This is a genomic window from Olsenella sp. Marseille-QA0557 (assembly GCF_965119725.1).
GTDB lineage: Bacteria > Actinomycetota > Coriobacteriia > Coriobacteriales > Atopobiaceae > Coprovicinus > Coprovicinus avistercoris.
In genome coordinates, this window is the sequence record NZ_CBCPMI010000001.1 from 1,095,759 (window position 1) to 1,210,148 (window position 114,390).

117 protein-coding genes, 5 tRNA genes and 1 pseudogene (2 of these 123 running past the window's edge) are annotated in these 114,390 nt (G+C 50.4%); 110 read left to right on the forward strand and 13 right to left on the reverse strand.

All coding sequences use genetic code 11. The annotated features are described in order from the left end of the window. A protein-coding gene (locus ACQY6Y_RS04980) for a 4Fe-4S binding protein (RefSeq protein ID WP_428379208.1) crosses the window boundary here: on the forward strand, positions 1-531 show its 3' portion. The gene continues 258 nt to the left of window position 1, outside the view; only the last 531 of its 789 coding nucleotides appear in the window; the start codon falls outside the window, past its left edge; the stop codon is at positions 529-531. A gap of 84 nt (positions 532-615) precedes the next feature. Then, on the forward strand, positions 616-1,623 hold the full coding sequence (locus tag ACQY6Y_RS04985; protein WP_428379209.1) for a DUF389 domain-containing protein: 1,008 nt from the start codon (positions 616-618) through the stop codon (positions 1,621-1,623). Here the strand turns inward: ACQY6Y_RS04985 and bilS are convergent. Further along, a complete protein-coding gene (gene bilS / locus ACQY6Y_RS04990; protein WP_428379210.1) occupies positions 1,610-2,182 on the reverse strand; it encodes a flavodoxin family protein BilS in 573 nt (190 codons plus the stop codon). The genes ACQY6Y_RS04985 and bilS overlap by 14 nt on opposite strands. 236 nt (positions 2,183-2,418) lie before the next feature. Between bilS and ACQY6Y_RS04995 the strand changes: the two are divergent. After that, positions 2,419-2,994: pseudogene (locus ACQY6Y_RS04995) on the forward strand (nitroreductase family protein). On the opposite strand, the gene ACQY6Y_RS05000 reads toward ACQY6Y_RS04995, so the two are convergent. Beyond that, positions 2,989-3,861, reverse strand: coding sequence for a spermidine synthase (locus tag ACQY6Y_RS05000; RefSeq protein ID WP_428379211.1), 873 nt, complete (start codon positions 3,859-3,861; stop codon positions 2,989-2,991). The pseudogene ACQY6Y_RS04995 and the gene ACQY6Y_RS05000 sit on opposite strands and share 6 nt — an antisense overlap. Positions 3,862-4,107: 246 nt before the next feature. On the opposite strand from ACQY6Y_RS05000, the gene tatA reads away from it, so the two are divergent. From tatA to tuf, 14 genes are all read left to right on the forward strand, one after another. Further along, complete coding sequence (gene tatA / locus ACQY6Y_RS05005) at positions 4,108-4,401, forward strand: twin-arginine translocase TatA/TatE family subunit (protein ID WP_428379212.1); 294 nt, start codon at positions 4,108-4,110, stop codon at positions 4,399-4,401. Between the two features lie 36 nt (positions 4,402-4,437). Further along, a complete protein-coding gene (gene greA, locus ACQY6Y_RS05010; RefSeq protein WP_428379213.1) occupies positions 4,438-4,911 on the forward strand; it encodes a transcription elongation factor GreA in 474 nt (157 codons plus the stop codon). A 128-nt stretch (positions 4,912-5,039) separates the two neighbouring features. After that, entirely contained in the window at positions 5,040-7,646 is a 2,607-nt protein-coding gene (gene lysS / locus ACQY6Y_RS05015; protein ID WP_428379214.1) for a lysine--tRNA ligase, read from the forward strand. Positions 7,647-7,852: 206 nt separating this feature from the next. Further along, complete coding sequence (locus ACQY6Y_RS05020) at positions 7,853-10,438, forward strand: ATP-dependent Clp protease ATP-binding subunit (protein ID WP_428379215.1); 2,586 nt, start codon at positions 7,853-7,855, stop codon at positions 10,436-10,438. A gap of 130 nt (positions 10,439-10,568) precedes the next feature. Continuing rightward, complete coding sequence (disA, locus tag ACQY6Y_RS05025) at positions 10,569-11,642, forward strand: DNA integrity scanning diadenylate cyclase DisA (protein WP_428379216.1); 1,074 nt, start codon at positions 10,569-10,571, stop codon at positions 11,640-11,642. Continuing rightward, a complete protein-coding gene (ispD, locus tag ACQY6Y_RS05030) occupies positions 11,639-12,421 on the forward strand; it encodes a 2-C-methyl-D-erythritol 4-phosphate cytidylyltransferase (RefSeq protein ID WP_428379217.1) in 783 nt (260 codons plus the stop codon). The genes disA and ispD overlap by 4 nt, the downstream gene beginning before the upstream one ends. Before the next feature lie 110 nt (positions 12,422-12,531). Then, positions 12,532-14,010 (forward strand): cysteine--tRNA ligase, encoded by a 1,479-nt coding sequence (gene cysS, locus ACQY6Y_RS05035; protein ID WP_428379218.1) that lies wholly within the window; start codon positions 12,532-12,534, stop codon positions 14,008-14,010. A 9-nt stretch (positions 14,011-14,019) separates the two neighbouring features. Beyond that, on the forward strand, positions 14,020-14,841 hold the full coding sequence (gene rlmB, locus ACQY6Y_RS05040) for a 23S rRNA (guanosine(2251)-2'-O)-methyltransferase RlmB (RefSeq protein WP_428379219.1): 822 nt from the start codon (positions 14,020-14,022) through the stop codon (positions 14,839-14,841). A 17-nt stretch (positions 14,842-14,858) separates the two neighbouring features. After that, positions 14,859-15,416: an NYN domain-containing protein gene (locus ACQY6Y_RS05045; RefSeq protein ID WP_428379220.1), complete on the forward strand. Its 558-nt coding sequence runs from the start codon at positions 14,859-14,861 to the stop codon at positions 15,414-15,416. Between the two features lie 43 nt (positions 15,417-15,459). Then, a tRNA-Thr gene (locus ACQY6Y_RS05050) sits at positions 15,460-15,534 on the forward strand. A 270-nt stretch (positions 15,535-15,804) separates the two neighbouring features. Then, a tRNA-Tyr gene (locus ACQY6Y_RS05055) sits at positions 15,805-15,888 on the forward strand. A 3-nt stretch (positions 15,889-15,891) separates the two neighbouring features. Beyond that, a tRNA-Thr gene (locus ACQY6Y_RS05060) sits at positions 15,892-15,967 on the forward strand. Positions 15,968-15,983: 16 nt separating this feature from the next. Further along, positions 15,984-16,060: transfer RNA gene (locus ACQY6Y_RS05065), tRNA-Met, on the forward strand. A gap of 99 nt (positions 16,061-16,159) precedes the next feature. Further along, complete coding sequence (tuf, locus tag ACQY6Y_RS05070; RefSeq protein ID WP_428379221.1) at positions 16,160-17,350, forward strand: elongation factor Tu; 1,191 nt, start codon at positions 16,160-16,162, stop codon at positions 17,348-17,350. Positions 17,351-17,723: 373 nt separating this feature from the next. Here tuf and ACQY6Y_RS05075 read toward each other — a convergent pair whose 3' ends face one another. Beyond that, the gene (locus ACQY6Y_RS05075; RefSeq protein WP_417147477.1) at positions 17,724-18,830 is read right to left on the reverse strand and encodes an IS110 family transposase; all 1,107 of its coding nucleotides are present in this window, start codon (positions 18,828-18,830) and stop codon (positions 17,724-17,726) included. Positions 18,831-19,090: 260 nt separating this feature from the next. On the opposite strand from ACQY6Y_RS05075, the gene rpmG reads away from it, so the two are divergent. From rpmG to ACQY6Y_RS05315, 48 genes are all read left to right on the forward strand, one after another. Next, positions 19,091-19,240 carry a 50S ribosomal protein L33 gene (gene rpmG, locus ACQY6Y_RS05080; RefSeq protein WP_428379222.1) on the forward strand — a complete coding sequence of 50 codons (150 nt, stop codon included), beginning with the start codon at positions 19,091-19,093 and terminating at the stop codon, positions 19,238-19,240. A gap of 15 nt (positions 19,241-19,255) precedes the next feature. Next, positions 19,256-19,331: transfer RNA gene (locus tag ACQY6Y_RS05085), tRNA-Trp, on the forward strand. Positions 19,332-19,407: 76 nt separating this feature from the next. Further along, positions 19,408-19,776 carry a preprotein translocase subunit SecE gene (gene secE, locus ACQY6Y_RS05090; protein WP_428379223.1) on the forward strand — a complete coding sequence of 123 codons (369 nt, stop codon included), beginning with the start codon at positions 19,408-19,410 and terminating at the stop codon, positions 19,774-19,776. A 2-nt stretch (positions 19,777-19,778) separates the two neighbouring features. Then, entirely contained in the window at positions 19,779-20,318 is a 540-nt protein-coding gene (gene nusG / locus ACQY6Y_RS05095; protein WP_428379224.1) for a transcription termination/antitermination protein NusG, read from the forward strand. 96 nt (positions 20,319-20,414) lie between these two features. Continuing rightward, positions 20,415-20,846 (forward strand): 50S ribosomal protein L11, encoded by a 432-nt coding sequence (rplK, locus tag ACQY6Y_RS05100; protein WP_428379226.1) that lies wholly within the window; start codon positions 20,415-20,417, stop codon positions 20,844-20,846. Between the two features lie 87 nt (positions 20,847-20,933). Further along, positions 20,934-21,641 (forward strand): 50S ribosomal protein L1, encoded by a 708-nt coding sequence (gene rplA / locus ACQY6Y_RS05105; RefSeq protein ID WP_428379227.1) that lies wholly within the window; start codon positions 20,934-20,936, stop codon positions 21,639-21,641. A 286-nt stretch (positions 21,642-21,927) separates the two neighbouring features. Continuing rightward, the gene (gene rplJ / locus ACQY6Y_RS05110; protein WP_428379228.1) at positions 21,928-22,449 is read left to right on the forward strand and encodes a 50S ribosomal protein L10; all 522 of its coding nucleotides are present in this window, start codon (positions 21,928-21,930) and stop codon (positions 22,447-22,449) included. Positions 22,450-22,534: 85 nt separating this feature from the next. Next, positions 22,535-22,909 (forward strand): 50S ribosomal protein L7/L12, encoded by a 375-nt coding sequence (gene rplL / locus ACQY6Y_RS05115; RefSeq protein ID WP_428379229.1) that lies wholly within the window; start codon positions 22,535-22,537, stop codon positions 22,907-22,909. A 342-nt stretch (positions 22,910-23,251) separates the two neighbouring features. Then, positions 23,252-26,767, forward strand: a complete 3,516-nt coding sequence (locus ACQY6Y_RS05120; RefSeq protein WP_428379230.1) for a DNA-directed RNA polymerase subunit beta — start codon at positions 23,252-23,254, stop codon at positions 26,765-26,767. Between the two features lie 6 nt (positions 26,768-26,773). After that, on the forward strand, positions 26,774-31,210 hold the full coding sequence (locus tag ACQY6Y_RS05125; protein WP_428379231.1) for a DNA-directed RNA polymerase subunit beta': 4,437 nt from the start codon (positions 26,774-26,776) through the stop codon (positions 31,208-31,210). 234 nt (positions 31,211-31,444) lie between these two features. Next, positions 31,445-31,813 carry a 30S ribosomal protein S12 gene (rpsL, locus tag ACQY6Y_RS05130; protein WP_428379232.1) on the forward strand — a complete coding sequence of 123 codons (369 nt, stop codon included), beginning with the start codon at positions 31,445-31,447 and terminating at the stop codon, positions 31,811-31,813. Positions 31,814-31,863: 50 nt separating this feature from the next. Next, entirely contained in the window at positions 31,864-32,334 is a 471-nt protein-coding gene (gene rpsG / locus ACQY6Y_RS05135) for a 30S ribosomal protein S7 (RefSeq protein WP_428379233.1), read from the forward strand. A 24-nt stretch (positions 32,335-32,358) separates the two neighbouring features. Beyond that, positions 32,359-34,455 carry an elongation factor G gene (gene fusA / locus ACQY6Y_RS05140; protein WP_428379234.1) on the forward strand — a complete coding sequence of 699 codons (2,097 nt, stop codon included), beginning with the start codon at positions 32,359-32,361 and terminating at the stop codon, positions 34,453-34,455. A gap of 39 nt (positions 34,456-34,494) precedes the next feature. Further along, positions 34,495-34,803: a 30S ribosomal protein S10 gene (gene rpsJ, locus ACQY6Y_RS05145; protein ID WP_428379235.1), complete on the forward strand. Its 309-nt coding sequence runs from the start codon at positions 34,495-34,497 to the stop codon at positions 34,801-34,803. 162 nt (positions 34,804-34,965) lie between these two features. Further along, the gene (locus ACQY6Y_RS05150; protein ID WP_428379236.1) at positions 34,966-36,174 is read left to right on the forward strand and encodes a MalY/PatB family protein; all 1,209 of its coding nucleotides are present in this window, start codon (positions 34,966-34,968) and stop codon (positions 36,172-36,174) included. Between the two features lie 173 nt (positions 36,175-36,347). Then, complete coding sequence (locus ACQY6Y_RS05155; RefSeq protein ID WP_428379237.1) at positions 36,348-36,530, forward strand: hypothetical protein; 183 nt, start codon at positions 36,348-36,350, stop codon at positions 36,528-36,530. A gap of 2 nt (positions 36,531-36,532) precedes the next feature. Further along, positions 36,533-37,153, forward strand: coding sequence for a 50S ribosomal protein L3 (rplC, locus tag ACQY6Y_RS05160; protein ID WP_428379238.1), 621 nt, complete (start codon positions 36,533-36,535; stop codon positions 37,151-37,153). A 52-nt stretch (positions 37,154-37,205) separates the two neighbouring features. Further along, positions 37,206-37,832: a 50S ribosomal protein L4 gene (gene rplD, locus ACQY6Y_RS05165; RefSeq protein ID WP_428379239.1), complete on the forward strand. Its 627-nt coding sequence runs from the start codon at positions 37,206-37,208 to the stop codon at positions 37,830-37,832. Then, positions 37,832-38,134 (forward strand): 50S ribosomal protein L23, encoded by a 303-nt coding sequence (gene rplW / locus ACQY6Y_RS05170; RefSeq protein ID WP_428379240.1) that lies wholly within the window; start codon positions 37,832-37,834, stop codon positions 38,132-38,134. The genes rplD and rplW overlap by 1 nt, the downstream gene beginning before the upstream one ends. A 144-nt stretch (positions 38,135-38,278) precedes the next feature. Next, entirely contained in the window at positions 38,279-39,112 is an 834-nt protein-coding gene (gene rplB / locus ACQY6Y_RS05175) for a 50S ribosomal protein L2 (RefSeq protein WP_428379241.1), read from the forward strand. 32 nt (positions 39,113-39,144) lie between these two features. Further along, the gene (gene rpsS / locus ACQY6Y_RS05180; RefSeq protein ID WP_428379242.1) at positions 39,145-39,402 is read left to right on the forward strand and encodes a 30S ribosomal protein S19; all 258 of its coding nucleotides are present in this window, start codon (positions 39,145-39,147) and stop codon (positions 39,400-39,402) included. Between the two features lie 12 nt (positions 39,403-39,414). Further along, complete coding sequence (rplV, locus tag ACQY6Y_RS05185) at positions 39,415-39,780, forward strand: 50S ribosomal protein L22 (protein WP_428379243.1); 366 nt, start codon at positions 39,415-39,417, stop codon at positions 39,778-39,780. A gap of 7 nt (positions 39,781-39,787) precedes the next feature. Next, complete coding sequence (rpsC, locus tag ACQY6Y_RS05190; RefSeq protein WP_428379244.1) at positions 39,788-40,495, forward strand: 30S ribosomal protein S3; 708 nt, start codon at positions 39,788-39,790, stop codon at positions 40,493-40,495. Next, a complete protein-coding gene (gene rplP / locus ACQY6Y_RS05195) occupies positions 40,495-40,920 on the forward strand; it encodes a 50S ribosomal protein L16 (RefSeq protein ID WP_428379245.1) in 426 nt (141 codons plus the stop codon). The genes rpsC and rplP overlap by 1 nt, the downstream gene beginning before the upstream one ends. Before the next feature lie 6 nt (positions 40,921-40,926). Then, positions 40,927-41,142: a 50S ribosomal protein L29 gene (gene rpmC / locus ACQY6Y_RS05200; RefSeq protein ID WP_428379246.1), complete on the forward strand. Its 216-nt coding sequence runs from the start codon at positions 40,927-40,929 to the stop codon at positions 41,140-41,142. 16 nt (positions 41,143-41,158) lie between these two features. Then, positions 41,159-41,425 carry a 30S ribosomal protein S17 gene (gene rpsQ / locus ACQY6Y_RS05205; RefSeq protein WP_428379247.1) on the forward strand — a complete coding sequence of 89 codons (267 nt, stop codon included), beginning with the start codon at positions 41,159-41,161 and terminating at the stop codon, positions 41,423-41,425. Positions 41,426-41,504: 79 nt separating this feature from the next. Next, a complete protein-coding gene (rplN, locus tag ACQY6Y_RS05210) occupies positions 41,505-41,873 on the forward strand; it encodes a 50S ribosomal protein L14 (protein ID WP_428379248.1) in 369 nt (122 codons plus the stop codon). A 16-nt stretch (positions 41,874-41,889) separates the two neighbouring features. Next, positions 41,890-42,216, forward strand: a complete 327-nt coding sequence (gene rplX / locus ACQY6Y_RS05215; RefSeq protein ID WP_428379249.1) for a 50S ribosomal protein L24 — start codon at positions 41,890-41,892, stop codon at positions 42,214-42,216. A gap of 240 nt (positions 42,217-42,456) precedes the next feature. Next, positions 42,457-43,017, forward strand: a complete 561-nt coding sequence (gene rplE, locus ACQY6Y_RS05220) for a 50S ribosomal protein L5 (protein WP_428379250.1) — start codon at positions 42,457-42,459, stop codon at positions 43,015-43,017. Between the two features lie 56 nt (positions 43,018-43,073). Next, positions 43,074-43,259 carry a type Z 30S ribosomal protein S14 gene (locus ACQY6Y_RS05225; protein ID WP_428379251.1) on the forward strand — a complete coding sequence of 62 codons (186 nt, stop codon included), beginning with the start codon at positions 43,074-43,076 and terminating at the stop codon, positions 43,257-43,259. Positions 43,260-43,346: 87 nt separating this feature from the next. Beyond that, complete coding sequence (rpsH, locus tag ACQY6Y_RS05230) at positions 43,347-43,745, forward strand: 30S ribosomal protein S8 (protein WP_428379252.1); 399 nt, start codon at positions 43,347-43,349, stop codon at positions 43,743-43,745. A 28-nt stretch (positions 43,746-43,773) separates the two neighbouring features. Continuing rightward, positions 43,774-44,310, forward strand: a complete 537-nt coding sequence (gene rplF, locus ACQY6Y_RS05235; RefSeq protein WP_428379253.1) for a 50S ribosomal protein L6 — start codon at positions 43,774-43,776, stop codon at positions 44,308-44,310. Positions 44,311-44,371: 61 nt separating this feature from the next. Continuing rightward, a complete protein-coding gene (gene rplR, locus ACQY6Y_RS05240) occupies positions 44,372-44,740 on the forward strand; it encodes a 50S ribosomal protein L18 (protein ID WP_428379254.1) in 369 nt (122 codons plus the stop codon). Positions 44,741-44,753: 13 nt separating this feature from the next. After that, a complete protein-coding gene (rpsE, locus tag ACQY6Y_RS05245; protein ID WP_428379255.1) occupies positions 44,754-45,278 on the forward strand; it encodes a 30S ribosomal protein S5 in 525 nt (174 codons plus the stop codon). A gap of 2 nt (positions 45,279-45,280) precedes the next feature. After that, a complete protein-coding gene (gene rpmD / locus ACQY6Y_RS05250) occupies positions 45,281-45,469 on the forward strand; it encodes a 50S ribosomal protein L30 (protein ID WP_428379256.1) in 189 nt (62 codons plus the stop codon). 10 nt (positions 45,470-45,479) lie between these two features. Next, a complete protein-coding gene (rplO, locus tag ACQY6Y_RS05255) occupies positions 45,480-45,929 on the forward strand; it encodes a 50S ribosomal protein L15 (protein ID WP_428379257.1) in 450 nt (149 codons plus the stop codon). After that, on the forward strand, positions 45,923-47,209 hold the full coding sequence (gene secY / locus ACQY6Y_RS05260) for a preprotein translocase subunit SecY (protein WP_428379258.1): 1,287 nt from the start codon (positions 45,923-45,925) through the stop codon (positions 47,207-47,209). The genes rplO and secY overlap by 7 nt, the downstream gene beginning before the upstream one ends. Positions 47,210-47,338: 129 nt before the next feature. After that, positions 47,339-47,965 carry an adenylate kinase gene (locus ACQY6Y_RS05265; RefSeq protein ID WP_428379259.1) on the forward strand — a complete coding sequence of 209 codons (627 nt, stop codon included), beginning with the start codon at positions 47,339-47,341 and terminating at the stop codon, positions 47,963-47,965. After that, positions 47,962-48,762, forward strand: coding sequence for a type I methionyl aminopeptidase (map, locus tag ACQY6Y_RS05270; protein ID WP_428379260.1), 801 nt, complete (start codon positions 47,962-47,964; stop codon positions 48,760-48,762). The genes ACQY6Y_RS05265 and map overlap by 4 nt, the downstream gene beginning before the upstream one ends. A gap of 89 nt (positions 48,763-48,851) precedes the next feature. After that, positions 48,852-49,070 carry a translation initiation factor IF-1 gene (gene infA, locus ACQY6Y_RS05275; RefSeq protein WP_072374229.1) on the forward strand — a complete coding sequence of 73 codons (219 nt, stop codon included), beginning with the start codon at positions 48,852-48,854 and terminating at the stop codon, positions 49,068-49,070. 134 nt (positions 49,071-49,204) lie between these two features. Next, positions 49,205-49,318 carry a 50S ribosomal protein L36 gene (gene rpmJ / locus ACQY6Y_RS05280; RefSeq protein WP_058985540.1) on the forward strand — a complete coding sequence of 38 codons (114 nt, stop codon included), beginning with the start codon at positions 49,205-49,207 and terminating at the stop codon, positions 49,316-49,318. A 15-nt stretch (positions 49,319-49,333) separates the two neighbouring features. Beyond that, positions 49,334-49,705 (forward strand): 30S ribosomal protein S13, encoded by a 372-nt coding sequence (gene rpsM / locus ACQY6Y_RS05285; RefSeq protein ID WP_428379261.1) that lies wholly within the window; start codon positions 49,334-49,336, stop codon positions 49,703-49,705. 13 nt (positions 49,706-49,718) lie between these two features. Continuing rightward, a complete protein-coding gene (gene rpsK / locus ACQY6Y_RS05290) occupies positions 49,719-50,123 on the forward strand; it encodes a 30S ribosomal protein S11 (protein ID WP_428379262.1) in 405 nt (134 codons plus the stop codon). Between the two features lie 18 nt (positions 50,124-50,141). Beyond that, a complete protein-coding gene (rpsD, locus tag ACQY6Y_RS05295) occupies positions 50,142-50,735 on the forward strand; it encodes a 30S ribosomal protein S4 (RefSeq protein WP_428379263.1) in 594 nt (197 codons plus the stop codon). A gap of 22 nt (positions 50,736-50,757) precedes the next feature. Next, positions 50,758-51,699: a DNA-directed RNA polymerase subunit alpha gene (locus tag ACQY6Y_RS05300; protein ID WP_428379264.1), complete on the forward strand. Its 942-nt coding sequence runs from the start codon at positions 50,758-50,760 to the stop codon at positions 51,697-51,699. A gap of 33 nt (positions 51,700-51,732) precedes the next feature. Beyond that, complete coding sequence (rplQ, locus tag ACQY6Y_RS05305; protein WP_428379265.1) at positions 51,733-52,221, forward strand: 50S ribosomal protein L17; 489 nt, start codon at positions 51,733-51,735, stop codon at positions 52,219-52,221. 117 nt (positions 52,222-52,338) lie between these two features. Beyond that, a complete protein-coding gene (locus ACQY6Y_RS05310) occupies positions 52,339-53,949 on the forward strand; it encodes an ABC transporter ATP-binding protein (RefSeq protein WP_428379266.1) in 1,611 nt (536 codons plus the stop codon). Then, the gene (locus ACQY6Y_RS05315) at positions 53,946-54,725 is read left to right on the forward strand and encodes an energy-coupling factor transporter transmembrane component T family protein (RefSeq protein WP_428379267.1); all 780 of its coding nucleotides are present in this window, start codon (positions 53,946-53,948) and stop codon (positions 54,723-54,725) included. Before ACQY6Y_RS05310 ends, ACQY6Y_RS05315 begins: the two co-directional genes overlap by 4 nt. Before the next feature lie 92 nt (positions 54,726-54,817). On the opposite strand, the gene ACQY6Y_RS05320 is transcribed toward ACQY6Y_RS05315, so the two are convergent. Then, complete coding sequence (locus ACQY6Y_RS05320; RefSeq protein WP_428379268.1) at positions 54,818-55,984, reverse strand: hypothetical protein; 1,167 nt, start codon at positions 55,982-55,984, stop codon at positions 54,818-54,820. Positions 55,985-56,032: 48 nt separating this feature from the next. Continuing rightward, entirely contained in the window at positions 56,033-56,935 is a 903-nt protein-coding gene (locus ACQY6Y_RS05325) for a carbohydrate kinase family protein (protein ID WP_428379269.1), read from the reverse strand. Positions 56,936-57,198: 263 nt separating this feature from the next. On the opposite strand from ACQY6Y_RS05325, the gene ACQY6Y_RS05330 reads away from it, so the two are divergent. From ACQY6Y_RS05330 to ACQY6Y_RS05445, 24 genes are all read left to right on the forward strand, one after another. Continuing rightward, positions 57,199-58,545: an amino acid permease gene (locus ACQY6Y_RS05330; RefSeq protein WP_428379270.1), complete on the forward strand. Its 1,347-nt coding sequence runs from the start codon at positions 57,199-57,201 to the stop codon at positions 58,543-58,545. 93 nt (positions 58,546-58,638) lie between these two features. Next, complete coding sequence (locus ACQY6Y_RS05335; RefSeq protein WP_428379271.1) at positions 58,639-59,358, forward strand: GntR family transcriptional regulator; 720 nt, start codon at positions 58,639-58,641, stop codon at positions 59,356-59,358. Between the two features lie 30 nt (positions 59,359-59,388). Further along, positions 59,389-60,126 (forward strand): BtpA/SgcQ family protein, encoded by a 738-nt coding sequence (locus ACQY6Y_RS05340; protein ID WP_428379272.1) that lies wholly within the window; start codon positions 59,389-59,391, stop codon positions 60,124-60,126. Positions 60,127-60,135: 9 nt separating this feature from the next. Next, positions 60,136-61,110: a carbohydrate kinase family protein gene (locus ACQY6Y_RS05345; protein ID WP_428379273.1), complete on the forward strand. Its 975-nt coding sequence runs from the start codon at positions 60,136-60,138 to the stop codon at positions 61,108-61,110. 9 nt (positions 61,111-61,119) lie between these two features. Then, positions 61,120-61,611, forward strand: a complete 492-nt coding sequence (locus ACQY6Y_RS05350; protein ID WP_428379274.1) for an ureidoglycolate lyase — start codon at positions 61,120-61,122, stop codon at positions 61,609-61,611. A gap of 246 nt (positions 61,612-61,857) precedes the next feature. Beyond that, on the forward strand, positions 61,858-62,640 hold the full coding sequence (gene truA / locus ACQY6Y_RS05355; protein WP_428379954.1) for a tRNA pseudouridine(38-40) synthase TruA: 783 nt from the start codon (positions 61,858-61,860) through the stop codon (positions 62,638-62,640). Next, on the forward strand, positions 62,633-63,571 hold the full coding sequence (locus ACQY6Y_RS05360) for a putative manganese transporter (protein ID WP_428379276.1): 939 nt from the start codon (positions 62,633-62,635) through the stop codon (positions 63,569-63,571). The genes truA and ACQY6Y_RS05360 overlap by 8 nt, the downstream gene beginning before the upstream one ends. Positions 63,572-63,656: 85 nt before the next feature. Further along, positions 63,657-64,400 carry a hypothetical protein gene (locus ACQY6Y_RS05365; protein WP_428379277.1) on the forward strand — a complete coding sequence of 248 codons (744 nt, stop codon included), beginning with the start codon at positions 63,657-63,659 and terminating at the stop codon, positions 64,398-64,400. A gap of 156 nt (positions 64,401-64,556) precedes the next feature. Beyond that, positions 64,557-65,627 (forward strand): glycosyltransferase family 2 protein, encoded by a 1,071-nt coding sequence (locus ACQY6Y_RS05370; RefSeq protein WP_428379278.1) that lies wholly within the window; start codon positions 64,557-64,559, stop codon positions 65,625-65,627. A 177-nt stretch (positions 65,628-65,804) separates the two neighbouring features. After that, positions 65,805-66,629 (forward strand): GNAT family N-acetyltransferase, encoded by an 825-nt coding sequence (locus ACQY6Y_RS05375; RefSeq protein ID WP_428379279.1) that lies wholly within the window; start codon positions 65,805-65,807, stop codon positions 66,627-66,629. A gap of 52 nt (positions 66,630-66,681) precedes the next feature. Then, on the forward strand, positions 66,682-67,842 hold the full coding sequence (locus ACQY6Y_RS05380; RefSeq protein WP_428379280.1) for an aminotransferase class I/II-fold pyridoxal phosphate-dependent enzyme: 1,161 nt from the start codon (positions 66,682-66,684) through the stop codon (positions 67,840-67,842). A gap of 63 nt (positions 67,843-67,905) precedes the next feature. Further along, positions 67,906-68,094, forward strand: a complete 189-nt coding sequence (locus ACQY6Y_RS05385; protein ID WP_428379281.1) for a hypothetical protein — start codon at positions 67,906-67,908, stop codon at positions 68,092-68,094. Between the two features lie 327 nt (positions 68,095-68,421). Further along, on the forward strand, positions 68,422-69,207 hold the full coding sequence (locus ACQY6Y_RS05390; protein ID WP_428379282.1) for a Cof-type HAD-IIB family hydrolase: 786 nt from the start codon (positions 68,422-68,424) through the stop codon (positions 69,205-69,207). A 16-nt stretch (positions 69,208-69,223) separates the two neighbouring features. After that, the gene (locus ACQY6Y_RS05395) at positions 69,224-70,066 is read left to right on the forward strand and encodes a hypothetical protein (RefSeq protein WP_428379283.1); all 843 of its coding nucleotides are present in this window, start codon (positions 69,224-69,226) and stop codon (positions 70,064-70,066) included. Between the two features lie 344 nt (positions 70,067-70,410). Next, complete coding sequence (locus tag ACQY6Y_RS05400; RefSeq protein ID WP_428379284.1) at positions 70,411-71,946, forward strand: 2-isopropylmalate synthase; 1,536 nt, start codon at positions 70,411-70,413, stop codon at positions 71,944-71,946. After that, the gene (gene leuC, locus ACQY6Y_RS05405; RefSeq protein WP_428379285.1) at positions 71,946-73,211 is read left to right on the forward strand and encodes a 3-isopropylmalate dehydratase large subunit; all 1,266 of its coding nucleotides are present in this window, start codon (positions 71,946-71,948) and stop codon (positions 73,209-73,211) included. Before ACQY6Y_RS05400 ends, leuC begins: the two co-directional genes overlap by 1 nt. Positions 73,212-73,246: 35 nt before the next feature. Beyond that, positions 73,247-74,728: a xylulokinase gene (gene xylB / locus ACQY6Y_RS05410; RefSeq protein ID WP_428379286.1), complete on the forward strand. Its 1,482-nt coding sequence runs from the start codon at positions 73,247-73,249 to the stop codon at positions 74,726-74,728. Positions 74,729-74,741: 13 nt separating this feature from the next. Further along, a complete protein-coding gene (locus ACQY6Y_RS05415) occupies positions 74,742-75,248 on the forward strand; it encodes a 3-isopropylmalate dehydratase small subunit (protein ID WP_428379287.1) in 507 nt (168 codons plus the stop codon). A gap of 3 nt (positions 75,249-75,251) precedes the next feature. Further along, positions 75,252-76,367 carry a 3-isopropylmalate dehydrogenase gene (gene leuB, locus ACQY6Y_RS05420; protein ID WP_428379288.1) on the forward strand — a complete coding sequence of 372 codons (1,116 nt, stop codon included), beginning with the start codon at positions 75,252-75,254 and terminating at the stop codon, positions 76,365-76,367. Between the two features lie 39 nt (positions 76,368-76,406). Then, positions 76,407-77,330, forward strand: coding sequence for a LysR family transcriptional regulator (locus ACQY6Y_RS05425; protein ID WP_428379289.1), 924 nt, complete (start codon positions 76,407-76,409; stop codon positions 77,328-77,330). Between the two features lie 188 nt (positions 77,331-77,518). Continuing rightward, complete coding sequence (locus ACQY6Y_RS05430; RefSeq protein ID WP_428379290.1) at positions 77,519-77,941, forward strand: cupin domain-containing protein; 423 nt, start codon at positions 77,519-77,521, stop codon at positions 77,939-77,941. A 198-nt stretch (positions 77,942-78,139) separates the two neighbouring features. Further along, a complete protein-coding gene (gene trpB, locus ACQY6Y_RS05435; RefSeq protein ID WP_428379291.1) occupies positions 78,140-79,339 on the forward strand; it encodes a tryptophan synthase subunit beta in 1,200 nt (399 codons plus the stop codon). Beyond that, a complete protein-coding gene (gene trpA / locus ACQY6Y_RS05440) occupies positions 79,332-80,099 on the forward strand; it encodes a tryptophan synthase subunit alpha (protein WP_428379292.1) in 768 nt (255 codons plus the stop codon). The genes trpB and trpA overlap by 8 nt, the downstream gene beginning before the upstream one ends. A 55-nt stretch (positions 80,100-80,154) precedes the next feature. Further along, entirely contained in the window at positions 80,155-80,727 is a 573-nt protein-coding gene (locus ACQY6Y_RS05445; RefSeq protein WP_428379294.1) for a nitroreductase family protein, read from the forward strand. Here ACQY6Y_RS05445 and ACQY6Y_RS05450 read toward each other — a convergent pair. Then, the gene (locus ACQY6Y_RS05450) at positions 80,696-81,532 is read right to left on the reverse strand and encodes a DeoR/GlpR family DNA-binding transcription regulator (RefSeq protein WP_428379296.1); all 837 of its coding nucleotides are present in this window, start codon (positions 81,530-81,532) and stop codon (positions 80,696-80,698) included. The two genes, ACQY6Y_RS05445 and ACQY6Y_RS05450, sit on opposite strands and share 32 nt — an antisense overlap. A 342-nt stretch (positions 81,533-81,874) precedes the next feature. Between ACQY6Y_RS05450 and ACQY6Y_RS05455 the strand changes: the two genes are divergently transcribed. The 4 genes from ACQY6Y_RS05455 (at position 81,875) to ACQY6Y_RS05470 (ending at position 85,805) form a co-directional block, all read left to right on the forward strand. Next, positions 81,875-82,729, forward strand: coding sequence for a class II fructose-bisphosphate aldolase (locus ACQY6Y_RS05455; protein WP_428379297.1), 855 nt, complete (start codon positions 81,875-81,877; stop codon positions 82,727-82,729). Between the two features lie 9 nt (positions 82,730-82,738). Next, a complete protein-coding gene (locus ACQY6Y_RS05460) occupies positions 82,739-83,677 on the forward strand; it encodes a hexose kinase (RefSeq protein ID WP_428379298.1) in 939 nt (312 codons plus the stop codon). Positions 83,678-83,754: 77 nt separating this feature from the next. After that, positions 83,755-84,741, forward strand: a complete 987-nt coding sequence (locus ACQY6Y_RS05465; RefSeq protein ID WP_428379299.1) for an ROK family protein — start codon at positions 83,755-83,757, stop codon at positions 84,739-84,741. A 5-nt stretch (positions 84,742-84,746) separates the two neighbouring features. Continuing rightward, complete coding sequence (locus ACQY6Y_RS05470; protein ID WP_428379300.1) at positions 84,747-85,805, forward strand: SIS domain-containing protein; 1,059 nt, start codon at positions 84,747-84,749, stop codon at positions 85,803-85,805. 78 nt (positions 85,806-85,883) lie between these two features. Here ACQY6Y_RS05470 and ACQY6Y_RS05475 read toward each other — a convergent pair whose 3' ends face one another. After that, on the reverse strand, positions 85,884-88,871 hold the full coding sequence (locus tag ACQY6Y_RS05475) for an insulinase family protein (protein ID WP_428379301.1): 2,988 nt from the start codon (positions 88,869-88,871) through the stop codon (positions 85,884-85,886). 158 nt (positions 88,872-89,029) lie between these two features. Next, complete coding sequence (locus ACQY6Y_RS05480) at positions 89,030-89,479, reverse strand: universal stress protein (protein WP_428379302.1); 450 nt, start codon at positions 89,477-89,479, stop codon at positions 89,030-89,032. A gap of 266 nt (positions 89,480-89,745) precedes the next feature. Here ACQY6Y_RS05480 and ACQY6Y_RS05485 point away from each other — a divergent pair, with 266 nt between their 5' ends. Further along, the gene (locus tag ACQY6Y_RS05485) at positions 89,746-90,681 is read left to right on the forward strand and encodes an undecaprenyl-diphosphate phosphatase (RefSeq protein WP_428379303.1); all 936 of its coding nucleotides are present in this window, start codon (positions 89,746-89,748) and stop codon (positions 90,679-90,681) included. Between the two features lie 34 nt (positions 90,682-90,715). Then, positions 90,716-91,162, forward strand: a complete 447-nt coding sequence (locus tag ACQY6Y_RS05490; protein ID WP_428379304.1) for a low molecular weight protein-tyrosine-phosphatase — start codon at positions 90,716-90,718, stop codon at positions 91,160-91,162. A gap of 8 nt (positions 91,163-91,170) precedes the next feature. Here the strand turns inward: ACQY6Y_RS05490 and ACQY6Y_RS05495 are convergent, their stop codons facing one another. Both ACQY6Y_RS05495 and ACQY6Y_RS05500 read right to left on the reverse strand, forming a co-directional pair. Beyond that, positions 91,171-92,205: a C-terminal binding protein gene (locus tag ACQY6Y_RS05495; protein ID WP_428379305.1), complete on the reverse strand. Its 1,035-nt coding sequence runs from the start codon at positions 92,203-92,205 to the stop codon at positions 91,171-91,173. Positions 92,206-92,329: 124 nt separating this feature from the next. Continuing rightward, positions 92,330-93,502, reverse strand: a complete 1,173-nt coding sequence (locus ACQY6Y_RS05500; protein WP_428379307.1) for a cation diffusion facilitator family transporter — start codon at positions 93,500-93,502, stop codon at positions 92,330-92,332. 236 nt (positions 93,503-93,738) lie between these two features. On the opposite strand from ACQY6Y_RS05500, the gene ACQY6Y_RS05505 reads away from it, so the two are divergent. Both ACQY6Y_RS05505 and ACQY6Y_RS05510 read left to right on the forward strand, forming a co-directional pair. Beyond that, on the forward strand, positions 93,739-96,207 hold the full coding sequence (locus tag ACQY6Y_RS05505; RefSeq protein WP_428379309.1) for an ATP-dependent helicase: 2,469 nt from the start codon (positions 93,739-93,741) through the stop codon (positions 96,205-96,207). 36 nt (positions 96,208-96,243) lie between these two features. Next, positions 96,244-96,951 carry a 5'-methylthioadenosine/adenosylhomocysteine nucleosidase gene (locus ACQY6Y_RS05510; RefSeq protein WP_428379310.1) on the forward strand — a complete coding sequence of 236 codons (708 nt, stop codon included), beginning with the start codon at positions 96,244-96,246 and terminating at the stop codon, positions 96,949-96,951. Here ACQY6Y_RS05510 and ACQY6Y_RS05515 read toward each other — a convergent pair. Together ACQY6Y_RS05515 and ACQY6Y_RS05520 are read right to left on the reverse strand one after the other, a co-directional pair. Further along, positions 96,948-97,802 (reverse strand): DegV family protein, encoded by an 855-nt coding sequence (locus tag ACQY6Y_RS05515; RefSeq protein ID WP_428379311.1) that lies wholly within the window; start codon positions 97,800-97,802, stop codon positions 96,948-96,950. The two genes, ACQY6Y_RS05510 and ACQY6Y_RS05515, sit on opposite strands and share 4 nt — an antisense overlap. Before the next feature lie 74 nt (positions 97,803-97,876). Next, positions 97,877-98,116: a hypothetical protein gene (locus tag ACQY6Y_RS05520; protein ID WP_428379312.1), complete on the reverse strand. Its 240-nt coding sequence runs from the start codon at positions 98,114-98,116 to the stop codon at positions 97,877-97,879. A gap of 126 nt (positions 98,117-98,242) precedes the next feature. On the opposite strand from ACQY6Y_RS05520, the gene ACQY6Y_RS05525 reads away from it, so the two are divergent. The 9 genes from ACQY6Y_RS05525 to ricT all read left to right on the forward strand — a co-directional run bounded on the left by ACQY6Y_RS05525 (position 98,243) and on the right by ricT (position 108,531). Then, positions 98,243-99,532 (forward strand): aminotransferase, encoded by a 1,290-nt coding sequence (locus ACQY6Y_RS05525; protein ID WP_428379313.1) that lies wholly within the window; start codon positions 98,243-98,245, stop codon positions 99,530-99,532. A gap of 219 nt (positions 99,533-99,751) precedes the next feature. After that, positions 99,752-100,660 (forward strand): tetratricopeptide repeat protein, encoded by a 909-nt coding sequence (locus tag ACQY6Y_RS05530; RefSeq protein ID WP_428379314.1) that lies wholly within the window; start codon positions 99,752-99,754, stop codon positions 100,658-100,660. Positions 100,661-100,672: 12 nt separating this feature from the next. Next, positions 100,673-101,005: an STAS domain-containing protein gene (locus tag ACQY6Y_RS05535; protein WP_428379315.1), complete on the forward strand. Its 333-nt coding sequence runs from the start codon at positions 100,673-100,675 to the stop codon at positions 101,003-101,005. Positions 101,006-101,008: 3 nt separating this feature from the next. Next, positions 101,009-101,689 carry a Sec-independent protein translocase subunit TatA/TatB gene (locus ACQY6Y_RS05540; protein WP_428379316.1) on the forward strand — a complete coding sequence of 227 codons (681 nt, stop codon included), beginning with the start codon at positions 101,009-101,011 and terminating at the stop codon, positions 101,687-101,689. A gap of 24 nt (positions 101,690-101,713) precedes the next feature. Beyond that, positions 101,714-102,499, forward strand: coding sequence for a twin-arginine translocase subunit TatC (gene tatC, locus ACQY6Y_RS05545; protein WP_428379317.1), 786 nt, complete (start codon positions 101,714-101,716; stop codon positions 102,497-102,499). A 176-nt stretch (positions 102,500-102,675) separates the two neighbouring features. After that, a complete protein-coding gene (locus tag ACQY6Y_RS05550; RefSeq protein WP_428379318.1) occupies positions 102,676-105,171 on the forward strand; it encodes a DNA topoisomerase I in 2,496 nt (831 codons plus the stop codon). A gap of 34 nt (positions 105,172-105,205) precedes the next feature. Beyond that, entirely contained in the window at positions 105,206-105,880 is a 675-nt protein-coding gene (tmk, locus tag ACQY6Y_RS05555) for a dTMP kinase (protein WP_428379319.1), read from the forward strand. Further along, positions 105,881-107,008 carry an ATP-binding protein gene (locus ACQY6Y_RS05560; protein ID WP_428379320.1) on the forward strand — a complete coding sequence of 376 codons (1,128 nt, stop codon included), beginning with the start codon at positions 105,881-105,883 and terminating at the stop codon, positions 107,006-107,008. Beyond that, complete coding sequence (ricT, locus tag ACQY6Y_RS05565) at positions 107,005-108,531, forward strand: regulatory iron-sulfur-containing complex subunit RicT (protein WP_428379321.1); 1,527 nt, start codon at positions 107,005-107,007, stop codon at positions 108,529-108,531. The genes ACQY6Y_RS05560 and ricT overlap by 4 nt, the downstream gene beginning before the upstream one ends. A gap of 5 nt (positions 108,532-108,536) precedes the next feature. Here the strand turns inward: ricT and dtd are convergent, their stop codons facing one another. Beyond that, positions 108,537-108,989 (reverse strand): D-aminoacyl-tRNA deacylase, encoded by a 453-nt coding sequence (gene dtd, locus ACQY6Y_RS05570; protein WP_428379322.1) that lies wholly within the window; start codon positions 108,987-108,989, stop codon positions 108,537-108,539. Positions 108,990-109,114: 125 nt separating this feature from the next. Between dtd and ACQY6Y_RS05575 the strand changes: the two genes are divergently transcribed. The 4 genes from ACQY6Y_RS05575 to pheT form a co-directional block, all read left to right on the forward strand. Next, positions 109,115-110,089, forward strand: coding sequence for an ROK family protein (locus tag ACQY6Y_RS05575; protein ID WP_428379323.1), 975 nt, complete (start codon positions 109,115-109,117; stop codon positions 110,087-110,089). Continuing rightward, positions 110,049-111,269, forward strand: coding sequence for an N-acetylglucosamine-6-phosphate deacetylase (gene nagA / locus ACQY6Y_RS05580; protein WP_428379324.1), 1,221 nt, complete (start codon positions 110,049-110,051; stop codon positions 111,267-111,269). Before ACQY6Y_RS05575 ends, nagA begins: the two co-directional genes overlap by 41 nt. Positions 111,270-111,621: 352 nt before the next feature. Beyond that, positions 111,622-112,701 carry a phenylalanine--tRNA ligase subunit alpha gene (gene pheS, locus ACQY6Y_RS05585; RefSeq protein ID WP_428379325.1) on the forward strand — a complete coding sequence of 360 codons (1,080 nt, stop codon included), beginning with the start codon at positions 111,622-111,624 and terminating at the stop codon, positions 112,699-112,701. 13 nt (positions 112,702-112,714) lie between these two features. Then, positions 112,715-114,390 carry the 5' portion of a phenylalanine--tRNA ligase subunit beta gene (gene pheT / locus ACQY6Y_RS05590; RefSeq protein ID WP_428379326.1) on the forward strand. Its footprint extends 790 nt past the window's final position, so the window shows 1,676 of its 2,466 coding nt (coding positions 1-1,676); the start codon lies at positions 112,715-112,717; its stop codon lies off the right edge, out of view.

The following is a 114,390-nucleotide window of genomic DNA, read 5'->3' on the forward strand; positions in this document are numbered from 1 at the left end:
ATTCTCGTATGTGTGTACGGTAACCGTGCATTTGAAGATACGCTTGTTGAACTTGAAGATGTGGTGCGCGGAGCTGGGTTTGTCGTTGTGGCGGCTGTAGCGGCGATCGCTGAGCATTCCATTGTTCGCTCTGTTGCTGCTGGACGACCTGATGCTGCTGATTTTGAAGAGCTTACATCCTTTGCAGACCGTATTGCTGAGCGCCTACAAATGTGTGCAACAGGAGAAGCAGTTGAGTCGCCTGCAATCCCAGGTAACCGTCCTTATAAGGAGGCTGGCGGTTCCGGAATGGTGCCCAAGGCAGGCAAAGCGTGTGTTAACTGCGGGATATGCGCCAAAGCGTGTCCTGTGCAAGCAATTGATGCTGAGAATTGTCACAAGGTCGACAGTGAACGCTGCATCTCGTGTATGCGCTGTGTTTCGGTGTGCCCACACAATGCACGCGCAGTGAGCGCTGTCATGCTTGCGACGGTGAGCACTGTACTCAAGAAAGCTTGTGCTGGTCGCAGAGAGAATGAACTGTTCCTGTAGGGACAGTTTTTCTGACTGTTATAAGGGATAGTTCAACAAGGCAGAAAGATTGATCGAGTGGTCGCATGAACGAAGGGCGGCGCTATGACAAAACTTTCTAAAATGCTCCTGGGCGGTGAGCTGGATGCTCAGGTTCTTGAGGGAGCTAAACAGGCAACATTTGTTGAAGTGGACGATCCTTTACGTCAGTATTCCATGTTCTTTCTGCGTCTTCTTGCTGCAACAGTTGTCGCAACTGCGGGTGTAGCAGCCGATTCATCCACCACAATCATTGGCGCTATGCTTATTGCCCCACTCATGTCCCCGATGTTGGGCGTGGCACTTGCCACTGCGCTTGGACGAATGCGGGATCTTCTTCGCACCCTTGGTCTTACCTTGCTGGGCATGGGAATCGTTGTGTTGGTTTCTATAGGGGTTACTGCGATCATACCGGTTGCTGTTGATATGGATGCTAATACGCAAGTGCTGGCACGCATCTCGCCTCGTCTTGTTGATTTGATAATTGCGTTGGCAGCTGGGTTTATGGCAGCACTTGCTTCTATGCGAAGCGATATTCCTGATGCTTTACCAGGTGTTGCCATTTCGGCTTCTATCGTTCCGCCGCTTTGTGTAGTTGGAGCAAGTATTTATGAGGGAGCTCCAGAAGCGGCAATTGGTGCACTGTTGCTTTTTGTCGCCAACTTTATTGCAATTCAAGTTATGGGTGCTGTGGTGTATCTCCTTATGGGTCTTATCCCGCATAGCGAAGAAAAACCGGTAAGTGATGCTCGCGCAGCATGGTATGCATTGGTGGCGATTGCTGCCATTGCGCTCGTTCTTTTCTTCATGGATGTAAGCATGGGCATTGTGCGTTCGGGCGAAATGGAAAGACGTGCCCAGGATATAACGGCTTCCTGGGCGAATAACGCGGGGTATCGGGTAACTTCACTATCTGTTGATGATAACGAGCTGTATGTTCAAATTGCTGGTGTAGATAAGGAGCCAGACGTGCATACCCTCGCTCAATCATTATCGGAAGCAAATGTTACCTATAAAGATGTATATGTTTCAGTAGTGGAAGAGCACAACGCGGCATTATCTACTGACAGCTAGATCTCTCAGATGAACACAGTTCCAGTGCCTTATGAGCAGCTGAGATAACCGAAGCAATATCTTGTGAGTCGGGATGTGACAACGCCTTGTCAAAGTTATCCAGCATCGCACGTACACGCGAATTGTCTGGGTCCTCTTTGAGCATTTGTTCGTAACGAGTGCGCACCGAAGACCCCATTTTGCCCTGGCACATGCGTTCTCCAAGCAGGGTAACAGTGTCGGGAACATGTGATTTCACACGCTGTAAGATTTGGTTGAAATATTCTGCCGAGCCACCAAAACCGGCTGTGCCAAATAAAAACAGCCGCTGATGGGTGAGATTGCTTAAGAAATGAGCTGCGTCGGTTGTGCAATCTCCTTTATCACACCAAAATCCAAAAAGGATTGCATCGGTATCAGCGAAAGCAGTGTTAGATATTGCATCAGAACCAGTGACAGTATGTAGCGGGCCAGCATAGACAAGCTCTATGCCATCCACACTTGCAAGATCCTGTGTAAGGGCCTCGCCTAAGGTCTGAGTGTTGCCGGTCTTACTATCCCAAATCACTGCACATTTCATAGTACTCACCAGTTTCTTATGTAATACGTGAGGGCGGGCTTTCTCAATTACAGGGGAACTTCTACCCATCGTAGGAGCTGTAATGTATCCATATTTTGCCCTACTCACCCTAAGGCGCAGAAATAACGGTTCCGCTTATGTTCGCCGAATATATCGACAGGTAAGACGATTTATTAAGTATCGTAGAACCCCAGATAAATCAGAACGCTTAGAAGCTGCTTATAAGGAGGCTAGCTATGTCCTATGCCGACCTGGTTACAACACGTCATTCGGTGAGAAGTTATAAGAAAACACCAGTGGAACCCGAAAAGGTCCAAGCCATCCTTGAGGCAGGTCGTCTTGCCCCCAGTGCGGTGAACAATCAACCAACCCGCGTAGCTGTATGTGATACGCCTTAGGTTTTGTCGCGTGTTGCTGCGGCAACTGGCCGCATGGAGCGCGATGGCTCTGTGTTTGGGGCTCCACTTGTACTTGTCGTATGCGTACGAACGGAAGATGCATGGGTACGTGGTTATGATCAGAAATGTCATGCTGATATAGACGCCACTATCGTGTGCGATCAAATGATGATGCAGGCTACGGATCTTGGTTTGGGAACTTGCTGGGTTTGCCATTTTGATCCGGTTGCTATGCGAGAGGCTCTATCGCTGCCTGAAGGGATTGAGCCAGTCCATGTATTGCCTATTGCTATGCCGACGAAGAACCCGTTGATATGGAGAAGCACCTCTATGGTCGCCGGATTTCTCTGGAGCAGTTTACCGATTTGCAGTAAGTACTTTTCTTGGCAGATAAGCGCAGTTTTTACCTCATAAGGCTTTGTGTTGCACTTCGTATGCGCCCTCAAAATTGTCTACGATTGGTAGCGGCTTATCAGCCGCTACCATCGTATTGCTCGATCTTCTATGGGGCTCATTTGGCCGTTCCGGAATGAAATAGACATGGGCAAATTCCTTGGAAAAGGTTGCAAGGGTCTGTTTGGTATAGCGAGATCCTCTTCCTTCGCAAGTGCCTATGAGATTTGCTAGATAAATCCCATTTTTGGCAAGGCACTCATGAATAATGTGAGCCCCTTCATCAGTTGCCATAGGGCCAAGCGGATGCTTGCCAGAAAATGCATCATTTACGACCAGCTTATAAGGTCCTTCCCCGTCAGAAACGGCATGTTTTCGTAAACAGTCCCAACCGTCAGCGCAGATAAGCTCTAAGCGATTTGATGCTATCGCGTCGTAGGTCTCAATAAGATCATCGAGGAAAAAGTCTTCTCGAGCAATCTTGGTCATAGCAGGATCAATTTCGACAACAGTAATATGAGCGTGTGGATAGTGTGCAACCAAATATTTTGGCAACGAATAACCTCCACCACCCAAAATGATTGCATTGCCCGGTCCATGGGCTAGGCGAATAACATCCGCCATAATGCGCTGGCAGATGCAGCTCAGCTCAAAACGAAGATCTTTATCTATATAACAGACTGATTGAAAAGTGCCATTCACATTGAGCAGGCGTACGGGAGTGCCGTCTGCATCTTCAGCATCAAAAATTAAAGCCGGTCCAAACATAGTTTTGCGGACGAGCTTTACACCACGCCAAGCGAGAAGACGTGGAATGAGCAATCTCCCAATAATAAAAACAACAACGACAAAGACTATTTCTGCAGCTAGTACTGCAATAACAGGCATTGAAACGCTCCAAGATAGTATCGAGATGAAATATGTTAGATGTTAGACACACTCTAATTGAGAGTTACCTACCATTGACCCAAATTTTTAAATACTGTGATGGTGGAGTGTAAGATACTGAAATACCTGTGCACTTATGGAGCTGAACTTGTGAGATGTGGTCATGCTCCGCTATACTGACGCGTGCGACGTGACATTTTTGATGTCTCGTCAATACTTGTTGCTCAACGAGAGGAAGACGTAATCATGACTGCTGGACTCAGCATGATAGCAGGACTCGGTATTCCTGAGCTGCTTCTTATCATCGTAATCGTACTTATTATTTTTGGGCCTAAGCGTCTGCCTCAGCTTGGCTCTTCTCTTGGCAAGACCGTAAAGAATATCCGTGAGGGTATGGAAGAGGACGACGAGCCAGAAGAAGACGTTGAGGATGTCGAAGAAGATGACGAGGAAGAGGACGACGAAGACGACGAGGACGAGTCTCCTGTAGTGGAGCACAAGAAGTCCAAGAAGTCTAAGACGTCTTCTCATAAGGCTTAGAGTTACAACAGGTAGTGCGAACGGGAGCCTAAGTACATGGACAACAATGAAATTATTCTCACTCCAGAAGGTCGTGCCAAGCTTGTAGAAGAGCTTGAGTGGCGTGAAGGAGAGAAAGACGCTGAGATTATTGCACGCATTAAGGAAGCTCGTGACTTTGGCGACCTTTCCGAAAATGCAGAATATGATGCTGCAAAAGAGGAGCAATCCAAGAACGCTGCTCGTGTAGCAGAAATTCGTGCAATTCTTTCCTCTGCTCGCATCTCTGAGTCTTCCAACGCACATATTGTTGTTTCCATCGGAAGTACCGTTGAGGTTGAGGACGAAAAAGGCAAGCGTCAGTCCTACACCATTGTTGGTACTACTGAAACCAACTCGCTTCGTCATCGCATCTCTAATGAATCTCCTTTAGGTGCCGCTCTTATCGGCTCCTCTAAGGGTGATATGGTGGAGTACGCAACTCCTGCAGGCAAAAAACGCTCTCTTAAAGTTATCGATATCACTCGATAACACGGTGTCTGCCACTTTTTCGAGCGCGTCCCGCCCGCGGCAGAACCGCGAGGGACGCGCTTTTTTCTATGGGCGGCAAAGACAGGAATAAAGCGCTTGCGCGCTGAGTATATGAGAAAGAAGGAAGCATGTCTGAGAACCACCAGGGCAATGCAGCAAGTGCTGCACCTGTGAACATCAACGACGAAAGGGCTATTCGTCGTGCTAAGCGCCAAGCGCTTATCGATGAGGGGATTAACCCCTATCCTTTGCGCTCCACAGTAACAGCTCACGCTGCTGGTCTTGCTGAGAAGTATGCAGATCTAGAAGCGGGCGTAGATACTGAGGATGTTGTCTCAGTTGCTGGCCGTATTCGCGCACTTCGCTCTCACGGCAAGATTGCTTTTCTTGTTCTCCAGGATTACACGGGAACCATTCAGCTGTTCTGTCGCCACGATGTGCTAGGCGATGATGCTTGGGATCTGCTTCGTCGTTTTGATGTTGGCGATATTATCGGCGCAACTGGTCCTGTGGTTCGCACCAAGCGCGGCGAGCTTTCCGTTGCTCCTACTAAGCTTGAAATGCTTGCCAAGTCCTGCCGTCCTCTGCCCGATAAGTGGTCCGGTCTGACTGACAAGGAAACCAGGTATCGTCAGCGCTATGCCGACCTTATCGTCAATCCTGCCGTCATGGAGACCTTCCGCAATCGCTCGAAGATCATTTCTGCAATTCGCCGCTATATGGAAGATGAGCTTGGCTATATCGAGGTAGAAACCCCGATTTTGCAAGAGACGCTCGGCGGCGCAAATGCTCGCCCCTTTATCACGCACTTTAACGCTCTTGATCAGACATGCTATTTGCGTATTGCAACTGAGCTGCATCTGAAGCGCTGCATCGTAGGTGGCATGGAGCGCGTTTTTGAGATTGGCCGTCAGTTCCGAAATGAAGGTATGGATCAGACGCACAATCCAGAATTCACTTCCATGGAAGCCTATTGTGCCTATTCCGATCTTGAGGGTATGAAGCGCCTTTCTGAGGGCCTGTTTAGTGCTGTCGCTCACTCGCTTGGCAAGGGAGATAAGATTCAGTATCAGGGTCTTGAGATCGATCTTTCCACTCCTTGGCGCTCAGCATCCATGAGTGAGCTTGTCTCAGAGCACCTGAACGAGCATGTTGATATGGACACCCCGCTGGAGCATCTCCGCGAGCTCTGCGATGCCAATGATGTGCATTATGAGCCCGAGTGGGGTGTTGGACGTCTTATCTTCTCGCTTTATGATGAGCTGTGCGAATCTGAGATCGTAAACCCAACGTTTGTTTGCGATTATCCGGTTGAGGTTTCCCCGCTGGCAAAGCGTATTCCTTCCGATCCTCGCCTGACTGAGCGTTTTGAGCTGGTTATCGCTGGTCATGAGTATGCTAATGCCTTTACCGAACTCAACGACCCTGTAGATCAGGAGGGACGTTTCCGCGCACAGGTTGAGGCCAAAGAGGCTGGCGACGAGGAAGCTATGGATTATGACGCAGACTATGTGCGCGCACTTGAGTATGGCTTGCCTCCTACTGGCGGTATTGGCTACGGTATTGACCGTATGATCATGCTGTTCTGTGATGAACCTTCCATTCGCGACGTGCTTCTCTTCCCACACATGAAGCCTGAAGCTAAGCCTGTTGTACATACGCACAAGGCTGCCTCCGAACGTCTGGAGACGGGTCTGAGCCGCGAGCAAGCGCTCGAGCTGCTTGAGAAGTACAACCAGGATGAATTCCATATTCATCATGGCAAGACCGTTGAAGCACTGATGCGTTACTATGCGCGCAAGTATGATCCAGAAAATATTGAATTCTGGGGTCAGGTTGGTCTGCTGCATGATCTGGATTGGGAGAAGTGGAACGATCCAGCAGTTCATACCGTAAAAACAGCTGAGATTCTTGAGGAGTGTGGCGCTAATCCACGTCTGGCTCACGCCATTCAGACACACAACTCCGATTTCAATACAGATCTTCCAAAGCCTGAGCACAAGATGGAGTGCGTGCTCTACGCAGTGGATGAGCTTTCAGGCCTGATCGGTGCTGCGGTAATTATGCGTCCTTCCAAGAGCGTCATGGACTTCTCGGTCAAGTCGCTTAAGAAGAAGTTCAAAGATAAGCGCTTTGCTGCCGGCTGTGACCGCGATGTCATTCGCCACGGTGCGGAGATCAACAATATGGAGCTTGACGAGCTCTTCGCAAGTGTTATTGAGGCTATGCAGGCAATTGAGTCGGGTGCCGAGGAGGCAGCGGAGGCTGCAGATAAGGCCGAAGAGCTTCACACGGTGCCTGCCGCCACAACGCCCATGCCTGTTTCCACTACTGCAAATGTGGGCGGCGCAGGCGCTGACTTTGCTCACGTGGTGGTTGAGCCGCTGTTTAAGGATCTTATCGACTACGACGAGTTTGCTCGCTCCGACTATCGTGCGGTAAAGGTGCGGGAATGCTTCCCGGTGCCTGGCAGCGACAAACTGCTGCAGTTTACCCTTGATGATGGTTCTGGACGCGATCGTACAATTCTTTCGGGTATCCATCCAAACTATCGTCCCGAAGACCTGGTTGGTCGTACGCTCATCGCCATTACCAACCTCAAGCCTCGCCGTATGATGGGTGTAAGTTCGGAAGGCATGCTAATTAGTGCCATCCATCATGATGAGAATGGCAATGAAGGCCTCAACCTGCTGATGGTCGACGACCGTATCCCCGCAGGAGCAAAGCTGTACTAAGTTCTTGCTTGGCTAAAAAGGTGCGGGCCAACAGGTTTTCCTGCTGGCCCGTATTGTATTTTTGTGACGCGGCGTCACCTCGAGCGTATGATTGACATCCTATATGGGTAAACACTGCCAGAACAGAGACCTGTGGTATAACGTTTGTCCCTGTGGAGCCATTTATTTGGCGGCAAGATATAAATCATTGGAGCATGGAGCAACGCATGTTCGAGAAGTTTACTGACAAAGCACGTAAGGTTATGTCGCTCGCCCAAGAGGAAGCGCGTTCTTTGGGCCAGATGTATGTAGGTACCGAGCACCTTCTCCTTGGTCTTATCAAGGAGGGTGATGGTATTGCTGCACAGGCACTTGCCAATCTGGATGTAACGTATGAAGAGACACTTGCTACCGTTCGCGATCTTACAAAAGGTGAGTCGGAGCCAGTTCCTGGCGGGCATATTCCTTTTACGCCACGTGCAAAACGAGTATTAGAAGATTCTTATCGTGAGACTATGTCGCACGGTCAGACCTATATTTCAACTGAGCATTTGCTTTTGGGCATTGTGCGTGAGGGCAATGGCAGCGCAATGACAGTGCTCGCCCGCATGGGCGTTTCTGCTGATGCTGTCCGAAATGCAGTTAATGAGCTTATCGACAAGAGCTCTGATGCTAAGGGTCCCGCCCCAGCCACGGTGCGTATGAATCCAGATGGCACACCCGTAAGTGATGCTGAAGGCTCAATGCTCAAAGAGTATGGTCGCAATTTAACGCAGCTTGCTGAAGAGGGGAAACTCGACCCTGTGATTGGCCGTGATCTCGAGGTAGAGCGTGTGATGCAGGTATTAGCACGCCGTCAGAAGAACAATCCTCTGATTCTTGGCGATCCAGGCGTTGGAAAAACCGCAGTCGTAGAAGGTTTGGCGCAGCTCATAGCTACTGGAAACGTTCCTGATTTGTTGCGAAACCGTCAGATTTGGACACTCGATGTTGCAGCACTTGTTGCCGGTTCAAAATATCGCGGTGAATTTGAGGACCGTCTTAAGCGCGTTATTACAGAGGTTGAAGAGTCGGGTAACGACATTCTCTTTATCGATGAGATGCATACCCTCATTGGTGCTGGTTCCGCTGAGGGCTCTATCGATGCAGCTTCCATTCTTAAGCCACCCCTTTCGCGTGGAGAAATCCAGGTAATCGGTGCAACTACTGCTGAAGAGTACCGTAAGCACATCGAAAAGGACTCAGCTTTTGAGCGTCGTTTCCAACCGGTATATGTGAATGAGCCTTCGCTCACCGATACTGTGAGTATTCTTCGTGGCCTGCAAGAGCGCTACGAGAAGCATCATCACGTGGTCTATACCGATGCAGCTATTGAAGCTGCTGTGCGTCTCTCGAGTCGCTACATTCAGGATCGATTCTTGCCTGATAAAGCTATAGACGTTATTGATGAGGCAGGAGCGCGCACACGTGTTCATAAGATGGCGCTTCCTCCGGAGCTCGCGCAGGTTGATGAAGAACTGGCGCAGGTAAAAGCGGAAAAAACCGAAGCTGCAAGCGCTCAGGAATTTGAGCGTGCGGCACATCTCAGAGATAGAGAAAAAGAGCTTGCAAGCAAGAGGGTAGAGCTTGAAGAAGCTTGGCATAAACGCATGGATGAGCAGGTTATTACGGTAGACGATAATGACATCGCCAATGTTGTTTCGGATATCACCGGTGTTCCTGTCGCCAATCTTACCGAGGCCGAAGCTTCGAAGTTGCTGCGCTGCGAGGAAGCGCTTCACCAGCGCGTTATTGGTCAGGAAGAAGCGGTATCAGGGGTTGCACGTGCTATCCGTCGAAGCCGTTCTCCGCTTAAGGATCCTCGTCGTCCTGGTGGCTCGTTCATTTTCCTGGGCCCATCGGGTGTGGGTAAAACTGAGCTTGCAAAGAGTCTGGCAGAGTTTCTCTTTGGTAGCGAAGATGCACTTATCTCTTATGACATGTCAGAGTTCATGGAGAAACATGCAGTATCCAAACTTGTTGGTGCACCTCCGGGATATGTTGGCTATGACGAGGGTGGCGAGCTTACCAAGGCAGTACGCCGTCGTCCCTATTCGGTAGTGCTTTTCGATGAGATTGAAAAGGCACACCCCGATGTCTTTAACATTTTGCTGCAGATTCTGGATGAGGGTCGTCTTACTGACGGTCAGGGCCGCAAAGTGGACTTCTCAAATACTGTCATCATTATGACGAGCAACGTGGGTGCTCGTGAGATTGCTAAGCCTAATGCCATGGGCTTTGGTTCTGATGTAGGTCACCTCTCTGATGTGGAAATTCGCAGCCGTGCGATGTCAGAGCTGAAGAAGCTTTTCCGTCCTGAGTTCCTGAATCGTGTGGATGAGATTGTGGTATTCAAATCGCTCACATCCGAGCAGATTCGCGGCATTGTGGATCTTATGGTCTCCGAGCTGCGCAATCGTCTTATTGCTGAGGGTATGTCGATTGAGCTTACCGATGCTGCCAAAGATTTGGTTGCTCGTGAGGGAACCGATCCGATTTATGGTGCACGACCCCTGCGGCGTGCACTGCAGACGCTCATTGAGGATCCGCTTTCTGAACAATTGCTTCAGGCTGCCTGGAAGACGGGAGATATTGTTCTTGCCGATGCCGAGGATGGAAAGATTATTTTCCGCAAAGGTGAAGGCGAGATTCCCGCCCCAACAGAGCGTGAGCATATGGAGCTCCCACATGCTCAATCATCCTGGGGGCTTGATGCTGCCACACCCGATACACATGGGGTGAGTGATAATGATCTGGCGCAGGCGACAGATTAGGTGAGATTTAAGTTGTATGAATAAGGGTGTTCGTCCTATGGGCGGGCACCCTTATTAGTATTTGGGCTTTATACTTTTAAGCGTGTGACTGTGCACTTTGATGCGCCCGAAACTACCATGGGGGTGACGCATGGAAGAACAAAACGAACAACAATTGAACTCCATCGAGTCTCGTATAAACGAAGCTATACGTGCAACAGCACCTGGTACAGCTATGCGTCGAGCGCTTGACATGATCATTGCTGGGCATCTTGGCGCTTTAATATGTGTAGGCGATGTTGAGCATGTTCTTGCAGCGGGTAACGACGGCTTTCCGCTCAACATTTCTTTTACCGCCAATAGGCTCTTTGAACTATCAAAGATGGATGGCGCGGTCGTTTTAGATGGGGACCTCAATCAAATATTGAGAGCAAATTTTCATCTCAATCCCGACCCATCATTGCCCACAAGTGAAACAGGCATGCGCCATCGAACGGCGGCGCGTATGAGCCTGTTAACAAAAGCGCTAGTAATTTCTGTCTCTGAACGTCGTCAAGTAGTCAATCTGTATATAGGGGGCCGTTCACATCAGCTCAGAACAGTTCCTGAAATCATGACGCTTACGAGCCAGCTGCAAGGAACATTGCAGTCCACGCGTCAGTCTCTCGACAGGGGCCTTTTGCGCCTCTCTTCACTTGAGTTGGACAACTATGTCACGCTCAGTGATATTACGTATCTCTACAACCAATTTGAGCTGCTGCTTCTTATCGATAAAGATCTCCGGCGATATGTGATTGAGCTGGGTGCTGAGGGACGTTCTGTCGAGATGCAGCGCTCACAGTTTGTAGGCGATGTTGAAGACGAATACATTCTGATGATTCGTGACTATGCAGCTAACTCCTCTCGTGAGGAAGCGGTGCGTATTCGGTCGCAGTTCTCGCAACTTGCGGCAGACGCCTCGCTTAATTGCAAAAACGTCGCCAAGATCCTCGGGCGTGAGAATCTGAAGGAAGATAGTGTTATTACGCCGCTTGGACTGCGTACCCTTTCTCGCATTTCAGTTGTACGAGAAGGTATGGCAGACAAAATCGTGGATGAATATGGCTCTTTGCGCGAGCTGCTCGACGCTATTGAGGACAATCCTTCGCGTCTTGATGATATTGGTGTGAACAACCCCTCTATTCTGGCGGATAGCCTTACCCGTATGCATGGAGGTCAGGCGTGAAGGTCCAAACAACCCTAAGGACTCCAGATACGTGCGCAATTATTGTTGCGGGCGGTCGTGGTGAGCGATTTGGAGATGCACGAGGCAAGCAGTTCGTTCCTCTTTGCGACCTTCCGATGGCAGCTTGGTCGCTCAAGGCATTTGCAGAGGCTCCTTCCGTAGGAGCTCTTGTGGTGGTATGTGCTCCAGAGCGTATTGATGAGATGCGCAAAGAAGTGGTGGACCCGCTTAAGCTTTCGATGCCTGTTCTCTTTGCGCCTTCTGGTTCTGTTCGACAGGCTTCTTGTTTCTCAGGGTTGCAGACCATATCTCAGCAACTAGCTGAACAATCATTTCCATTCGTTGCCATCCATGATGCAGCGCGGCCTCTTATCACCCCGGCTGGTATTGAGCGTGTGATAGATTGCATACGCTCAAACACAGAGCTCGATGGCGCTATTTGCGCCCGTCCTGCTGTTGATACGCTCAAAGTAGTTAAGGATGCTTCGGAGAAAAGCACAACGCCTGTTATTGTCTCTACGCCAGATCGCTCAACATGTTGGTATGCAGAGACACCACAAGTCTTTCGCTTTGAGACCATCTTTTCCGCTCATAAGCAAGCAGCTGACGATGGGTTTGTTGGCACAGACGATGCGTCTTTGATTGAGCGGTTGGGTGGCCACGTGGCGGTTGTTGATCCGGGGTGTGAAAATCTTAAAGTTACGCTTCCAGGTGATAAGACCATTGCAGAAGCAATTCTTTCGGCGCGGCAGCATGCCACTACGTCGTGTAGTGCCTAGCTATTATCTGCACTTTATCAGTTGTCCTTTTTGCTTGCGAAGCTACAATCGTGAGCACGCCAAATACCGGTCCGCGCCGCCGCGGCCGTCGCGAACCCAAGGGGTGTCAAATGCTTATATACAACAGTCAAACACATCGTAAGGAAGAGTTTAAGCCCATTGATGCTGGTCGAGTTCGTATGTATGTCTGCGGACCTACCGTGTATGACCAGATCCATATTGGCAACGCCCGTACATTCCTTTCATTCGATGTGATTCGTCGATATTTGCAATACAAGGGCTATCAAGTCACCTTTGCGCAAAACCTTACTGACGTGGACGACAAAATTATCAATCGCGCAAATGAAACAGGTACGACTGCTGCTGCGGTAGCCGAGGAGTTTTCAGCGGCTTTTATTGAGCAGATGCATCGTTTTGGGATTTTGGACCCCGATATTCGCCCTCGCGCAACACGCGAAATCGAGGCAATGCAAGACATGATTTCTCTTCTTATCGAGAAGGGCTTTGCCTACGTTGCGTCCAATGGTGACGTGTATTTCTCAGTACGGTCTGATACGCATTATGGTGTTCTTTCGGGACGTGATCTCGATCAGCTGCGTGCTGGTGAGCGCGTAGAGGTTAATGATGAGAAGCACGATCCTTTTGACTTTGCACTCTGGAAGGCAGCTAAGCCAGGGGAACCAAGTTGGCCGAGTCCCTGGGGAGAGGGACGTCCTGGTTGGCATACCGAGTGCTGTGCCATGATCCATCGCTATTTGGGAACACCCATTGATATTCATGGTGGCGGTGCAGATCTCATCTTCCCGCATCATGAAAATGAGACAGCGCAGGCAATGTGCGCCTGGAATGCTCCGCTTGCAAATGTGTGGATGCATGCAGGTATGCTTCGCGTGGATGGCGAGAAGATGTCCAAGAGCCTGGGCAATTTCTACACCCTTAAAGAAGTGCTCGATAAGTATCCTGCCGATGCAGTGCGCCTGCTTATGCTGCAAACACACTATCGTGCACCTCTTGATTTTTCGTTTGAGCGTCTTGAGGGAACCGTTGGTACTGTTCAGCGCCTCAAGGGCTGTGTTCGCAATTTGAGATGGACAGCGAAGAATGCTCAAGAAGATGGCGTACTTACTGATGCAGATCGTGCATTCGGTGCCGCTATCGACGAGGCTCGTAAAGAATTTACGAGCCAGATGGATGATGACTTCAACACCGCAGGTGCCCTAGCAGCTATCTTTGGTTTGGTAACCACAGCGAATACGTATCTCAAAGAGGCGGGAGATAATACTTCAACATCAGTTACGATTCGTGCATCTGACACACTTTGCGAACTGTGCGCTGTGCTCGGCATCGATCTTGTTGACACAAATTCAAAAGAAGAGCTGCCAGAAGAGCTGGTTGATCTTGCTGTTGAGTACGCTGGATATAAAGGAACTTCAGCGTCAGAGGCAGCACAAGCGTTGCTTGCAGCGCGTCAAGCAGCACGGTCTGAGAAGAACTGGACGCTTGCCGACAACATTCGCGATGCTATAGCCGGGCTCGGGCTTTCTGTAGAGGACACTCCTGCTGGTGCTCGCCTTATCAAGAAAGATTAGGTGAGGCGCGTGGTAAAGCAGCGTGGCAAATTATCTTCGAGCAAGCAACGCAGCAGAAAAGGTAAACGCTCAGGTAATAAAGACCTCATTGAAGGGCGCCGAGCCGTTGCCGAGGCACTCTCTCTTGGCCTTCCTCTTAAACAGGCCTATGTGGCAGAAAGTACCTCTCGTGAGCGAGATAAAAATCTCGCCGAAATTATTGGGCTTTTAAAAAAGACTCATGTGCCGATTGAGTTTGTGCCGCGCGAACGTTTGGATGGGCTTTCTAGCCATGGGGCTCATCAGGGGATAGTTGTGCTTGCACAGCCTTATCACTATGCGGAGCTTTCGGAAATAATTGACAGAGCGGATAGTAAGAACGCTCTGGTAGTGGTGCTTGACCATGTAACCGATGAGGGAAATTTCGGTGCAATTGTTCGAAGCGCAGAGGTAGTAGGAGCTGCGGGTGTAGTTATCCCAAAGGCACGGTCAGTTCGAGTTGGAACAGCTGCGTATAAGACTTCGGCTGGCGCAGTTTTGCATATGCCCATCGCTCAAGTGCCAAATCTAACGAACGCTCTCGAGCAGCTTAAACAAGCAGGTTTTTGGGCCGTGGGATCAACAGAGCATGCTACGACAACCGTCTGGGAAAGGCCGTTTCCTGATCGCTGTGCCCTCGTTATGGGTTCAGAAGGGGAAGGTATTTCGCGTCTTGTGCTCGAGAGTTGTGATATGACATTTCGTCTTCCACAGCGCGGCCGTGTTGAATCGCTCAATGTGGCTCAAGCTGCAACTGTTATGTGTTATGAGTGGTTGCGCACGACATACAGTTCCTCATCGGCAGCTCTTTAAGAGATGAGGCAGTGAACATGGCAAAGTCAGCGCTGGCACTCTTGGTGGTTGACGGATACAACGTAATTCATAAAACAGCTCGCTATACCGATTTGGTAGATACCGACATTTCTTCCGGATCCACAACAAGGCTTGGAAACGATCCGTTTGTGCGCGCTCGAGAATTGCTCATAGCCGATGTTGCTGCCTATTCACAGCGTCGCTATGACCCGGTAATCGTGTTTGATGGGGCAGGAAACATCAACCCAGAGCGTCCGCCTTTTTCAACGGGTGGCGTACGCCTCATGTTTTCTCGTCCAGGTGAATCAGCGGATGCGGTAATTGAGCGTCTTGTGACAGAGGCGCGAGAGCAGATGCGAGATGTGACGGTTGTAACGTCTGATAACACTATTCGAGCAACGGTTGGCGGAATACCTGTAACGCGTATATCGAGTGATGTACTTATTGCGGATATAACAACGCTTACGACAGAGTATGAAAATGCCAATGATGAGCGACAATACCAGCATATGACCGTAGAAGATCGTATTGATCCGAAGGTGCGAGAAAAACTTTGGCGAATGTTGAGAAATTAGAGCCTAGCATCTTAAGCGCGTAACCGCTATTATGTACAAGTTCGCCGGCATGGCTCAATGGCAGAGCAACGGTTTTGTAAACCGTGGGTTGTGGGTTCGACTCCCTCTGCCGGCTCCAGGATTTTGTGAGACCCCAGGTTCGCCTGGGGTCTTTTTTTGAACGTCGTCAAGAAACTTTTAAGATCATCAAGAAACATTTTTTGAAGATCCCGTTTAGATATAAAATTTATGATCTGAAGACGCAGTAACTACCTGCATTTATGTAAAAGATGTAGGGGAGTAACGCCCGGATGGGTGGATTACGTTGACAACCGTAATCAAGCGTCGTAATATTCCACTCGCTTGCAAGGACCTCAGGTTTTGCAAGAAGCTTGAAAACGGCACAAATGGGGATGTGGCACAGCGGCAACTGCGGCGGACTGTAAATCCGCTCCCTCTGGGTTCCTTGGTTCGAGTCCAAGCATCCCCACCACCCGCCCGTGTAGCTCAGTCGGTAGAGCACTTCGTTGGTAACGAAGAGGTCACCGGTTCAAGTCCGGTCGCGGGCTCCATTTCAAGCGTTTATTCGCCGGTGTAGCTCAGCTGGTTAGAGCACGCGGCTCATACCCGCGATGTCACTGGTTCGAATCCAGTCACCGGTACCAGCGTTCTCGTGGCCCTACGGGGCCACTAGACATATGTAGATAGCGTTATGCACGAAGCTGAGGAATAACCCACGGGTTGTTTCCAGAAGGAGGACGGCAATGGCCAAGGAGAAGTTTGAGCGCACTAAGCCGCATGTAAACATCGGCACCATCGGTCACGTTGACCACGGCAAGACCACACTGACTGCCGCTATTACCAAGGTTCTCTCTGAGACCGAGGGCTGCAAGGCTGACTTTACTGCGTTCGAGGATATCGATAAGGCTCCCGAGGAGCGCGAGCGTGGTATTACCATTTCTGTTGCTCACGTTGAGTACGAGACCGCTAATCGTCACTATGCTCACGTTGACTGCCCCGGCCACGCTGACTACGTAAAGAACATGATTTCCGGTGCTGCTCAGATGGACGGCGCCATCCTCGTTATTGCCGCCACCGACGGCCCCATGGCTCAGACTCGCGAGCACATCCTCCTCGCTCGTCAGGTCGGCGTTCCTTACATCGTTGTCTTCCTGAACAAGTGCGACATGGTCGACGATGAGGAGCTTATCGACCTCGTCGAGATGGAGACCCGTGACCTTCTCTCCGAGTACGACTTCCCCGGCGATGATCTCCCAATCATCCGTGGTTCCGCTCTCGGCGCCCTCAATGGCGAGGAGAAGTGGGTTGAGTCTGTCCGCGAGCTCATGAACGCTGTCGATGAGTACATCCCGACTCCTGCTCGTGACAACGAGAAGCCGTTCCTGATGGCTATCGAGGACGTTATGACCATCTCCGGCCGTGGTACTGTTGCTACCGGCCGTGTCGAGCGCGGTGAGCTCAAGCTCAACGAGCCCGTCGAGATCGTCGGCATCAAGGAGACTCAGTCCTCCGTCTGCACCGGCATCGAGATGTTCCGTAAGACCATGGACTTCTGCGAGGCTGGCGACAACGTTGGTCTTCTTCTCCGCGGCATCAAGCGCGAGGACATCGAGCGTGGCCAGGTCATCTGCAAGCCCGGCTCCGTTACCCCGCACTCCAAGTTCACCGCTGAGATTTATGTTCTCACCAAGGACGAGGGCGGCCGTCACACCCCGTTCTTCTCCAACTATCGTCCTCAGTTCTACTTCCGCACCACGGATGTTACTGGCACCATTAAGCTTCCTGAGGGCGTAGAGATGGCCATGCCTGGCGACCACGTCACCATCGAGGCTGACCTCATTCACCCGATCGCTATGGAGGAGGGCCTCCGCTTCGCTATCCGCGAGGGCGGCCACACCGTAGGCGACGGCCGTGTTGCTACCATCATTGAGTAGTAAACACTAGCTAGCATTTCTAGACCCGGCATCATGTGATGTCGGGTCTTCTTTTTTAATATGAGCTGAACATTGTCAAGAGGCAAAACCGGCCCGCCCCCTCCGGAGCTATCGGAGGCGGCGGGCCTACCTATCTTCGCCCGGGACCGGCGCTACCTGAGGGCGTGTCTGTTCGACGCACGTCTGGCATTCTAATATCCGCGCATGGCCTCCTCGGCTGCGCATTTCGTTGCTACGGCTGGGGGCCTCGACCGAAGTCTGTTGGCGGGCGTGGCGGTGCCCCGCTGCCCATAAAAAAAGACTCGAGTGGCCTCCCAACGGCCTCGAACGGCAGCGGTCCTCGGGGTCGGAACCTGTCTTTCCCGGCGGGGTGCTACGCCACGGCCATCCTCGCTATAGCCCACACCCAGCACGCCATCTCCCGCGCCGTGGCGCAGTTGGCGACGACGGGCTTCTTCCCGGCCGCGGACATCGCCTCCCGGCGGTCTTGGAGCCTCCTGTTGCACTTCGCCGCGTGGCGCCTCACCGCCGGCGCGACCTCCTGGTCGGATGCGAGCGGCTTAGCCTCCCGCGACGACATCGGTACGTGCCAGGCCGCCTCGACGAGCGCCGAGCGCACGTGGGCGTTGCCCGCGCGCGTGATCCCTCCCCTCGACAACGTCTCGCCGCTCGAGTGCTCCGAGGGCGTGAGGCCGCACCACGACGCGAACTCGGGCGCCGTGCGGAACCTCGAGAAGTCGCCGGCCTCGCAGGCGAGCAGGAAGGCGGTGGCGACGTCGACGCCCTTCACGCACCTGAGGGCGTCGACGGCTGGCTTCCACCCCGGGCGTCCCGCGGACTCGGCGACCCTCCTCGCCAGCGCATCTCGCGCCTCCTGGCAGCGCCTCACGCAGTCGCGGTAGTGCTCGTAGGCTGCGGCGTCGTCTGCCTCGGCGAACTCGATCGCGTCGGCCCACCTCCAGTAGGCGCGCGTCCAGTTCCCCTTGCGCGCGCCGGTCGGCGTGGTCTCGTCGAAGACGTGCCCGTGGCGCAGCAGGAACTTGGACATCCGCTGCTTGGCGCGCTGGAGGTCGTCGCGGGCGTCGGCAAGGGCACGCGAAAGGTCGCGGGCGGCCTCGGTGCTCTCGTCGGGTACCCAGACCTCCACGACGTTACGAGTGGCGAGCAGGCGGGCCAGGAACTCGGCGTCGCGTCGGTCGGTCTTCCTGCCGCGGTCCGCGGCAGGCCGCTGCATCTTTGAGACAGCGCCGACGACGCAGTCCAGCCCGAGCGCGCGCAGCGTCCGGCACAGGTGGAAGCCGGTAACCCCAGACTCGTAGACCGCCCTGGGCTCCTCGAAGCTGAGTGCCCACTCGGCGATCGCTGCCGGGTCGTAGCCGAACGACGCGCGCTCGCACTCGCCGCTCATGGGATTTAGGGCGAAGGCCTTGATGCTGCGGGCGTGAACGTCGAGGCCGATAGCTGTGACATAATTGGACATGGTGCCCTCCTCCGTCGCATGTGGCGCGCGGCCACGGTTGGTGGTACGACCATTGTCGCCCGACCCACGGAACTGCGACAGGGGGAGGGCCCAATGTTCAGCTCATATCGTCTGTTCCGAGACGTTGAGTAATATTTGAGGGTTTTGTCGAGGAATTAAAATTCGATTAAGTAGTCATTGACAAATACTGCTTAATCCTGGTATCGTTTTCCACCGCACGCAACCTCAAGTCTGGTTGCGCTAGGTTCACAGGAGGTTTCATGCGCACATTGGTTACCCTCGCCTGCACAGAGTGCAAGCGCAGGAACTATACTACAAACAAAAACAAGTCCAATAATCCTGAGCGTATGGAGCTCAAGAAGTATTGCCCTTGGTGCCGTAAGCACACCGTTCACAAGGAAACGCGCTAAGCTTTCCTTTTTTACAGGCCAGTAGCTCCAATGGTAGAGCGGCGGTCTCCAAAACCGTTTGTTGAGGGTTCGAGTCCTTCCTGGCCTGCCAGTTAACAGCACCGGCCCGTCCCTAGCGGGGCGGCCGGTTTTTTTGAAGCAAGGTTTTCCCGAAGGGATTGAGACGAATGGCCAATAAGGAGCGCAATAAGAGGAGTGCCCGCAAGGCTCGCGCTGAGGCGCGTGCTGAACGTGAGGCTGCTCAGCTCGCCTCCACGTCTGCCAACGGCTCTAAGAGCAAAAAATCTGCTCAGCAGTCTAAAGCTGTTGCTACAAAGAAAGACAAAGGGGAGCGCCGCGGACCTTTTAAGCGTATCCGTGGCTATTTTGCTGATGTTCGCACCGAGATGCATCGTGTCGTTTGGCCCTCTCGTGCAGAGCTTAAGAACTTCACCTTTGGCGTTGTTGTTATGCTCATTGTCTTTGGTGTAGCAATTTGGCTCGTCGATCTTGGTCTTGTCAGTCTGCTCTCAGTATTTGCTGGGATGAGGGGGTAGGAATGTCCAAGCATTGGTACGTTATCCACACCTATTCCGGTTATGAGAACAAGGTGAAGGCAGATCTTGAACACCGCATTGAGACCTTTGGTCTTGAGAACTCGGTTGTAGATATTCAGATCCCTACCGAAGAGGTTGCAGAGCTCAAGGAAGGCGGCAAGCGCGAAACCAAGGAAAGTAAAGTATTTCCTGGCTATGTGCTTGTCCGTATGGAAGTTGATGATAACTCCTGGGCAGTTGTTCGTAATACTCCCGGTGTAACTGGTTTTGTTGGTCTTGACGGAAAGCCTACGCCGCTTTCTCGTGAAGAGTTCAATAAGATTATGCGTCGCACGTCCAAGCGTTCTGTTGCTCCTAAACGCACTTCTACTTCAATTGAAGTTGGACAGGCTGTACGTGTTGTTTCTGGGCCTTTGGCTGATTTCGATGGTCAAGTTTCTGAGGTTTTGGCCGAGTCCGGAAAGATCAAAGTTATGCTCACCATTTTTGGTCGTGAGACTCCTGTTGAGCTCACCGTTGACCAGGTGAACATTATCAGTTAGCAATCACGTTTATCTCTCGTTCGGTGAGGAACAGCTTCTGAGAGATAGACAGACTATATGAGAGTTCAATTCGTCCTGAATTAGAAAGGCTCAACAATGGCTGCAAAGAAGAACGTAGCTACCGTTATTAAGCTTCAGATTCCTGCTGGTGCCGCTAATCCTGCACCTCCAGTCGGCCCTGCTCTTGGTGCTGCACAGGTTAACATTATGCAGTTCTGCCAGGCATTCAATGCTCAGACCAAGGAGCAGTCTGGCGATATCATTCCTGTTGAGATTACTGTTTATGAGGATCGCAGCTTTGATTTTGTCTGCAAGACTCCTCCTGCAGCTCACCTCATCAAGAAGGAGCTTGGCCTCAAGAGCGGCTCTGCTGTTCCTCAGCGCGATAAGGTTGGTCAGCTTTCCCAGGAGCAGCTCACCAAGATCGCTGAGATTAAGATGCCGGATCTTAACGCCAACGACATTGAGGCTGCTAAGAAGATCGTTGCAGGCACCGCTCGCTCCATGGGTGTCACCATCGCTGAGTAATTATGTTGTTTAAGGCGTCGATTTAGGCGCCTATCAAATAGATGTGTGGGAGGGCTTAAGCCCGTCATAACCACAAAGGAGGATGTAATGCCTAAGCACGGAAAGAACTATCGCAACGCAGAAGCCAAGGTCGAGTCTGGCAAGCTGTATACCCCGAAGCAGGCTGCAGAGCTTGTTAAGGAGCTTGCTTGCGCCAAGTTCGACGAGACTGTTGAGTGCTCTATTCGCCTTGGCGTAGATACTCGTAAGGCAGATCAGAACGTCCGTGGTTCCATTTCTCTGCCTCATGGCACCGGCAAGACTGTTCGTGTTGCTGTTTTTGCTGAGGGTGAGAAGGCTCGCGAGGCTGAAGCTGCCGGCGCCGATATCGTCGGTTCTGACGACCTTGTTGCATCCATTCAGGCTGGCAACTTTGATTTTGATGCCGCTATTGCTACCCCTAACATGATGGCCAAGGTTGGTCGTCTTGGTAAGCTGCTTGGCCCCCGTGGCCTGATGCCGAACCCCAAGCTCGGCACCGTTACGATGGATGTTGCCAAGATGGTTGCAGAGCTCAAGGCTGGCCGTGTTGAGTATCGTGCCGATCGCTACGGCATCTGCCATGTTCCTCTGGGCAAGGTTTCTTTTGATGTTCAGAAGATCGTCGAGAACTATCAGACGCTCATTACTGAGATCCTTCGCGTTAAGCCCGCTTCTGCTAAGGGCCGCTATGTGAAGAGCGTAGCCTTTTCTTCGACCATGGGACCTGGTGTCCGCGTAGACCCGTCCATGGTTCGCTCTTTGATGGACGAATAGTTTTGAATTTCTCATCATCACATGGAATGGATATTGACGTTCATTCCATGTGATGGCAAACTTCTTTCGAGGTTGTTACCTCAAATAGTTGTATATTGCACGTTCGCTGCCAGAGACAGCCGGTGCTCAAAGTTTTGAGCGTAAAGGGAAATCTCCCGCCTGCCGAGGTGGTCTTATGAACTCAGTCTTCTCGAGACCCCGCCTGGCATGCGCCGAGTGGGGTTTATTTATAGCTCCTCTTGGTGTGCCGAGCACGTGCACGGGAATACTGAGGGAGGTGTAATTCATGCCAGCACAGTCCAATGTAGAGATGCTCGAAAAGGTTTCAGCAGAGCTTGAGGCCAATAAGGGCATGTTTGTCATCGATTATCGTGGCCTTTCTGTTAAGGAGGCTCAGGAGCTTCGTCGCAACCTTCGTGAGGCAAGCTCTGAGATGAAGGTTTTTAAGAACAACATTGTTAAGCTTGCTCTTAGCAAGGCCGGCCTGCCCGCTATCGATGATGTTCTCGTTGGCACCTGCGCTTGCGTCTTCTATCAGAACGATCCTGTTGACGCAGCTAAGGTTGTCAAAGAGGCAAGCAAGAAGTTCAACAAGATTGAGTTCCGCGGCGGCATCGTTGATGGTGCTGTTGTTTCCGCAGAGCAGGCAACGGCAATCGCCGATCTTCCTACTCGCGAGGAGCTTATCGCCAAGTTCGTGGGCTGCATTTCGAACCCGCTTTCCGGTATCGTTCGCGTTTGCAACGGTCCTGCACAGGGTCTCGTTACCGCACTTCACGGTCTGGAGGACCAGCGCAACGCTGCATAAGCGTTTCGCATATGTGTGTGTCTAGCCACACAAGCAGAAAAGCATTTGAAGGGCACATGCGTGCCCCTAACAAAGGAGAATTGACATGGCTGTCACCAAAGATGAGATCATTGAGGCCCTCAAGGAGATGCCCGCTCTCGAGCTTTCTGAGCTCGTTCACGAGCTCGAGGATGTCTTCGGCGTTTCCGCCGCTGCTCCTGTTGCAGTAGCTGCTGCTCCTGCAGCCGACGCTGGCGCAGCTGAGGAGAAGACTGACTTTGACGTTGTTCTCGAGGGCTTTGGCGAGAACAAGATTGCCGTCATCAAGGTTGTCCGTGAGCTCACCAAGCTTGGTCTCAAGGAGGCCAAGGAGGTTGTCGAGAGCGCTCCTAAGGCCGTTCTCGAGGGCGTCAAGAAGGACGAGGCTGAGGCTGCCAAGGAGAAGCTCGAGGCTGCTGGCGCTGCTGTCACCCTCAAGTAAGAAATCTCTTACGAAAGAGCCTTTGCAAATCATCCTGTCTTACTGACAAAGTGATTTGTATAAAAGATAAGGGTCAGGCATCAGATGGTGTCTGGCCCTTATCACATATGAATTTGAAAAGTTTTTCAGAAAAGTCACGAGTAGAATTTTATTGATATACACGCGAAATTCATATTCGGTGAATGGATTATTTCCATTTCCGCAGGTAGATTAGGTAGCAAAAAATAGCTACTTTAAAATTGTAAAAATGTCAAGACTAGCGATTGACCCATTTGCTTCACTTCGGTAGATTACTAGTTTGCGACAACTGCCGCAATTGCCATCTGAAGGAGGAAAAGCCTGGTGCCTATCGCAACGTTTTCCACTCCGTCCGCCGCAAACAAGCGCGAGCGTGTAAGCTTCAGCAAGATTCCAACTGCCTTAGAGCCGCCAAATCTTATTGAGGTGCAGAAAGAGTCGTTCCATCGCTTCATGACCAAAGGCCTTGATGAGGCTTTTGCCGAGGCATCTCCTATTGAGAATGCCGCCGGAACCATGGAGGTAACGTTCGGCGAGCACCAGTTTGGCGACCCGGTGCACTCCATTGCTGAGTGCCAGGCAAAGGACATCTCTTATCAGGTGCCCTTGCTTGTTGATGTTCGCTTTGTGAACAAAGAGACCGGAGAAATTAAAGAGCAGCTCGTCTTTATGGGCGACTTCCCGCTCATGACAGATCGAGGCACATTCATTATCAACGGATCTGAGCGTGTCGTTGTTTCACAGCTCGTCCGTTCCCCGGGCGTGTATTTCGCCCGTGAGATCGACAATGGCGTCGAGGTTCATCGTGTCCAATTCATTCCGTCACGTGGTGCATGGCTTGAATTTGAGATCGATAAACGCGGCCAGCTTGTTGTTTCGATCGATCGTAAGCGTCGTCAGTCTGCCACGCTGCTGCTTCGTGCACTTGGCATTGCAGAATCTGATGACGAAATCATTGCTCTTCTCGGCGATTCTGAGATCGTTCGCTCCACCCTTGAGCGTGATGCTGCTCAAACCCGCGAAGATGCACTTATCGAGATTTATCGTCGCCAGCGTCCTGGTGAGCCTCCAACTGTAGACTCCGCTCGTACGCTGCTCGAGGGTCTCTTCTTCAATCCTCAGCGCTACGACCTTGCTCGTGTTGGTCGCTATAAGATCAACAAGAAGCTTGGTTGCGATATTGATCCAACTGAGACGGTACTTACCGAGACAGACATTGTCTTGGCTCTTCGTTATCTCTTGGCTCTTCATGCCGGCGATCCCAATACGAAGACCGACGATATTGACCACTTCGGCAATCGTCGCGTTCGTACTGTTGGCGAGCTTGTTGCTAACCAGTTCCGTATTGGTATGAGCCGTATGGAGCGCGTGGTTCGTGAGCGTATGGCATCTCAGGATGTTGACGATATCACGCCACAGTCGCTTATTAATATTCGCCCGATTGTGGCAGCCATTAAGGAATTCTACGGTTCCAGTCAGCTGTCGCAGTTTATGGACCAGGCTAACCCGCTTTCAGGACTTACCAACAAGCGTCGTCTTTCGGCTCTTGGTCCTGGTGGTCTCGCTGGTCATAAGTCTGGCTCCAGCCGTCGTACGAACGTCCCAACAGCTGTTCGTGACGTTCACAACTCGCATTATTCACGCATGTGCCCGATTGAGACACCAGAAGGCCCCAACATTGGTCTTATTGGTTCGCTTGCACTCTATGCACATGTCAATGAGTACGGCTTTATCGAGGCTCCTTATCGTCGCGTGGTAGACGGTAAAGTTACCGACCAAATCGACTGGATGACGGCTGATGAGGAAGAGTCCCACAACATCGCGCCGGCAAATACCCCAGTCGATCCTAAGACAAACGAGTTTGTAGAGATCGATCCGGTTACCGGTGAGTTGCGTCGTCCCGAACTGGTAGTTGCTCGTACCCGCGACTTCGACGGCTCCTTCGGTGCTCCTGCTCAGGTGCCCGTAGAAGACGTAGACTACATGGACGTCTCCCCGCGTCAGCTGCTTTCTGTTGCAGCCACGCTCATTCCGTTCCTCGAGCACGACGACGCTAAGCGTACCCTCATGGGTGCAAACATGCAGCGTCAGGCAGTGCCCCTGATTCGTGCAAGTGCTCCTTATGTTGGCACTGGTATGGAATCGCGTGCAGCATATGACTCTGGCGAAATGGTTTGCGCCTCTGGCGATGGTCGTGTTGTTGCAGTAGATGCAAAGCACGCTGTTGTCGATCAGGACGGCACACTCGTGCGCTATGAGTTCCCCAAGTTCGAGCGTTCCAATCAGTCTACCTGCATTAATCATCGTCCGATTGTGCACGTGGGCGATGAGGTTGTGGCTGGTCAGCCGCTTGCCGATGGCACCTCTATTGAGAAGGGCGAGCTTGCACTTGGTAAGAACCTCCTCGTAGCCTATATGCCATGGGAAGGCTACAACTACGAGGACGGCATTATTGTCTCCGAGCGCGTTGTTCAGGACGACTTGCTGACTTCAATTTCTATTTCGCGTCATGAGATCGATGCTCGTGATACCAAGCTCGGTCCTGAGGAAATCACACGCGAGATTCCTAACCTGTCCGAAGACATGCTTGCAAACCTCGATGAGGACGGCATCATTCGCGTAGGTGCTGAGGTTGGCCCTGGCGATATTCTGGTCGGAAAAGTTACCCCCAAGGGTGAGACGGCTCTTACGGCAGAAGAGCGTCTGCTCCGCGCTATCTTCGGTGCAAAAGCACACGATGTTCGTGATACGTCACTCAAGATGCCGCACGGTGCCTATGGCCGTGTTGTTGAGGTTGTACGCTTCAGCCGTGAGGCTGGCGACGATTTGGCACCTGGTGTTAACGAGCAGGTCCGTGTATATGTTGCACAGCGCCGTAAGATTCAGCAGGGCGACAAGATCTCTGGCCGCCACGGTAACAAGGGTGTTGTGTGCCGTGTCCTTCCTGTTGAGGACATGCCGTACATGGCCGACGGTACGCCTATCGACGTTCTTCTCGACCCGCTGGGCGTTCCTTCCCGTATGAATGTTGGCCAGTTGCTCGAGTGCCACCTTGGTTGGGGTGCAGCAAATGGCTGGGATACTGAGTCTGCTGACTCCGATCGCTATGTCCCAGGCCCCATGTATGTCTCTACACCCGTCTTTGACGGCGCCACCGACAAAGAGGTTGCTGAGGTCATTCGCCGCACCAACATCAACCTTATGAACAAGGCTCGTGCTGAGTATGGCGACAACATGCTCGAAGAGTTTGTCCCGCAGCTCAACAGCATGGGTAAGACCACGCTTTATGACGGTCGTACTGGTGAGCCATTCCGCGATCCTATTACCGTTGGTACCAGCTATATCCTGAAGCTGGGTCACATGGTTGACGATAAGATCCACGCTCGTTCAACGGGGCCATACAGTCTTGTTACCCAGCAGCCGCTTGGTGGTAAGGCTCAGTTTGGTGGTCAGCGCTTCGGTGAGATGGAAGTTTGGGCCCTGTATGCATACGGTGCCGCAAATGTTCTGCAGGAGATCCTCACCGTTAAGTCCGACGATACCGTTGGTCGTGTTAAGACTTACGAGGCAATCGTTAAGGGTGAGAACGTACCTGAGGCAGGTATCCCTGAGTCCTTCAAGGTTCTTGTCAAGGAAATGCGTTCGCTGGCCCTTTCAATTGAGCCAATTTCTTACAAGCGTAGCGAGAATGCGCCTGAACCTTCCGAAAGCAGCGCTGCATCCACCGATGTGCTCTCAGCTGTTGATGCTGCAGCAGACCTTATCGGAAACCTGGACGCTTCAAACGACACTGCCTCTTCAGAGGCCCTCGTTGGCAACGTTCAGAGTGAGAAGGAGTAACGAATCGTGGCAGACTTTGATACCACTGACTTCGACGCCATTAAAATCTCTCTGGCCTCAGCTGACCAAATTCGTAGCTGGTCCCACGGTGAGGTTAAGAAGCCCGAGACGATCAACTATCGCACCTTAAAGCCGGAAAAAGACGGCTTGTTCTGCGAGAAAATCTTTGGCCCCACCAAAGATTGGGAGTGCTCCTGCGGTAAGTACAAGGGCATTCGCTTTAAGGGGATTGTCTGCGAGCGCTGTGGTGTAGAAGTAACCACCGCTAAGGTTCGTCGTGAGCGCATGGGCCATATTGAGCTTGCAGCTCCGGTGAGCCATATTTGGTACTTCAAGAGCCCCAACAGCTTCCCGCTGGCTCGACTGCTCGATATTAAGGGTAAAGATCTCGAGAAGGTGCTGTACTTCGCGAGCTATATCATCACGCGTGTTGATACCGAGGCTCGTGAGGCCGATAAGGACGATCTTCGCGAAGAGCTTGCCGCCGACATCGAAGAGCTCGATGCCGAGCGCGACGAGCAGATTGCTCGTCTTCGCGAGCAGGGTCAGCCTTCCGAGGATGATGAGTTCAGCGACGAAGAGCCGCTCACTGAAGATGAGATTCGTGCCGGTATTGCCGATCTCGAAGAAGAGTATGAAGAGGAAAAGACGCTTCGCCGCGAGGCTTATGAGAAGTTCATGCAGCTCGAAGAGCGTGAGCTTATCTCTGATGAGTCTCTGTTCCGCGAGATGAAGCGCTACTACTCCATCTACTTTGATGGCGATATGGGTGCAGAGGCCGTCCGTGACCTTCTGCGTTCCATCGATCTTCACGAGGAGTCTAAGCGACTTCGCGCCATCATTGTCGATGAGAAGAGCCAGAAGCAGAAGCGTGAAAAGGCCGTTAAGCGCCTTGAGGTTGTCGACGCATTCCTCGAGGGCAACAACGACCCCGCCGACATGATCCTCGACGTTATTCCGGTCATTCCGCCCGATCTGCGTCCTATGGTTCAGCTCGATGGTGGCCGTTTTGCAGCCTCTGACCTTAACGATCTGTATAGGCGCGTTATCAACCGTAATAACCGCCTGAAGCGCCTGCTCGATCTTGATGCACCTGCCATTATTGTTAACAACGAGAAGCGCATGCTTCAGGAGGCTGTTGACGCCCTCTTTGATAATGGTCGTCGTGGTCGTCCTGTTACGGGCCGTGGTGGCAGGCCTTTGAAGTCTCTTGCTGAGTCCCTTAAGGGTAAGCAGGGTCGTTTCCGTCAGAACTTGCTCGGTAAGCGTGTTGACTACTCTGGCCGTTCCGTCATCGTTGTTGACCCACAGCTTAAGCTCCATCAGTGCGGCCTTCCTTCCCAGATGGCACTCGAGCTCTTTAAGCCGTTCGTCATGCGTCGTCTTGTTGAGCTTGGCAAAGTTGAGAACATCAAGGGTGCTAAGCGCGCTATTGATCGTGGTCTCGCAGCTGTTTGGGATGTTTTGGAAGAGGTTATTCAGGATCGTCTGGTCCTGCTTAACCGTGCTCCTACGCTGCACCGTCTTTCCATTCAGGCCTTTGAGCCGGTTCTGGTTGAGGGCAAGGCTATTCACCTGCATCCTCTGGTGTGTGCCCCCTTCAACGCCGACTTCGACGGCGACCAGATGTCGGTACATGTACCGCTCTCCACTCAGGCTCAAACCGAGGCTCGCGTTCTCATGCTCTCATCGAACAATGTGCGCAGCCCGGCTTCAGGTAAGGTTCTGACTGTTCCTTCACAGGACATGGTTTTCGGTGTGTACTTCCTCACAACCGAGAAGCCTGGTGTCGACGGTGAGGGTCGTATCTTCTCAAGCTTTGAAGATGCAATCGATGCGTACGAGTCCCGTGCTTCTCTGGACATTCAGGCACGTATTTCTGTCCGAGTAAGCACACAGGATGCAAATATTTTCGAGGGAGGCCGCAAACTCTTCCGTATTCTTAACGGACGCGGTGAGCATGTTGATCTCGATGTAACTGAGCATCCTGCTCGTTTTGAGACTACCGTTGGTCGCATCATCTTTAACCGTCAGTGCCTGCCGGTGGACTATCCCTTCATCAACTACAAGATGGTGAAGAGCGATATGAGCCGTCTTGTGAATGACTGCTGCGATCGTTATCCGCTTGCTGAGGTTGAGCCAATTCTCGACGCCATTAAGTACGCTGGCTTCCACTATGCAACGCGTGCTGGTCTGACCATTTCTGTATGGGATGCAGCTATCCCAGCTGAGAAAGAGTCCATGCTTGAAGAGGCTCAGAACGCAGTTAACGAGATTAACGAGAACTACGCCGATGGTCTTCTCTCCGAGCGTGAACGCCACGCTGAGGTTGTTAGCGCTTGGACTGAGTGCACCGAAGAGCTTGGTTCTAAGATGCTTGAGGGCTTTGCCGAGGATAACCCCATCTACATGATGGCTGACTCCGGTGCCCGTGGTTCTAAGACGCAGCTTCGTCAGCTTGCTGGTATGCGTGGCCTGATGGCCGACATGTCCGGCGATACCATCGACCTTCCTATTAAGGCTAACTTCCGTGAGGGTCTGGAGCCGCTCGAGTACTTCATTTCTACGTATGGTGCTCGTAAGGGCCTGGTCGATACGGCAAGCCACACGTCTGACTCCGGTTACCTTACCCGTCGACTCGTCGACGTTGCGCAGGACGTCATTGTCCGCGAAGAGGACTGTGGCACCAATGAGGGTGTTACCTATAATCTCATTAAGCCGGGTACCACCGACCTTAACCGCGATCTTGTTGGTCGCTGCGCATTGAACGACATCGTGAGCCCTGAGACGGGCGAGGTTCTTATCGCCAAGGACGCTTACATTGAGTCGCTCGATGATATTCAGCGCCTTGTTGACGCTGGCCTGAAGAAAGTCGAGCTTCGCGCGCTGCTTACCTGCCGCTCTAAGTACGGCGTATGCCAGAAGTGCTATGGCTGGGATCTTTCCACCCGTCGTCCGGTTAACATTGGTACCTCGGTTGGTATTATCGCTGCTCAGTCCATTGGTGAGCCGGGTACACAGCTGACGATGCGTACGATTCACTCCGGCGGCGTTGCTGGCGCAGACGATATTACGCAGGGTCTCCCGACCGTTGCTCGTATGTTTGACGTAGTTGGCAACGTTAACGAGAAGATCCTTGGTCGCGAAGCTGATCTTGCTTCTGTCTCCGGTGTTCTCACCATTACGCCTGAGCAGACCGAGTACCTGCTGCGCATTCTTGATCCCGAGGATCCAACACGCATTCTTTCTGAGAAGCGCGTTCCGGTATCCGTACGCTTCATGCCGGGTATTGAGGATGGCTGCACCGTTCGTGCTGGTGACCAGATTACCAAGGGCTTCGTAAACTTCCGTAATCTCCGTCGTCTGACGGACATCGAATCGACAATGCACACCTTTGTCGAGTCGGTAAAGGATGTTTATACAAGCCAGGGTGTAGATCTCGACGACAAGCACATCGAAGTTATTGCCCGTCAGATGCTGCGTCGTGTTCAGGTAACCAACCCGGGTGACTCGCGCTACCTGCTCGGTCAGTATGTTGACCGCTACGAGTTTGCCGATACCGTCAACGAGATTACCCTTGCTGGCGGCACACCTCCTGAGGCTGAGCCCACCATTCTGGGTACGCTTCGAGTTGCAAGCTCGGTTGACTCCTGGCTGTCGAGTGCATCATTCATCCGTACTGCCGGTGTTCTCACTGAGGCTGCTATTGAGGGTGAAGTTGACCACCTGCTCGACCTCAAGTCCAACGTCATTGTTGGTAAGAAGATTCCTGCTGGTACTGGTCTTTCTGCCTATGCGGATGTCAAGCTCACCTATCATGGTCAAACCATTGCTGAGCCCACCAATCCGATGGCTAAGTCGCTTCCTGAGTGGGCGCCTGATGCCCTCAAGGATCTCGAAGAGCAGCTTCCTCAGCAGCTCGATTGGGTCGGCGATGAGTTTGCATACGGTGGCGTCTATTCCAAGAATGGCCGCACGCTTTCCAGCGAGGATGCAAAGCTCTATCTGTTTGACGACCTTGGTGTCTCACAGCGTTGGACGAATAAATTCAGCGAGGTAGGCATTGAGACAGTAGGGGATCTGATCGGCAAGACAGAAGACGATCTGCTGCGCATTGATGGCATTGGTGCTAAGGCTATCGAGGAGCTCCGCGATGGTCTTGAGGCTCGGGGTCTGCTCTACATTCTCGAGCCGGAGGACGATACCGCAGACGATGAGGATCTCTCTCAGCTTCTGAACATGGTGTTCTCGCCTGATGCAGATGGTGACATCATGCTTGGTTCTGCTGCTCCTGCTACACACCATGCTTCAGATGAGCTTATCGGTGCTTCAAGCAGCACATCTTCGAATAGCAGCATTATCAACGAGGATCTCGATTCTCTGGATGACTTGCTTTCTCAGGTTATGCGCCAAGAAAGTGAAGGGGAGTCCGAGGAGCACTAAGAACATCTCTTAGATTTGCTCAGAGATTGTGTATAAGCCCGGTTTGCTTAGCAGGCCGGGCTTCTTGATGAAAATAACGAATAAAATGTGGAGAAGGATACGCCCGGGTGCGTGGCGTTTTGACATGTGCCAACGAGCGGCGTAAAGTCCTTCCTTGCGACAATTCTGGGTGACGGTGCTGCGCCGCCTTACGTTGCAATTAATTCATTCGGATAGGTATGAAGGAGAGAAGCTTTGCCTACCATTAACCAGCTCGTTCGCCAGGGACGTATGAGCGTCAAGGCCAAGTCCAAGAACGCTGCCCTTCAGCACAACCCACAGAAACGTGGCGTTTGCACTCGCGTTTTCACCACCACCCCCAAAAAGCCGAACTCAGCCCTTCGTAAGGTTGCTCGTGTTCGTCTTGTAAACGGCATCGAAGTTACCGCATATATCCCCGGTGAGGGTCACAACCTTCAGGAGCACTCGATTGTTCTTATTCGTGGTGGCCGTGTTCGTGACCTGCCAGGCGTTCGTTACAAGATTATTCGTGGTGCTTACGACTGCGCTGCAGTACAGAACCGTAAGCAGGGCCGTTCTCGTTACGGCGCTAAGCGCGGCTAAGAGCCCAACCACACACTCGAACGTTACCCAAGATCTGAGGAGACATAATCATGCCGCGTCGTACTAAGGTAGTCCGTCGTGAGGTTCAGCCTGATGCCGTCTACAACAACAGGCTCGTAACCCAGCTTATCAACAAGGTTCTGCTCGACGGCAAGAAGTCCGTTGCTGAGCGTATTGTTTACAACGCTTTTGATCTCGTTCATGAGAAGACCGAGCAGGATGCACTTTCTGTATTCAAGAAGGCTATGGACAATGTTCGTCCGACCCTCGAGGTAAAGCCCAAGCGTGTTGGTGGCGCAACCTATCAGGTTCCTATGGAGGTCAACTCCCGCCGTGCTACCACACTTGCAATCCGTTGGATTGTTAACTTCTCCCGTGCTCGTAAAGAGAAGACCATGGCTGAGCGTCTCGCCAACGAGATTATTGATGCATCCAATGGTGTTGGTGCTTCTGTTAAGCGCCGCGAGGATGTATTCAAGATGGCTGAGGCCAACCGCGCCTTCTCCCACTACCGCTTCTAATCAGGGGATCTGGAGAATATCGCCATGCCTAAGATGAAATACAAGCTCGAAGACCTTCGTAATATCGGCATTATGGCTCACATCGATGCTGGTAAGACGACAACGACCGAGCGTATCCTTTACTATACTGGTAAGACTCACAAGATCGGTGAGGTCCATGATGGCGCAGCTACCATGGACTGGATGGCTCAGGAGCAGGAGCGCGGCGTAACCATTACTTCCGCTGCTACTACATGCTTCTGGAAAGACCACGTCATCCAGATTATCGACACCCCGGGTCACGTAGACTTCACCTCAGAGGTCGAGCGCTGCCTTCGTGTTCTCGACGGTGCTGTAGCTGTTTTTGACGCCGTTGCTGGCGTTCAGCCCCAGTCCGAAACCGTTTGGCGTCAGGCTACCACCTATGGTGTCCCTCGTATTGCCTTCATCAACAAGTTTGACCGCGTAGGTTCTGACTTCTGGAATGCCATTGAGACCATGAAGGATCGTCTCGGTTCTAATGCAGTGGCAATCCAGGTTCCTATGGGCGAAGAGGATCACTTCTGGGGTCTTATCGACCTTGTCACCATGACTGCATGGGACTTCAAGGAAGATGCCAAGGGCATGATTTATCCCGAGGCTATGGACGCCATTCCTGATGAGTTTGCAGACATTGTTGCTGAGAAGCGCGAAGAGCTTCTTGACGCTGCTTCAAACTACTCTGATGAGCTCATGGAGACCATTCTTGAGGACGGCGAGGTTACCCCCGAGCTTCTCAAGAGCGCGATCCGTGCTGGTGTTCTCGCCAACGAGCTCAATCCTGTTCTTGTTGGTTCTGCTTATAAGAACAAGGGTATTCAGGAGCTGCTCGACGCAGTTATCGATTACCTGCCGAGCCCGCTTGATGTTGCTGAGATTGATGGCACCAACCTCAAGGGTGAGCCCGAGGTTCGTCATGCAGATCCCAAAGAGCCTTTCGCTGCTCTTGCCTTCAAGATCATGACTGACCCCTACGTCGGTAAGCTTACCTATATCCGTGTTTACTCTGGTCAGGCCGAGGCAGGCTCTTATGTCTACAACTCGGTTAAGGATCACCGTGAGCGTCTTGGCCGCATCCTCGAGATGAACGCCAATGAGCGTGTTGACCGTGATGAGTGCTCCGCTGGCGACATTGTTGCTTGCGTTGGTCTCAAGAACACCACCACCGGTGAGACCCTCTGCGATGAGAAGCACCCCATTATTCTCGAGTCCATCGAGTTCTCTGACCCCGTTATCTCTGTTGCTGTTGAGCCCAAGACGAAGGCTGAGCAGGACAAGATGAGCGTTGGTCTTGCAAAGCTTGCTGAAGAGGATCCGACCTTCCAGGTTCACACTGATCACGAGACTGGTCAGACCATTATTTCTGGTATGGGCGAGCTGCACCTCGAGATCATCGTTGACCGTCTGCGTCGTGAGTTCAAGGTTGACTGCAACGTCGGTAAGCCTCAGGTTGCTTATCGTGAGACTGCTGGTAAGCCCGTCTTGCATGCCGAGGGCAAGTTTGTTCGTCAGTCCGGTGGTCGCGGTCAGTATGGCCATGCTGTTATCGACATGGAGCCCAACGAGGAGGGCAAGGGTTACGAGTTCGAGAATGCCATCGTCGGCGGTGTCATTCCGAAAGAGTACATCCCCTCAATTGATAAGGGCATCCAGGAAGCCCTCGAGAGCGGTGTCATTGCTGGTTACCCAGTCGTAGACATCAAGGTTAAGCTCATCGATGGCTCTTATCACGAGGTTGACTCCTCTGAGGCTGCCTTCAAGATTGCTGGCTCTATGGCAATCAAGGACGCCCTGAAGAAGTCCGATCCAGTTCTCCTCGAGCCGATCGAAGAGGTTGAGGTTGAAACGCCTGAGCAGTACATGGGCGATGTTATGGGCAACCTCTCCAGCCGTCGCGGCAAGATCGAGGGCATGGAGGATCGCCGTGACACCAAGGTTATTCGTGCCAAGGTGCCACTGGGCGAGATGTTCGGTTATGCAACCGATCTTCGCTCCCAGACTCAGGGTCGTGCTAGCTACACCATGCAGTTCGACTCCTACGAGGCTGTTCCAAAGAACATCCGCGATGAAATTGTCGCAAAGAACGAGGGAAGCGCTTCCTAAGTCAACGATCACGAGCCCAAGCTCATTTGGAGGTATAAAGTGTCAAGCCAGAAGATCAGGATTCGCCTCAAGGGCTACGATCACGAGATCGTTGATCAGTCCTCGAAGCTCATTGTTGATACTGCTCAGAAGACGGGCGCCCGTGTTTCCGGCCCCATTCCTCTGCCGACTGAGCGTAATCTTTACACGGTTATCCGCTCTCCGCACAAGGATAAGGATTCCCGTGAGCAGTTCGAGATGCGCACTCACAAGCGTCTTATCGACATTCTTGATCCCACTTCAAGCACGGTCGATTCGCTGATGCGTCTTGATTTGCCTGCCGGCGTGGATATTGAGATCAAGCTCTAGTCTTACGTAGCTTTAACGTAACAACCCCCAACCCACAAGGATTACGATTCTTGCAGTGGGTTGGGGGTTATTTTGTTTGAAGACGATTGTCTGGGTGATCCATACGGTAAAGTGAATTGCGAGTAACTACGAATGCGTTTGAGCAAGCGAAAAGAGATTGCTATGAAATACGATTTCACAACCATTATGGATCGCCATGGACAGGATGCCATGGCTGTTGATGCCCTAGGAACACCCGGGGTCCCCGGTGCACCCAAAGAAGGGTTTGATGCAATCCCGATGTGGGTTGCAGACATGAATTTCCCTGTATGTCCTTCAATTATTGAGGCAATCTCAGCGCGACTTGCTCAGCCGCATTTTGGCTATTTCTACGATCGACCTGAGTATTTTGATGCCATTATCTCCTGGCATGAAAAGCGCAATGGTGTATCAGGACTCGAGCGAAAGCATATTGGTTACGAAAACGGTGTACTTGGTGGGCTTGTATCAACTCTTCAAGCATTCGCTCGACCAGGAGATACGGTTTTAGTACATAGTCCAACGTATATTGGCTTTACCAGCAGTATTGAGAATGCTGGGTATCGTATTGAACTTTCCCCACTCATCCGCGATGAGCAGGGAGTGTGGCGTATGGATTATGAAGATATGGCTCGACGTCTGCGTGAACATCACATTCATGTCGCCGTCTTTTGTTCGCCACACAATCCGCTTGGACGCGTATGGCAGCGCGAAGAAATTGAGAAGGCTATGGAGGTGTATGCAGCACACGATTGTGTTGTCATCTCCGATGAGATTTGGAGTGACATCATTCTTCCAGGTCACAAACATGTTCCTACACAGTCGGTCTCAGAAGATGCACGTCGCCGTACAGTAGCGCTCTACGCTCCATCAAAAACATTCAATTTAGCTGGACTCGTGGGTAGCTACCACATTATTTACGATGACTATCTGCGTGAACGTGTACTCAGCGCTTCATCGAAGGCTCACTATAACGAAATGAATGTCCTCTCTATGCATGCATTGATGGGAGCATATACCTCAGAGGGCATGCAGTGGGTAGACGAGTTGATAGAGGTTCTCGGTGACAATGTGGACTGGGCATACAAACACATAACCGAGAACTACAAGGGCATCCATGTAGATAAGCCAGAAGGTACCTACATGCTCTTCCTGGATTGTTCTGAGTGGTGCGCACAAAACAATACAACGCTAGATGATCTGCTTCGCGCTGGATGGGATGTGGGTGTTGCATGGCAAGACGGCAGGCCATTCCATGGCCCATGTCATATTCGCGTAAACCTTGCTTTGCCGCATGCTCGCGTGCAAGAGGCGTTTGGAAGACTCGATCGGTATGTGTTTTCTGTGGCATAGCACTACAGGCGGTGTCGAAATACGTGAATTGCCAAACTGATAAGTAACTACCGAAACGCCCGGCCCGGTGGAATATGGATGTGCAGTTCAGAGCTACAAAATAATTTGCGAAGACATTGTGAAAGCCGCTCAGGACGTGTACACTGATACGGCTGCGCTTTTGTGGGACAAGTGTGTCTCAGCAGAGTGATTGGCCAAGAAATATCGGTCGGAATCTCGGTCAGGCTGGCTATTTCACAAGGTCAAACGCTTCGTTTGAAGAGCATTTCTCACAAGCAGCAAAGACAAGACGTGGTCCGCTGGGGAAGGCACAGGGTGTGTCTGAGAGTCCCATGACCACCGAGGGTAAGGAATAGGAATGGTCAGCACGATTCTTGGCCGCAAGATCGGGATGACACAGGTGTGGGATGAGGACGACAACGTCGTTCCAGTCACCGTCATCCAGGCAGGCCCCTGCGTTGTTTCGCAGGTAAAGACGAAGGCGACTGACGGCTATGACGCCGTACAGATCGGCTTCGGCAGTGTTTCCGCCAAGCATGTCAACAAGCCAATGGCTGGTCACTTTTCTCGTGCCGGCGTTGAGCCCATGCGCTATCTGCGCGAGGTTCGTGTCGAGAACGGTGAAGAGCACAACTGTGGCGATGTTGTAACCGTGGCGGATTTTGCCGACGTGAAGAGCGTTGACGTCACCGGCACTTCTAAGGGTAAGGGCTTCCAGGGCACCATTAAGCGTTGGAACTTCTCACGCGGCCCCATGACCCACGGTTCTCGTAACCAGCGCAAGCCGGGTTCCATTGGCCAGTGTGCATATCCTGCACGCGTCCGTAAGGGCCTGCACATGGCTGGTCATATGGGCAACGAGCGCGTAACGGTGAAAAACCTCAAGCTCATTCAGGTCGATGCCGAGCAGAACCTCATGCTTATCAAGGGTGCGGTTCCCGGTGGCAAGAACGGCATCGTCTCGATCCGCATGGCCTAAGGGCCCAGATCAATCCACTCGATCAAGCTTTTAGGCTAACAAGGAGAACATGATGTCCAAGATCGAAATCAGGAACACGAAGGGGGAGCAGCTCGACGCTGTTGAGTTCTCGTCCGACGTTTTCGGCATTGAGCCGAACATCCCTGTAACGCATCAGGTTATTGTCTGCCAGGCATCCAATATGCGTCAGGGTACACACTCAACTAAGAACCGCTCTGCTGTCTCTGGTGGCGGCAAGAAGCCGTGGCGCCAGAAGGGCACTGGTCGTGCTCGTCAGGGCACCATCCGCGCTCCGCAGTGGACTGGCGGTGGCGTGGTCTTTGGACCTAATCCGCACCTGCACCTTAAGCGTACCAACAGCAAGGAAGTTAAGCTTGCTATGCGTTCGGTGCTGTCTGGCAAGCTCCGTGACTCCGAGCTCGTTGTTGTCGATGCCTATGATTTTGAGGATCCTTCAACCAAGCAGGCCAAGGCCATGCTTGAGGCTCTCGGCGTTGCAGGTAAGCGCGTCACCGTTGTGATTGGCGACGATGATGTTGTGGCCTATCTCTCTCTTCGCAATCTGGAGAAGGTTTCCGTCATCACCGCGTCTGAAGCCACAGCCGGCACCCTCATCGATAACGCTGCCCTTGTTATGAGCGTTGAGGTAGCTAAGCAGCTTGAGGAGGCGCTCCAGTAATGAACTCCGTCTACAACGTCATTATTCGCCCGGTTGTTACCGAGCGTTCGTTCGACCTTATGGGTCAGAACAAGTACACCTTCGAGGTTGCCCGTGAGGCTCCCAAGGAGGAGATTGCCGACGCGGTGGAGAAGCTCTTTAATGTCCGCGTTCTTAAGGTAAACACCATGTGGGTTAAGCCCAAGAACAAGCGTGTTCGCTATGCAATGGGCAAGACTCGCACATGGAAGAAGGCTGTCGTTACGCTTGCTCCTGGCGACTCAATTGAGATCTTCGGGAACCAGCAGAGCGCTGAGGCCTAAGTAATATCCCGCGTTATAAGACGCGGGAACACTTTCGCGCATAAATAGATACGCGCGGAACCGTGGTAATCCGGTGTCACTTCGCCGAGACAAACGTCTCCATCCCTGAACGAAGTGGCCAACGGACAAGAAGGGAATTTTGTAATGGGAGTTAAGCACCTTAAGCCTACGAGTGCAGGCCGTCGCTTTCAGACCATCTCAGACTTCTCTGAGATTACGACGACTAAGCCCGAGAAGTCGCTTCTCGAGCCTCTGCCCAAGAAGGCTGGCCGTAATAACAACGGTCGCGTAACAACTCGCCACCAGGGCGGCGGTCACAAGCGCATGTATCGTGTGATCGACTTCAAGCGTCGTAAGGATGGTGTACCTGCAAAGGTTGCAACCATCGAGTACGATCCGAACCGCTCTGCACGCATCGCTCTGCTTCACTATGTAGATGGTGCCAAGGCCTACATTCTGGCTCCTAAGGGCCTGAAGGTCGGCGATGTTGTTGAGTCCGGCCCCGATGCAGACATCAAGCCGGGCAACTGCTTGCCGCTTGCCAACATTCCTGTTGGTACGCTTGTTCACGCTATTGAGTTCCAGCCTGGTCGCGGTGCCGCAATCGCCCGCTCCGCTGGTACATCTGTTCAGCTGATGGGTAAGGACAATGGTTACGCAGTTCTGCGTATGCCGTCCTCCGAGCTCCGTCGTGTTCAGCTCACCTGCCGTGCAACCGTTGGTGAGGTCGGCAATGCCGATCATTCCAACATCACCATTGGTAAAGCTGGCCGCAGCCGCTGGCAGGGCATTCGTCCGACGGTCCGTGGTACGGTCATGAACCCTGTCGACCACCCACATGGTGGTGGCGAGGGCAAGAACCACACCTCCGGTCGTCCTTCGGTTTCTCCGTGGGGCAAGCCCTCTAAGGGTGCTAAGACGCGTGATCCGAAGAAGGCTTCGAACCGTCTTATTATCCGTCGCCGTAAGTCTAAGTAGCGTTAAGACACGATCAGTAGGAGATTGCAAGCATGAGCAGAAGTCTCAAAAAGGGACCGTTCGTGGAGACTCGCCTTCTCGCGCGTGTCACCGCTCAGAACGAGTCTGGCAAGAAAGAAGTTATCAAGACTTGGTCACGTGCTTCTACCATCTTCCCCGAGATGGTTGGACACACCATCGCTGTTCACGATGGTCGCAAGCACGTTCCTGTGTACATTACCGAGTCCATGGTCGGCCACAAGCTGGGCGAATTTGCGCCCACCCGCACGTTCCGCGGACATAAGCAGTAAGGGAGGTCAGCAATGGCTCGTACCAACGCCGCCTCCAACGAGGTCCGCGCTACCGCAAAGTATGTCCGGGTTGCCCCTCGTAAGGCTCGCCTGGTCATCGATACTATCCGTAACAAGAGTGTTGACCGCGCATTTGAAACACTGCAGTTTACGCAGCGTGCTGTCGCTGTTGACATTGAGAAAGTTCTTCGTTCTGCTGTCGCAAACGCTGTAAACAACAGCGGTCTGCGTCGCGACGATCTCTACGTTAAGTATGCCTACGTAGATGAGGGCCCAACCCTTAAGCGCATTCGTCCGCGCGCCAAGGGCTCTGCTTCACGTATCAACAAGCGTATGAGTCACATCACCGTCATTGTCGCTCCGCGAAAGGAGGCGTAGGGAAAGCATGGGCCAGAAAGTTCAGCCTACCGGCTTCCGTCTCGGAATCACCGAGAACTGGCGTTCCCGTTGGTACGCCGAGAAGGACTACGCTAAGACTGTCGGCAACGATCTTGCGATCCGTAAGTTCCTTGCTAAGCGTCTTGAGCGCGCCGCGCTCTCCCATGTGGAGATTGAGCGTGCCGGCGAAAAGGTGAAGGTTTCTATCTACACCGCTCGCCCCGGCATTGTTATTGGTAAGAAGGGTTCCGAGATCGACGCCCTTCGTCGCGATCTTGAGAAGATCGCTCAGGTTGGCAAGGGTCAGGTAACCGTCGATGTTATCGAGGTTAAGCGTCCTGAGCTCGATGCTAACCTGGTTGCAAAGAGCGTTGCTGAGCAGCTTGAGCAGCGTATTGCCTTCCGTCGTGCTATGCGTAGGGCAGTTCAGTCTGCACGCAAGGCTGGCGCTAAGGGCATTCGTATTCAGTGCTCTGGTCGTCTTGGTGGCGCCGAAATGGGTCGCCGTGAGTGGTATCGCGAGGGTCGTGTGCCTCTGCACACCCTCCGTGCTCGTATTGATTACGGTGAGGCAACTGCTCACACCACCATGGGCGCCTGTGGTATTAAGACTTGGATTTATTACGGCGAGCAGCTTCCCGGCCAGCCTGCGTCGAATCCGGCGCTTGAGGGCTCCAGCCGTCCCCGCCGTCGCAGCGAGAGGAGGGGCAACTAATGCTGGCTCCTAAGCGCGTTCTTCACCGTAAGGTTCAGCGTGGCTCCATGAAGGGTCATGCAAAGGGTGGCACCACCCTGCATTTTGGTGAATATGGTATTCAGGCTCTCGAGGCTCACTGGATCACTAACCGCCAGATCGAGGCTGCTCGTATTGCCATGACCCGCTATATGAAGCGTGGCGGTAAGGTCTGGATCACCATCTTCCCCGATAAGCCCATCACCAAGAAGCCGGCAGAGACCCGCATGGGTTCCGGTAAGGGCAATCCCGAAGAGTGGGTGGCCGTTGTAAAGCCTGGCCGCGTTATGTTTGAGATTGCTGGTGTGTCTGAGGAAGTTGCACGTGAGGCTCTGCGTCTTGCATCGCACAAGCTTCCTATCAAGACCAAGATCATTACCCGCGCCGACCAGGACGGGGAGGACTAGAGAACGATGAAGGCATCTGAGATTCGCGAGCTTTCTGACGCCGACCTCGCTCAAAAGCTCGAGGACGGTCGTGCAGAGCTCTTTAACCTGCGCTTCCAGATGGCTACCAGCCAGCTGGATAACACTGCGCGCGTCTCTACCGTCAAGCATGAGATTGCACGGATTCTGACTGAGATTCGCGCCCGTCAGATTGCGGCCGAGAAGACCGCTACCGAGAACTAGAACGCAGGAGATTGCAATGAGCGATACCGAAATTAGGAATAGGCGTAAGGTCCGTACCGGAATCGTTACGGCCATCTCCGGCGAGAAGACCGTTACCGTCACCGTCTCCGAGCGCAAGTCACATCCCAAGTACGGCAAGATGATGACGACCACAAAGAAGCTCCACTGCCACGACGAGGAGTCTGTGGCTGGTCTTGGTGACACTGTCCGTGTTATGGAGACTCGTCCCCTCTCCAAGACAAAGCGTTGGCGCGTCACGGAGATCGTCGAGAAGGCCAAGTAGCGCGATCGTAAGCTAAAGCTCCATGCCATGTGCGTCGCACGATGGACGCACCTCTGGCAGGATGAGTTCGGAGGATTCGATGATTCAGCAGGAGACTATGCTCAACGTCGCCGACAACTCTGGCGCGCGACGTGTGAAGTGCATTAAGGTCCTGGGCGGCTCGAAGCGTCGTTATGCCCACATTGGCGACGTTATCATTGGTGCCGTACAGGAAGCCACCCCTGGTGGCAACGTTAAAAAGGGCGACATCTGCCGTTGCGTTATCGTGCGTACCGTCAAAGAGACTCGTCGCACCGATGGCAGCTACATCCGCTTCGACCAGAACGCATGCGTCCTGATCAACAAGGACGGCTCGCCTGTGGGTACGCGTATCTTCGGGCCTGTTGCCCGTGAGCTGCGCGACCGCAAGTACATGAAGATCGTCTCGCTCGCACCCGAGACGCTGTAGGCAAGGAGCGGATCGCATGCCCAAGATGAACATTAGGAAGGACGACCTCGTAGAGGTTATCTCCGGCAAGGATAAGGGCAAGCGCGGCAAGGTTCTGCGTGCTCTTCCTTTCGAAGGCAAGGTTGTCGTGGAGGGTGTCGCCATCGTGAAGAAGGCTGTTCGCCCGAACCCCAACAACCAGTCCGGCGGCATTGTTTCTCAGGAAGCCGCCATTGACGTTTCTAACGTCATGCTTGTTTGCCCCAAGTGTGATGCTCCTGTTCGCGTTTCCCGTGAGCAGGGTGAGCTTGACGGCAACCGCAGGCTTATTCGTGTCTGCAAGAAGTGCGGCGAGCGCTTCTAATTACAGCTTCGAATAGCATGTCTTAAAGCCCGGTTCTGATATCAGAGCCGGGCTTTCTTTAAATGTGCATAAATGGTGCGCATAAACTAATGGTTTCCTTTTTAGAACAAAAGGCATAATATGTTCATTTGTGTCCGTAGACAGGATATTTATGTCTCGGATAGAGATGATGGCTCCTGGATATCCAGGAGGTACGAGGTTGGAACCCCGTGCTGAGAACCCCAAGAGTGAGGAGTTTGCATGTCAGAGGAGAAGTACATTCCCCGTCTGAAGGAGCAGTATTACGCCACCGTGCGCGATGCACTCCAGAAGCAGTTCAACTACGCCAACGTTCACCAGATTCCTAAGATCGAGAAGATCGTTGTGAACATGGGTGTTGGTGAGGCTGCTACCGATTCTAAAGCTATCGATGGCGCTGTTGCCGATCTTCGTGCTATCACTGGCCAGCAGCCAATGATTACGCACGCCCGTAAGTCTATTGCTACTTTCCACCTTCGTGCTGGTATGCCTATTGGCGCTAAGGTTACTCTTCGTGGCGATCGTATGTGGGAGTTCCTTGATCGCCTTATTGCAATTGCTATCCCACGTATTCGCGACTTCCGTGGTATCTCTGCTAAGAGCTTCGATGGTCGTGGCAACTTCTCAATGGGTGTAACTGAGCAGATTATCTTCCCTGAGATTGACTACGATAAGGTCGACCGTACTCGCGGTATGGATATCACCATTGTTACTACCGCTACTACCGACGAAGAGGGCAAGGCACTTCTCGATGCCTTCCACTTCCCGTTTAAGCAGAACTAAAGTTGGTTTTAAGCGCTTCGAAACGAGGCTTCGAAGCGTATTTAGAAGGAGGATTCGTGGCTAAGACATCGATGATCGTCAAGGCTTTGCGCGAGCCGAAGTTCTCTACGCGTAAGCAGAACCGTTGCCAGCGTTGTGGTCGTCCCCACTCCGTGTATCGCAAGTTCGGTCTCTGCCGTGTATGCTTCCGCGAGCTGGCAAGCAAAGGCGAGCTTCCTGGCGTCCGTAAGGCAAGCTGGTAAAACTGGAAGCAATCGCGACCAGGCGACGCTGCTAAGGGTGGCGGCGAACCGGCGCGAATATTCATCTCTAACGAAGGAGAAAACCACATGAACGTCACCGACCCAATCGCGGATATGCTGACGCGCATTCGCAATGCTAATTCCGCGAATAAGCCAACGGTCTCGATGCCGTCAAGCAAGGTGCTTGTCGAGATCGCTCGCGTGATCTTTGAGGAGGGTTACATCGAGGGCTACGTCGTTGAGGACACAAAGCCCCAGAAGACCCTCGTAATTACTCTGAAGTATGGCCCTCGTCGTTCCAAGACGATTCGCGGTATTCGTCGCGTTTCTAAGCCGGGTCTTCGTATTTATTCTGCGGCTAAGGATCTTCCGCGTGTTCACGGTGGCCTTGGTACCGCTGTTATTTCAACCTCTAAGGGCATGATGTGCGACCGCGACGCCCGTCAGCTTGGTGTCGGCGGCGAAGTCATCGCCTATATCTGGTAATTCTCGGCAGGAATTGAAAGGAGACACCGTGTCTCGTATCGGCAAAAAGCCTGTCCAGATTCCCGCTGGGGTCACTGTGACGGTTAATGGCACTAATGTTCACGTCAAGGGTTCCAAGGGCGAGCTTGAGCGTTCGTTCTCTGAGCTTCTTGAGATTGTTGTAGAGGGCGAGGAGATCCTCGTTAAGCGTGTTGACGATTCTAAGGAATCCAATGCACAGCAGGGACTTACCCGCACCCTCATTCATAACATGGTTATCGGCGTATCTGAGGGCTTTGAGAAGAAGCTTGAGCTTGCAGGCGTTGGCTATCGTGCTGCCCTGAAGGGCAAGGACCTCGAGCTTTCTCTTGGTTATTCTCATCCAGTTCCTTACGCTGCATCTGAGGGCATTACTTTTGAGGTGCCCGACAATACCCACATTACTGTCAAGGGTATTTCTAAGGAACGTGTTGGTCAGGTAGCAGCTGAGATTCGTGCGAAGCGTCCGCCTGAGCCTTACAAGGGTAAGGGTATTCACTACGAAGGCGAGCACATTCGTAGGAAGCTCGGCAAGGCTGCTAAGTAATCAGACACGCATTAGGTAAAGTCCGTCACCCCGTCAGGTGGCGGCGTGAGAAGGAGTGGCAATGGACAAGCAGAAGGCAAAGAAGCTTGGTCTCGAGCGCCGCAAGCGTCGCGTTCGCGCGAAGGTGAGTGGTACCCCCGAGCGTCCCCGCCTCAGCGTGCACCGTACAAATGCACACATTTACGCACAGGTGATCAACGATGTAGATGCCGCAACGATTTGCTCTGCTTCTACCTTGGATCCCGAGTTCCGTGCAACCGGCAAGCTTGGTTCCAACAAAGAGGCTGCAGAGTTCGTAGGTGAGCTTGTTGCTCGCCGTGCACTCGAGAAGGGCATTGATACGGTTGTATTCGACCGTAGCGGTCGTCTGTATCATGGCCGCGTTAAGGCTCTCGCTGATGGCGCCCGCAACGCGGGCCTGAAGTTCTAGGAGGTTTCAAACAATGGCTCGTGATCGCAAGCGCCAGCAAGAATCCGATCTCCAGGAGCGTGTCGTTTTTATCCGTCGCGTCTCTAAGACAGTTAAGGGCGGACGTCGTATGTCTCTCGTCGCCCTCGTAGTTGTTGGCGATGGTAAGGGTAATGTCGGACTTGGTTCCGGTCGCTCTGCTGAAGTGCCTCTGGCAATTCAGAAAGCCGTCGATGACGCTAAGAAGAATATGTTTAAGGTTCCCGTAACAGAGTCTGGTTCGGTGCCTCACGCTGTTGAGGGTCACTATGGTGCCGGCCGTGTTCTTATTAAGCCGGCTATTGAAGGTACTGGCGTTATCGCCGGTGGCCCGGTTCGTCCTCTGTTCGAGCTCGCTGGTATTACCAATGTTCTCGCGAACTCGCTTGGCACCGATAACGCTCTGAACATGATTAAGGCTGCCGCCGAGGGTCTCAAGCAACTCGAGAGCCCTGAGCAGGTTGCTGAGCGTCGCGGCATGAACGTTGCCGAGATGTTCGTTGGGAAGAAGGAGAACTAGAAATGGCAGACAAGAAGCTCAAGGTTAAGCTGGTTCGCAGCGCCGTGTGCTCCGTCAAGAAGGATCAGACGGCAACTTGCCGAGCCATGGGCCTTCGCAAGATTGGCGACTGTGTCGAACTTCCCGACAACCCGAGCGTCCGAGGCATGATCTTCAAGGTCAAGCACCTCGTGGCGGTAGAAGAGAACTAGGAGTCATCTAATGCAGCTCAATGATCTCCGTCCTGCTCCCGGCTCTAAGAAGTCGCGTAAGCGTATCGGACGCGGCAACTCTTCTGGTTATGGTACGACAGCTGGTCGTGGCCAGAATGGTCAGCTTTCTCGTTCCGGCGGCGGAAAGGGCGCTGGTTTCGAGGGTGGTCAGCAGCCGCTGGCTATGCGCCTTCCTAAGCTCCCCGGTTTCCGTAACATCAACCGTGTAGAGTATGCCCCTGTAAATGTTTCTCGACTCGATGGTCTTTTCGCTGATGACGATGTCGTCGATGCCGAGACTCTTGTTGCCAAGGGCGTTATTAAGTCAGCTCTGACACCCGTTAAGGTTCTTGGTGACGGTGAAATCACAAAGAAGCTTACTGTTCGTGTCGATAAGGTTTCCGCTTCGGCACAGGCTAAGATCGAGGCGGCCGGAGGAAAGGTCGAGCTTCCGTGCTAAAGGGTATTGTCAACGCATTCCGTATTAAGGAGCTGCGCGACAAGATCCTGCTGACACTAGGCATTCTATTGTTGTACCGTCTTGGTGCACATGTGCCAGTTTCGGGCATCCCCTTTGAGGGGATGCTCGCGGCATATCAGAGCGCCTCAGCAAATGCAGGGTTTATCTCGGTGCTTGACCTGTTTTCTGGTGGCGCTTTGTCGCGTGTCTCGGTATTTTGTTTGGGAATAATGCCCTACATCACTTCGCAGATCATTATGCAAATGATGCAGGCAGTTATTCCATCACTGGCAGACCTTGCCCAAGAAGGGGAGGCTGGCCAGCGTCGCCTTACGCAGTACACGCGCTACCTTACTATTGTGCTGGCTACCATCAGCGCAATTGGTTATCTCTTCCTCTTTACGAGCCCTACGTTTGGCATTAGCTTTGCCAATTGCGGTGTTCCCGAGATCCTCATGGATATTGTTATCGTTGTAACTATGGTTACCGGTGCAGTTCTTATCATGTGGCTCGGAGAGGTTATTACTCAGCGTGGTGTAGGCAATGGCATGTCTCTCATCATTTTTGCTAACATTCTGAGTGGTCTTCCCTCAGCTTTGCATACCACCATTGCATCTTCCGACATGGGCTGGGTCATGGCGCTTGTTACCATCTTGGTAATCTGCCTCGTCATCCCGTTCATTGTTTATATTGAGCGTGGCCAGCGTAGGATCCCCGTTCAGTATGCTAAGCGTGTTGTAGGACGCAAGATGATGGGTGGACAGTCTACTTATTTGCCCATCAAAGTTAACACCGCCGGTGTTGTTCCAATTATCTTTGCATCCGCAATCCTGTATTTGCCTGCACAGCTCGCCGTGTTTTTCCCGAGTGTTGGTTGGATAAATGCAATTGCAACCGCAATGTCTACTGGTTGGGTTAACTGGCTTCTTTCTATTCTGCTGATTGTCTTCTTTGCGTATTTCTACACCGCTATGGTCTTTAATCCCGATGAGACCGCTGACAATCTTCGTAAGCAGGGTGGCTTTATTCCAGGTGTCCGTCCTGGATCTGCAACTGCAGCCTATATCAAGGGTGTGCTCAATCACATCACACTGCCTGGTGCAATCTTTATGGCAGTTATTGCCATTGTGCCTTCAATTATCTTTGCTTTCACAGCAAACGATCTGATGAGAGCTCTCGGTGGTACCTCGGTACTCATTATGGTGAGCGTCGCAATGGACACCATCTCTCAACTTGAAAGCCAGTTGAAGATGCACAACTACGATGGCTTCTTTAAATAGAGGGTCGAACTAGGCAAATGTACCCGGTCGAGTAGCTGATTAAATCGGTTGCCGACCGGGTTTTTTCTTAGAATAGAAATTGCGGTACTTTTAAAAGGCTGCATATTACATCTATAGGGGAGGCAACAAATGAACATCGTGCTGCTTGGCGCTCCAGGCGCTGGTAAGGGGACGCAGGCGCAAAAACTCGTTGCAGAATATGGAGTAGCTCACATTTCTACTGGCGATCTTTTGCGAGCTGCTGTTAAGGCCCAGAGTGAATTAGGCAAGCAGGCAAAATCGTATATGGATTCTGGTTCTTTAGTTCCAGATGAACTTGTTATTGCCCTCGTAAAAGAACGTCTTGAGTCCGATGATGCACAACGTGGATTTATTCTTGATGGCTTCCCTCGCAATACGTCTCAGGCTGTTTCTTTGGATTCTGCACTCGCTGCAATGGATATGTCACTTGACGCTGCTCTCCTTGTTGATGTTGAGCCAAGTGTTATTGTTGACCGCTTGAGTGCTCGTCGTACATGCCGTAGTTGCGGCTACACCGGCACAAAAGACGATGAGAAGTGCCCGCGCTGCAACGGAGAGATGTATCAGCGCGATGATGATAAACCAGAGACAATTCAGCATCGCCTTGATGTATACGAAAATCAAACTGCACCACTCGTGGAGTATTACCGTGGGCACGGAATTCTGAAAGCCGTTGACGGGGACCGTCCGGTTGATGAAGTGTATGCCGATGTGAAGGAAATGCTCGGTCTATGATAAAAATTAAAACCCCAGCTGATATAGAAGAAATGAGCAAAGCTGGAGCTCTTTCCAAGATGGCTCTAAGGCGCGTAGGTGAGCTCATTCGGCCAGGGATAAGTACCTTAGAACTTGATCATGCTGCAGAAGGCCTTATTCGTGCTCATGGTGCAAAACCAGCATTTAAGGGTTATGAGGGTTTTCCCGCAAGTATTTGTTCCAGCATCAACGATCAAGTTGTCCACGGTATTCCTTCTCCCGATGTACATCTTGAAGATGGAGATATTGTCTCCATAGATACTGGCGCCGTTTTAGGCGGATGGGTTGGAGACAACGCGTGGACGTTCTTTTGTGGAGAGCCTTCGCGTGAAGCTCGCACTCTCTGCGAAATTGGCAGGGATTGTTTGAAAGCCGGTATTGCGCAGGCTCTTCCAGGTAACCATATGGGCGATATTGGTTATGCGGTACAGCGTATGGCTGAGCGCCATGGCTTTAGTGTTGTTCGCGACTTTGTTGGACATGGTGTAGGCCGCGATATGCATGAAGAACCAAACGTGCCAAACTTTGGAAAGCGTGGCAGGGGCGTTAAACTGCAGGTTGGCATGGTAATTGCTATCGAGCCGATGATCACTGCGGGAACACACAAAGTATCTGTAGAGCGTAACGGTTGGACGGTTGTTACGCGAGACGGTTCTTTAGCCTGCCATTTCGAAAATACCGTTGCAATTACATCGGATGGCCCGCGTATTCTTACAACTGATGCAATCGGGCCTTGGTGTGAACTTGAAGGCGGCGTACATGGTCAAGCAGAATGATGTGGTCAATTCGTGCGACCATGGACTAATGCTTGCGTAACGGATAGAATATTCCACTGCTGTCATTGTGCGAAGAGAGGGTACAACCAGTGAGTAAACAGGACGCCATCGAACTCGAGGGCAAGGTCGTTGAGCCACTTCCAAATGCTATGTTTAATGTGGAGTTGGAGAACGGGAAGACGATCCTGTGCACTATCTCCGGGAAGATTCGAATGAATTACATTCGTATTCTCCCAGGTGACCGTGTGGTCGTAGAGATTTCTCCCTACGATTTAACCCGCGGACGCATTACCTATCGTTATAAGTAGGAATGCTGCTGTCCCAATACTTGGTACGTAAGACGGTTATTCACGCCTGCGGCTGGGCGATTATATAGTGCGGACTAGCTCCACCTGGTTCGCCACCAAGTAAGTACGTATTCGATCTACCGAGAGGAATGACGATGAAGGTACGTCCTTCTGTCAAGAAGATGTGCGACAAATGCAAGATCATCCGTCGCCACGGCAAGATCTATGTGATCTGCGAGAACCCGCGCCATAAGCAGCGCCAGGGCTAGGAAGGGAGCAATAAGTTGGCCCGTATCAACGGCGTAGACCTTCCGCGTGAGAAGCGCGTTGAGATTGGTCTTACCTACATTTACGGCATTGGTCGCACCAGCGCCAGCAAAATTTGTGAAAAGGCTGGTGTCAATCCTGACACCCGCGTTCGCGATCTTACTGAGGACGAAGTAACCCGTCTTCGTGATTGCATTGATAACGATGGCTATCTCGTCGAGGGCGACCTCAGGCGTGAGCGTAGGCAGAACATTGCTCGCCTGATGGAGATTGGCTGCTATCGTGGCCTTCGTCATCGCAAGGGCCTCCCCGTGCGCGGTCAGCGCACTCACACCAACGCTCGTACCCGCAAGGGCCCGAAGCGTCAGATCGGCGGAAAGAAGAAGTAGGGGAGACTGAGCAATGGCTACCGCTAAGAAAAACAACACGCGCCAGCGCGTCAGGCGCTCCGAGCGCAAGAACATTGCTGTGGGTCAGGCCCACATTAAGAGCACGTTCAATAACACGATCATTTCTATCACCGACCCCCAGGGCAATGTAATTGCTTGGCAGTCGGCTGGTACGGTGGGCTTCAAGGGCTCGCGTAAGTCCACGCCTTTCGCTGCGCAGATGGCTGCTGAGGCCTGCGCAAAGGCTGCAATGGAACACGGTCTGCACAAGGTTGCCGTATTCGTAAAAGGCCCCGGCTCCGGCCGTGAGACCGCAATTCGCTCACTTCAGGCTGCTGGCCTTGAGGTTTCGAGCATCCAGGACAAGACCCCGATTCCGCACAACGGTTGCCGTCCGTGCAAGCGTCGTCGCGTGTAGCTAGGAAGGAACTGAAATATGGCAGTGGATAGGACGCCTGTCCTCAAGCGGTGCAGGTCCCTTGATATCGATCCCATTGTTATGGGCATCAATAAGAAATCCAACCGTCAGCCGAAGCGTCAGCGTCGTAACGAGAGTGAATATGGTCGTCAGCTTCGTGAGAAGCAGAAGGCTAAGTTCATCTACGGCGTTCTTGAGAAGCAATTCCGCGGCTATTATCAGAAGGCTCTTAAGCTCGAGGGCATTACTGGTGATAACCTGATGGCTCTTCTCGAGACTCGTCTCGACAACGTCGTCTTCCGTCTCGGCTTTGCTCGTACGCGTAAAGAGGCTCGCCAGACCGTCCGTCATGGTCACATCACGGTTAATGGTCAGCGCGTAGACATTCCTTCTTATCGCGTGAAGGCCGGAGATGTTATTGCTGTGGCTCCTAAGGCCAAGGATCTGCTTCCCATCAAGGAGGCTCTCATTTCTTCTGAGCACATGACTGTTCCTGCATGGCTCGAGATCGATATTGAGAAGCTTCAGGGCAAGGTCCTTCAGGTCCCATCTCGTGACCAGATCGATCTTGATATCGACGCACAGCTGATCGTCGAGCTTTACTCCAAGTAGTAAGCCCAGTTGGAGGTACTCAATGTCCGAATTCATTCGACCCACCGTCTCGGTCGAGGATGTACGCGATAACGTTTCCCGCGTTACCGTCGAGCCGCTTGAGAGGGGCTATGGCGATACGCTGGGTAACTCTCTGCGTCGTGTGCTTCTTTCCTCGCTCGAAGGTGCCGCTGTTGAAGCTATTAGGATCGACGGAGTGCAGCACGAGTTCTCAACTGTCGATGGCGTCTACGAGGACGTTACCGATATTGTGCTTAACGTTAAAGAGCTTGTTTTTAAGGCTATGGGCACCGGCGATGAGGCTGTAGCAAGCGTTAACATCGATGGTCCTTGCACCGTTTGCGGTGGAGATTTCGATGTTCCTGCTGAGTTTGTCCTTATTAACCCCGATCAGGTTGTTTGCACGCTTGGGGAGGGTCATCACCTCACCATGTCTCTGCGTATTGGTACTGGTCGTGGCTATGTTTCCGGTGATGACAACAAGCGCGATGATGATCCTATTGGCATCATTCACATCGATTCTCGTTTCTCGCCGGTTCGTCGTTGCGCAAAGGCTGTTGAGCCTTGCCGCGTTGGTCAGCACACCGACTACGACCGTCTCGTTCTTGAGGTTGAGACCGATGGTTCTGTAACCCCTCGTGAGACAGTAGTCGAGGCTGCCAATATCATTAACCAGCACATGAATGCATTCATGACTCTGGCTGATGAGTCCGAAGAGCCCGAGGAGCAGTCGATTTTTGCTGCTGTCGAAACTGATGACAACACCGAGCTTGATAAGCAGATCGAGGATCTTGATTTGTCTGTCCGCTCTTATAACTGCTTAAAGCGTGCAGGCATTCACTCAGTACGTCAGCTTGTTGAGTTCTCTGAGAACGATCTTCTCAACATCCGCAACTTCGGCGTTAAGTCCATCGAGGAAGTTAAGGACAAGCTCGAGTCGATGGGTCTGGGCCTCAAGGCTTAGGGCCACGCCACGTAACCGCATAGGAGCAAGACTATGAGACACAATAAGAAGCGCGGCATGAAGCTTGGCACCGACGCGAGCCATACCAAGGCTATGAAGAAGAGCCTTGTAGCGTCCTTGCTTGCTAACGACCGCATTAAGACAACAACCCCTCGCGCCAAGGCAATTCGCACTGATGTTGATCGTGTTATTACCTGGGCTAAGCGTGGCGATCTTCATTCTCGTCGCCTCGCTATTGCAAAGGTTGGCGATGCACAGCTCGTAAGCGAGATTTTCTCCAAGGCTGAGCAGGGTCTTTGGGATGGCCGTGATGGCGGTTATACCCGTATTTTCAAGCTTGGCAACCGTAAGGGCGATGGTGCTGAGATTTCAATCATCGAGATTGTGAATGAGCCCGTTGCTGCTAAGAAGCCTGCTGGTAAGACCGAGGTTAAAAAGGTTGCTGCTCCTGCAGAGGAGAAGGCCGAAGAGGCTACCGAGGAAGTCTCTGAGGAAGAGACTGCTGAGGAGCAGGCCGAGTAAACGTTGTTTTACGAGAACTGCTAAGGGGTCACGGGGAGTATTCCCGGACCCCTTTTTTGTATACAAAGCACTTAAGGGAGCAAGCGTCTTATCGATATGAGCGAGAGGGGGAGAAGCATGCTTGAAGTTCGCAATATTTCGTATAGCTATCGGCACGATGCTCGGCCAGTTTTATCTGACGTGTCTTTTCAGATACAAGAAGGCGAGCATGTAGCGATTTTAGGTGCAAACGGAGCTGGTAAATCGACGTTAGTACGCATGCTGAATGGATCTCTTGCTCCCACACAAGGCCATGTGTTCCTCGATGGTGAGTCGGTTTCTTCTTTTGAGCTTGCGCAAGCTGTTGGCTTGGTTCGTCAAGATCCGCGAAGTCAGATTGTTTCAGCTTCACTCACAGAAGAGGTGGCTTTTGGACCAAGGAATCTGGGTCTTAGCCAGAAGGAAATACAGCAACGTGTTGCAGAGGCTCTCGAGCTCTGTGAGCTTGAAGGTTTAGTTGACCATGGGACAACTGAATTAAGTGGTGGTCAGCAACAACGCTTAGCGCTTGCCGGTGTGCTTGCCATGCACCCATCCTATCTCGTTCTTGATGAGGCGCTCTCGCAGCTTGATAGTCAGTCGCGTCAGGACCTTTCGAAAATCATTGCTTCTTTAGTCAAACAAGGTGTTGGGATTATCTCAATTACTCATCGCTTTGAAGAGTTGCAAGGTGTGGATAGAGTGCTCGTTCTCAGCCATGGAGAATTGGTTTGGGAAGGTGTCCCTCAAACACTTCTTTCAAACTCTCAACAATGGAAGCTAGCTGGTGTTACCTGTGATGGCCTTGATGAGGCGCTGCCATTTATGAGTGAGGCACTTTCAAACAAAGACAATCTTTGGGATATTGCTGAGGTAGCCTCATGGGTTGATCATCAAAAGCTTGCTAATGAGGTGCTTGAACGTCTTCCACATCCTCCCACAATGCCATATGCATTGGGAGATAAGAAGCAAGGTTTGTTAGAAGCCGAGCACATTTGTGCATCCTACGGCAAAACTGTTGCCCTGAATGATTTCTCGGCGTGCTTTGAGCCCGGAACGATAACCGTAATTGGTGGGGCTTCCGGATCGGGAAAGTCAACACTTGCTCGTATCCTTGCAGGTGTTGCTCAGCCTGATAGTGGTGAGGCGCGTTTGGGTGGGAAAGCGGTGTATCCGGCCTCTGTTGGACTTGCGTTTCAGCGCCCAGAATATCAGCTCTTCTCAGACACCGTTCTTGACGACATTGCATTTGGACCAAAATCACTGGGAAAAAGTGAGGAAGAAGCACTTTGTTGTGCACGCAAAGCCTGTGCGCAATTGGACATTCCTGAGTCATTGTTTGGGCGGCATCCGCTCGCGCTTTCGGGCGGTCAGCGACGTTTGGTTGCACTGGCAGGACTAGTAGCTCTCGATACCGAGGCTTATGTGTTGGATGAGCCGACAGCTGGCTTAGATGCAGTATCGTCTGCGCATCTCCATGATCTTGTGTGCAAACTTGCTCAATCAGGGAAGAGTATTGTGGTGGTGAGTCACGATTTAGGAGAATGGCTCGCTCTTGCTCAGAAGGTGTATCTCCTCAAAGAGGGTTGTATTGTATGGTCGGGAACAACCCATGCAGCTATAGATAATCCAGATGCATTTCTGCAAGCTTCTCTTGCACTGCCAGCCTGGATTGCCCTAACAGAAAAGCTGAGGGAGTGTGAAAAATGAAAGCGCTTCCTCTGGGTTCCTACATATCACGACAGACTCCCTTGCATTCATTGGATGCACGCATAAAGCTCATTTTGCTACTCGGTGTAACCATTGCTCTTTTTATCTGCCATACGTGGTACGGCTTGGGCTGTGCCGGGGCAGTTTTGATCTGCTTGATAGCAATATCTGGTGTAAGTGCTCAAAGTGTGGTGCGTGCTCTCCGTCCGGCAGCTGTGGTCTTGGTATTAAGTTTGCTCGGCAATGCTTTTGTGCTCTCCCAGGCAGATATCGCATTCGCAGGCATGGCGGGATTGAGTTTCTCTGGCCTTACTCGCGGACTCACCGCTGTTATGCGCATCATTATTTTGGTCGGTTATTCGTTAGTAATATGTTCTACAACAACATCAACAGCTCTTGCGGAAGCGGTATCGTCACTCCTTAAACCATTGAAGCTGCTGGGAGTTCCTGTTGACGATTTATCAATGATTCTTATGGTTGCTCTGCGTTTTATACCGCTCGTTGCTGAAGAGCTCGATCGTATTGCAACTGCACAACGTGCACGAGGAGCTAAGCTGTCTGATGCCAGTATTATTGAGCGTCTTCGTGCATGGACAACCGTGTTTGTGCCGCTCATCGTTTCGCTTTTTCGCAGATCGGATGAACTTGCGAGTGCTATGCGAGACAGATGTTGGGGTGCAGGTACCCGCACGAGCTATGAAACAAAACTTAAGCCTCGAGATATTGTTACTCTTCTGTGCGGAATAGCTCTTTGTGCTGTTGTAGCCGTCCTTTAGCTTAAAAAGAGGGTTAACCCAGATCTGATGTGAACAAATCCGGATTAACCCAAGAAAAGGTTGAAGCTCGTATTGAGGCGGAGCAAGTTGTATTAGAGGTTCATAACCGCTTGTTGTTTGGCTACTGCATCAAGAATATCTGCTTCATTTTTCAGTTCATGAAGAATCACGAAGTCATCGTTTTGTGTGGCAAGAGTATTGAGAGCGTCTTTTATCAGCTCACTGTCGAGAGCGCCATTTGTTCCCATAGGAACATGGGAGTCATAATCTCTGAGTACGATGTTAACGCCATACTCTTCCATATCTTCCCATGAAGGAAGAGCATCGAGTTCAGAGCCCCATGGCTCAACGAGACGTCCCCGCACGAAATAGGCAGTTTCTTTTGCCACACAATCTGAAAGATGTACGGCTCCAACATGATGTATAGTGCGCGGATCGAGAAGGTTCTCTATAACCCATGCAGTACAAAGGCCCTGAGCATCAAGGTTACGTGCCTCAATACGGCGCATAGCGTCGGTCTTTTCATCTTCAGGAAGCATAAACATGCCTAAACCTGTTTGTTTATCAACGCCTGTGGCGTGAAGCAGATGGTTAATCTCCCAGGCTAGACATACTTTATTGTGTGGATCGTAGAGTTGATCAAGAACGAATGCGGCATCAGGTGCATCTTGCATGCCATATTCAAGACCATAACCTGCGTTTTCGAGCTCAATACGCGGAGAATTTTCAGTGAGCAGGTTACGCGCATCAAGCTCATTGAGAAGGCGCTGGATCATATACACCATGGCTTGGCGGATATCTGAGACAGGGATCTTAAAATCCCATCTACCGTCAATAGGGGCATAGTCAATGAGATGGAATGTATAAGCCTGAGCATCAAGTTTACAAGCGAGTTCGTACTCTTGGCACCACCGATCGTAAAGATGCGCTCCCGTGAGATCGCCATAATAATCGCGAACTGCCTCTTCACCTCCCATTGCTTCTACAGCAAAAGCAAATCTATTCTGGGTGAGAAGTGCTGTTGGCCATGCCCAGTAGGAGCAATGTAAGCGCTTAACCTTAAGTGCCGCTAATCTCTCTGCTAGGGCTTCCAACTCCTCTGGGGAATTGAAAAGTGAGAGCGTGCGAGCATGCACTTCGTCCATGAAGACTTCAGTTCCTTTTAAATGACAGGTATCGAGTGACTGAGCCACGGCTTCAGGCTGGTTGAGAAGATCGCCACAAATCATTGCGTACTGCGGAATTTGCTGTATGGTCATAGCACAATCCTTTCTATAGCTGTAATTCTTTATCTCTATCTGAGGGCATTACTCGCTGAGTAAGGTTTGGGCATAGTCGGTGTCTTTATCAGTAACTGCAGGATATGGTCCATATTGCAAAAGATTGAAAGCTGCAGAAATGTTGGCGGCTCGTGCCACGGCATATAAGTCGAATCCTTCGCAGAGGCCATACAGTGCTGCTGCAGTAGAGGCGTTACCACAGCCGGTGGGATCAACAATTGGGCCTACCGTAAGACTGGGAGCAAAAGCAGCGTCATCTTTGGTGATCATATAGGAGCCTTTAGACCCAACCCTTAAGAAACAAGGCTTTTCCAATGCCTGAATAGCTTTGATGGCTGCTTGTTCGTCAGATACTCCAAACAGAGCTTTGGCTTCAGGAAGGTTAATTGAGTAATAATCTGTGAGGCCAATTGTTTCAAAAACACCTTCGTGACGTGTGGGATCCATTGTGGCTGAAGTTGGAATCTCCCACATTATTTTTGCGTGTGAAGCCTTGCGAACAAGAGCAACCTCTTGCCAAAACTCACTTTGCTCACGGCTCTCAATATAGATCCCTAAGGTATCAGGATCACATGCTCTTGCTACTTGTTCTGCAGTAATGACATCGAGAGCATCGAGTTTCGCTTCGTCTTCTTCACCATATATTGAGGTTTCACTGTGGATGCCCTCATCACCGTAGATCAGTTTGGTGTGCCAAGTATGGGGAAGGATACGGCTCAGTTTGTCGGTAGAAATACCGTTCGCGGTGAACCAGCTACCGTAGAACGATTCGAAGTCATCTCCAACGTTGCTTACATAACCGCAGCTAGATGTCCATATTCTAATTCCTGCTACACAGAAGACAGAACCACCCAGTAAAGGTCCGCGTTCAGTGCCGTCAGCGCAGACAACTTCGTTAACGATAGATGGTCCACAGACAATGTATTTCATGTAGCTCTCCTCTCTGATGAGGTACGAACGTTGTTCTCCAAACTTGAATTACTTGTATCTAAATGTATTCAAATTACAAATAACTAATACAAGAGGAAACATAGGTTGAAATAAAAACAACCTATTTATCAGGCATTAAGCAAACTATAACAGAGCTAGCGCAAAGAAGAGTGTAAAAAAGTTGTATTACCCTATATCTAAATTGAACGGAGGAAACAGGCAGAAATATAAAAACTGACAGCTAGATGAAAGTGGGGTAAGACATGAGCAATCAGGAGTCATTGGGCAAAAAAGTTGGCTTGGGAGGTGCTATAGCGCTTTCGGTTGGCACGACTATTGGCGCAGGTATCTTCACTTCTATCAGTGAAATATCTGCAGCAGCAGGTTGTGCCCTTATGACCGTATTGGCGTTCCTCATAGGCGGCGCAATTATGATTCCGCAGAACTTGGTTCTTGCAGAGATGGCAACTGCTTTTACCGATGAAGACGGCGGTCATTATCTCTTTATCAAGCGAGCTGGTTGGCGCAAGCTGGCATTCCTTTGCGGGTGGGCGTCATTTTGGGGTAACGATATTACCTCGGTAGCTGTAGTAGCCCTGGCAAGTGCCCAGTACATTGCGTTTCTTGTACCAATGTCTGATCTCACGATTAAGTTTGTTGCCATTGCAATTGTTGTCGTTTGCATGATTATCAACTTGGTTTCTGTTGAAGGAACCAGCAAGTTTCAGGCGGTCATTACTGCAATTAAAATGCTGCCATTTGTTTTGCTCATCGGTGTGGGACTGTTCTACCTCAAGGGTGAGTTTGTTACTGCTGCTCCTGCTGCAGGAGCTCCCGTTGGTATTGCAGCACTTCTTGCGGGTATCTCTGCAACTAGCTGGTCGTATGATGGCATGGGTGCCGTCACCTATATGACCGGCGAAATAAAGGATCCAAAACGCACGATGCCGCGTGCACTTATTGGCTCTATTCTCTTCATCATTGTGCTCTATACGCTGCTTTCGTTTGTAGTTACAGGATTGCTGCCCTTTGAACAGATATCTACTTCAACGGCTCCGCTCGCCGATGCAGCAGCTAACCTTCCAGTAATAGGCGCTGCAGCTGGTGTGTTTACTGCAATTGCGGGTGCATTTGTTACGTTTGCCGCAGTGAACGGTACCGTTATGTTCCAGCCGAGACTTGAGTTTCAGATGGCACGCGACGGGATGTTCTTCAAGCCATTTGGCAAGATTTCTAAGTACGGAACACCATGGTTCTCTATTACAGCGCAGTGCTTGCTTGCATGCATCTTTCTTTTCTTGAGCGATATTACCACCCTGCTCGGTTATTTCACACTGGTTCTTCTGCTGAAGAACACCCTTACCTTTGCAACGATGTTTGCCCATCATCGTCATGATGATTACAAGCCTATGTGGAAGTGCCCCGCTTGGAAACTCATGACAATCCTTGCCATTGCTTCATCAATGATCTTGGTGGTTTCAACCTTTATGTGGGCTCCTTTTGAAGGTCTCGCTGCGGGTGTTGTGGCGGTAGTTACTGGCATGCCTGCATACTACTTCTGGACCAAACATAATGGCCTGTCGGATGAATCTTCCCAGGCAGAGTCGTAGTGAAGAGCTGTCTGGGCACAACAAGCCTGCTGTTGTGCCCAGACAAGATGCTAAGCTGTATCTTGCTGTATTACCGTTGGACAGGAGCCTCTTATGACCCTCGATCATTCGAGCCCAAAAGCGCTCTATCTGCAGCTCTATGACACACTTACGGATTCTATTCGCAGGGGAGCCTTTAATCCTGGGGATGCATTTCCCTCGGAGAGTGAACTTGTAGAAACCTATCACGTCAGCCGTGTAACGGTGAGAAAAGCTCTTGCGTTGATGGTCCAGGATGGAGCGCTGATCAGAAGAAAGGGAAGAGGCACCTTCGTGGCTTCACCAGCGTTTGTGGAAAGCCCACGAGCAAATGGTAGTTTCACGCTCTCATGCAAAGAGCGTGGCGTGAGACCAGATACAAAACTTGTGTCACGAAAAGTGGTATGGGCATCAAGGTCGGTTGCCACACAGCTTAACCTCAAAGAAGGTGAATCGGTTATCTGCGCGGAGCGTCTGCGTCTTATTAATGATGTTCCCGCAATTATTGAGACTGATTATTTTCCACAGGAAATGGCATTTCTTATGGAAGCCAATCTTGTAGACGATCCTATCCTCGAGGTTATTTTCGAGGGCACCGGAAGGATGGGTCATCGCCATTTCGATACGTTTGAGGTTCGATTTTCGGGGCCAACAGCATCAAGGCTTTTGTCAGTTCCCGAGCGCAGTGCATTGCTCGGTGTGAATATGACGGTTTATGACGAGCAGGATGCACCGCTGTATTACAACGAACAGCTGGTGCGAAGTGATATCTACAAATACGCAATGGGGAACTAGCTTCCCATATACTTGTGAGAGGAGAACATGATGCGGGATTTTCTCGGCATGTTCGATGAACGCAAGCCAATCATTGGCATGATTCACTGCAAGGGTACAGATCGTGAAGATACCCTTGCTCGTGCTAAGCGTGAGATTGATATATACGTCCAAGGTGGGCTGGATGGCTGCATTGTGGAGACCTATTTTGGCACGCTTTCAAATGTTGTTGATGTGCTGTCCTACCTTAAAGAAGCCCATCTACCCCTCGTCTACGGTGTTAACGTGCTCAATGTTGACGCTATGGGTTTTGAAATGGCCAGGCGTTATGACTGCGCTTTTGTACAGCTTGACTCGGTTGTAGGACATGTAAAACCACGCGATGAAGAATCGCTGGCAGCCTTTCTTGAGATGGAACGTAAAAGCTGCAATGCGGCCGTTATGGGTGGTGTGCGTTTTAAATACCAGCCAGTTCTCTCCGAGAATACCGAAGAAGAAGACCTTCATATTGCTATGGGTCGTTGCGATGCTGTTGCTGTTACTCAGAATGCAACGGGACAAGAAACTTCAATGGAGAAGATCGAGCGGTTCCGAGGGGCACTCGGCGATTTTCCTCTCTTTGTTACCGCCGGTGTAACTGCAGAGCATGCGGCCACACAACTTTCAGTGTGCGATGGAGCGGTGGTAGGAAGCTACCTCAAAGATACCTATACCGATAGCGGAGATGTATCTCCAGAGCATGTTGACAAACTCATGGATGCAGTTCGTGCGTTTCGTGCAGAGCTCTAGGAGGCACGTATGAAAACTGTCTCTCATGAGCGCGTCTTCTTCGTTGGGGACGTGGCAACTGATGAATACTATCAGGCGCCGTATTTTCCCTCCATCAAGGAGAAAATAATTGTTCATGCTCTTAAACCTCAGATGGGTGGCATGATTGCAAACGCAGCCTGTGTTTTTGCTTCCTATGGGGTGCCAGCACAGTTTATGACAGCGCTCAAACCGAGTGAAAACTCTCGCAATCTGTGTGCCGGTCTTGAGCGTGCAGGACTGGACACCACTCATATGGTTTGGGACGAATCTCTCCCAGAGTCCAAAACCATTGTTATTCTCGCCGAAGATGAACACACGGTATTTATTCCAACGATGGGTATTACACGAATAGATATACCTGCAGAAACTTTGGAAGCTTTACGCGATGCTGACTACGTGTATTCAAATTTCTGGGAAATTGCACCTTTGGCTGCGGGAGATTTGAGTGGACTCGATCTGTTGCTCGACCTCAAGGCTCATGGAACAAAGATCTGGTGCGATTTAGATGTTGCCGAGTTGGGTCCTGGACATCAGCGGCTTCTGAGCGCCCTCGACGTTGTATTTGTTAACGAAGTGGGTGAGAAAAACCTTGCAAACCATCTTGGTGGCGATCCTATCACTGCCCTTCATGAGCTTGGTGTGCGTATGGTAGTGGTGACGCGCGCAGAGCAGGGGGCAAGCGTATATATGGCTAACCATGTGCCACTGGAGGTTGAAGGTTGGCCAGTTGAGGTTGTTGATGTTACCGGCGCGGGCGATACGTTCTGTTCATCTTTTCTTTATGCAAACCTCTGTAGTGATGACATAGAGCTTTGCGCAAGGTTTGCCAATGCAGCTGCTGCTCGAGCAGTGTGTGGCATGGGCCCGCGTTCTGGTGCTGTTGGAGCAGCCTCGGTATTGGATTTCATGAGCCAAAGGGGTGTTGATATAACACCTTTCCAGGTATTTCTTCGCAATGAATAGGATGCAACCATGACTCATAACATGCTTACACCTGTCGATGTAACTCAGATTGAGTGGCAACGCTATGGCATTCTGTATGACCTTACGGGCGCTGGGACTACTGGCAATACCAATGCCTCATCAGGGGAGGGTTGGAGTGACGTTGATACGGACCGACCGCTTCTTGATACACTTTCTTATATCGGCATGACAACAAGTTCTGGCATGCCGTTTGATTGCAGTGAAGTTGAACGTCATCAGCATACCCAGGAAGCACAAATTCCTGCTGGCAAGCCAATTTGTTTATTGGTGGCACCTCCGAGTGATGAGCCACCTTCTCAAAAAGATTTAACGGCAATTACGATCCGTCCGGGATACGTGTTTGTCCTGCACAGAAGCGTGTGGCACTCCGCCTCACATGGAGTTGAACCAGATACTTCGTACTATTGGATGGCAAATGTATTTGAAAATGAGCCAACCGTTTGGGCAGCAATTAAAGATGGACCAGTGCGAGTAGGTTAATCATTCATATGCTTCCCGGAAGCCCACAGCAATCTGCTGTGGGCTTTTTTATGAGCTTTGTTCTGAAGGGGCTGTGTTCTGGCGTGTCTTTTCGGTAAGAATAGGGGTGATAAGAAGACTTAGTACTGCGTGGTAGAGCGGTACATGATGGGTGTAAGGAGAACTCTTGTGAAGGAATCTGTCTCCCCAGGCGAGAACTCCTTTTCTGATTTTGGCGATACGCAAGATTTGGATGGCACGCTCGTAATGCGTGTGGGATATCGTGGATCGGCGTTTGCGGGCTTTGCATATCAGCCTGATCAGCGTACTGTTGCAGGAGAGATAATCCGTGCTCTTGAGACGTATTTACGCAGGCCAGTAGAGCTTACCTGTGCTGGTAGAACCGATGCAGGAGTGCATGCTATTGCTCAGCATGTAAGTATTCCAATCACTGCTGAAGAATCTCAGCTAAATGGAGCTACCCTAAAGCGCGCCCTTACCGCATTGTTGCCGGATGACATCTCTGTTGGAGCGTTGTATCAAGCTAAAAAAGGGTTTTCGGCACGTTTTGATGCACTTTCTCGCTCTTATCGATATCGCATTTCCGCTGGATGGACCCGTCCTGTTATGGCGTGGGATCACGCTTGGTGGCTTCGCTCCAATCTCGATGTTGAGCGTATGTATGAGGCATCGCGTTGTCTCATAGGAGAACATGATTTCAAGAGTTTTTGTAAGGCAGCATCAGCGGTAGGAAAGCCAACTTCAAGAAACGTTATCTCGCTGACTATTTCGCAGATTGAAGAAGCGGGCGAGCCGCTTGTAGCTGTGGATATTTGTGGAAATGCCTTCTTGCATTCAATGGTTCGCACAATTGTGGGAACGCTAGTTGAGGTAGGGCGAGGACGAAAAGAACCTCAATGGGTCGAAGAGGTGCTTGCTGCATGCGATAGGCGAGCGGCTGGCCAGTGTTCACCTGCCAAAGGACTTACCTTTACAGGGGTGGCATATCCACCAGAAGCGCTTACACCATGGTTGAAGGAAGGTGTTTAGCATAGACGAGTTACTCATTCATGAGGCAGTGCATAGTCTCGAAGATACCGTGCGTCTACTTCCATTTTTATTTATTACCTATCTCATTATGGAAGCGTTGGAACATGGGATGGCGGGAAAGCTTGAGCGTGGTATTGCACACGCAGGTGCCGCTGGTTCGATAGTTGGTGCCTTGGCGGGTGCAATTCCACAATGCGGCTTTTCTGCGATGGCAGCGACGCTTTATGCCGGACGCGTTGTGACGATAGGCACGCTCATAGCAGTCTTTTTGTCCACAAGCGACGAAATGATTCCCGTATTTGTAGCCCAGGGGGAATCCTTAGGCACGATGGCAACCATTGTGGGTGTCAAAATAGTCGTTGCCATTATTGCAGGCCTCAGTATCGATGCTCTTTTGCGCGCTTTGGGGCACGCGGGGGATGGGTCTCTTCACATCCATGAGTTGTGTGAACGTGCTCATTGTCATTGTGATGAAGAGGAGCATACACACAGTGGTCATTCCCATGACCATCACGATTCTCACCGTGCAATGCTCTGGTCAATAGTGCGTGCTGCACTTGCCCATACCCTACAAGTTGCTGCTTTTATCTTGGTGATCACCTTTGTAATGGGTTTGGTTATTGAGGGTGTAGGGACCGATGTTATTGCATCCCTTGCTCATGGTCATCCTGTGCGTGCAGTATTTGTGGCAGCTTTAGTTGGTCTTATCCCTAATTGCGCTGCAAGTGTTGTTATCTGTCAGCTGTATCTTGCTGGATCGCTTGGCGCCGGAGCCCTCTTGGCGGGTTTGCTTGCTGGCGGAGGAGTTGGTCTTGCAGTTCTTTTTAGAACAAATCGCAGCTTGCGAGAAAATCTTGCAATAACAATCCTGATGTACGTGATTGCCGTTGTGGCAGGAATCGTGGCAACAGTTATAGGGTTTGCTCCTTAGATGGGGCTGATCAGCTCCCTCATGGAGGTCGTGTACCTTATGTGACGGTAAAGCGCCTAAAACTTACAGCTCAGAGGGGTGTGTTATGGTGCGGAAAAGAGAGCGTTATTCGCGATCGGATGTGCCGGTAGCAAGTAAGAAGCGCAGTGTCATTGCGGTATTTGTGCTGGTTGGTATAGTCGCTTTGCTTGGTGGGATCGTTTGGTTTTTATGGCAGCGTGCAAATGATGACAGTGTTCTCGGCGATCGTGAACTTGCCTCATCGCTCGCTTCGACGTCTAACGTAGAGCCAATATCAGGAACCACTGCCTCAGAGGACACCTTTACAAACATTCTTGTTTTTCTCGTTGATGATGTGTCATCTGAACATCCTACGTTAACTGGTGCAACGCTTATGTGTCTGAACCGTTCGCAAAACTCTGCAACGTTGGTTTCACTTCCTCTTTCTATGCAGGTTGAGGATGATAAAACCCTTGCTGATGCATTTTCAGCACAAGGTGCCAGTGACTGCATTGGACTTACTTCACAGGCTACAAACATGTCGTTTGAGCACGTTGTGGTGATTGATAATCAAGGCTGGTCTCAGCTGGAAGAACTATCTAACGCTGGAGGAAATGATCTCGTTTCTAAGGTTTCCGACCTTCTGGGCTATATGAAAACTGATATGGACAGTTCAGACTTGCTTGAATTGGCAGAAACAGTTCATTCGATTGATCTTTCCAATGCTCAGCGAATTGATGCACCGGTAACGCAGCAAGATTCTTGGACTGTGGTCGATGCAACAGAGCTTGGTTTAGAAGTGGGGACATTAGTGGAGGAGCAATCATAGGATTCTTTTAGTGTATCCGTGTCGGGTTTGTGTTGGATTTCCGCCTGCGGCTCTAGCGCGCACTAAAAGTGCATCCTCCTGATAACCTAAGGATAGCTGTGATATAACCACTGCCGTCAATCTTGTTCTATTCATCGCGTCAATCAAGGAGCATACGTGGCCCGCAGAAACCCTAAGGTCTCAGTGATAATGCCGGTCTATAACGTTGACCGCTACGTGGGTCGTGCTATCGAGAGTCTGCAAAATCAGACTATGCGAGATTTTGAGCTGCTTATTGTTGACGATGGCTCGACCGACCGATCGGGCGATATTGCAGATCGTTTTGCTGAGCGCGACATCCGTATTGATGTTTTTCATACACCAAACAGTGGAGCTCCGGCAGCACGCAATTATGCTTTAGATCGCGCACAAGGTACCTATGTGCAGTTCTTTGATGCAGACGACTGGGCCGAACCCACAATGCTTGCTGATTTGGTTGCAATTGCTGAGCGCGATAATGCAGAGCTTGTTATTTCTGGCTTCTATATCGATACGTACTACGGCGATGATGGTCGCCATCTATCTGAGAAGAAGTACCAGCCGACAAAAACGTATGATACGCAAGAGGATTTTCGTTGCGGTGCTTGGAAACTGTTCGACGAGAACTTGCTGTACACCCCCTGGAATAAGCTCTTTTTGCGCAGTCGTATAGAAGATCTGAACCTGCGTTTTCGTCCCACTTTTTGGGATGATTTCCCCTTTGTATTGGATTACATCACCGATGTAGAGCGCGTTTCGAATACCGAGCAATGCTATTACCACTTTATTCGTCAGCGTTCGGAGTCAGAAACAGCGCGCTGGCGCCCTGACATGTATAAAAAGCGCGAAGAAGAGCATGGATGGATGCTTGATCTGTATCAGCATTGGGGTTTGCAGGGTGATGCAGCAAGCATGGAAATGGTGCAACGCCGTTATGCCGAGCGTCTCATAGGCTGTATAGAAAACGTCTGCAATCCTCGATGCACTCTCTCTCGTAACGAAAAGCTTGAAGAGATTTCTCGTATGATCAGCACTGAGCGTGCTCGTGTGGCAGTGTCAGTTGCACATCCGCATTCACGTATGATGCGCATGATGCTTGAGCCTATTCGCTCATGCAACGCTTTACTTGCATATGAAGAAGGACGTTTTATTTCGTTTGTAAAGCGGCACAACACAAAGATGTTTGCTACGCTCAAAGCGCGACGTTAACTCTTTGCCAAATGGGTATACGAGCAACAATGTATTATTAGACCATCGTGTTGCGTTTATTTATCACGCACGATGGAGAGTACAATTAAATTGCTATATCTAGAGGTTGTAGCCGTTACTGTACGCAGAGCGCCATAGTGGTGTACACGCAAGGTTACCGTCAACAGGGAGCAGTCCATGATCAAGCCTCGTCTTTTAACTGAGCAGGATCGCGAAAAGGTGCTTGAGTACGTTTCTGACGAGCCAGAAATGGCTGTTTTTATTACCGGCGATATTGAGCAGTTTGGCATGAAAGATCCGGTAAGTGTCTATGCTTTTGAAAATCCCGACGGCTCATGGGATTCAATCGTTCTGCGCTTCTATGCTAACTACGTTTGCTATAGCCCTAACGATTGGTTTGATGCTGCTTCAGTTGCGGAATTTATTCGTGACTCTACGGGCAATTCGTTCTTCGGCAGTATCAACGGTAAATATCAGGTAATTGCCTCTTTGGCAGGTTATCTTGATGAGCTTGATATGCGCTCACTCAATCTGGCTAAGTGCACGCATCTCAAGCTTGATAAGGTAGCTCCGCCACCAGATGGCACTGCAATTCGCAAGCTCACTCCTGAAAACTATGACGAGCTTTTCGCACTGCTGGGTGCAATGGATGAGTATCGTGGCCTGTACTCCGATAAGCGTGCTATTTCTCTCGCCAAGCTGCAAAAGTCTGCCGATGAAGCCCATGGATGCCTTACCTATGGAGCATTTTCCGATGGAGTGCTTGTTTCTACCGCAGCGACAAGTGCTGTAAGTTCTGAAAGTGCCATGGTTGTTGGTGTGGGTACTCGCAACGATATGCGTGGTTATGGTTTCGCAACGGCAGTTGTAGCGCAGCTGTGCAAGGATGCCTTTGACTCTGGCATGAAGTTCCTCACGCTGTTCTATGAGAATCCTTCTGCAGGTAGGATTTATCAGCGCATTGGTTTTGAGCCTGCCGGTCGTTACGCAATGCTTCGTTAATTTCATAAAAAAGCAGGTGGCTACAAAGGCCTCCAAAAGGGAGTTTCTTGTTATGCACTTCTCAAAGCGGTTGGATTTATTTGGCGATGAGGTTTTTGCCTCGCTTAATGCACGTCGTCGTAAGCTTGAAGCGGCAGGCCGCACAGTGTATGACCTCTCAGTTGGAACACCTGACTTTGAGCCGCCTGCTCATGTGGTGAATGCGCTTATTATCAGCGCTCAACATCCGGAGAACTGGCGCTACTCGCTGCATGATAAAGATGAGCTACTTGATGCAGTGTGCAACTATTATCAAGATCGTTTTGGCGTGTCTGACATAACACCTGAGATGGTTATGAGCTGTCGTGGTACCCAGGAAGGCATGGGTCATGTTTGTGCCGCCCTTGCCGATCCTGGCGATATTGCCCTCATTCCCGACCCGTGTTATCCCGTTTTTGCAGCAGGCACGCTTCTAGCAGGGGCAGAGCCGTATTACTATCACCTGACGGCGGAGCACAACTTTCTTCCTAACGTTGCTGAAATTCCTGATGAAGTGGCTGATAGAGCACGTTATATGGTGGTTTCTTTACCAGCAAACCCGGTGGGTTCTGTGGGAACACCTGAGGTATATCAGGAAATAATCGCTTTTGCTCAGGATCATGACATTGTGATCATTCACGACAATGCCTATTCAGACATTGTGTTTGATGGTCCTGCGGGAGGATCGTTCTTGTCCTATCCGGGAGCACTTGATGTCGGTGTGGAGTTCTTGTCGCTCTCAAAGTCGTTTAACGTAACAGGAGCGCGTTTATCGTTTTTGGTCGGCCGCTCCGATATCGTGGCCGCAACACGTCGTCTGCGTGGTCAGGTCGACTTTGGCATGTTCTATCCCGAGCAGGACGCGGCTATTGCTGCGCTTACTGGTCCTCGTGATTCTGTTGAGCGTCAGCGGCTGATGTATCAGGAACGTCGTGATGCGCTTTGCGATGGCCTTGAGGCGATTGGCTGGGAGCGTCCTAATGCCCACGGTTCGATGTTTGTATGGGCTCGCATTCCGCATGGACGCATGGATTCTGTTGCTTTTGTTGGTGAGCTGATGGAGCGCTCTGGCGTAATTGTGACGCCGGGAGCAAGCTTTGGTCCTTCGGGTGAAGGATACGTGCGCATGGCGCTAGTTATGGAGCCTGATCGTTTGCGCGAGGCGGTTGCTGCTATTGAGCAAGCAGGGATGTAGAACGTACAAGCTTACCTAGACGGACTTTGTTAGACGGATGTTAGACTAAAGAGGGGCAGTTACTTGTCTTCGGTTACCAGAGCTTTTTATCGCCTAATTGTGCGAGGGCGGCGTATTTCCATCACACTCTCTTGTCCAGAACCTAATGAAGAAAGCCTAAAGAGTATTCAGGATGCTGAGGATATTCTTTCCTCTGGCGGGCATGGCTTCAAAACAGCCCATGAAATGCTTGAAGCTGCACTGAAGGACTAGCACCATGGGGTGCCTAGAACCTGATATATTCCTTCTTTTTTACGTGATGTAAAATCTTTGATTCTGAGTAATAGTTGCTTCTGGCTACCAAAAAATATTTAGTCTCTGCAACCTATACGTCTCTTCTTCAAAGCTTACAAGAGCGTCTTAACATTTCAACTTCGCAGGTATATCAATACGCATGCTCTTTGGGCTGCATGAAGCAGTTTTATAGATCTGCATGCAGAAATCTCAAGTTTGACAAGAGTTTTGCGTAAGCTTAATAAGCGCAGGAGATAGTCTGATTAAACTTAACAGAAATCCGGACTCATATTAATGGATGGAACTATGGAGACTGCCAACCTGGATATTCGTGCTGCCTTTTTCGATGTTGACGGCACGCTTCTCTCATTTACAACGCACGAAGAGCCAGCCTCAACAAAAGAAGCTATTCGTCGGCTGAGTGCTGCAGGCATTGTTCCTATTCTTGCTACTGGTCGGCCGTCTTATCAGCTGACGGGGCTCGATCTTGAGGGATTTCAAGCATTCGTTACCATTAACGGCCAGCTTTGCTATACGCCAGAACGCACTCTTGTAGAGCGTCCGCTTGATAAAGAAGATATTGCAGTTGTAGTTGATCAGGTGCAACACGGGCTCTATGACTGTCTCTTTATGGAAAGAGACCGCTTCTACGTTTCAGGTAAAGGTGAGCGTGAGCAACGTCAGGAAAAGCTTATTGGTGTGAACTATCCGGTGGATGATCCAGCGCGTGCTTTAGAGCATGATATTTTCCAGCTCAACGTGTATTTACCGCCCGAGGATCTGCATATCATTCGTGATGCTACTCACAACACAAAGTTTGCCGGTTGGACAGACAATTTCTCCGACGTCATGTCGCGTGACGGCGGCAAAGCGTCCGGTGCACTGGAAGTGCTTAAGCAACTGGGTATTAGTCCAGAGAAAACCATTGCCTTTGGTGATGGTGGCAACGACTTAGAGCTGTTTGAAGTAGTTGGTACTTCGGTTGCCATGGGTAACGCCAATCCTGAAGTGCTTGAGCAGGCTACTATGATTACGGACGATGTAGATCATGATGGTATTTACAACGCCTGTGTGCGCTTAGGACTTATCTAATTCTCGAAAGAAAAGAATGGCGGCGGCCGCTATGGGAGAACATAAGGTTTATCTCGATAGTAAGAAGGGCATTCTTTCAGGTGGGCAGGTAGCCAGAATAGATGACAGTGGAAGAATACTCGTTCCATCTACGTGGTTCTCTGAAGAAGTTGTTGCCTATCTTCGGGATGACGGTATTTATATTAGTGGACCAGGCTTTATGAGCTTGACGCGTGTGGCTCAAATCGAGGGTAATCGCATTTATTCGGTAGCGGATAAAGGGTGGTTTACCTACGGAACCCTCGTTGGTTCAATCGATGAGGATGGAACAATCCGCGATGCAAGTGATCGAAAAGTTGGTGAAATATCAGGTGGGAGCCCTTTAAAACAGAAAAGTGAAGTAGGTGGGACTGGCGAAACCCCTGTTTTATCAATGACCGTTGCGGCCATTCTTCTTATAGCGATTTTAAGTTTCCCCATCATGATAGAAATTGCCTGGATGTCAAACATGAGTGTGTTTAGCAATCCAGTTTCTGCATTATGTGGCGCACTCTTTCTTATTTGTGGAACAGCTATTGGGATAAAAGTTACGAGAAACAATAAAACTAAGGCTACATTTGGTGAGGTTTTATCAAGCTCTGCTGCTTTCTATCTAATTCCTGCAGCTCTCTTTTTACTCTTTATTCTTGTGTTTGATAATCCGATACCATTCTCGATTGAGTATTATGGAACGCTCTATGGAGGGCTATTACTCATCATAGGGTTTGTAATTGTGGTTCCACTTTTTCTGCTTGTTGTAGCTTTGCCAATTATGTTGGTACAAGCGTTAGTTACTGTTTTGCTCAAGAAGAACATTCAGAAAAATCGTCTTGAAAAATAATCTAGTACATTTCTTTGTCAGTTACCCGTCTATTCGTGTACACTCGTTTGCACGGGTGTTTTACCCTCAGACGACGAGAGGCACAAGAGCATGCGTGTATCAGCACATAACATTCTGCGTAGTGCAACAGCGTTAGCTGTTGGTACGTCATGTGCAGCCACACACGAGCTTCTCGGTCTAGCGCTACTAGCCGCTGTTGCGCGCTAGGGCTTCTCCACTCGTCTCGGCAAGATACGAAGCTCACCGCGCGCAGCGCGACCCCAGAAGGGGCGGCAGCCGCTCGAGCTTCTCGGCATGCCATGTCGCCCCTGGACCGCAAGCACTATTGGAACCAGGAGGCAGTCATGACCAGAAAGATCCACATCTTCGATACAACCCTGCGTGACGGCGAGCAGTCGCCGGGCGCCTCCATGAATACCGAGGAAAAGCTGGTTATTGCGCAAGAGCTTATCCGCATGGGCGTCGATGTTATCGAAGCTGGTTTTCCTATTTCCTCTCCAGGTGATTTTCGTTCTGTACAAGAAATTGGCCGTCTCGCTGGAGACGACTGCGTCGTTTGTGGCCTTACTCGCGCTGTTGATAAGGACATCGACCGCGCTGCAGAGGCTCTGAAAACAGCCAAGCGTCCACGTATTCACACTGGTCTGGGTGTATCTCCCAGCCACCTCAAAGAGAAGCTTCGCATTACCGAAGATGAGTGCATTGAGCGTGCAAGGCATTGCGTTTCATATGCTAAGAAGTACGTCGAAGACGTTGAGTTTTATGCAGAAGATGCAGGTCGTGCCGATCAGGACTTCCTGATTCGCGTAATTCAGGCTGCCATAGATGCTGGCGCAACTGTTGTAAATATTCCCGATACCACGGGTTATCAATTGCCTGAGGACTTTGGTGCTCGTATTAAGAGCCTTGCCGATAATGTTATTGGCATTGAGAACGTCATTATCTCTGTTCATACGCATAACGATCTTGGTATGGCTACAGCGCTTGCCCTGCAAGGTGTCAAGAATGGCGCTCGTCAGGTGGAGTGCACCATCAATGGTCTTGGCGAGCGTGCGGGCAACACCGCTCTCGAAGAAGTGGTCATGGCCATTAAGATGCACGGTGACGAGCTTGATGCTCACACTGACATCGTGACCACCGAGCTTACGCGCGCCAGCCACCTTGTCAGCCGCATTACCGGCATGAACGTGCAGGCAAACAAGGCAATCGTTGGTGCCAACGCTTTCGCACACTCCTCAGGTATTCACCAGGACGGCGTCCTTAAAGCACGTGATACCTACGAGATTATCGATCCTGCTGATGTGGGCGCTGCTGGCTCCGAGATTATTCTTTCTGCTCGTTCTGGTCACGCAGCACTGCGTCACCGCCTCTCTGAGCTTGGCTACACCTTTGAAGATGCTGAGTTCGATGAGATTTATCAGCGCTTCCTTGAAATTGCTGATCAGAAGAAAGAGGTCTACGACGAGGACCTCGAGTCAATGGTTCAGGAACGTCAGCGCGATGTAGCTGCAGTTTATACGCTCGACGCACTTCAAGTTTCCTGTGGCGATCCCCTTATTCCTACAGCAACCGCTACGATTACCGACGAGCTGGGTGTAAAGCATGTAGTTGCAGCTACCGGCACCGGCCCAGTTGATGCTGCGTATCAGGCAGTTGATAAGGTCGTGGCAGTTCACGGTGATCTTGCAGAATTCGCAATTAAGGCTATTACGCGTGGCATTGACGCAATTGGCGAGGTAACGGTTCGCATTACGGCAGAAGACGGCAAGGTCTATACCGGCCGCGGTGCTGACACCGATATTATCGTCTCCAGCGCCAAGGCATACGTGAACGCCATTAACCGCATGATTCAGACAACGCGTTCAAAGGAGGGCAAGTAATGCCTCGCTCTATGACCATGGCCGAGAAGATCCTCGCGGCTCATGCTGGACTCGAAGAGGTTGTTCCCGGTCAGCTCGTTGAGTGCGACCTCGATGGTGTGCTCGCAAACGACATCACCGCTCCTATCGCTATTAAAACGGTTCGTGAGATAGGCGCCGGCGTTTTTGATAAGGACCGCATCTTCTTAGTGCCCGACCACTATTCGCCCAACAAGGACATTAAGAGTGCTGAGCAGACCAAGATTACGCGTGACTTTGCCCATGAGATGGGTATTACGCACTACTACGAGCAGGGTTGCATGGGTATTGAGCATGCCCTCCTGCCCGAACTTGGTATTGTGGTTCCTGGTGACTTAGTCATTGGTGCCGATTCGCATACCTGCACATATGGCGGTATTGGTGCTTTCTCCACCGGCGTTGGTTCCACCGATGCAGGTGTTGGTATGGCAACTGGTCGCGCCTGGTTTAAGGTGCCAGAAACGATTCGTATTGTTGTGGACGGTGAGCTTCCTCAGGGTGCCAGCGCAAAAGACATTATTCTGTATATCATTGGCCAGATTGGCGTGGATGGTGCGCTGTATTGTGCTATGGAGTTTGCCGGTTCAACCATCGAAGCACTTTCGGTAGAAGGTCGCCTCACCATTGCGAATATGGCTATCGAAGCTGGTGGCAAAGCTGGTCTGTTTGAGGTTGACGATACGTGCCGTGCCTATGTAAAAGAGCACAGTAACCGTTCGTTTGTGGAATATCATCCTGACGAGGATGCTACCTACAAGCAGGTTATTCATATCGATGCTGCCGATATTGTTCCTACCGTATCCTGGCCGCATCTGCCCTCTAACACTCATCCGGTGGCAGAGAGCCGCGATATTACTATTGACCAGGTGGTTATTGGTTCATGCACCAATGGTCGTATCGAAGATATGCGCGCCGCTGCCAAGGTGCTGCGCAACCGCACTGTTGCAGAAAATGTACGCTGCATTGTTATTCCTGCTACACAGCGCGTTTGGCTGCAGTGTGTCCATGAGGGACTTATGGACATCTTCGTGAATGCTCACTGCGTTGTTTCCACGCCCACCTGCGGTCCGTGCCTGGGTGGTTACATGGGTATTCTGGCTGCTGGCGAGCGCTGCATATCCACAACCAATCGCAACTTTGTAGGACGCATGGGTGACCCAACCTCTGAGGTATATTTGGCAAGTCCTGCTGTTGCTGCAGCTTCAGCAGTTGCGGGTCATATTGCCCTTCCGGAAGATCTTGACTAAGGCTTCCTGTCTCTGAAGCAGCGAAAGGGGTAAAAGTGCTGTTCATTGGTATAGACCTGGGGACCTCCGCCTGTAAATTTCTGCTTGTAGATGAGCAGGGAACCGTTAAATCGGTGGTGAGTGAGGCCTATGAGGTTGAATACCCACAGCCCGGTTGGAGTCAGCAGAACCCTGCCGCATGGCTTGATGCGGTGCGGCGGGGCATTCCACGTCTGTTGGACGGACAAGATGCCTCTGAAGTCTGTGCAATTGGCTGTGGTGGACAAATGCATGGACTTGTTGCGCTTGATGCTCACAACGACGTTATTCGTCCGGCAATTCTTTGGAATGACGGACGTACCTCTGCTGAGGTCTCATATTTAAATGAGACTATAGGAGCTGAGAACATCCTTTCGTATACGGGCAACATTGCCTTTGCAGGATTTACTGCCCCTAAGCTGCTGTGGGTTCGCAAGCATGAACCCGAGAACTTTAAACGCATTGCTCATGTAATGTTGCCAAAAGACTATGTCAACTTTTGGCTTACTGGAGCGTATGTTTCCGATCCCTCAGATGCCTCGGGTACGCTGCTCTTTGATGTGGCGCATCGCACCTGGAGCGAAGAAATGCTCGAGATCTGTGGCCTGCAAAAATCTTGGTTGCCACAGGTATATGAGAGCTATCAGCCGGTAGGAACGCTGCGTGCAGAAGTAGCACAAGAACTCGGATTGCCCACTCATACGGTAGTTGCAGCAGGAGCAGGTGATAACGCTGCAGCAGCGCTTGGTTGTGGCGTTATAGGTCCGGGAACTATGAATGTAAGCTTGGGCACTTCAGGCACCGTTTTTATTCCTACCGATACGTTTGTATCTGGTGTTGGAGATAAAATCCATTCATTCTGTCATGCCGACGGTAAGTGGCATCTGATGGGTTGCATTCTTTCAGCTGCAAGCTGTAATGCCTGGTGGGCGCAGGATATTTTGCATACAAAAGATATCGCTGCGGAGCAGGTATCGATTTGTCGCGAAAATGTTCAGAAAGACCAGCCTTTCTTTTTGCCCTACCTTATGGGCGAGCGTACCCCACACAATGACACGTCTGCACGCGGTGCATTTATGGGTTTGTCCATGTCAACATCTCGCAGTGATATGACGCGAGCGGTGCTTGAAGGCGTTGCTTTTGCCGTGCGTGATTCAGTAGAGATCGCACGCTCTATGGGAGTTAACCCAAGCACTTCGATGGTGTGTGGTGGAGGAGCACGGAGCGACATCTGGCTTGAAATGCTTGCAGATATTTTGGATGTCTCGCTCGTACGACCAGCCACCGAACAAGGACCTGGCATGGGCGGAGCGATGCTTGGTGCCATCGCGGCAGGTGTCTTCACTTCTCCGGAAGCGTGTGCACAAGCAATGGTCACCGGTGAACAAACGAGTTTTCAGCCAAAGCAAGAGCTGTATGAACGCTACAACGAGCGCTATAAACTCTGGCGCGACCTTTATCCAGCTCTTTCACCAATTTGTAAGACGATGATCCAATAAGGAGCAGATGATCATGCAATTTAGAGGGAATGTTTTCCGCTACGGGCGAGACATTGATACCGACGTTATTATCCCTGCGCGTTATCTGAACACGTCAGATCCAGCGGAGCTTGCAAAGCACTGCTTTGAGGATCTTGATACCACCTTCATTAGTCGCGTGCATCCAGGCGATATTGTTGTTGCAGAAGAGAACTTTGGGTGCGGCTCTTCACGCGAACATGCACCTGTGGCCATTAAGGCGGCGGGTGTTTCCTGCGTTATTGCCAAGAGCTTTGCGCGTATCTTCTATCGCAACTCAATCAATATGGGTCTGCCCATTCTTGAGTGCCCCGAGGCAGTAGAGGCTATCTCAGAAGGTGACGTTGTGTCTGTGGATGCAGACACGGGAACTATTACCGACGAAACCACTGGGGCAACATTTCATGCACAGCCCTTCCCACCCTTCATCCAGGAGATTATCAACGATGGTGGCCTTGTTGCGCGCACGAAGCGTGTGATGGCTGAGAAGGCTGGTGAGTAAGATATGGCATCCGCTACGTATCAGATTTGCACACTGCCTGGAGATGGCATTGGCCCTGAGATTATTGCTGAGGGAAAAAAGGTTCTGCACGCTGTTGGAGAGCGTTTTGATACATCTTTTTCATGCACCGATGCTCTTATCGGCGGTGCTGCTATAGATGCCTGTGGCAACCCGCTGCCCGACGAGACATTGTCGTGTGCGCATGCTTCTGATGCAGTGCTGTTGGCTTCAGTGGGTGGTCCAAAGTGGGATTCCACCGATCCTGCAGCACCTCGCCCAGAGCAGGGATTGTTGAGAATCCGAAAAGAACTTGGTCTTTATACCAACCTTCGACCAGTCCAGATTTTCTCAGCACTTGCCGGTGCATCTACGCTTCGCCCTGAGGTTATTGAAGGCGTGGACGTTATGATTGTCCGCGAACTTACCGGCGGTTTGTACTTTGGTCGCCGTGAGCGCTTTTATGATGAACCAGGTGCTGGTGTGAATGGTGCACCAGGACAGCGTGCCTATGACACCCTGGAATATCGTGAGTTTGAAGTTGAGCGTATTGCACGTCAGGCATTTGAGGCAGCACGCCGTCGCCGCGGTAAGGTTTCCAGTGTTGATAAGGCTAATGTGCTGGAAACAAGCCGTATGTGGCGCGAGATTGTCCATCGCATTCACGACGAAGACTATGCCGATATTGAGCTTGAAGACGTGTTGGTAGACAACGCAGCCATGCAGCTTATCAACCGTCCTGCCACCTTTGATGTGGTGGTAACCGAGAACATGTTTGGCGACATTCTCTCCGATGAAGCTGCTCAAATTACGGGATCCTTGGGCATGCTTGCAAGTGCAAGTCTGGGCGATGATACGGCTCTTTACGAGCCAAGCCATGGCTCTGCACCGGATATTGCAGGACAAGGTATTGCCAATCCGCTCGCTCAAATTCTCTCGGTTGAGATGATGCTTCGCTATAGCTTTGATATGGCTGAGGCTGCCGATAGCATTCGTCGTGCCGTTACGCGTGTTCTTGATGAAGGTTGGCGTACACGTGACATTGCTGATGAAGCAACTCCAGCAGATCATATTCTGGGTTGCTCGGCTATGGGCGATGCTGTTGTAGCAGCGCTCGATTAACGCTGCATGTGGACTCAGTGAGAAGTGCGGGAGGCATCTATGCTTCTCAAACAAATGCGCTACTTCTGTGCGGTGGTGGATGCCGGTGGCTTTACACGTGCTGCCGACGAGATCTATGTTTCTCAATCTGCCATCTCGCAACAGGTGGGAGCTCTTGAAAAAGAGCTTGGCGTTCAACTTCTCAATAGAAAAGGACGCTCGTTTACGCTTACCGCAGCGGGTGAACATTTTTACCGCAGGGCATCAAGAATCCTTGACGAGGTAGATGCCCTGCAAAGGGAAACGATTGATCTTGCACATGGCGAGACGAGCGTCTTGCGTTTTGGTTATCTCAATAGATATGACGGATGGGAAGTTGCTGGCGCAGTTGCCGCGTTCGTGCGGAGACATCCACATATGACCGTGGAAAGCTTTGCAGGAAGTCACGATACCTTGCGTGAGCTCCTCACATCTGGTCAGGTCGATCTTACTTTTTCTGACAGGCGACGGACGCTTCATGCGGAAGCGGTCAATTTACCCCTATTTATGGGGTATGACTATATTGAAGTTTCTGAAGCAAGTCCTCTTGCACGGCATGAGACGGTAACTGTTGCTGATTTGAATGGTCAGACAGGCATTCTTATTGCCGCTCCAGATCAAGAGGATGTTGAGCGTACTTTTTTCCAAGATACGATGGGTTTTCATTGTGATGTGGTGTTTGCACGCACCATCGAAGAGGCTCGTATGATGGTCGCTGGCGGCAGAAATTTTCTGCCTATTGAGACACGCAGTCAGGAGAAGCGTTCGGGCTTTATCATTCGACGCATCCCTTTGAATGATGTAAATGGCGATCAGCTTCGCCATGAGTATTATGCATTTTGGTTGCGCGAGCGCACCAATCCTTATATCGAGGAATTTGGCACCATTTTGCAGGAGCTCTTCTCACAATCTAACAGTCCGGCGAGCTCCGATCATACAGATTAGTTTTACTTATTAAAACCAGCAAAAATGGAATTGCTGATAAGAAAATAAGATAATACGCTGCTTTTAGAGAAGGCCGTTGAAGCTCATCTCGAAGTGCATGCACTCAAAGGCCTCACATAGTAGGTATACGCACATAAGTCGGCGCAGGCATGCATCAGAGATCTTTTCCGAAAAGAAGGGAAGCAGCGATGACAAACGATACCGTCGCAACCGAAGAAGGTTTGAGCAAGCTTTTTCCAAAGGGCGATCCCAATGATGCCTATGCTCAGTTCTTTATTGGTCAGAGCTATCTGGCACCACTCGGTGATTCTCAGCTTGGTGCGAGCAATGTAACCTTTGAGCCGGGGTGTCGTAATAACTGGCATATTCACCACAAAGGTGGCCAAGTTCTTATTTGTGTTGCCGGCCGTGGTTGGTATCAGGAATGGGGAAAGGATCCTCAAGAGCTTCATCCGGGCGATGTTGTGAGTATTCAGCCGGAGGTGAAGCATTGGCATGGTGCTGCTGCAGACTCTTGGTTCCAGCATATTGCATTGGCGGTACCTGCTGAGGGCGCAAGCGCAGAATGGCTTGAGCCGGTAGATGATGAAACCTATAGCAAACTTGCTTAGTTTCAATTGCTTGCTGAGCAGTCAACGAGCGTGATGAGCAGAAGCTTGTCACGCTCTTTTGTCATGCCCTTGCTCTAGCTTCTTGCTCTGCGTTACAGTAAGCCCGCGGTCCCCTCGATCGCATACATTATTGAGTTTGGGTACGTAAGGTTGCGCTCGGTATGAGGGCTTTCTTTCGTTCCTCGAGAGGAGAAGTTCATGGGCAACTCACCCCTGTCGAGAGGACGCTTTGGCGTCCATGGCGGGCAATATGTTCCCGAAGGTCTAATGCAGGCTCTTGCAGAGCTTGAAGATGCATACGAAAAGGCTCAAGCAGATCCGGCTTTTACTGCAGAGCTTGCTCATCTATTTGATACGTATGCAAATCGTCCTTCTCTGCTTTACTATGCGCGCAACATGACGGCAGATCTGGGGGGCGCAAAGATCTATCTCAAGCGAGAGGATCTGAATCATACAGGTGCACATAAGGTCAACAACGTACTGGGCCAAGCTTTGCTTGCAAAGCGCATGGGAAAGACGCGCCTTATTGCAGAGACAGGTGCTGGTCAGCATGGTGTTGCCACTGCTACCGCCGCTGCTCTTTTTGGAATGAAATGCCGCATTTATATGGGCGTTAAAGATATGGAGCGTCAAGCCCTTAATGTTTATCGTATGCGCTTGCTGGGCGCTGAAGTTACGGGCGTTTCCAGTGGAACAGGTACGTTAAAAGATGCTGTTTCGGAAGCTTTCCGTGCTTGGGCTGAGTCGTTGGACGATACGCACTACTGCATTGGTTCGGTTATGGGTCCTCATCCATTCCCAACAATGGTGAGGGATTTCCAAGCGGTTATTTCGGCGGAATCTCGTGAGCAGATACTCGCTGCAGAAGGACGTCTGCCGGATGCGGTACTTGCCTGTGTTGGTGGCGGCTCAAATGCCATTGGAAGCTTTTATCACTTTATTGAAGACGATGGTGTACGTCTTATTGGATGTGAAGCCGCTGGTCGCGGTATAGATACGTGGGAAACAGCTGCTACTATTTCAACGGGCCATGTAGGTATTTTCCACGGTATGAAAAGCTATTTCTGCCAGGATGATCAGGGTCAAATTGCTCCTGTTTATTCCATTTCTGCCGGCTTGGATTATCCAGGAGTTGGTCCTGAGCACGCTTGGCTGTATGACACCGGACGTGCAGAGTATGTTGCAGTAACCGATGATGAGGCCGTGGATGCCTTTGAGTATCTCAGCCGCACGGAAGGTATTATTCCTGCCATTGAGAGCTCTCATGCGGTTGCGTATGCAATGAAACTAGCGCCAACAATGAGTTCTGATCAGATTATTCTCGTTACACTTTCTGGACGTGGTGATAAGGACGTGGCGGCTATTGCTCGCTACAGGGGGGAGGACCTCCATGAGTAGGCTGAGCTCTTCTTTTATGAACTCTCATAAGCTTTTGGTACCGTTCATTACCTGTGGGGACCCCAATGCGGATACAACGGTGGCAGTTGCTGTAGCGGCTGCACAGGCCGGTGCCGATGCAGTTGTTCTGGGAATTCCATTTTCTGATCCTACGGTGGAAGGACCCGTCGTACGCGCTTCTAGCGTGCGCGCGTTGGAACAGGGAGCTACTACTGCAGGTGCTCTTGCTATTGTGGACCGCATTCGCCAACAATGCGATATTCCTCTGATACTGGGCAGCTATGCCAATGTAGTGCTTTCCTATGGTATTGAACAATTTGCTCAAGATGCTGCTGCAGCTGGGGCGGATGGCGTTGTTCTGCAGGATGTTCCATTTGAAGAGCGTGATGAGTTTGCTCCCATTCTAGAAAATGCTGGAATTGAGCTTATCCGACAGGTTTCTCCTGCTGCCTTAAGTCGTATTCCAATGGTGGTTTCAAATGCGAATGGGTTTATCTGGTGTGCAGCTGAGTTGGGAGGAGCACCCGATAACGAGGCGCTTGAAGCAGCGATTACCATGACTCGTAGTGAAAGCAGTCTGCCCATCGTTGTTGAAGCAGGTGTATCTACTTCTGCTGGGGTTGCTGAAATTGTTCAGATGGCCGATGGTGTTGTGGTTCCCGCTGCCGTAGATGCTTTGCTCACCGAATATGGTGATCATGCAGCAGAGCCTGTTGCATCACTCATTGCTGAACTAGCTCAGACAGCGCATGAAATTTGATCCGTCAGTGAATCTCAACATAAAGCGATTCGTAAGCTGGATCTGAGGAGCAACTATGGGTGAGATGGAGAGTCTGGTCTGCAAAGCGAGAAGTATTCGCCGTTTTGATGCCAGTAAGCCTGTGGATAAAGAAATGCTGCTTACACTGGTTAATCTGGCACACCTAGCTCCAAATGGCAACAATGCTCAAGTTTTGCGCTATCACGTCACGACTGATGTGCATGAATGTGGTCGTATCTTTGAGAAGCTTGGATGGGCTGCTCGTCTCAAAGATTGGAAAGGTCCTGAAGAAGCAGAACGTCCAGGCGGCTACATAGTGATTCTTGCGCCTTCACCCATTGCTCCCATACGTCTTATTGATGCGGGAATTGCAGCCCAAACAATGCAATTAGGTGCATGTGAACTTGGATTAGGCTCGTGCATGCTGAAGAGTTTTCCTGCTTCGCTTACGGAAGATCTTGTCTTGCAGGATGATGGTCTTGAAGCCATTCTTGTAATGGCTTTTGGCTATCCTGACGAAGAGATAATTCTGGAACAGTCCAGCTCACCTACTGATGTTGCTTATTGGCGAGATGAGCAGGATATCCACCATGTACCTAAACTTCCTCTTGCGGATGTGCTGGTATAAAGTCTGCAGAAACGAGCGTAGGGCGGAATTCGCACTCAGATATGGTTTCAATAGCGTCTGAAACCATCTGAGTGCCAGATCCACTATTCATGATCACGTATTGAAAATCTGAGAGATTTGCAAAACAGTACGTACCGCGATTATTTGCTTTACTTGAATCCAGCAATGCAATCGAAGTGGAAGCAGATTTCATAAGGGCAGATTTTAATTCAGCCATTTGAGGGAATTCCGTCATAAAGCCACGCGATGCCACAAAAGAGCCTGGACAAATTACAGCTATATCTGCGTGAATGTGTGCAAGACCGCTGAGCGCAAGCGGACCATACACATAGCGATGTCCTTTTCGAAGTGTTCCTCCCAACATAACAACATCAACCCGAGGCAGTGTTTCATCAATAACATTTGCAATAGTTATATCGGGAGTAACAATAGTTAATGAGGTAAAAGCTCCTAGCGTACGAACAAATTCCAGTGCTGTTGTTCCAGAATCAAGAAGTACAGTGTCACCATCATGAATATAGTTAGTTGCTGTCTTAGCAATGAGGCGCTTAGCTTCAACATTAATATTTACTCGGCGATCCTGAGTTGAAACGACAAGGCGCTTTTTGAGTGAAACAGCTCCGCCATGAGTTCGTCTTAATTTGCCAGCATCGGCAAGGGCGTCAAGATCAGATCGAGCAGTAACAACCGACACGCCAAACGTCTTTGCAATATCAGATACTTGGATAGACGCATTGCGTTCAAGCATATCGAGTATTGCTGCACGGCGTTCATCCGAGAAAAAATGGCGATCAGAACCGGTCATTTGAAGCTCCATGTGAAGATTTTGTTTTCTTTTATTTTCTTTTTAAGAAAGCAAAATGTAAATGTTTTTGTTTCAAAACAAAATAAAAATAATTTTGAGAAACGAAGAAATTAGAGATGGACAGATTCAACCTGTCCATTTCTAGATTTTTATTCCGACATAGGAGCCGATAGTAGGCTAGATACTTTCTTTTTCTTTCCAAATAGGGGCACTTTTGTATCCCCAAGAAGAAGTTGAGAAAAACTTTTTAAATTCATTGTCTTTAGAGTGTGGTCAGACGACCTGCTTGAAGTTTTTTAGCTTGTTTTGCGAGATTGATACATCAAGATGAGGTGAGCTGGAATGCCGTTAGTTACCACTGATGAGATGCTCCAAAAAGCATATGAGGGTTCTTATGCTGTGGGTGCATTTAATGTAGAGAATCTTGAGTTTGTTCAAGCTGTCATAAACGCAGCAGAAATGACAAACTCTCCGGTAATAATTCAGGCTACACCTCGTACATTGCAATCAGTTGGACTTGACTATCTACATGCAATTGTTTCTGTTGCAGCTAGCAAGTCGCATGTTCCCGTTGCTCTTCATCTCGACCATGGTGATAGTTTCAAATTGTGCATGCGGGCAGTTCGTGCTGGATTTTCATCTGTCATGATTGATGGATCTCGTCTTCCTCTTAATGAAAACATTTCTCTTACTAAAGAAGTTTGCACCGCTGCTCAAGCTGCTGGCGTTCCTGTTGAGGCTGAGCTAGGGCGCGTAGGCGGGAAAGCAACAGATACTGCCTCAGAAGAAATAAATCCTTATACCGATACAAACGAGGCATATGAGTTTGTTTTGCAAACAAAGTGTTCATCATTAGCTATTGGAGTAGGTACAGCCCATGGCGTCTATGTTGAAGAGCCCCATATTGCTCAAGACATTGTCTGTTCTGTAAGAGAAGCCGTTGATATCCCACTCGTTTTACACGGTGCTTCAGGAGTGCCAAGCAGTCAAATTAAAAAAGCTATCAAAAATGGAATATGCAAAGTGAATTTTGCTACTGAACTTCGCCAAGCGTATCTCTCAGCATTTTTGGACTATATGAACCTACATCCAAGCTGCATCGATCCAAAGAAGCCAGCAGCATGTGGTATCGAAACTATTTCGTCAGTAGTTTCAGCTCATATGGAAGAACTTGGCTGCGCGGGCAAGGCATTTTAGGAGGGTATTGTGATCCTTACGGTAACCATGAACCCTTCAATAGATACACGATACAAGCTTGAATCGCTCATAATCGACGATGTTAATCGCGCTATTGCTCAGCGAACTCCAGGCGGAAAAGGGCTTAATGTCGCAAGGGTGCTTTCACAGCTTGGAGATACTGTTCTAGCAACTGGATTATTGGGCGGATATTTTGGATCGTATCTGGCTCAATGTTTAGACGAAGAAGGTATCGCTCACCAATTTAGTGAAATTAGCGGCGAGACTCGAACCTGTCTTAGTATCCTGCATGAGAATAAGCAAACCGAAATACTGGAGCGTGGTCCTGAAGTAACTGAGGCTGAGCTTCAAAAATTCTTCCTACACTTTGATCTGCTTGCTGAACAAGCAGATGTAATAACGATTTCTGGAAGTCTTCCTCAAGGAGTTCCGAACTCAACATATGCAGAATTGCTCAGAAGATCAGCTTGTGTAGGTTGCAAACAAGTGCTTGTAGATAGCTCTGGGCTGGCACTTGAAGAAATCCTTAAGGCTGAGGTCCATCCGTATTTAGTAAAAATAAATCTTTCTGAAGCGAATGCTTTATTAAGAACACAGCTAGAACCAACCGAGACAAAGGAAATAATCAAAGTCCTTCGAACTAATGAGAAATTACACGATGTTCCTTGGGTTGTTGTCTCTCTTGGGTCGTATGGTTGCGTAGCAACTCATAACGACATGGCCTATTGTGCTGTTCCTCCCGTGGTAGAAGCTGTAAATGCTACGGGAAGTGGGGATGCAATGCTTGCTGGTTTTGCTGATGGTTTGGCTCATTCAAAAGACGATGTTTCTATCCTCAGAACCTCTGTTGCTTGCGGAACTCTTAACGCTATGGATTTAAAGACCGGTCATATCCAGATAGAAAAACTGAAAAACATGAAGAGAGCAATTCAAGTCTCTTGCTTATGAATCTCTCTCAAAAAGTATTAACCGGATGATGGTCAATTTCTATTTCGAAGTTAGAGGAGAGCTAAAGGAGGAGGGTTATGGCAGCGGGAGAAGACAACAAAACATTCGATCTTGGCGTTGATTTGGGAGGTACGAAAGTAGCAGTTTGTTCATCTGATTTTGAAAAAATTGATGATGTGTCTGAGCGTGTTATGCGTTTCCCCTCTCATATCACTGGATCTCAAGAAGAGCTGGTGGACACGCTATTCTCCTCGATTGACACATATATTGAAAATAAATGTGCTGGTAAATTACCTCGTGCTATTGGTTTTGGATTGAAGGATGCGGTTGATAACAGAAAGGGTATATGGCTGAAATGTCCTTCATCAGAAGGCTTTTCTCCTTTGCCGCTGGCAGAGCTTGTCTATGAACGATATGGGGTCCCTGCTTTTCTTGATAACGACGTACATGCTGCTACATTGGCTGAGCTGCAATATGGAGCGGGCCAACGTTATAAAGATTTTCTCTATCTAAATGTTGGCACAGGTATTGCTGTTGGAGCTGTAATAGAAGGCAAATTGATGAGAGGTGCCTCAAATTATGCAGGTGAAATAGGTCATATTTCTGTTGAGACTGAGGGTGAAACCTGCACATTTTGTGGCTTACCTGGCTGCCTAGAGAATATAGCAAGTGGTCAGGGCATCAATGAGATTACTCAGAAGGCTTTAAGCAACAATCAAGATTCTCTGTTACAGCAGACACTCAAGGCACATGGATTTATTCGTTCAACTGATGTTTTCTCTGCGGCAGATATGGGTGATGAGCTGGCTCAATCGATTGCAGATAGAGTTACAAGAGCACTGGTAATTGCCTGTGTGGATGCGGTTAATATTTTCAATCCTGAGGCGATAATTTTTGGTGGCGGTGTAATGAGCGATGGATGGCTCCTTACTCGGCTTCAAGATCTTGTTCCGCGGCGTGCGATAGCTACATCGGCAGCCGCATTGCAAGAGCTATCTCTTTCTGAACTTGGGTCCGATTATGTGGGAGTGCTCGGTGCTCTTTCAATTGCACAGATGGGGTGAATAACATGGAGTATATGGCATATAACGAAATCTTTAATTCTTCTGAGAATTTAAAGAAAAGCTATGACTATCTCTCTTCACGTAGAGAAGAGCTCGTTTCTTTTATTCGCGACGCAGAACCTGATGAGATAGTCTTTCTTGGAAGCGGTTCGAGCTATTGGCTCTCGATGGCAGCTGCACTCTCATGGCAAAGAGAAACAGGAATGAGATGTAGTGCAATTAAAAGTTGCGATGTGGTAATGGATCCTGTCTGTTTTGAGCATTGTTTCAATCGTCCGCTCATTATTTGCGCCTCACGATCCGGTATGACTGCAGAAACCAACATTGCATCTGAGAGGTTAATTTCAACCTATCATGCTCCGCTTTTGGTTATCTCCGAGGCTGAGGGAACGCCAATGGCTCAGCGTGCTGGTATGTTTGCATGCATGCCTTGGGCACATGAGGGATCGGTGATGCAAACTCAATCGTTCGTGAACCTCTATCTATCACTTATTGTTTTAGCAGCATTTGTTTCAGACAACACCGAGCTTCTCAATGAAATTCAGCAGTATCTCGATAGGCTTCCACAAATATCCGGTGATGTGGCACAAAGAACTAAAGATATTCGATATGAGGTTTTTCCAGAGTACAGAAGGCTTGTATCACTGGGATCGGGTTGCCAGTACGGAGTTGCAATAGAAGGAGCTTATGTTCAGCAGGAGATTGGAAAAATGCAGAGCTCCTATTTCTCCACCCTTGAATATCGACACGGTCCCTTCCTGACCAATACTGATGACACCTTATTCTGTGTCACAAGCTTAGGACACAATCTTGAGTTAGAAGAACATGCTATAGCTGAGTTACATCGAACAAAAGCTAAGGTATTGGTAATCTCTGACAAGCAGGAATTAAAGGGAGCAGATCTTTCCTTTTCATTAGGGTATGCAACGAAGCCTGAGGTCGTAGCTTTATATGCGATTTTGATCATGCAAGGATTGGCGTACTGGCAAGCAATTCGTTCAAATGGAAATCCCGATAATCCGAGCGGAAATCCAGATAAGACCCCCTATGTAAATAATCTTTAATTGTCAAAAAGGCAGCCACGTGAAAAACTACGTGGCTGCCTAACGTTTAGATAGCTTGTTTGTAATATCTCGTTTGCCCTATTCAGCTTTCATGAGATCACAAACGGTAAGCGGTATGTTTGATGCCTCAATGAGCGAGCGTTCTCCAAAGACACAAACGCCGCGTTTTGCAGGAAGGCTTCGAAGCGCTTCTGCGTGAGCCTGTACATCGGTTGGTGTGGCTGAAAGTACCTCAGAACGTATTTGTTCACGCCAACCGGCAGGACGCTTGCTCAAGCGTTCCATATCTTGGCGACGAGCAATTGCACGTGGTTTAGCCGGTGCATCCATGCCAGCGACCGTTGAAACAACGTAGCCAACGAATTCTGTCTTAGATGGATTCCAAGAAGAGAGCCAATCTGCTGCGTGCTCAAAACGTTCAACTGTTGCATCGACCGCCGGATCGCGGAATGAATAGAACCGTGCAATGCCTTGATTGGTAACGCCAAACCCACAGCCATAGGCTCCACCCTTTACGCGCACTTCGTTCCATAAGTAGTCATATGAAAGGGTACGTCCAGCAAGCTGCCAAGCACCATCGGGTTTGCAACCTGAGGTATAGCCGTCCATGCCTTCACCGACAAATACCACACCGGATGGCACGCAAAAAGCTTCGTTGCGGATTTGTGGCTCAGGAATAACGAGACGATCTACATGAGCCTCTGCAGAGAGACGTAATGTTCCCGCTGCATTCCAGAAGCGGTCGAGTTCTTCAGAGGTGCCTGCAAAACTAATCTCGACATTATCTTGAGAGAAAATAGTCTGAGCAAGCTGTGTGAGCTTATTCGTAAGGCTTTCGAATCGTTCGTCAAAATGAGCAAGTAGATCTTTGAGGAAGAGGTATTGATCAACACCTGCAACTTGTTCGGAAACGAGAGCAGCGCGAGAGAAATATGAGCTTACTCGTGACAGTGCTGCGGCGTGTCCCGATCCTGTGAAGGCTTGCTCCATTGCAACTCGACGCTGTTGCAAAATATCGCGAATACGGCCTTTGTCGGTAAAGACTGTTTGCGACCACACCTCAGCAGGAATTGTTGCTGCAGCTTCAACGCGTTCAGCGAGCGCACTTGTTGCAACTACAAGTGTTGGCCGAGCTTGGCGAGTGCCATCCTCATACGCATACGTCTCTACAAAAAATGAGAGGGATCCCAAGTTGGTTTCAACAAGCGTATCGAGTTCAGAGGCACTATGAGATGTTGTGTCGAGTCTGCCAAGCAGGTCGCAGAGCACCGAAACATAAGGAAGATCTTCCCAAGTTACACAGTTCAGACCGAAGTACGCGTGGATGTAATCAACGTGACGACAGGGTACATCGTGCACGAAACATGGTGCAGCATAACCGGTTTGCTCATGCTGTGGAGGATCGGCGGGAGCTTTGCCAATGTCTTCAATTCCAAGTTGGGGGAGAAGGGCTAATGCCTCGGGAGCATCAGGTGCCTCTTGTTCTGCTCTGAGTGCTGCCACTTCATCTGCTACAGCAGCGAGCCCCTCTGGTCCCATTTCCTCGGCAATAACAGCAAGCTTATGGCTCTCGTTTTGCTCGTTATCAATTTCTGAAGGAATGAGCTCGACTGCGGCATGATGATTGCTTTCACAGATAATATCCTGCAGAAGTGCTTCGAACCATCCATCGTCTAGATGCTCGCGCATCTGTGCGATAGCTTCTTCGTAGTGCAGGTATGCTGTCGCATTTGTATCGTCGTAGAGCCAGCTTGAAAGCGCTTGCATGGCAAGGGCGACGCCATCTGGGTAGTAGCCAAAATCACCCTCTCGAAGATTAAACTCTGCCTGCGCAAGTGACGCTTCCAAACGCTCGCGACCAATACCTTCTTTTACGAGACGGGCACATTCTTTTTCGAATAACTCACGGAAGGCATTTGCAACTCCCTCATGTGCTCCTTTAAGCTGAATCAAAATGAGCGGTTGAGCGAGACCATCCATCAAATAGCTTGCAATATCATCGCCAAGGTTTGCATCGAGAAGAGCACGCTTGAGAGGAGCTTCGTTCGATCCCATGATGGCATCGAGTAAGACATCCACGGCGAGAATACGGTTGCGATCTTGAGAAGTGCCTACGACATAACCCAAACCAACACAGGCATTCTCTGGAGCAGTTTGCATAGTCACCTGAGAAGGAGCGGGTGTAAGAGGTGCCTGCATATCCAGTGGGTTTGGGCCTTCAGAACAATTATTATCAGCCTCATCAAAACGCTTACTGATAAATGCAAGCATCTGTTCGATATCAAGATCGCCATAAAGAATGGTGTAGCTGTTTGGAAGTTGGTAGTGGCGACGCCATGTGTCAATAAAGTTCTCATAACTCAGTGACGGAATGGCCTTTGGATCGCCGCCACTTTCATATTGATAACAAGTATCAGGGAAGAGCTTGCGATTGAGCTGTTCAAAGAGAACTTCATCTGGGTCTGAGAGTGCACCCTTCATCTCATTGAATACAACACCGTTGTACACAAGGTGTTTCTCATTATTACCGGCATCTTCAAGCTCGTAATGCCAGCCCTCTTGTTCAAAAATACGAGGGCGCGTAAGGATATTTGGATGTAGTACAGCATCGAGGTATACATCCGTCAGATTCATGAGGTCACGTTCATTGGTGGATGCAACTGGATACATTGTTTTATCTGGAAATGTGAGTGCGTTGAGAAACGTTTGCATGCTGGTCTTGAGCAAGTTTACAAACGGTTCTTTAACGGGGAAGTGTTCCGAGCTGCAGAGAACAGAGTGTTCCAGAATGTGGAAGACTCCCGTATCATCCGCAGGCGGTGTTTTAAAAGCAATAGAAAAAGCGCGGTTCTCATCAGGACATGCAAGCCACATGAGGCGTGCGCCTGTCGCTTGGTGACGCATGATATAAGCGTAGCCAGAGAGTTCGGCAATGGGTTCTGTTTGCTCTACAACAAAACCAGCATGGGTAGTTCCTGGAGCAAATGCCGCCATTGGCTCCAGGAAGTTTTTTGTTTCGTGTTCAGCGTCTGCTGAGGTATGTGTAGAAGTTTCTGAGAGGTGCATAGAGTTCTCCCTATTACACAACAGTGTTATGACGTGTCAGACTGTATGTTTACCAAAATGCTGATAGAGATGGTACCCCTCTCACACGCAGATACCCTCAGCATCCAAAGATGCAGGAAAAGATCGCCATGTGTTTTACAGATGTACGAGCAGATTTGTTACTTAACGACAAGCACATCACAGGGAGCATTGCGCACAAGGAATGCCGAAATAGAGCCCAAGAGCGCATACTTTATATTGGATAATCCACGGGCGCCGCAAACTACGAGATCTGGCTTAATGATATCGAGCATATCGTCCATAAGAGTCTCGCGAATTCGTCCGCACTTTACGCAAACCTTAACCTCTGGAATGGCTTGTTCTGCTTCTGCCACTGTAACGCCGTCGGCAATTGAACCGCGAAAAGAGCGTTCCAGTTCGGCAATAAGGTCTGGTGGAAATGTGCCTGCTGTTTCAAGGACAGTTGAGTCTATAACATGGCCGACATAAAGTTTTGCCTCATTAGCGGCGGCAATTCTTGTGGCACGTGCAAAGACTTCATCCTGTTGTTCTGTTCCGTCGAGGGCAACGAATATCTTTTTGTATCCAAGCTCGTTGTGGTCTGCCATGAGAACCTCCTCGCGACGAGTTGACGCATATACGTCGTAGAACGAACCATTACCGATAACGTACCCCGTCGTATTAGTAGCTATAGCAAAAAAACTGCCGGTGGAAACATTGGTCGGCGGCAAGTAGCATGACAGCAACCCTTCTGTTTGGACTATTGCTCGTAAATCTGAGATGGGTATTCTGCGAGGAGGGTTCCGTCTTGCGATGAGCTGGTTCATAATGAAGCGCGTAAAAGAATCGGTAGTTGGTGGAAGGCTGAATATCCGTGGATATAATCGAGCTGCTCAAAGCTATTCTATTTGGCATTGTTGAAGGTATTACCGAGTGGTTGCCCATCTCTTCAACGGGTCATATGTTGCTTCTTGAAGAGGTTTTACCTCTTGATGTATCGCCACAGTTTTGGGATATGTTTCTCGTAGTAATTCAGCTTGGAGCTATCCTTGCCGTTTGCATACTCTTCTTTAAACCGCTCAATCCCTTTGCCCCGTCTAAAGGTGTTGAGGGACGGCGAAATACCTGGCGTCTTTGGGCAAAAATCATCGTTGCCTGCCTACCCGCTGCAATTATCGGTATTCCACTCGATGATGTTATGACGCTCTATTTGGGTAGCCCTTTTATTATTGCTGCGGCTCTCATTGTTTATGGCATTGCTTTTATCGTGATTGAACAGCGTCGAGAAATGCGAGCACGTCAGCTTGCCGAAGCGGAAACCGCCGGTTACCGTGGCGCACATTTTGCCCATTCAACAGCTGAGGAGCCAACCTCTTTAGCCGTGCTGGCCGATGCCGATGCGCGTGTTACGAACTTGGCATCCATGCCATGGAAAACAGCAATTGGAATTGGAGCATTTCAGGTGCTTTCACTTGTGCCGGGTACCTCTCGTTCTGGTTCGACCATTATCGGTGGCCTGCTTTTAGGCTGCTCACGGTCTGTGGCTGCTGAGTTCACCTTTTATCTGGCCATCCCTGTTATGTTTGGAGCGAGTGCTCTTCGTCTTGGAAAGTACCTGCTCGAAGGGAATGTATTTACATCAAACGAGCTTATGGTGTTACTGGTAGGCAGCCTTGTAGCATTTCTTGTTTCGCTTGCCGCTATCCGTTTTCTGATGGGGTTTGTCCGCAAGCATGACTTCAAGCCTTTTGGTTGGTATCGCATTGCTTTAGGTATTGTCGTAATCATTTTCTTCACTGTAGTGCGCTAGACAATGTTTCTAACTATCTGAGAGGTTATAGAAGATGACAAAGATACTGTTCGTTTGCCACGGCAACATCTGCCGCTCACCAATGGCGGAGTTTGTTATGAAAGATCTGGTTGCCAAGGCTGGCAAAAGTGATGAGATTCAATGTGATTCAGCTGCCACAAGCACTGAAGAATTGGGAAATCCTGTTGATCCTCGCACGCGCCGTAAGCTTGCAGATCAGGGCATAGCTTGCGGGAAACACTACTCACGACAGCTCACGCGCAAAGATTACGATACCTATGATCTTATCGTTGGAATGGATGCTTTGAATCTGCGTAATATGCGTCGCATGCTTGGATCAGATCCAGATGGCAAAATTCATTTGCTACTCGACTGGTCAGATAATCCTCGCGATATCTCTGATCCCTGGTACTCAGGTGATTTTGATACAACCTTTGATGATATTCTTGAAGGTTGCCAAGCACTCCTACAAGCTCTGTGATGCTGCAACTAGAGTGGTAACGTGCCAGCTTTTATAAGATCTTCGGCGTTGTAGGCATTGTCGGGTATGCGGTGCTCTACGACGAATTGGGCGGCAGCTTCGATGGTCATGCGCACGAGAGCATCAACCGCTTCTTCTGAGTTATAGGCCAAGTGCGGCGTTACAAGGCTCCGTGGATGTTCAATAAGCTTTCGGTTAAATGAGTGGTTGGATTCACCGCATACCGTGTCGAGTCCACAGGCAAGAATGCCCTTCTCACCATTGCTAGCAATGCTTGTATTCAGCGCGTTGAGAAGGGCGTCTTCATCAACACATTCTCCCCGTGCGGTATTGATAAACAGCGCATGTGGCTTCATGAGTTCAAACTCTTTTTCGCCCATAAGATTTTTTGTCTCAGGTATGAGAGGGCAGTGAAGGCTTACAACATCTGACTGGATGAGGAGCTCCTCAAGTGTCTCTGCCTGTTTACATCCTGCAGCTGCAAGCTCTTCTTTACTTTTTGTTGGTGCCCATACAACAACGTTCATTCCGAGTGCCTGAGCGAGAGGAGCTACCTGTTGAGCAATTCTGCCAAAGAAGACAAGGCCAAGTGTTTGTCCGGCGGGCCTGTGTGTGGGAATACCTACACGTGGATTCCAGTTGCCTTCTAGCACGGATTGATAGCCCATTGAGATATTGCGCATAAGATCCAGCATGAGTGCCACGGTATGAAGAGCCACTTCTTCAGCACAGTAACCAGGGCAATTGGTAACAATAATGCCATTCTTAGTGCAAGCATCTACATCTACATGGTTCATGCCAATAGACATGACCGAGCAGCATCTTATTCCAGCTTGACGAAGGTTTTCAGCTACCTCTGCCGTAATAAGAGCACTTTCGCTTATAAAGGCTTCACATCCATTAAGATCTTCGGGCGTGGGCGCTGCATATTGTTTACTCGCGACGATTTTAAGGGACACCTCATTGGCAAGCCCGAGCTTCTCAAGCATATGTTCTGCGCGTTCATGAAACTCTTTATCAGAAAAGAAAAGTATTTGGTGCATACGGTGCTCCCTGCGTAGCGAAGTTGTACAACAGGGAGACTAGTGCTCTTTCAGTCTTATGGATGTTAGAGCGGAGTTGATTTAACACGCTCGGTATGAGGTGTCTTTGAAAGTGAAATGTTGCTTAGACAGCGCTCACGTAACTCGAGTCAACGGTGATTTTGCAAATAGCGTTTGGATAGCGTGTTGTCACAATCTTAGAAATTGCGTCACGGAGCTCATCATCGTCCAGAGGTAAATCATGGGGGCGCACCACATCAAAAATAACGTTGGTGTGAGTTGGTCCCGGAACAGTTCGTAGATCATGAATTGTCAGGCGTGAATCTATGGATAAAATCGCTTCTGCGATCCAGCCACGCATGGTTTTAACCGATTCATCATTCGTGACAATTGGGTCGTAGTGAAGAATGACGATCAAACCTTCCTGACGAAAATGCTCTTCAATATTGTCTATGGTGTCATGGCTTTCCATTGGGTTTTCTTCAGCAGCCATCTCTACATGAGCGCTTGCTACAAGACGTCCTGGACCGTAATCATGCACCATCAGATCGTGAGTTCCCAAGACTCCGGGATAGCTCATGATGGTGTCATGAATATGCTTCACTAATGCTGGGTCAGGTGCTTGTCCAAGCAGGGGATTGAGCGTATCTCGTATGAGGCTGAGGCCACTGAAGATGACAAAAGCGCCAATAACAACACCTGCCCAACCATCCAGATCAAAGCCGGTGGCATCGGAGAGTGCGGCAGCTACTAAAACGCCTGCGGTGCTTATGACGTCATTGCGAGCATCTACGGCAGTTGCTTCCAGTGTGGTGGATGAGATTGCGCGTCCCAAGGCTCGATTGAAGTGTGCTAGCCAGAGCTTTATGAAGATGGAAAGTACGAGGACCACAATGACAGGAATGCCAAAGTCTGTAGGCTGTGGATGAACGATCTTATCAACTGAAGTAAGCACTAACTCGATGCCAATAGCGCTCACAAGCGTTGCTACTACAAGACCACTGAGGTACTCATAGCGCCCATGTCCATAGGGATGTTTATCATCTGCTGGTCGACTTGCGAGCTTAAAGCCTAAGAACGAAATAATGTTGCTGGAGGCATCGGAAAGGTTGTTAACAGCATCTGCCACGATAGAAACAGAGCCCACCATAAGGCCAACAAGACCTTTCATAAGGCACAGGGCAATGTTGGCGATTATTCCGACAATACTTGCAGCGGTTCCAACGCGGCTACGATCTTTTGGTGAAACATTTTCACTATCGCCAGAGACAAAATGTTTAAGAATCCACTGAGCCATCGTGAACCTTTCATTGCGTTTAAAGAACAACAAACCGAGATAAAGAGATTTCTGTTGTTGATATTGGGTTTAGGGAACGACTATAGCGCAATAGGTATAAAAAACGCTTGTATGTTTAGTGCCTATAAAAGCTTATTAGCCATAAAGTGTCGTAATGCCGCTAAACTTAAAGATTCGTGTGAAAGTAAGAAAACCCAAGCGGTTTTTGTGACGGTTTATTACTCGGGAGCATGTATATGAGCAACGATTTAAACACTGGTTCACGGCTGTTTTCAGAAGAAACAGTATCAACTTCTGATTATGGGTCGCAGTCAGTGGATCTGTCTGGCCTCAATCCAGCTCAGCGAACTGCTGTGGAGTGCACACGTGGTCCTTTGCTGGTGCTTGCGGGTGCGGGCTCAGGTAAGACGCGCGTGCTTACCTATCGTATTGCTCATATGATTTCTGATGAAGGTATTTGTCCTTGGCAGGTACTGGCAATCACGTTTACAAATAAGGCTGCCGCCGAAATGCGTGAACGTTTGGCTGCCTTGTTGCCTGGTGGAACGCGTGGAATGTGGGTGTGTACCTTCCATGCAATGTGTGTCCGTATCTTGCGCGAAGATGCCGATTTGCTGGGGTATGAACCGAACTTTGCTATTTACGATGACGATGATTCAAAACGGCTTGTCCGTTCCATCATGGCTGATTTAAACATTGATCAAAAGCAATATCCTTTACCGGCCATACGATCACGTATATCGTCCGCGAAGAACGCTTTGATAGGGCCTGAAGAGATGGCAGACAGTGCTGATGCACCCATTATTGCCAAGACAGCGCAGGTCTATCGTGAATTGCAGCGCAGGCTTGGGCGTTCCAATGCGATGGACTTCGATGATCTTTTGGTTAATGCTTATGAGCTACTCAGCAAGAACCCCGATGTGCTTATGCGTTATCAGCAGCGTTTTCTGCGCATTTCTGTTGACGAGTATCAGGATACAAACCACGTGCAGTACCTCATAACGAATCTTCTGGCTTCGGCACATCGCAATCTTATGGTTGTTGGTGATGACGATCAGTCGATTTATTCATGGCGTGGTGCCGATATTCGTAACATCTTGGATTTTCAGCGTGATTATCCTGATGCACAGGTGGTCAAGCTCGAAGAAAACTATCGTTCGACAGGTCATATTCTTGGCGCGGCAAACGCAGTAGTTGCTAACAATTCTCGTAGAACTCCAAAACGGCTGTTTACCTCGCGTGGGGACGGAGACAAAGTCTGTGTGTATCAGGCCTCCGACGAACGCGACGAAGGACGTTGGATCGCTTCTGAAATAGATAAGCTCCACGATAAGGGCATGAGTTTTGATGACATGGCAGTTTTCTATCGAACCAATGCCCAATCGAGAACCATCGAAGACATGTTTTTGCGTGCTGGAGTGCCGTATAAGATTGTTGGTGGCACACGCTTTTTTGATCGAGCAGAGATTCGCGATGTAATGGCGTATCTCAAGCTTGTTGTAAATCCTGCAGATGATGTCAGTGCCATGCGCGTTATCAATACGCCGCGCCGTGGTATTGGTACCACCTCAGTTGCAAAAATTTCTGCTTATGCAGCGGAACACAATCTCTCGTTTTTCTCGGCGGCAGAAGCATGTGCTACAGAAGCCGGACTTCTCAGTGCCAAGGTACGAAATGCGCTTACTCAGTTTTGTACCGCGATTGAAGCTGGGCGCCACATAACAGGCGATCTTGTTCATGTTGTGGAAGCAATTGTTGAAAAAAGCGGGTTGATAGCTGCGCTCAGTGCGGAGGGTACACCGGAAGCTGAAGGGCGAGTAGAAAATATCCGAGAGTTCTTTGGCGTTGCTGCTGAGTTTGATGAGGAACATGTCGATGCAACCGAAACGCTTGAAAGCTTAGAGCAATTGCGTGCTGCAGGAGCGCTTGAAGGAGCTCCAGAGAGCAACCCTGAGAAGTCTTCGCAAGTTTCTGAGGCTCAGCCGACTCTTCCTGCAGTAGCAGCAGCAAAGCTGCCCGCTTTGATGGAGTGGCTTGCCTTAAGAAGCGATCTTGATACCTTAGCCGGATCTACCAGTGCTGTTACCCTCATGACAGTTCACTCGGCAAAGGGACTTGAGTTTCCGGTTGTATTTGTCGCAGGTATGGAGGAAGGAATCTTTCCGCATGCCGCACACGAAGCTGATCCAGCATCTTTGGAAGAAGAGCGACGTCTTGCGTATGTTGCTATTACGCGTGCAGAGCGCAAGCTCTATCTCACCTATGCGGTAACCCGCCGTGCATTTGGTTCCACTCAGGCAAATCCTCGCAGTCGCTTTCTGAATGAAATTCCTGAGGAGCATATAAGAACAGTAGGCGTTGGTTCAGCTGGTTTTTCTGGGCTCGGCTGGGAAAAGCGGGGCGATCGACATGGCACCTTTGGCAGTGGTCGAGGTTCCGAAATGTATGGCGGTCGCGTCTTTGGTTCCGCCACTCGTTCGTCAAGTCTCTCTTCTCGACGCGAAAGTGCACCGACACCTATTCGGCCCGACGCTCGTCGTGCTGCCGAGACGTTTGCCGAAGGAGATCATGTCTCTCACAAGACTTTTGGACCGGGAGTGGTAACAGGGGTTAAAGGCGATACCATTGAAGTATTGTTTAGCCGGACCGGCAAAAAGAAGAAACTGATGAAAGGCTTTGCGCCTCTAGTGCGTGTGGATGCATAGGTAAATTTGCAAAATGCTGCTGTGAGAGGATAGACCATGAAGCTCGGAATCATTGGTGCGATGGATGTAGAGGTTGCAACCATACGTGACCGTATGGAAGAGGCTCATACATTTGAGCGAGCACATATGCAATTTTGTGAGGGCGTCTTACATGGTCTTCCTGCAGTAGTGGTGCGCTGTGGCGTGGGCAAGGTTAATGCTGCTGCATGTGCACAGATTCTTGTCGATTGTTACGAAGTGAGCCATGTGATCAATACAGGTGTGGCAGGCTCGCTTGATAATCGGATTGAAATTGGCGATGTTGTGGTATCAACCGATGTCGTGCATCACGATATGGATGCCACAGGCCTGGGATATGCCTTGGGGGAGATTCCGCAGCTGAACGTTGATACGTTTGAGGCTGATGAGACCCTGAGACAGGCTGCTATTAAAGCGTGCGGTGTAGTTGTACCAGGTATTTCTGTCTTTGAGGGTCGCGTGGCATCAGGCGATCAGTTTGTCTCTGATTACGCACGTAAGCAGAATATCCGTGAGCATTTTGACGCGATGTGCTGTGAGATGGAAGGCGCCTCTATAGCCCAGGTGTGCTGGCTTAACAATGTTCCTTTTGTTGTGGTGCGAGTGATTTCAGACAAGGCAGACGGCTCTAAAAAGGTGCTCTATCCCATCTTTGAGAAGCGCTCAGCAGAACGTTGCGCTGACATCATTTGCGAGCTGGCAGCACATATGAAGAGCGCTTCTTAAAGACCTTCTATCGCCATGCCAACCAATGTTGGGCCAGTGTGTACCAACAGGTCTGCTGAGATGCCAGAAAGAATGAGCTCCACCATATTGCCAATACGGGCACGAATGGCTGTCTCAAGCTCCTTGCGGAGATTCGGATCATAGGTACAAATCACAACGCGAGTACGCTGCCAACGGGCGGCTTGTTCTGCAATAAGGTCGATCTGTGTCTCAATTGCGCGTTTCCACCCGCGCGCCTTTTTCTCAATCACATAGGTTCCCTGCTCATTGCAGGTAAGAATTGGTTTGATATTGAGCATCGAGCCAATGCGATAGACCGCTTCGCTAATACGTCCGCCTTTGCGCAAGAAATCAAGTTTCTGTACCGAGAAGTACACACGTGTTCGTTCGCATGCGGCTGAAAGAACACTAGAGATACTCTCCAAAGGCATGCCGGCTTCGATTTGCCGTGCAGCTTCCATAACAATCAGACCTGCGGCTGCGCCAATGCTTTTTGTATCAATTACCACAATAGGAAAATCTTCAATGTGGCGGGCAACCATGCGGACGGTTTCATAGGTTGCAGAAAGACCTGAAGAAATAGTTACTACGACAGCGGCACGATAGCCATCTTTGCGCGCCTTCTCAAAAGTGTCATGAATTTTCATGGGTGAGGGAAGAGAGGTCGTAGGGATTTCTGTATCAAAACGTCGAACGACTTCTTCAACAGAGATATCTACGCCACTTTCATAGGCGGTTCCGTCGGAATAGTTAATACGAAGCGGAATGACGCGAATATCATGCTGAGCAATAAAGTCTGCTGGAGTGTCTGTTCCGGAATCGGTAATGATGGCGATGCGCTGCTCGTTCATGGTTCCCCTTTGAGATGTTGGATTGAACCTGAATACTGCGATTAAAATATAGTCCTTTCCAAATAGGTGAAGAGCTATTCAACCGTACCGTATATATACCCCCAGCCATGTGCGGTAATGATGGAATTTAATTGATCGCACAGACGCCCTCTTTTGTAATTTCCGGCGGGAAGCAGCTCAACAACCTCAATAAGGTCCGGGGCAAGATCGTCCATTTCTGCACGAACGACCACGTCAACGCTGCTAACAGTTTCTTCGGTTGCATAGAGTGCGTCTACAAGACGCTGCAGTTCGCCATATTCTTCAGCGTGCATAACGCTCCTCCATAAAATTCCTTTACCGTTTCATTTCGTAGTTTGCTTATGGTACTCAATACATAGTTCCACTCAAGCCCTAAGTGTCTATACTTGCTCCAAACGGATGCAGTTAGAGGAGGCAGTATGCCAAACACCTATGCAAATATGAGTGTCGATCAGCTCAATCAGGAGATTTCGTGGCTCGAGGATGAGGTGGAGCGTCTGCGTGGTCTTAATCTGTCGCTGGACATGTCTCGTGGTAAGCCAAATCCAGAGCAGATTGACCTTTCACGTCCCATGCTCAACACCCTTACAAATGTGTCGGATCTCACCGATAAGGGCGTGGATGCTGCAAATTACGGGTGTCCAGATGGTTTGCCCTCAGCGCGTGCACTTGCAGCAGAAATTCTTGGTGTCAATCCGGACAATGTGTTGGTTGTTGGTTCTTCCAGCCTAGAAATTATGCATTCCGTAATAACCAATGCTTTTGTACACGGCATAGGAGGAAATGAGCCTTGGTGCCGTCAGGAAAAAGTAAAGTTTCTCTGCCCGAGCCCAGGTTATGACCGCCATTTCGCTCTGACTGAATCTTTCGGAATAGAAAACATTCCCATTCCTATGCGCGAAGATGGACCCGATATGGAGATGGTCCGCAGTTTAGTGGAGCTGGATCCACAGGTTAAAGGCATTTGGTGCGTGCCAAAATACCAAAATCCCACCGGCATTACCTTCTCGGATGCTGTAGTTGAGGCATTTGCTTCACTTAAGCCAGCTGCTTCTGATTTCCGTATCTATTGGGACAATGCATATGTCGTACATGATCTTGTCCAGCCCGGCGATTCTCTGCGTGAGATCTTCTCTGCTGTAGAGGATGCTGGTGGCAAAGATCTTGTCTATGAGTTTGCCTCTACTTCGAAAGTAACGTTTGCTGGTTCGGGCATGGCATGGGTTGCTGCATCTGATGCTGATATCGAAGAGCTTCGTCGCGCTTTTTCTGTCATGCGCGTGTGCCCCAATAAACTTGTTCAGCTTATGCACGTAGATTACCTGGGCGATCTTACCAATGTTCGCTCCCACATGGCGCTGCATGCTCAGATTTTGCAGCCTCGATTTGCTTTGGTTGAACGTAAGCTCACTGAGGGTCTGGGTGAGTTGGATATTGCTACCTGGACGCATCCTAATGGCGGCTATTTTGTTTCGTTTGATGGTCCTCAAGGTTCTGCGAAAGCAATCGTGAAGATGGCAGCAGAGCTGGGCGTTAAGCTTACGTCCGCTGGTGCCACATGGCCTGGTGGCAATGATCCTTACGACACCAACATTCGAATTGCTCCGACATATCCTTCGCTTGAAGAGCTGTCTAAAGCTCTCGATGTATTTGTTGTTTGCGCAAGGATTGTTTCAGCGCGATTGGCACTTTCTGCTCAAACGGCATAATGGACAAGATTGAATAGGCGCTTTATCCGGCGAAATTCGGACAGATTTCGGGTTTCGCCGTATGAGCTTCATGACATAACGGTGCAAAGCACCTCATCTTTTTCGGTGAGTGGCTTGAAACTTGTCTCTTTTTGTAAAATGGACAATTGCATGCGTTATAGATAGAGCCAATCGTTGGGCGCTGAACGCTTTGCTAGCACGAGAGAGGTGTGTTCGCCTATGGCGAATAACAAGAAGCGGGGACGCAGTAAACAGAACAAACACGCACGTCGTGTTCATCAAAACGCAGAGAGTAAGTCATCTCGCTCTGCCAGTAAGGTGAGCACGGTTTCGTCGCGCACCCCAAGCGATCCTGCTGCAAAGCAAAAGAGCAAGACTTCTTCTGGAGCGCCGGTTAAGAGTCGTTGGATGGCGGTTGTTATTATCATCCTTGCGGTTCTTATGGTGCTTTCAGTGTTGTTGCCCTCGCTATCAAGTATCTTTGGAACAGGAACTACAGATACTTCAGCTGCATCGGATACATCAGAAGCATCGACTGAAAGCATGGAAACTGTTGATGCGACCTATGGTTCCGAAGTGTCTGATTTGCAAACACGTTTGGATAATGCGTCAAACGATAATGAGCGCCTCGCACCCCTGTTGAATCTGGGCGATACCTATCTTGAATGGGCTTCGGCTGCAAGTCCTTATGCGACAGATGAGACAGGCCAGCAGCACGTACAGGAACTCTATGGGCTCGCACAGAGTACCTATGAAGAGTATCTTGCACTTCACGAATCGAGCGATATTCGAACTCGTGTTGCCCTTTGTCAGTTCTATGCAGGGGATGTTGATGGGGCTATCAATGCTCTTGAGTCCTTTGTTGCAACAGATACCGGCAATAACTATGGCCCAGCATGGGCTTATCTTGGAATGATGTATCAGCAAAATGGTGATACAGAAGCGGCTAAACGTGCCTATACCGAGGCAACGAGAGCTGACGCCGATGACAGTTATGGTGCAAAATCATATGCTACACAGCAACTTGCTAATCTGCAGGCTGCTGAATCTGGAAGCCAAACTGATACAACTGACACACAGGACAGTCTGGAAAATATGCTCAACAACGCCGCTACTTCCGGCAACTGAGATGAGGGAGCAATGGAACTTACAATTACTACACGTCATGAGAACGACCGCGAAATCGTATTGGTTTCGGGAGAAGTTGACGTTTCTAATGCCGATGTTTTACGCGATGCATTGGATAAGGCGTTAGCATCTGGTACTCATGATGTGGCAATAGACATCGCCGAGGTTCCCTACATCGATTCAACGGGAATTGGTGTTTTAGTTGGTGTTGTCCACAGAGCTCATGATGCAGGGATTCATGTGTCAGTGCTGCATCCTCAGCGGAACGTCATGCGTGTGCTGGGGCTTCTTGGTGTGGATGCCGAGCTCAATCTTGATTCTACAAATGCACCAGAGGAGGAGTAAGTAGTGTTTGGTATTGGAGGAACTGAGTTTGCCCTCATCCTGCTCTTTGCCTTCCTCATTTTTGGGCCCGATAAGCTTCCTGGTATGGGTAGAACAATTGGCCGAGCTCTGCGCCAGTTCCGTCAGGCACAAGAAGGCCTTACTGAGGTAGTTCGCACTGAGATCGTTGATCCAGTCAGTGCAAAGGGTTCTTCATTTTTAGGTGACGAAGACGATGCTGACGCTGATGCAGATACTACTGATGAGGCATCTCGTCGTCCTACAGAAACCTTTGCAGAGCGCAAAGCTCGTCTTGAGGCCGAGCGGAAAGCGGCAGCAGAAGCTTCTCAAGATGCAGCTACACAGGATGCATCGACGCCTCAGGCGGTTCCTGCCGTTTCATATGGGAACCCAGATTCTGATGAAGATATAGACGCGGTTGGCAGTGCAGTTGTGCTTCCTGCCGACTCAGATGGCGATGTTGATAGCTCTACTTCTACAGCAACAGCACATGAAGAGACAGCTTCTCAAGAACCCGATCTGGCAGCGCTGTACGGACGTTCTACTCGTCGTGTTCGTAAGGTAACCGCTGTCCAGGCAGGTGAAGTTGATACAGAAGACAGTGCTTCTCATGCGAGCGCTGAGGCAACTTCAGTTTCTGAGAAGGCCGACAACTCTGGAGAGGAGGCAGGGAGCACGCGTTAAAACGCCTTGTCCTCCCGTTGTTTTATGCCTATTGGACCAGCGCGCATGCCGCTTCTCGACCACCTTGGGGAGCTTAGGCGTCGTCTTACCATTATCGTTGTTGCCGTTCTTATCACGGCTGTTGTAGTTTATGCGGCAACACCGACCATCATTGATATGCTGCTCGATCCAATTCGAGCCTACATTCCAGATGGCAAGCTGAGTGTTCTTACGGCCTTAGGTGGTTTTACCGTCCGTTTTAAGGTCTCGCTCTTTGTGGGCCTTATTGTTGCTTCCCCCATTGTTATCTGGCAGATTATGGCGTTCTTTCTCCCAGCGCTCAAACCAAATGAGAGACGATGGGTCGTCCCAACTTTTGCTGCTTTCATCATTCTTTTTCTCCTTGGAATGATCTTTTGTTATCTCGTTATTCTTAATGCAGCATTTGGTTGGCTTTATTCTCAAACGGTAGAATTCGCCACAGTAGTTCCTCAGGCTGAGGACTATATCAGCATTATTATGCTGCTGGAGATCGGTTTTGGTATAGCTTTCCAGCTGCCGCTAGTCGTGTTTTATCTCACAATCTTTCACATTGTGCCTTATTACACACTCAGGCGTTCTTGGCGCTATGTCTACGTAGCGCTTATGGTGATTTCCGGCATTACAACGCCGGACGCCTCGCCTGTAACCATGATTCTCATGTTTGCGGCACTTGTCAGCCTTTATGAGATTTCGCTGGCTATTGCCCGCCAGGTTATATCTATTCGTGAAGGTAAGCAGGCTCTTAAATGGGACCGCGAGCAGTACGCTGCACACAGCATGGATGACTAGTCTGACAAAAGAATGAGTCGTGTGAAACTAACGTACATCCGTGAGAGTGGTTCCGTTGGTCGGGCTTGTTATTGAAGTTTTAGAGAAGACGGTCTTTCAGGCACTATAGTGCCGACTACATCCAGCTTGCATTCGGATGCTAAAAGATCTCGTCTCCAAATATAAGGAGCCGCCACGTGAAGCTCGTTGTTGCAGAGAAGAACGATGCCGCACAACAGATAGCGCGCCTCTTATCAGATGAAGGTAAACCTTCAGCTGATAAGGTCTATAACACGCCGATTTATCGTTTTCGTCATGAAGGCGAAGATTGGGTAAGCATAGGCTTGCGCGGACATATTCTCGAACCAAGCTTTCCTCCTGAGCTGCATTTTGATGCTCAAGAGGGCTGGTATGGTTTAACGGAAGATGGAGAGCATCTGCCAGCCAATGTTCCCGATGGTTTAGCGCGTCCTCCATATGAGTCTAAGCGTCGTCCATATCTAAAAGACGGTATTTCAATCAAGTCGTGGAATATACCGAGCTTGCCCTATCTCGTGTGGGCGCCCATCGAGAAGCTTCCCGCTGAAAAAGAGATCATTCGTGCATTGAAGAACCTTGCCAAGAAGGCTGATTCGGTCGTTATTGGCACCGACTTCGACCGTGAGGGTGAGCTTATTGGCTCGGATGCACTCATACAAATTCGTCAAGTTGCTCCCGATGTCCCTGTTTCACGTGCGCGTTATTCTGCATTCACAAAGCGCGAGATAGATCATGCCTTCTCACACCTCGTTGATCTTGATCAAGATCTTGCTGATGCAGGTGATTCCCGTCGATATATCGACCTCATTTGGGGTGCAGTTCTGACACGCTACCTTACCGTGGCAAAACGTGGTGGATTTGGGAATACCCGGTCGGCTGGTCGTGTGCAGACTCCCACGCTTGCACTCGTTGTAGCTCGAGAGCGTGAACGCGAGGCGTTTGTTCCAGAGGACTATTGGCAAATTGTTGGTATGGGTTCGTTTGAAGACGAAGAATTTAAGATGAGCCATATCAAAAATCGCTTCTCTGATGAACAAGAAGCACAGGCTGCATTTGAAAAGGCGTCCCTTGCCAACACAGCAACAGTAGTTGAAGTAACCAAGCGCCGTCGGCAGTCTAAGCCGCCCACACCCTTTAATACCACATCGCTGCAGGCAGCTGCTGCAGCTGAGGGTTTATCGCCGGCTCGAACTATGCGTATTGCGGAGTCGCTCTACATGGAGGGCCTCATTTCGTATCCGCGTGTAGACAATACTGTCTATCCTTCGTCATTGGACCTTGGCGGCGCTGTTCGCATGCTTTCAGGTGTACCTCAGTATGCCGATGCATGTGCTGCTATTCTTTCGGAAGGTTCCTTCCATCCAACGCGAGGTAAGCAGCAAACAACCGACCACCCACCCATTTATCCAACGGGTGTCGCCAGTCCTGATCGCTTGAAGCCTGCAGAGTGGAAGCTTTACAACCTTGTGGCTCGTAGGTTTTTGGCAACTCTTATGAACCCAGCAGTTATAGAAGGTACAAAGGTTCGCTTGGATGTCGGTGGTGAGCTTTTCCAGGCCTCAGGCGATGTTTTGGTTGAGCGCGGATACCGTGCGATTTATCCCTTTGGTCTCAAGCGCGACGAACAACTCCCTGCTCTTGCGGAAAACGATACCGTTGGTGTACATGATTTAGAGCTTTTGAAGAAGCAAACAGAGCCGCCTGCTCGTTATAGTCAGGGCAAGCTTATTCAGGAGATGGAGCGGCTTGGTCTGGGAACAAAATCTACGCGTGCTTCCACCATCGAGCGTTTGTATGAAGTGAAGTATCTCAAAAACGATCCCGTGGAGCCGAGTCAACTCGGAATGGCAATTATTGATGCTCTGCATACGTGGGCACCGCGAATTACGACGCCAGAAATGACGAGTGAGCTCGAAGAGGACATGACAAAAGTGTCCGAGGGCGATGATACGCGCGATGAGGTTGTATATCATTCTCGAGCATTGCTTGCAGCTATGATGGATGGCTTGGTTGAGCATACCGAGGATTTAGGCGAAGCTATTTCAGATGCGGTAACAGCCGATGCAAAAGTGGGTGTGTGTCCCAAGTGTGGTCGTGACCTTGTTGTTAAGAACTCTGCTAAGACACGTTCAAGCTTTGTAGGCTGCATGGGATGGCCCGATTGTGATGTGACCTATCCGCTTCCTTCCAATTGTAAGATTGAGCCTCTTGAAGGCGATGAAGGGGTATGTCCTGAGTGTGGAGCTCCGAGGATTAAGGCGCAGCCATTCCGCAGCAAGGCGTATGAGATGTGCATCAATCCAGCTTGTCCCACAAATCGCGAGCCTGATGTTGTTGTTGGCACGTGCAAGGCATGCCAAGAGGCGGGACGCGAAGGCACGCTTATTGCACATAAGAGTGAGCGTACAGGTAAACGCTTTATTCGCTGCACTAACTTTGAAGAGTGTGGGACGAGTTATCCGTTGCCTGCACGAGGAGAACTTCACGCTACAGGTGAAGTGTGCCCCGATTGCGGAGCACCTCTCGTCGAGGTAGAAACGGCTCGCGGTCCTTGGAAACTTTGTCCTAATTATGAGTGTCCAAGTAAGGAAAAACGTGCAAGTACAGGACGAGGACGCGGGAAAAAGCGTTCAACGAAGAAGCAAGCTAAATAGCGAGCAGTTGGATTGATGTATGTCGGAGGGTTGTATGACAGAAGGTCTCATGCGGGCACAAGGAGTGCAGCAAGGCGCATTCATAACGCTCGAGGGGCCAGATGGTTGTGGTAAGTCGACACAGGCTCGAATGTTAGCTGAGGCGCTTTCTAAGGACTCTACTGAGGTACTTAGTATTCGTGAGCCAGGTGGTACAGACATATCTGAGCGTATCCGTAAGCTCCTGCTTGATCCCGCCAATAACAGTATGAGCGCGGAATGCGAGCTTTTGCTCTACGAAGCCTCACGAGCGCAGCTCGTTAATCAGGTAATAAAACCGGCCTGTGCTCGTAATGCCATTGTGATATGCGATCGTTTTTATGATTCGACGTATGCCTATCAGGCAGGCGCCCGTGGCTTGGATAAAGGTATGGTTGCGTGGGCTAATACGCTTGGATCGTGCGGATGTGTTCCCATCAGGACTATTTTGCTTGATCTCGAACCCTCAATTGCATTCAGACGTGCTGCTAAAGAGGGGACACCCGACAGGCTCGAAGCAGAAGGCCTGTGCTTTCAGGAGCGTGTGCGTGCGGCTTATCTGGAGCTTGCTCAACGCGAGCCTGAACGCATTTGCGTGGTTGATGCTTCAGGAAGTCCTGAGATGGTGCATGATCGTATTATTGAGGCTCTCGGTGACCTCAACCTTCCTTTTGCGACGGGGGTGTCGTAGGTGGCAACTACGATAGGAGCTGCTCTCGAACGCCTTTCGGGGCAACCTCGTGTGCGCGAGTTTCTTCTTGCGGCAGTTCGTGAAAACCATCTTTCACATGCATATCTCTTTACGGGAGCACCCGGCTCGGGACAACTTGAGACTGCACGAGCTTTAGCTCAGTGCATCGTATGTCCTCAAGGTGGAGATGGCACGTGCGATGAATGTATCCGCGTGGCGCATGGAACACACCCTGATGTGCATCTTATAGCTCCTGAAGGTATAAGCAGCTATCTCGTAGAGCAAGTGCGCAATCTCATTGATGATGTTCAGCTGGCTCCTGTGCGCTCAACAGCTAAGGTTTATATTCTGGAACGTGCAGAACTGCTGCGTGGGGCACCGGCAAACGCTTTGCTCAAAACGATCGAAGAGCCACCTCAAGGTGTGGTGTTTATTCTCATTGCTCGTTCAGTAGATGCTGTTTTACCGACCATTGCATCCCGTTGTCAATTAGTGCCATTTCGAGTTGTTCCTCCCGCATCCGCCGCAGCCAACCTTGAACAAACAACAGGGGCGAGTGGTATGGAAGCACGCATTGCCCTTGCTGTTGCAGGAACACCTGAGCATGCTGCAGAATTTCTTGCTTCACCTGGCAGGCGAGAAGCACGTCGTCTTATGCTGCGGACAATTTCTGAATTGCCGCGTGATGATGGTTGGGACGTTCTATCGTCGGCACAGGAGCTCATTGCCGCTGTACGTGTGCCCGTCTCCGAGACGCGCGAAGCGCTTTCAGCTATGGCTGAGCAGGACAGCGACTTTCTCTCTCCAAAAGCCATGAAGCGTATGGAAGATGCTCAAAAGCGTGAGCTTTCGGCGCGTGAACGTTCAGGTATGATGGAACTTCTGGCAGCAGCAGAGAGTCTTTTGCGTGATGCGTTGGTTTATGCGGAAAACGCAGGAACAGAAAATGGCCCTGTTAATGCAGACGTGGCTGAGCTCGTTGCTCGTCTCTCAGTCAAACCCGGTCCCGTTGGACTTATTCATGCGCTTGATGTTATCAGGCGCGCCGCTGATGATGTGGCTCACAATGTTTCACCTCAGCTGGCTCTCGAAGCCATGCTCTTTTCTCTCAAGGAGGCCCTTGGATGATCTCCGTTATCCCCGTAAAGTTTGCCTATGCAGTACATGAGCTCTGGTTCGATCCAGGTGAAACCGGTGCTCAGGCTGCCGATCACGTTATTGTTTCCACAGAGCGTGGAACCGAAATAGGTTTAGTTACTCGCGATGCCTTTGAGGTAACACCTGAAGAGCTGGGCGATACGATAGAGGACGCTACACTCCAACCAGTTTTGCGCGTGGCTACAGCCGACGATCTTGCTTATGCCGAAGTGCTTGCTGAGAAGGGAACGGAGGCACTTCCAGTTTTCCGTCGCGCGGTTGAAAATCTTGAACTCGATATGAAGCCCGTGGGGGTCGAGTATCTTTTTGGTGGCGAAAAGGTAGTTTGCTATTTTGCTGCTGAAGATAGGATTGATTTCCGTCAGCTCGTGCGCGACCTTTCACATGAGCTGCATGAGCGTATTGATATGCGGCAGATTGGTGTTCGCGAAGAGGCGGCCATTGTGGGTGGCTATGCTCATTGTGGACAAGAGCTCTGCTGCGCACGTTTTGGTCGTCAATTTGAACCGGTTTCTATCCGTATGGCAAAAGAGCAGGATTTACCGCTCAACTCCAATAAAATATCGGGTGCATGTGGTCGCCTGATGTGTTGCTTGCGCTATGAATTTGAGGCATATCGAGACTTTAAGAGTCGTGCACCCAAAAAGAATGCGGTTATCGATACGCCGCTTGGCAAAGCAAAGATTGTTGAATACGACACGCCGAAAGAACAGCTTTGTCTGCGTTTAGAAAGTGGAAAGCAAGTACGCGTTCCTCTTGCAGAAATGGAAGCTTCTGAGGCTGCGCATAAGAAGTCGGAAGAACTTGGATGTCCTTGTCGTCCCGATACCGTACTTCGCTCCACATTAGAAAAGATTAACTCGCCACAAATTCAGATGGCCTTAGCAGAGCTCGATAGGAAAAACGGTCTTACTCCGGCTGAGGTATTTGATGTGGACGACCTCTTTGTCAATCCAGTATGCAGGCAGCAAGTGGTGGAAGAGCCGTCCCGATCTGCTGCAACAACTGAGAAAAAGACCAAGTCTTCCAATAAAACTTCTGCTAAAACTAACGCCTCACAAGAAGAGCAGGGAAAGGCTAAGCCAACGCGCAGACGGCGTGTGCGCAAGAGCTCCCAGGCTCAACCTGCACAGCAGCAACAAGAACGCCGTTCTTCAGAAAATGCTGCCGCTCAGGCTGCATCTGCACCAACGCGTCGCAGACGTCACCATCGGGTAGCGGCTTCTGAAAAGCAGCAATCTGCAAGTCCTTCGGCAGGTACAAGAACGCGCCACACGCGTCGTCCTGGTGATAAGGGCGGTGCACAGGCTCGTCAGCCTCAGGCAAATACCAAACGTCAGGCACGCCAAGATAATCAGGAGCGTCGTTCTCTGCGATCGCGCAACAACGAGGCGGGAGAAACAACGCCGCGTCGCAGGCGTCACCACCGCGGTGGGCGTGGCCGTGGACATAGCGAAGGCAATGCTTCTTCGCGTGGCAACAGCTCAAACTAACGAACTTACATGCCTAACTCAGCGCTATCGAGCCAAATCGTGAACGGCCCATCATTTATGAGGGAAACGCTCATGTTTGCTCCAAATGAACCGCGGCCTACGGTAAAGCCGTCTTGTTCGGCTGCTTCACAAAAATGCTCGTAAAGCATGTTGGCTAGTTCTGGTTGGGCAGCATCGATAAAAGAGGGACGATTTCCCTTCCTACAATTTGCATAGAGGGTGAATTGGCTTACAACGAGCAGTTCACCCTCAACATTTGCGAGTGATAAATTCGTTTTGCCTTGATCATCCTCAAAAATGCGCAGGTTACGAATTTTGTGCCAGAAACGTTGTACGACCTCATCGGTGTCATGAGGTCCTATGCCAAGTAAGATGAGTAAACCGTGCTGACACGAACCTATAACTTGCTGATCTACAGAAACCTGCGCTTCTTTAACCCGTTGTATGACAGCTCGCATAGGCGCTCCTCTGTGAAAGTTGATAACGATAAAAGAGTGTATCCGCTCGTTTGTGGTACTGCTCGTGGCATGGTAATTATCTTGCGAGATACTGACGAAAAATAGTTCATGCGCAAGGAGGATGTATGGATAATCAGCCGACTGCAATAGATTCAGGTCATGAACTTTTGTTGGGTATTGATGTGGGAGGCACGTCCGTTAAAGCGGGTCTTTTCACAACGGAGGGAAAACTTTTAGGAGAGGCGTCGGTTCCGACGCCAGCGCTTATCACTGAAGAAGCATATGCGGTGGTAACTACCTGTTTGGATGAACTTGTCCAACAACATGGCGATGGAAATAACGTCATAGGTATCGGACTTGATATTCCAGGTCCCATTGGCGAGGACGGACTTCCGGGATTTATTCCAAATGCTCAGATTGATCTGCTTGGTCTTGAAGCAGCAATCATGCGCTCGTATCCACATGCCATATTAGCCGCGCTGAACGATGCAAATGCCGCTGCTCTGGGAGAGCTCTGGCGGGGCGCTGCGCAGGGCGAGCGGAGTGTTGTGTTTGTAACACTTGGCACTGGTGTTGGCGGAGGCATCGTATGTGATGGCAAGTTGGTTGCTGGCAAGAATGGATGTGCGGGAGAGATAGGCCATCTTACGGTCAATCCTCATGAAAGTCGCGTGTGTGGATGCGGGCGAAAAGGATGTTTGGAGCAATACGCTTCGGCAACCGGTGTGGTGTATTCCTATAAAGCGGCATGTGCTCGTTTAGGCATAAATCCCTGCTCTTTAACGGGCCTCAGTGATTCTCGATCGGTGTTTGAGGCTTTTGAAGCTGGCGATAAAGCTGCTGCCGAAGCAATTCGTATCATGTGTTCCAGTCTCGCTTTCGCTCTTTCCTGTGTTGCTGCTACCGTGAATCCGGGCGCCTTTGTCATAGGAGGTGGCATGGGCGAGGCATTCGATATTTTTTCGGAAGAGCTTATTGCCCGTTATCGTGAGCAATGCTTAAGTCCTGTAACGGAAACACGTTTTGAACGTGCAAGCCTGGGAAATAAAGCTGGAATGTATGGAAGTGCTTATCAAGCACTTATGTTGGCGAGGTCGTAAGCATATGAACTCTTTTGCTGTTCATGCCCATACGTTTGTACTGCCTGGATCGTTAGCTGGCCCAGGGTATTTAAGCGTAGTAGATGGCACTATTGGTAGTTGGTCTCCCACCCCTCCTCAAGGTTTTGAAATCGTAGAACAGCTTGATGCATGGGTTGCTCCTGGGTATGTAGATATTCATATACATGGGTTTTCGGGCCATGATGTGATGGACTGCGATGCTGAGGGAGTGCTTATTGCAGCACAGAAGTTACTGCAAGCAGGTACCACCTCCTGGACGCCCACAACACTTACGCAGCCTCAAGATGAGATAGAGCAGGCATGTAAGTGTGTTGCTCAGGCAAAAAAGAAGCAAGCCGAATCGGGATATAGCTCACGCATACAGGGCATTTTTCTTGAGGGACCCTTCTTCGTTGCCGATCGAGCGGGTGCGCAGAATCCACGAAATATGCTCGACCCCAATATAGCTTTAATCAATCGTTGGCAGCAGGTATCCGATGGCCTTATTACGAGATGCTCTTTAGCTCCAGAGCGTTCTGGTTCCGAAACATTCTGTGCCCAGGCAACAGAAATGGGTGTTGTCTGCTCTTTGGGTCACTCTAATGCGACCTATGAGCAAGGATTGGCTGCTGTGGCGGCAGGGGCACGTGTTTTTGTACACACCTACAATGCAATGAGCGGACTGCTGCATCGTTCTCCAGGTTTAGTGGGGTGTGCTATGGCTACGCCCACCACTACAGCAGAGCTTATTTGTGATGGCTTGCATGTGGCACCAGGTGCCGTAGCTGCGCTTGTTGCAGCAAAGGGCTGGGAACATGTGGCACTTGTTTCCGACTGTTTGCGCTGTGGTGGTATGCCTGAGGGCGACTATATGTTGGGTGATTTTCCCATTCGTGTTACTGAGGGAGTCGCACGTCTTATCCAAGAAGATGGAACTCTTGGAAATATAGCTGGCTCTACGCTTACTCTTGCCCGTGCTGTACAGAATGTTGTTGCTTGGGGGGTGGCATCACCAGAGCAAGCTATCCGCATGGCATCTGAGGTGCCTGCTCGTGCTGCTGGAATAGAAAAAAGCTGCGGCAGCTTGCGTACAGGGATGCCAGCAGATTTTAATATTTTGGCGCCCGACCTTAGTGTGCGTTCAACGTATCTTGCGGGTCGTCTTGTGACAGAGCAATAAGGAGTTCAATACCTGTTTCACCAACGAAGGGTATGTGCTATCCTTGCCCGAAGGCAATGACGGAGAGGTTGAGACGTCGCGTTACCAGCGGACAGAGATGGGAGTCACCGGCTGAGAGCTCCCTCCAAGGTAGATGTCTTGAGTTCACTCTATCAGCTGCGACTTGAACAGATACCTCTATAGCGGGTGTGTCTCAGTAGGGAAGCCGTCGCTCCACGAAACGGAGATAAAGAGTGGATGTGCGCAACTCATAATGCGTTACATCAACCGAGGTGGTACCGCGGATCAATCCGTCCTTGGACAGCAGCATGGCTGTGCAAGGACGGTTTTTTTATCGAGAAGGGATGACACAATGTCGATGTCCGACGACCTCAGGACCATTGAGGCCCAAGTGACAGAAGGGCTTGCTGCCGCTACTGATCTGGATGCGCTTGAGGCTCTTCGTGTTTCCGTGCTTGGCAGGAAGGGCAAGCTGACCGCAATTATGCACTCCATGGGTAAGCTGACTCCGGAGGAGCGTCCGGCTATGGGCAAGCTTGCCAATGAAGTTCGTACTCGCGTGGAAGCGAGCATCAATGCTCGCCGTGAAGAGCTTGCAGCAGAGCTTATGGAAAAACGCATGGCAGCTGATGCTTGCGACGTTACACTTCCAGGCAGGCGTTTCTCACCTGGTACACAGCATCTTATTAACCAGATTCGTGAGGAAATCGAAGATATCTTCTGCGGTTTGGGATATACCGTTGAAGACGGACCGTATGTAGAGACTACGTGGTACAACTTCACCGCACTGAATGCTCCTGAGGATCACCCGAGCCGTTCTGCTAAAGATACGTTCTATGTTGTTGACAATGCACCTGGTAGCGTGGCACACGCAGAAGAGACCAACGTCCAGGGCGAGTCAGATATTTTGCTGCGCACACAAACGTCAGGCGTGCAAGTGCATGTTATGGAGCAGAAGAAACCTCCTATTTATATGATTTGTCCGGGCACGGTATTTCGTCCCGATACCGCGGATGCCAACCATCTGCCACAATTCACACAAGTCGAAGGTCTTGTTGTAGATGAGGGCATTACGTTCGGCGATCTCAAGGGTACGCTCGATTATTTCTGCCGTGAGATTTTTGGACGTGACCGTGCGACACGTTATCGTCCTCACTTCTTCCCATTTACTGAGCCCTCTTGTGAGGTCGATGTTTCTTGTGGTGTTTGCGGTGGTAAGGGTTGCCGCTTCTGCAAAAACACTGGCTGGCTTGAGATTTTGGGTGCCGGAATGGTAGACCCCAACGTATTTGAGTACTGCGGGATTGACCCCGAGAAGTACACCGGGTTTGCCTTTGGCATTGGTGTTGAGCGCGTGGCTGCGCTTCGTTATGACTTACCCGACCTCCGCATGCTCATGACTGGTGACATGCGTTTCCTTAAACAGTTCTAAGAAGGAGAAGAACATGCGTGTCTCATACGAATGGCTCAAGAGCATGGTGGATGTGCCAGCAGACCCTGCTGAGCTTGTTCAGGAGCTTATTCGCACTGGTACAGAGGTAGAAGCAGTTGAACGTACAGGTGCTAACTTTGATCATGTGGTAACTGCTCAAATTGTGAGCAAAGAGCGTCATCCCAATTCCGACCATATGTGGCTTTGCAAAGTTGATGTGGGCGACAAGAATGTTGACGCTTCAGGAAATCCTGAGCCTCTACAGATTGTCTGTGGTGCTCAGAACTTTAACGAGGGCGACCATATTGTCTGCGCCATGATCGGCGCTGTTTTGCCAGGGGATATCAAGATTAAAAAGAGTAAGCTGCGCGGTATCGAGAGCTGTGGTATGAACTGCTCTGCTCGCGAGCTTGGTATCGGATCAGATCATGATGGCATTATGATCCTCCCTGAAGATGCGCCAGTAGGTATGGATCTTGCCGATTATCTGGGTTCCTCTGATACGGTTATTGATTGTGAGATCACCCCAAACCGTCCCGACTGTCTTTCTATGACAGGATTTGCGACAGAGGTCTCAGCTATCTTTGATAAGGACACTCACTTTGAGCTTCCTCAGCTTTCAAACACTTCCGGCCCGGATGCGTCTGAGCTTGTAGATGTCACTATCGATGATCCTGAACTTTGCAGTCGTTATACTGCCCGTGTCGTGCGCAATGTGAAAATTGGGCCTTCGCCAGAGTGGCTTGCCCAGCGCGTGTCTGCTGCGGGCGGACGTTCTATCAACAACGTTGTAGATGTTACCAACTACGTGATGTACCTTACGGGCCTTCCCATGCACGCCTTTGATCTTGGCACCCTTTCTGAGCGTGATGGTAAGCGCCACATTGTGGTTCGTGCTGCTCATGAAGGTGAGAAACTCACGACGCTTGATGGTCAGGAGCGCACCCTCACACCAGATATGGCGGTTATTTCTGATGATGGTGGCGTAGCAGTTGGTTTGGCTGGCGTCATGGGTGGACTCGATTCAGAGATTACCGACACTACAACCGACGTTCTTCTCGAAGTAGCAAACTTCTCCTCCGGTCATATCTCGCGTACCAGCCGTAATCTTGATCTTATGAGCGAAGCTTCTATTCGCTACGAGCGCCAGGTTGACGGTACAAGCTGTGATGAGGTTTCTCAGATCGCAGCAGCATTGTTTGAAGAGTGCTGCTCAGCGGAAGTATGCCCTGGTGTTGTGGACGTATATCCTGGTAAAGAGGCTGATGCGCCCGTTCAGATTACGCTGCGTCCTTCCCGTGTGTGCCTGCTTGCCGGAGCACAGATTCCCGAGGACTTCATGGTGACGCGTTTGCAACGTCTGGGTTGTGCGGTTGAGAAGACCGGTGAGGATAATCTCTGTGTAGTTGCTCCCACCAATCGTCCGGATTTGCTGCGAGAGGTTGACCTTATTGAGGAGGTCGTGCGTCTGTGGGGTGAGGGTGACATTGAGCCAACACTTCCTGCAGCCCGCAACCATGCTGGTGGTTTAACGACAGAACAGCGTCGTACACGTACTATTGGTGCCACGTTGCGTGCGTGTGGCCTTTCTGAAACCTCAACATATTGTTTTGCTGCACCCAACGATCTTGGGCGTCTTGGCATTTCTGAAAAGGGTCGTGGTGTACCCGTAAAAATTATTCGCCCGCT

What these genes read in the sequence shown, in the direction of transcription:
- pheS (WP_428379325.1), top strand. Translation starts at nt 111,622, where the DNA reads ATGTCGATGTCCGACGACCTCAGGACCATTGAGGCCCAAGTGACAGAA.
- rplC (WP_428379238.1), top strand. Translation starts at nt 36,533, where the DNA reads ATGGTCAGCACGATTCTTGGCCGCAAGATCGGGATGACACAGGTGTGG.
- ACQY6Y_RS05490 (WP_428379304.1), top strand. Translation starts at nt 90,716, where the DNA reads ATGACAAAGATACTGTTCGTTTGCCACGGCAACATCTGCCGCTCACCA.
- ACQY6Y_RS05390 (WP_428379282.1), top strand. Translation starts at nt 68,422, where the DNA reads ATGGAGACTGCCAACCTGGATATTCGTGCTGCCTTTTTCGATGTTGAC.
- rplJ (WP_428379228.1), top strand. Translation starts at nt 21,928, where the DNA reads ATGCCAGCACAGTCCAATGTAGAGATGCTCGAAAAGGTTTCAGCAGAG.
- rpsE (WP_428379255.1), top strand. Translation starts at nt 44,754, where the DNA reads ATGGCTCGTGATCGCAAGCGCCAGCAAGAATCCGATCTCCAGGAGCGT.
- rpmD (WP_428379256.1), top strand. Translation starts at nt 45,281, where the DNA reads ATGGCAGACAAGAAGCTCAAGGTTAAGCTGGTTCGCAGCGCCGTGTGC.
- trpA (WP_428379292.1), top strand. Translation starts at nt 79,332, where the DNA reads ATGAGTAGGCTGAGCTCTTCTTTTATGAACTCTCATAAGCTTTTGGTA.
- ACQY6Y_RS05425 (WP_428379289.1), top strand. Translation starts at nt 76,407, where the DNA reads ATGCTTCTCAAACAAATGCGCTACTTCTGTGCGGTGGTGGATGCCGGT.
- rplP (WP_428379245.1), top strand. Translation starts at nt 40,495, where the DNA reads ATGCTGGCTCCTAAGCGCGTTCTTCACCGTAAGGTTCAGCGTGGCTCC.
- ACQY6Y_RS05375 (WP_428379279.1), top strand. Translation starts at nt 65,805, where the DNA reads ATGATCAAGCCTCGTCTTTTAACTGAGCAGGATCGCGAAAAGGTGCTT.
- rplX (WP_428379249.1), top strand. Translation starts at nt 41,890, where the DNA reads ATGCCCAAGATGAACATTAGGAAGGACGACCTCGTAGAGGTTATCTCC.
- ACQY6Y_RS05380 (WP_428379280.1), top strand. Translation starts at nt 66,682, where the DNA reads ATGCACTTCTCAAAGCGGTTGGATTTATTTGGCGATGAGGTTTTTGCC.
- ACQY6Y_RS05515 (WP_428379311.1), bottom strand. Translation starts at nt 97,802, where the DNA reads ATGAACGAGCAGCGCATCGCCATCATTACCGATTCCGGAACAGACACT.
- rplR (WP_428379254.1), top strand. Translation starts at nt 44,372, where the DNA reads ATGGACAAGCAGAAGGCAAAGAAGCTTGGTCTCGAGCGCCGCAAGCGT.
- rplV (WP_428379243.1), top strand. Translation starts at nt 39,415, where the DNA reads ATGGCTCGTACCAACGCCGCCTCCAACGAGGTCCGCGCTACCGCAAAG.
- ACQY6Y_RS05535 (WP_428379315.1), top strand. Translation starts at nt 100,673, where the DNA reads ATGGAACTTACAATTACTACACGTCATGAGAACGACCGCGAAATCGTA.
- ACQY6Y_RS05340 (WP_428379272.1), top strand. Translation starts at nt 59,389, where the DNA reads ATGCGGGATTTTCTCGGCATGTTCGATGAACGCAAGCCAATCATTGGC.
- rpsH (WP_428379252.1), top strand. Translation starts at nt 43,347, where the DNA reads ATGAACGTCACCGACCCAATCGCGGATATGCTGACGCGCATTCGCAAT.
- nusG (WP_428379224.1), top strand. Translation starts at nt 19,779, where the DNA reads ATGTCCAAGCATTGGTACGTTATCCACACCTATTCCGGTTATGAGAAC.
- ACQY6Y_RS05335 (WP_428379271.1), top strand. Translation starts at nt 58,639, where the DNA reads ATGACCCTCGATCATTCGAGCCCAAAAGCGCTCTATCTGCAGCTCTAT.
- rpsS (WP_428379242.1), top strand. Translation starts at nt 39,145, where the DNA reads ATGAGCAGAAGTCTCAAAAAGGGACCGTTCGTGGAGACTCGCCTTCTC.
- ACQY6Y_RS05525 (WP_428379313.1), top strand. Translation starts at nt 98,243, where the DNA reads ATGCCAAACACCTATGCAAATATGAGTGTCGATCAGCTCAATCAGGAG.
- rplL (WP_428379229.1), top strand. Translation starts at nt 22,535, where the DNA reads ATGGCTGTCACCAAAGATGAGATCATTGAGGCCCTCAAGGAGATGCCC.
- ACQY6Y_RS05530 (WP_428379314.1), top strand. Translation starts at nt 99,752, where the DNA reads ATGGCGAATAACAAGAAGCGGGGACGCAGTAAACAGAACAAACACGCA.
- ACQY6Y_RS05430 (WP_428379290.1), top strand. Translation starts at nt 77,519, where the DNA reads ATGACAAACGATACCGTCGCAACCGAAGAAGGTTTGAGCAAGCTTTTT.
- ricT (WP_428379321.1), top strand. Translation starts at nt 107,005, where the DNA reads ATGATCTCCGTTATCCCCGTAAAGTTTGCCTATGCAGTACATGAGCTC.
- disA (WP_428379216.1), top strand. Translation starts at nt 10,569, where the DNA reads ATGGAAGAACAAAACGAACAACAATTGAACTCCATCGAGTCTCGTATA.
- ACQY6Y_RS05325 (WP_428379269.1), bottom strand. Translation starts at nt 56,935, where the DNA reads ATGAAATACATTGTCTGTGGACCATCTATCGTTAACGAAGTTGTCTGC.
- tatC (WP_428379317.1), top strand. Translation starts at nt 101,714, where the DNA reads ATGCCTATTGGACCAGCGCGCATGCCGCTTCTCGACCACCTTGGGGAG.
- ACQY6Y_RS05450 (WP_428379296.1), bottom strand. Translation starts at nt 81,532, where the DNA reads ATGACCGGTTCTGATCGCCATTTTTTCTCGGATGAACGCCGTGCAGCA.
- ACQY6Y_RS05455 (WP_428379297.1), top strand. Translation starts at nt 81,875, where the DNA reads ATGCCGTTAGTTACCACTGATGAGATGCTCCAAAAAGCATATGAGGGT.
- rplQ (WP_428379265.1), top strand. Translation starts at nt 51,733, where the DNA reads ATGAGACACAATAAGAAGCGCGGCATGAAGCTTGGCACCGACGCGAGC.
- leuB (WP_428379288.1), top strand. Translation starts at nt 75,252, where the DNA reads ATGGCATCCGCTACGTATCAGATTTGCACACTGCCTGGAGATGGCATT.
- ACQY6Y_RS05265 (WP_428379259.1), top strand. Translation starts at nt 47,339, where the DNA reads ATGAACATCGTGCTGCTTGGCGCTCCAGGCGCTGGTAAGGGGACGCAG.
- ACQY6Y_RS05445 (WP_428379294.1), top strand. Translation starts at nt 80,155, where the DNA reads ATGGGTGAGATGGAGAGTCTGGTCTGCAAAGCGAGAAGTATTCGCCGT.
- ACQY6Y_RS05020 (WP_428379215.1), top strand. Translation starts at nt 7,853, where the DNA reads ATGTTCGAGAAGTTTACTGACAAAGCACGTAAGGTTATGTCGCTCGCC.
- ACQY6Y_RS05575 (WP_428379323.1), top strand. Translation starts at nt 109,115, where the DNA reads ATGGATAATCAGCCGACTGCAATAGATTCAGGTCATGAACTTTTGTTG.
- rpsC (WP_428379244.1), top strand. Translation starts at nt 39,788, where the DNA reads ATGGGCCAGAAAGTTCAGCCTACCGGCTTCCGTCTCGGAATCACCGAG.
- ACQY6Y_RS05400 (WP_428379284.1), top strand. Translation starts at nt 70,411, where the DNA reads ATGACCAGAAAGATCCACATCTTCGATACAACCCTGCGTGACGGCGAG.
- ACQY6Y_RS05350 (WP_428379274.1), top strand. Translation starts at nt 61,120, where the DNA reads ATGACTCATAACATGCTTACACCTGTCGATGTAACTCAGATTGAGTGG.
- ACQY6Y_RS05150 (WP_428379236.1), top strand. Translation starts at nt 34,966, where the DNA reads ATGAAATACGATTTCACAACCATTATGGATCGCCATGGACAGGATGCC.
- rplA (WP_428379227.1), top strand. Translation starts at nt 20,934, where the DNA reads ATGCCTAAGCACGGAAAGAACTATCGCAACGCAGAAGCCAAGGTCGAG.
- ACQY6Y_RS05310 (WP_428379266.1), top strand. Translation starts at nt 52,339, where the DNA reads ATGCTTGAAGTTCGCAATATTTCGTATAGCTATCGGCACGATGCTCGG.
- ACQY6Y_RS05465 (WP_428379299.1), top strand. Translation starts at nt 83,755, where the DNA reads ATGGCAGCGGGAGAAGACAACAAAACATTCGATCTTGGCGTTGATTTG.
- rplN (WP_428379248.1), top strand. Translation starts at nt 41,505, where the DNA reads ATGATTCAGCAGGAGACTATGCTCAACGTCGCCGACAACTCTGGCGCG.
- ACQY6Y_RS05415 (WP_428379287.1), top strand. Translation starts at nt 74,742, where the DNA reads ATGCAATTTAGAGGGAATGTTTTCCGCTACGGGCGAGACATTGATACC.
- ACQY6Y_RS05300 (WP_428379264.1), top strand. Translation starts at nt 50,758, where the DNA reads ATGTCCGAATTCATTCGACCCACCGTCTCGGTCGAGGATGTACGCGAT.
- leuC (WP_428379285.1), top strand. Translation starts at nt 71,946, where the DNA reads ATGCCTCGCTCTATGACCATGGCCGAGAAGATCCTCGCGGCTCATGCT.
- tatA (WP_428379212.1), top strand. Translation starts at nt 4,108, where the DNA reads ATGACTGCTGGACTCAGCATGATAGCAGGACTCGGTATTCCTGAGCTG.
- trpB (WP_428379291.1), top strand. Translation starts at nt 78,140, where the DNA reads ATGGGCAACTCACCCCTGTCGAGAGGACGCTTTGGCGTCCATGGCGGG.
- ACQY6Y_RS05320 (WP_428379268.1), bottom strand. Translation starts at nt 55,984, where the DNA reads ATGACCATACAGCAAATTCCGCAGTACGCAATGATTTGTGGCGATCTT.
- rplW (WP_428379240.1), top strand. Translation starts at nt 37,832, where the DNA reads ATGAACTCCGTCTACAACGTCATTATTCGCCCGGTTGTTACCGAGCGT.
- ACQY6Y_RS05475 (WP_428379301.1), bottom strand. Translation starts at nt 88,871, where the DNA reads ATGCACCTCTCAGAAACTTCTACACATACCTCAGCAGACGCTGAACAC.
- ACQY6Y_RS05470 (WP_428379300.1), top strand. Translation starts at nt 84,747, where the DNA reads ATGGAGTATATGGCATATAACGAAATCTTTAATTCTTCTGAGAATTTA.
- ACQY6Y_RS05000 (WP_428379211.1), bottom strand. Translation starts at nt 3,861, where the DNA reads ATGCCTGTTATTGCAGTACTAGCTGCAGAAATAGTCTTTGTCGTTGTT.
- ACQY6Y_RS05330 (WP_428379270.1), top strand. Translation starts at nt 57,199, where the DNA reads ATGAGCAATCAGGAGTCATTGGGCAAAAAAGTTGGCTTGGGAGGTGCT.
- ACQY6Y_RS05365 (WP_428379277.1), top strand. Translation starts at nt 63,657, where the DNA reads ATGGTGCGGAAAAGAGAGCGTTATTCGCGATCGGATGTGCCGGTAGCA.
- rplK (WP_428379226.1), top strand. Translation starts at nt 20,415, where the DNA reads ATGGCTGCAAAGAAGAACGTAGCTACCGTTATTAAGCTTCAGATTCCT.
- bilS (WP_428379210.1), bottom strand. Translation starts at nt 2,182, where the DNA reads ATGAAATGTGCAGTGATTTGGGATAGTAAGACCGGCAACACTCAGACC.
- ACQY6Y_RS05315 (WP_428379267.1), top strand. Translation starts at nt 53,946, where the DNA reads ATGAAAGCGCTTCCTCTGGGTTCCTACATATCACGACAGACTCCCTTG.
- ACQY6Y_RS05510 (WP_428379310.1), top strand. Translation starts at nt 96,244, where the DNA reads ATGAAGCTCGGAATCATTGGTGCGATGGATGTAGAGGTTGCAACCATA.
- tuf (WP_428379221.1), top strand. Translation starts at nt 16,160, where the DNA reads ATGGCCAAGGAGAAGTTTGAGCGCACTAAGCCGCATGTAAACATCGGC.
- ACQY6Y_RS05480 (WP_428379302.1), bottom strand. Translation starts at nt 89,479, where the DNA reads ATGGCAGACCACAACGAGCTTGGATACAAAAAGATATTCGTTGCCCTC.
- cysS (WP_428379218.1), top strand. Translation starts at nt 12,532, where the DNA reads ATGCTTATATACAACAGTCAAACACATCGTAAGGAAGAGTTTAAGCCC.
- ACQY6Y_RS04985 (WP_428379209.1), top strand. Translation starts at nt 616, where the DNA reads ATGACAAAACTTTCTAAAATGCTCCTGGGCGGTGAGCTGGATGCTCAG.
- rplB (WP_428379241.1), top strand. Translation starts at nt 38,279, where the DNA reads ATGGGAGTTAAGCACCTTAAGCCTACGAGTGCAGGCCGTCGCTTTCAG.
- ACQY6Y_RS05075 (WP_417147477.1), bottom strand. Translation starts at nt 18,830, where the DNA reads ATGTCCAATTATGTCACAGCTATCGGCCTCGACGTTCACGCCCGCAGC.
- rpmC (WP_428379246.1), top strand. Translation starts at nt 40,927, where the DNA reads ATGAAGGCATCTGAGATTCGCGAGCTTTCTGACGCCGACCTCGCTCAA.
- rpsQ (WP_428379247.1), top strand. Translation starts at nt 41,159, where the DNA reads ATGAGCGATACCGAAATTAGGAATAGGCGTAAGGTCCGTACCGGAATC.
- map (WP_428379260.1), top strand. Translation starts at nt 47,962, where the DNA reads ATGATAAAAATTAAAACCCCAGCTGATATAGAAGAAATGAGCAAAGCT.
- rpsK (WP_428379262.1), top strand. Translation starts at nt 49,719, where the DNA reads ATGGCTACCGCTAAGAAAAACAACACGCGCCAGCGCGTCAGGCGCTCC.
- ACQY6Y_RS05520 (WP_428379312.1), bottom strand. Translation starts at nt 98,116, where the DNA reads ATGCACGCTGAAGAATATGGCGAACTGCAGCGTCTTGTAGACGCACTC.
- rpsD (WP_428379263.1), top strand. Translation starts at nt 50,142, where the DNA reads ATGGCAGTGGATAGGACGCCTGTCCTCAAGCGGTGCAGGTCCCTTGAT.
- lysS (WP_428379214.1), top strand. Translation starts at nt 5,040, where the DNA reads ATGTCTGAGAACCACCAGGGCAATGCAGCAAGTGCTGCACCTGTGAAC.
- fusA (WP_428379234.1), top strand. Translation starts at nt 32,359, where the DNA reads ATGCCTAAGATGAAATACAAGCTCGAAGACCTTCGTAATATCGGCATT.
- ACQY6Y_RS05505 (WP_428379309.1), top strand. Translation starts at nt 93,739, where the DNA reads ATGAGCAACGATTTAAACACTGGTTCACGGCTGTTTTCAGAAGAAACA.
- ACQY6Y_RS05045 (WP_428379220.1), top strand. Translation starts at nt 14,859, where the DNA reads ATGGCAAAGTCAGCGCTGGCACTCTTGGTGGTTGACGGATACAACGTA.
- ACQY6Y_RS05500 (WP_428379307.1), bottom strand. Translation starts at nt 93,502, where the DNA reads ATGGCTCAGTGGATTCTTAAACATTTTGTCTCTGGCGATAGTGAAAAT.
- rplO (WP_428379257.1), top strand. Translation starts at nt 45,480, where the DNA reads ATGCAGCTCAATGATCTCCGTCCTGCTCCCGGCTCTAAGAAGTCGCGT.
- rplD (WP_428379239.1), top strand. Translation starts at nt 37,206, where the DNA reads ATGTCCAAGATCGAAATCAGGAACACGAAGGGGGAGCAGCTCGACGCT.
- ACQY6Y_RS05495 (WP_428379305.1), bottom strand. Translation starts at nt 92,205, where the DNA reads ATGCACCAAATACTTTTCTTTTCTGATAAAGAGTTTCATGAACGCGCA.
- ACQY6Y_RS05345 (WP_428379273.1), top strand. Translation starts at nt 60,136, where the DNA reads ATGAAAACTGTCTCTCATGAGCGCGTCTTCTTCGTTGGGGACGTGGCA.
- dtd (WP_428379322.1), bottom strand. Translation starts at nt 108,989, where the DNA reads ATGCGAGCTGTCATACAACGGGTTAAAGAAGCGCAGGTTTCTGTAGAT.
- truA (WP_428379954.1), top strand. Translation starts at nt 61,858, where the DNA reads ATGCGTGTGGGATATCGTGGATCGGCGTTTGCGGGCTTTGCATATCAG.
- rpmG (WP_428379222.1), top strand. Translation starts at nt 19,091, where the DNA reads ATGCGCACATTGGTTACCCTCGCCTGCACAGAGTGCAAGCGCAGGAAC.
- secE (WP_428379223.1), top strand. Translation starts at nt 19,408, where the DNA reads ATGGCCAATAAGGAGCGCAATAAGAGGAGTGCCCGCAAGGCTCGCGCT.
- ACQY6Y_RS05395 (WP_428379283.1), top strand. Translation starts at nt 69,224, where the DNA reads ATGGCGGCGGCCGCTATGGGAGAACATAAGGTTTATCTCGATAGTAAG.
- greA (WP_428379213.1), top strand. Translation starts at nt 4,438, where the DNA reads ATGGACAACAATGAAATTATTCTCACTCCAGAAGGTCGTGCCAAGCTT.
- nagA (WP_428379324.1), top strand. Translation starts at nt 110,049, where the DNA reads ATGGAAGTGCTTATCAAGCACTTATGTTGGCGAGGTCGTAAGCATATG.
- rpmJ (WP_058985540.1), top strand. Translation starts at nt 49,205, where the DNA reads ATGAAGGTACGTCCTTCTGTCAAGAAGATGTGCGACAAATGCAAGATC.
- rplE (WP_428379250.1), top strand. Translation starts at nt 42,457, where the DNA reads ATGTCAGAGGAGAAGTACATTCCCCGTCTGAAGGAGCAGTATTACGCC.
- tmk (WP_428379319.1), top strand. Translation starts at nt 105,206, where the DNA reads ATGACAGAAGGTCTCATGCGGGCACAAGGAGTGCAGCAAGGCGCATTC.
- rpsG (WP_428379233.1), top strand. Translation starts at nt 31,864, where the DNA reads ATGCCGCGTCGTACTAAGGTAGTCCGTCGTGAGGTTCAGCCTGATGCC.